Raw genomic sequence first — 112,322 nt, 5'->3', positions numbered from 1 at the left:
ATGGCACGGTCTTTGGCCTGAACGGCCAACGCGGGCCGACCGCGGCCGAGTTGAAGGCCTTGCAGGATGCCTGCGGCGGTGGTGCCAAGCTGATGAAGCATTGCCGCCAGTGCCGCGCCGATGCCGTCGGCCTGCTGGGCGAGGATCGCGGCCAGGAGTTTACCATGGATCTGGTTCCCGAAGAGGTGAGCTACGACCCCTCCAAGCGCGAGGCCTACAAGGAATGGGTCGCCCGCGAACGCGAAGATCGTCGCGCCGCCGCCGCCCGCGCCCTTGCCGAGACGGAAACCGCCGTGGCGCAGGAAGCCGACGCGATGCTGGTCGCCGTGGCCACCAAGGGGGGCGGGCGCATCAACCAGCATTTCGGCCACGCGACCGAGTTCCAGATCTACGAGGTCGACGCGCAGGGCGTGCGTTTTGTCACCCATCGGCGCTGCGACAATTACTGCGTCGGCGGCTATGGCGAAGAGGACAAGCTGGATCTGGTGATCAAGACGCTGGAGGGCATCGACACCATCCTCTGCGCCAAGATCGGCGATTGCCCGCGCGAAGACCTTGCCAAAGCCGGAATCGTGGCCGTGCAGGATCATGCTTACGACTACATCGAAACCGCCGTTTCTGCCGTCTATCGCGACCGGCGCGGGCAGGCGGCCGCCGCCGCTGAAACGGCCTGACAGGCCCCCAGAATAGGACTCCAGACATGGCCCTGACGATCGTTCAAGACAACTGCACCGTCTGCGGGGCCTGCGAGTTCGAATGTCCCAACGCCGCGATCCGCTTCGAAGATGACACCTACATCATCGACGCCGAGATGTGCACCGAGTGCAAGGGCCACTTCGATCTGCCGCAATGCGCCGAGGTCTGCCCGGTCCCCGACACCTGCGTTCCGGCCTGAGCGGATGCCAGAGGGTCCGGCACCGGTGGATTGGCAGGGCGCGCCGCTGGATTGTGTGTCCTGTCGCTTCGCCAGACTGCTGGACGACAGGCAATGCGGCCTTGGCTGGGCCTGCGTCCATGACCGCTATGCCAAGCGGATCGAGCGGTTCTTCGTGCTGAACCCCGATTGCGCCGATGACTGCCTGCGCATGCCTTATTTCGAGACGCGGGTAAACGCCGCCCGCGTAGCCAGCGTGTTCCGTCTGCCGCCGCTGCTGGCGGATGAGGATGCCAGCGTGCGCGCCATGGCGATCCTGCGCCTGCCGCCCAGCCATGCAGAGCGTCTCATGGATGACCCCGACCGGCGCGTGCGCATCGCCGTCGCCCATCGTCTGCCCGCTGACGCCGTGCTGGCCATGGCCGGGGACACAGCCGGGTCTGTGCGTGCCATCGTGGCGCGCCGCGCCGCCCCCGGCCAATTGCCGATGATGATCGCCGATCCCGATCCCGAGACCCGCCGCAGCGTCGCGCGCCGCATCGCGCCCGTCCGGCTGGACGGGTTTCGCGCCGATCCCGACCCGCTTGTGCGCCGCGAGGCCGCGCTGCGCCGTCCGGCGCTGTTCGTGGCCGATGCCGACCTGCGCGTGCGACATGCCGTTGCCGAAACCGGCGATGCCGCGGTGATCCAGCCCCTGCTGCACGACCCGGAACCCATCATCCGCGAGACCGCCGCCGCGCGCCTCGCCCAGATCAAGGAGACAGCCCATGTCGACCGATGACCGCGAGATCGAAGTCTACCGAGAGCCCGCCCATCAGCCCGGCGACAAGGTGATCTCGAAAAAGCACGTCAAGAATGACGGCACCATGCCCGGCAAAGAGATCGGCCAGATCGTCGTGAAGAAAGGCGATGTCGGCTATGTCCGCGATGTCGGCGTCTTCTTGCAGCAATTCTACATCTACGCTGTCGATTTCGTCGGCCGCGACAGCATCGTCGGCATGCGCGAGCATGAATTGCGCGCGACGGAACCCGCCCGCACCCCGGCCGAACAGGCAGCCCCCGCGCTGCAACCCCACATCGTCACACGAAAGGACCCGGTCGCATGAAGGTCATGATCCGCGAAACGCCCAAGGGCTACGAGGCCTATGTCGCCAAGAAGGATCTCGAAGAGATGATCGTCGAGACCGAAAAGCCGGGCCTCTGGGGCGGGTGGGCGAGGCTCTCGAATGGATGGATTTTCGAAATGCCCGCCTTTGACGAGCCGCCAGGCCTGCCGATCACCGTCGAGGCGCGCCGCCTGAGCACGGGGGACGCGTGAATGATGGACGCCTACACCACGCTGGAACAGGCCATGGCCGAGGTCGCCGCCGGCACCCGCATCGCCTATCTCGGCCCCGATGTGTCGGCCCTGTCAGGGGGCACCGCGCCGATGACGCCGCAAGCGCTGTGTGCGCGGATCGAGGCCGAGGTGCGCCCCCCGCGCCGCGCCTCGGGCAACCTGTGGGCGGTCGCGCAATACGTGGAAAGCCGCAAGTTTCGCGCCACGCTCGATGATATCGTGCGCCGCGCTTTTGGCGCCGCGCCAGAGCGGGCGAACCCGGTGCATGACTGGCTGGCCCGCATGCGCCCGCCCATGGTGGTGGACACGTGGTATGACGATGGCCTGTTGCGCGCCTTTGGCGCGGCCGACTGGGGGCTGGTTCAGGGTGTGAACCGCAATGGCGAGCGGATCGACATCTTTACCCGCACTTATGATCGCGCCGGGCAGGAACTGCCCGCCGCCGACCCCGCGTGGCAGACGCTGATCTACAAGCCGCATGGCATGGCGCGAGCGGGCTCGTCCTTTCTGCTGTCTGACAGCGACTATGTCGAGGTGCTGACCGAGATCGACATTCAAACCCCGATCCCGGTCGAGGTGCAGCGCCGCCGCACGGGACGGCCCTTTCTGTTCGCGGGCTGCCGGTTCGATGACCAGATGCTGCGCATCTTCGCGCGCCAGATCGCGAAACGCTCTGGCTCCGGTCATATCGCCGTCATCCCCGGCGCGCTGACGCGGATGGAACAGCGGTTTCTCGACAACAACCACATCCACCGTCTCGACCTGCCGGTCGAGGCGCTCGCCGAAGTCCTGTCGGTCCCCGAGGGGTAGGCCGCCGCCCAGACGATGACAGTTACCGCCGCGGGATGCCCCCATCTCTATAGCCACCGAGGTCTCGCCATGGACTATCAGACAATCGTCGCCCTTGACCGTGCGGTTTCCCTCGGGGAGGCCCGCAAGGGGTTTTGCGGACAGGTGGTGTGCCTTTTGGCGATCGAGGGCGCGTCGCGCCTGCCCGCCGACGAGATGGAGCGCCGGTTGATCGAGATGGGCTTTGTCGAAGGGTCCGAGATCGAGGTGCTGCACGAGGGCCCGTTCGGGCGCGATCCCATCGCGGTGCGTGTGGGCACGGCCACCGTCGCCCTGCGCCGCCGCGACGCGATGGCGATCCTGGCGGAGTAGGGCGGATGCGCGATCTGCCCGCCGCGACTGCGCAAGATGTGACCACCGTCGCGCTGGTCGGCGCGCCCAATTGCGGAAAGACATCGCTGTTCAACGCTTTGACCGGCGGCAATCAACGGGTCGGCAACTATTCCGGCGTGACGGTCGAGCGCAAGATCGGCACCGCCACCACGCCCACCGGCTACAAGCTGTCGGTCATCGACCTGCCCGGCACCCATTCCCTGCGCGCCCGCAGCCCCGACGAGGAAGTCACCCGCGACATCATCCTCGGCACCCGCGCGGGCGAGGTCCAGCCAGACCTGTTGCTGGTCGTGGCCGATGCCACCCACCTGCGCCCCGGCCTGCGGCTCGCGCAGGAACTGAAACGCTGCGGCGTGTCGGTGCTGCTGGTGGTGAACATGATCGACATCGCCCGCGCGCGGGGCATCGAGATCGACACCGACCATCTGTCGCAAGAGCTTGGCGTGCCGGTCGTCGCCTCGACCGCCGTGCGCAAGATCGGGCGCACCGACCTGTGGGAAAAGCTCGACGCGCTGATCGCGGCGGGCCTTGCGCCGCGTGGCCCGGTGCTGTGGTCGGAGCCCGCCGCCGCCGATCTGCGCGCCGCCCTGCGCGAGGCCGACCGCCTCATCGCGCAGGCCGTCCATACTCCGCCGCACCCGCGTAGCTGGACAGCCAGGATCGACGGCGTTGTGCCGCATCCGGTTGCCGGGCCACTGATCCTGCTGGGGGTGTTGCTCGCGATGTTCCAGGCCGTCTTTGCCGGGGCCGCGCCGCTGATGGACCTGATCTCGGGCGGGGTCGCGGCGGTGTCGCGTGGGGTCGAGGCAGCGCTGCCCGAAGGCCTGTTGCGCAGCCTGCTGATCGACGGGGTGATCGCGGGGGTGGGCGGCGTGGTGATCTTCCTGCCGCAGATCGTGAACCTGTTCCTGTTCATCCTCGCGCTGGAGGATCTGGGCTTCATGGCGCGCGCGGCGTTCCTGATGGACCGGCTGATGGGTCACGCGGGCCTGCACGGCAAGGCCTTCATCCCGCTTCTGTCCAGTTTCGCCTGCGCCATTCCGGGCATCATGTCGGCCCGCGTGATCGATGACCGCCGCGATCGGCTGACGACGATCCTGATCGCGCCGCTGATGACCTGCTCGGCGCGGATTCCGGTCTACACGCTGCTGATCGGGGCCTTTATTCCGGCGCGCGCGGTCGGCCCGCTCGGATTGCAGGGGTTGGTCCTGTTCGGACTTTACGCGGCGGGGATCGTCAGCGCGCTGGCCGTGGCGCTTATCGCGCGCCTGACGTTTCGCCGTCACGAGATCGCCGCACCGCTGATACTGGATCTGCCCGATTACAAGCTGCCGCAGGGCCGGGGGATCGTGCTGGGCCTGTGGCAGCGGGCGTGGTCGTTCCTGCGCCGCGCGGGCACGATCATCCTGGCCGCCAGTCTGGTCATCTGGGCCCTGTCCACCTTTCCCCTGCCGCCCGAGGGGGCGAGCGGCCCTGCAATCCAATACAGCTTTGCCGCGTGGATCGGGCAGGTCATCGCGCCGCTCTTCGCGCCCATCGGGTTCACCTGGGAGATCTGCGTCGCCCTGATCCCCGGCCTTGCCGCGCGCGAAGTGGCGGTGGCCGGGCTTGGCACGGTCTATGCCATCTCGGGCGGCGAAGCGGCGCTCGGCTCGGTGTTGGCCGCGCAATGGGGGCTGCCCACGGATCTGTCGCTGCTGGCGTGGGACATCTTTTCTCCGCAATGCTTGTCAACCCTGATCCTCATCCGCCGCGAGGCCGGCGGCGCGAGATGGATGTGGATCGCCATAGCCTGCATGTTCGCCCTGGCCTATGCGGCGTCGTTCGTCACTTACCAATTGACGCGGCTGCTTGGCGCATAGGTCTATGCCGGCGGCGTGATCTGGTTTGTCGCGGCGGTCGTCGGCACAAGCAGAAAGCGGTGTTTCGGGGGACCTTTGAAACCCGGCGACCAGCCGCGCGGAGTGCGGACGTCTCGCAGCATGATTTCGGCGACTGATCTGTGCGGCGCGACGACACTAACCATCACCAGTCGCACAAGAGGCTCGGAGGCCTCATGGCGTGAAAGGGTCGCCAACGATCAGTAGAGGCCAACCCCTTGCCAAATCGAATGAATTACCAAGGACTCTTCGGCGAGCGTGTCAGTCTGAACTACAGTGTTTCGCAGTCTTCTTGGCCGTCGACGGCATTCGATCGCGCACGGCTGAATCTCGGCCTGACCCGGAGTTTCTGATTGTTTTCGCCTCTCGAGGAAATTTGCCTGATGAGACGATGCCATCCTTCCTACGATAACCGTGGCAATCGGTTTCATAACCATTGTCGCGGCGTCTTCCACCGCAGCGCAAGACGGTAGGTTGCAATCCGATCCGGCGGTCGGACGCGTGCTTGGGGCAGGGTCGACTTGCATGGGGGCTCTGATCTCGGAAAGCACTGTGCTGACGGCGGGACATTGTGTGTTCGACGAGCAGCGCGGGGAACCGATGCCGGCCGAGGCGGTACGCTTCAGCTTGCGTCCGCGCGAGGGTGAAGGCACCCGGATCACGCTCCGCGCGGCAAGGGTTCATATCGACGAACGGTACGGCAATGGCCGGGGCGACGATCTGCAGCGATACGAGAATGACATGGCTGTCATCACCCTCGAAGAGCCGGTCGACGGAAGACTTGCGGCATGCCGGGGCGTCTCATTCGTGTTGCCGACCTCCAGAAGCACCCGCTTTCGCATGTCGAAGACCGTTGGTGAGCCGCCCTCGGGCTCGCGCCGCTGATGATGACTGGCGAGTGCAAGATGGTACGCGCGGATCTTCCCGTCCCCGCTTAGGACTTGCGCAATGTCGAAAAACCGGCGCGCGCCCAGCGTCTTCTCGCGGACCACGAGGCCAAGTTGCGTGTCAGGGGAAGCTTCGTCGACGCAATTCTCGCGGCAAGAAGGGGCTCGCCGCTGTCTGCCTTCGTGACCTCGATTGCGGCGACGGATCTGTCCGCCCGTGCGCGCTCCGCCTTGGGACAGAGGGGCTTGGCCTCCTGTTTGAAGCGGTTCTTGCCGTGGGCCTTTTGGGTGGCCGCCGACAGGGTCATCGGTGGTCGCAGGCTCTCGCGGGTCGGTTTGAGGGCGTGATCCACAAGGAGATCTCGTCCGAGTTGCAAGGGATCGTCGAGGGTCTCCGTGACCTTGGCCTCGAGATCGAGCGCCGCTTCCGCGTTGCCAGCACCTGGCGGGCGAGACCGGGATCGCCGAGCGCCGTGTTGTCGAGGCCGAGTGTGCCCGCGACCGCTTCCGCGGCTGACCAATCGCGCGGCTTCAGGGCCGATTTAATGGCGGCCAGCTCGGCGCAGATTGCGGCGAGCCGGTCTTCTTCGTGGTCCGTGGGGGGCGGGGCCTCGAGGTCGGACATCATCTGGGCGATAGCCCCGCGCACCATCTCTTGCAGAAGTGTCCTGGCGCGACCCGGATCGACCGGATCGCGGGCGATAGTGTCCAACACGTGGCTTTCTCCATCCTCCAAGGCGGCGCGCAGCACAAAGGCGCGTTGCGTCGCGATAGGGAGGAGGTCGGTACGAAGCGAGACGGACAGAAATGATGGCGCCCCGATTTTTCTCAAAGACACGGGCAAACGCTGGCGGAAGTGGAAGTTTCCATTTCTGCGGGTGAGGTGAAGGCCCCATTTCCGGCCCGCGGGCGCCCGCTTGCGGGTGCCCGATGTGAAGCAGCGTGTGAAGCAGTGTGATGCACACAAGACGGGTTGGCCGCATGATGAGCAGTTAACCCGTTGGTATCTATGGTCTTTTTGTGCGGCATTGGCTGGGGTGGTAGGATTCGAACCTACGGTACACGGTACCAAAAACCGCTGCCTTACCGCTTGGCTACACCCCAACCGTGCCGCGCTAGCTACTCAATCGCTGCGGCGGGATCAAGACCTGTCGGGCACTTTTTGCTCAGTGCCGCGCCTGCCCCGCTTTATTCCTGCGGCGCCTCGCGGTGCAGCAGGTCATCGTCCGGCAATGCTTCGCGTTCGGCCTCGATAATATCCTGCAATGCTTGGGTTTCGCCCGCACCGACCTGCTGCGCCTCGACGGGTTCGGCGGTGGGGGCCGGGGCCTCGGGTTTGCGCGACGGGTGGTCGGTGATGATGGTCTCGACCGTGCCGGTGCCCGTCAGGCGGTAGGTGGGCTCGGGCAGGGTGATTCCCGCCTCTTCCAGCCGCGCCTTGACCACGCGGATCGCCTCGCCCTTGGCCATCCCGATCGAGGTCTTGTGCTGCATGATCCAGGCGGCGGCGGTGATGTCGATGGTCGAGGCCCCCAGGCCTTCGACCCAGACGCCGGGGGCGGGGTTGTCCAGCGTGAAGGGCAATTCGTTCAGCGCGTCGAGAATGATCGCCTGCGCCTGCGCGATATCGGCATCGGGATGCACCCCCAGCAGGAAGGTGAACCGGCGTTCGTCATTGCGGGTGTAGTTGATGATCTTGGCCTTGAAGACCATCGAGTTCGGCAGGCGGATATGGTTGCCATCGAGGCTGAGCAGGATCGTCGCGCGGCTGGTCAGGCGAATGACATGGCCCATCTCGCCCTCGATCTCGACAAGGTCCTTGGGGCGGAACGGCTGCCGGATCGACAGCATGATGGACGAGATGAAATTCTCGACCGTGTCGCGCACCGCGAAACCGATGGCGAGGCCGACGATCCCCGCCGCGCCAAGGATGGTGCCCAGCAGCGCCGTCAGGTTCAGCAGGTCCAGCGTCAGGACGATACCGCCCATGATGAAGACCAGCCGCACGATCTGGCGGTAGATATCGGCGATGAAGGCATTGGGCGCCATCCGGTCCCACGGCCAGGATCGGCGCGCGAGGAAAAACCCCAGCCAGATCACGAACAGGCCCGCCGTGGCAGCCACGAGGATCAGCGGCAGGTAGGAGATGAACTGCGCGATGCGCCCCTCGATCCGCTCGATTGCGGGGTTGAGGCGCTCGACCACATCGGTGGACTCGGTCACCTGGTTCTCGATGGCGACAACGCCTTCCACCCGCGAGACGAGGCCGTTCAACGCCTCGATCTGCTGCGCGTCGAGGGCTGTGCCGAGCAAGGTGACGATGCCGTCTGCCACCCGGACGCTGACATTTTCATAACCGTCGAGTTGCCCGAGGATATCGCGGATGCGCACGGCGATGGCGGCATCCTGCGCACCGTCCGACTCCACCGCGATGGTGCCGTCGGGCTGGCCACCGTCGCTCTGTGCCGCGGCTGGGACGGGGGCTGCGAGGAACGCCACCACCAACAGCAGGGGCAGAAGAAACCGTTTGACCATGTTCGCCGCCAGGACTTGCTTACGCAGCGCAGGTTAGGCCGGTTTTCGGCCTGCCGGAAGGGCCGCCTGAGTCAAAGGCGGATCGGGTCGGCCTTGGCCAGCCGGTCAAAGGCCATCAGGCCGTCGATCAGCGCACCCATCTGGTCGAGCGGGATCATGTTCGGCCCGTCGGAGGGGGCCGTGTCGGGGGCTTCGTGCGTTTCGATGAAGACCGCCGCGATGCCGAGGCTGACAGCCGCGCGTGCCATCACCGGGGCGAACTCGCGCTGCCCGCCGGATGATCCGCCTTGGCCGCCCGGCTGCTGCACCGAATGGGTGGCGTCCATCACCACCGGATAGCCTGTCTTCATCATCTCGGGCAGGCCGCGCATGTCGGCGACCAGCGTGTTGTAGCCGAAACTGGTGCCGCGCTCGGTCAGCAGGATACGGCTGTTGCCGGTGGACGCGACCTTGTCGGCGACGTTCGCCATGTCCCACGGCGCAAGGAACTGGCCCTTCTTCACGTTGATTGCGGCGCCGGTTTCGCCCGCGGCCAGCAAAAGGTCGGTCTGCCGGCACAGGAAGGCGGGGATTTGCAGGATATCGCAGACCTCGGCCGCTTGGGCGCATTGCTCGGCGGTATGCACGTCCGTCAGCACGGGGCAGCCGATCTCATCCTTCACGGCGGCGAGGATTTTCAGCCCGGCCTCCATGCCGACCCCGCGCTTGCCCGTCAGGCTGGTGCGGTTCGCCTTGTCGTAGCTGGCCTTGAAGACGTAGCCCGCCCCGGCCTTGGCACAGACCCCGGCCATGTGCCGCGCGATCATCAGCGCGTGGTCGAGGCTTTCGAGCTGGCAAGGCCCGGCAATCACGGTGAGCGGGCGGTCATTGCCCACGGTCAGCGGGCCGATATCGAACTCGTGCATGGGGGGCCTTTCGATGCGGGCGGTCGGTGGGTCTGCGCGATCAGGAGGAGACCTGTTCGCGCAGCACCGATACCGTCATCGAGACCATGAGGTAAATGCCCGAGAAGATCAGCAGCGCCAGCAGCGTGTTCTCGAAGGCGCGCGGATAGGCCGGCGCATCCGGCGGGATCGGGTACACCCCCATCGACAGGTAGAGCGACTGGCGGTTCGCCTCGATGCGGGCCGATTCCATGCCCTGCAAGGCCTCGGCCAGCATCATCTGCCGGGTTTCCAGATCGGCCTGTGCAATCAGCAATTCGGACTGGATGCGCGCCAGCGAGGCGCTGCCATCCGCCGTCTCGGTCAGACCTGCGCGAAGCTCCGCGATCAGGGCCTCGAGGCGGGCGATATTGCGCTCGGCTACCTCGACCCGGGTCGGGTTCGGGCGCGCGACCGAGGTCATTTCGTCGAGCCGCAGGCGTTCTTCCTGCAACTGCATCTCGAAGCTCGAAATCTGCTGGAACACGGTTGACACCTCGTTCTCGGTGTTCAGAACGCCGCGGCGTTCCTGCAATTCCAGAACGCGGGCCTGGGCCTCGATCACACGACTCTCGGCATCCTCGTAGCTTTCGCGTGCGCCGGCCATCTGGTCTTCGCGCAGGCGCTGGCTCATGCGGTCGACGCGCTCTTCGGCGTAGCGGATCAGCGCCTCGGAAAAGGATTGGCTGACCTCGGGATCGGCGGCGGCGACCTCCATGCGGATCAGGCCCTCGGTCGGGTCGTAGCCGATCTCCAGATGCCGGCGATAGACGTCGTAGACATCCTCGACCGTCGCGTCGGGGGCGATCCGGGTCAGGGGGTCGATCTCTTCGCTGGAGAAATGTTCGCGGAAGCCGAGTTCCTCGTCCAGCCGCAGCATGGCCTCGCGGCTTTCGAGATAGGCTTGCACCGTGATGCTTTCCTGCACGGTCGCGAAACTGGACCCGCCAAGAAGGCTGCCCAACCCACCAGCCGTGCCGCCGCTTTCGGCCTTCTGGATCACGAACTCGGTGTTGGTGGCGAAAAGCGGGGTCGCCACGCGATAGTAATAATAGCCCACCAGAAGGGTTGGCAGCAGAACGAAAAAGGCGAGGCGGCTGACCAGAAGCAGCAGGCGCTTGCGGCGGCGGCGGGCGATGTCGCGCTGCACGCGCATGATTTCGCGGGCGCGTTCGTCCTGGTCGAGGGGCGACACACGCCCGGGCGTCGCGGGTGGCTGCTGCGTCGCGGGCTGCATCTGCCGGGCGGGGGCGGGCAGGTTGTCCCCACCGCGTGTCGCGGGCATGCCAGCGTGCGGGCCTTGTGCGCCACCGCCGGCCTGCCGGGTCTGGTTTTCGCTTTCATCCACCACCAGTTGCAGCATGTTGGAGCGGGCGAAAGGATCGATGCCCCGGGCGCGCAGCAGGCGCACGGCGTCGAAATCCGAACTGGGCGACAGGCCATGCTTCTGCGCGGTGCGGCGGGCCATGCGCAATTGCCGGCCGGTCAGACCTTCCGCGCGGATCGCGGCCAGTTCCTCCTCGACCGTCGGGACCGGCGCGGGTTGGGCCCGGGCGCTTTCGGCGTTGCGTTGAACAAGGCGATCATGCGCCGCAGAACCCGGAAAAGCGGTCGCGCCGAACCCGTCCTCGACCGGTTCGGGTCGGGACGGTTGTGGCGCGCTGTCGATGACAGCGGTGTCACGCCCGGCGTCCCCGCCCGGGGCGGCGACGTCCAGGTTCGCAGCCCGGCCCGGTCCGGCCTGCGACCCGGCCCCGTCGCTTTGACGGATGCGGAATTTTCTAGCCTTGGGTTTCGTAGTCATAAAGCTGCTTTGCCTCTTCGAGCGTGTCGAATTCCACCAGTTGCCCGTTCGTGAGAACGGCCGCGCGCCGCGCGAATTTTTCAAGTGTCGCTGCCTGGTGGGACACGATGATAACAGTCGAGTTTTTCAAACGATCCGCAAGAATACTGCCAGCCCGGCGGTTGAACTCGGCATCCGTGGATGCAGGCATCCCCTCGTCGATGAGGTATATGTCAAATTCAAGCGCAAGAAGCAGCGAAAAACTGAAGCGGGCCCGCATTCCCGAAGAATAAGTTCCCACGGGCATATCGAAATATTCCTCGATGCCGCAGACCCAGCGGCTGAAGGCTTCGACATAGTCGGGGTCTAGCCCGTAAAGTTGCGCGATGTAGCGCGCGTTCTCGGTGGCGCTGAGGCGGGGCACGATGCCGCCCATGAACCCCAGCGGAAAGGACACGCGGCAATTGCGGTAAATATTGCCTTCGTCAGGTTTCTCGAGGCCCGCCATCATCTTGATCAGGGTCGTCTTGCCGGTGCCGTTGGGCGCCATGATGCCCAGCGAATAGCCGAGGTCGACGCGAAACGACGCCCGATCCAGGATCACCTTGCGGCGCTCTCCGGTCCAGAATGACTTCGAGACATCGACGAATTCGAGCATGTTTGCCCTTCAACTCAAGAAACGACTGCCACGACCCTTGCAGTCTTCGTGCCGCTTGGGTCGGGACAGGGGTAAATCGGCAATTAGGCGGCATCATGTCGAGACCGATACAAAACTGATAGATTTTTAGACTTATTGAGAATCAATCGCCATTCTGCGCCGTGGCCGCCCTGTCACAATGATGCGACAGGGCGGCACATGTTGGGCCAGGGCGTGGGGTGCGTATGGCGTCAGACGTAGGCGCCCCAGGCCAGCCCGGCGAGGATCGCGCCGAAGAAGGCAAAGCCGAGATAGGCGGCGAAGACACGCGGCTTGACCAGCGCCCAGACCGCCACGGCCGCCGGGATGCAGCTGACGCCGCCCGCGATCACGAAGGCCATTGCGGCGCCGGGGCTCATCCCCTGTTCCAGCAACCCCGAGATCAGCGGCACGGCGGCGTACCCGTTGAGGTAAGCGGGCGCTCCCACCAGTGCGGCCAGAACCACCGGCCCGATGCCGTCGCCGCCGATCACGGTCGCGATCAGGTCTGCGGGGACATAGCGGATCAGCAGCGCTTGCAGCAGGTAGGCAAAGAGCAGCCACTTGCCGAGGAAAACAAGGTTGTCCCATGCCGCCGAGCCGAAGATCTGCCGGCGGTCGGCCTCTTGCCAGAAGCGCCAGTTCAGCGTGAGTTTCTTGGCCGAGCAACAGCCGCCGACCGAGGGTTGCGCCTTGAGAGGGTCCGCGAAGAGCGCGGTATTCGCCATCAGCTTCACGGTGAGGCCACCGGTCAGGCCCAGCAGGACGGCGGCAACGGTTTTGCCGATTGCGAATTCCGGGCTGATGCCGCCCGCGGTGATCGCGAACATCGCCGGGTCCATGAGCGGAGACGCCAACCAGAAGGCCATGACCGCCGAGAGCGGCGCGCCCGCCGCCAGAAGCGCAGCGACGAAAGGGATCACCTGGCAGGAACAGAAGGGCGACAGCCCCCCCACCAGCGCGCCCAGGAAGATCATCCGCCCCTCGCGTCCGTGAAAGGCCCCATCGAGCAGGCGTTCGGAGCCGCTGGCCTTCATCACCGCGATTGCGGCGACGGCGAAGAGGATGAAGGGCAGGGTGCCCCAGAAATGGTCGAGCATCTCGACAAGGGTCGCGGGCACCGCCGTGCGGTCGAAGGCGAACTGGATCAGCACGATGGCGATGCCGGTCAGCAGCACCTTGTCGAGTTTGGCCCAGGCCGAGCCGATGGGGCGGAGGGACGCGGAGAGATCAGTCATCGCGGCGTGTCCTGTGCGGAATGCCCGCCCATATCGGCGCAGCATTCGTGGATAAGAAATTCGGAGAGGTCCTGGACCCGGGCATGATCGACGGAACACAGGATGCGGCGCCCCTCCCGTTGCTGGCTGACCAGCCCGGCAGAGACGAGTTGTTTCAGGTGATGCGTCAGGACCGAACCGGTGACGCCCACATCCTCGCCCAACTGCCCGATCGGCAGGCCCGCCGGGCCGGCGCGAACAAGGCGGCGCAGAATGGCAAGGCGCGCCTCGGAGCCGAGTGCGGCGAAGGCCGTCGCGGCGAGGGTGAGGTCTGATAGGGAGAGAGGTTCTTGTTTCATGATTCTATAAATATAGAAACATTGATCTATGTCGAGTCCTTTTCCTTGGGCCGCTGATGGCCTAGCTCCGCCCCATGGACTTCGAGAGATTGCACAGCGACCTGTCGGCCTGCCGGATCTGCGCGGAGCGCTTCGCCGCGACCGCCACGGCGCATCGCCCGAACCCGGTCCTGTGGTTCCAGCCCGGTGCGCGGATCTTGATCGCAAGCCAGGCGCCGGGGATGCGGGTGCACCACGCCAATACGCCGTTCTGGGACCAGTCGGGCAAACGCCTGCGCGACTGGATGGGCGTGGACGAGGCGACGTTCTACGACCGGTCGCGCGTTGCCATCGTGCCCATGGCCTTCTGCTTTCCGGGCTATGACGCGAAGGGCAGCGACCTGCCGCCGCCCAAGGTCTGCGCCGAGACCTGGCGCGCGCGAGCAATGGCGGTGCTGGAGGGGTTCGAGCTGACGCTGCTGATCGGGGGCTATGCGCAAGGCTGGCACATGGGCGGGCGGTTGAGCGTGACCGAGCGGGTCGCGGGCTGGCGCGACCATGCGCCCGCGGTCTTTCCCTTGCCGCACCCGTCCTGGCGCAATACCGCGTGGCTGAAGAAAAACCCCTGGTTCGAGGCCGAGCTTTTGCCGGTCCTGCGCGACCGGGTGCAGGAGGTGTTGAGATGACGACCCCGTTGGACGAGGCGTTCGCCGCGATGCAGGCCACGCCCGAGGACGATACCGCGCGGCTTGGCTATTACGACCGGCTGGCGGCCTCGGAACTGTTCCTGCTGCTGGAGGACGAGGCGCAGGGCAACACGATCCGGCCGCGCATCTTTCCGACGGCGGATGCGCAACTGGTCGTCGCCTTCGATCGCGAGGAACGGCTGTCGGGGTTCGCCGGGGCGGCAGCGCCCTATGCCGCGCTGTCCGGGAGGGTTCTGGCCGGGATGCTGGCGGGGCAGGGTTTGGGCCTGGCCGTCAACCTCGATGCGCCGTCCGAGATGGTGCTGGAGGCCTCGGCCCTGTCGTGGCTGGCCGAGACCCTGGCCAACCGCCCGGAAGAGGTCGAGGAACGCCCGGAAGAGATTTCGGCCCCCGCCGGTTTGCCGGACCGCCTGCTGTCGGCGCTGGACGCCCGGCTGGCATCGGCCGAGGGGTTGGCGCGGATGGCCTACCTGGTCGCCGTGAGCTATGGCGACGGGCGCCGCTCGCACCTGCTGGCCTTCGTCGAGCCGCTGCCGGGGGCGGAGCCGTCGCTGGCCCGCGCGGTGGGCGAGACGCTGACGTTTTCGGGGCTGGAGGCCGGGGTGCTGGACGTGGGATTTTTCCGCCCGTCCGACCCGGTTTGCGCGCGGTTTGCGCGGATGGGCCTGCGCTTCGACCTGCCCGAGGCGCCGAAACCCGAGGTCAATGCGGGCGCGAACCCGGGGATGGATCCCGACAAGCCGCCACGCTTGCGCTGAAGCCCCGAGGGATTGCGCCGTCTTCGACGTCGCCCGGGGAAGCGCGGAAAGGGGTCTTGACCCCCTTCCCGCGCTGTCGCGCTTCGCGCGGGCATATTTGCGGGATAAAGATTTGGATCAGTAGCCGAGATCGCGGTCGACGAGGTGCAGGAAGGGCAGGCCGTCTTCGCCGCGGCGGATATTCTCGACGATGACGCGGGAGGCCGACCCGGGGCGGGTTTCCGACGCGATATGGGGCGTGACGGTGACGCTGGGATGCGCCCAGAAGGGATGCGCGGGCGGCAGCGGTTCGGTTCGGAAAACGTCCAGCGTGGCATGGCCGATCTGCCCGCTGTCGAGCGCGGCGAGGAGGGCGTCGTCGTCGATGAGCGGCCCTCGACCGGGGTTCACGATCATCGCGCCCTTGGGCATCAGCGCCAGCGTCCTGGCATTCAGGATATTCTGCGTGCCCGGGGTGTCGGGGAGGAGCAGGACGAGGATTTCGGACCGCGCGAGGGTGTCGGCCAGCCCGTCTTCGCCATGGGTGGTGGTGGTGCCGTCGATGCTCTTGGGGCTGCGCGACCAGCCGGTGACGTCGAAGTTCAGGCCATGCAGCGCCTTGGCGCAGGCCGAGCCGAGGGCGCCGAGGCCGAGCACCCCGACGCGGCGATCCCGGGCGAGCGGCGGCACGATGCCGGCCCGCCAGACACCGTCCTGCCCGTGAATATGCGCATCCATCCCGAGGTGATGGCGCAGGACATGGCCGGTGACCCATTCGACCATCCCCTCGGTCAGCCCGTCATCGACCATGCGGGCCAGCGGCACGCGCAGGGTTTTGTTGTGGACCACGTCCTCGACCCCTGCCCAGAGGTTCAGCACGGCTTTGAGCCGCGTGTAAGGCGTGAAATCCTGCACGTCGCTGTTCGGGGCATAGACGATGTAATCCACCGTCTCGGGCGCGGCCTCGGTCACCAGGGTAGCGTCGCCGAGGCCCGCATCGGCCAGCGCGGCGCGCAGAGGGGCCTCGTACTGTCCCCAGCGTTGCGGCTTGGCGGCGAAGAGGATGACGGGAAGATTTGTCATGGTGCGGGCGCTCCTTCTGGCAGGTCTTGGCCGAAGGGCTAGCAGCGTGGGGCGGCCGGGTCTAGCGAGGGCGATGCACGTGGGCCGACTGCACAAGGCCGAACGCGGCCATCAGCACCAGCATGGCCGAGCCGCCGTAGCTGACCAGGGGCAGGGGGACGCCTACGACCGGCGCGAGGCCCATGACCATCGCCATGTTGATCGCGAAATAGAGGAAGAAGGCCACCGCGATCCCCATCACCAGAAGCGAGGAAAACCGGTCGCGCGCCGTGATCGCCGTCACGATGCAGAAGGCGAGGATGAGGATGTAGAGCACCAGCAGCGAGGCCGCGCCGACGAAGCCGAATTCCTCGGCCAGCGTGGTGAAGATGAAGTCGGTGTGTTTCTCGGGCAGGAAATTCAGCCGCGACTGGGTGCCCTGCATGAAGCCGCGCCCCGTCCAGCCGCCCGACCCGAGCGCGATCTGGGATTGCGTGATGTGATAGCCCGCGCCGAGCGGGTCCGAGGTGGGATCGAGAAACGTGTCGATGCGGCGATACTGGTAATCCTGCAAGAGTTGCCACGACGTCCCGCGCGAGGCGAAGACCGCGCTGACCGCGCCCACGCCCGCGCCAATCACGGCGGCGAAATAGGCCCAGTGCACGCCCGCGATGAACATCACGGCCCCGCCCCCCATCATCAGCAGGAGCGCGGTGCCGAGGTCGGGCTGGCGCAGGGTCAGATAGGTGGGCACGAGGATCAGCAGCACCGGGAGCGCGACGTAGAGAGGGCGCGAGACCTTGTCGAGATCGAGCCAGTCGTAATAGGCGGCAAGGATCATCACCAGGGTGATCTTGGTCAGCTCGGAGGGTTGCAGGCGCATGAAGCCAAGGTCGATCCAGCGCTGTGCACCCATCCCGACCGAGCCGAAGAACTCCACGTAGAGAAGCAGCAGGATCGACAGCCCGAAGGCCACGCCGGACGTGTTGCGCCAGAACCAGACCGGCACCATGGCGATCACGAACATCGCCACAAGGCCGAGGCCGAAACGCTGCATCTGCGGTTCGGCCCAGGGCGACATGGAGCCGCCGGCGACCGAGTAGAGCATCAGGAAGCCGACGCTGGCCACCGCTGTCAGCAGCAGGACCAGCGCCCAGTTCAGGTGCAGCGCCTTGCGCCACCCTGTCGGGGTCGATTTGACGTTGTATTCGAGAAAACTCATGCGCGGTCCCGCCCGTCACGACCGGGGCGGCGCGCTTCGCGGCCCGAGGGTTGGGGCGGCTCGGGCAGGATCGGCAGGCGCCGGTGCATCTCTTCGATCTCGCGGCGCTGGCCTACGGGGTAAAGCTCGGGCGGGGGCACGTCGCCCACCTGCGCGCGCAGCAGGATGTCGCGTGCGATCGGGGCGGCTACGGAAGACCCGCCGCCGCCATGCTCGACCACGACCGAGACCGCATAGCGCGGCGCCTCGACCGGGGCGTAGCCGACATAGAGGGCGTGGTCGCGCCGTTCCCAGGGCAGGTCCTCGTTGCGGATCACGCCCGCTTCGCGCTCGGCGGCGGTGATGTTGCGCACCTGGCTTGTGCCGGTCTTGCCCGAGACGGCGTAGGCATCGTCCATCACCCGGCTGCGAAAGGCCGTGCCGCGCCTGTCGTTGTTCACGGCCCACATGCCGCGATGGACGACGGCCAGATGCGCCGGGTCGATTCCGAGGTCGGGGGCCGGGGTGGCGGCCTCGGGCAGGCCGTCGATCGAGCGCACGAGGGTCGGGGCGATGGCGCGGCCGGACGCGATGCGTGCGGTCATGACGGCAAGGTGCAGCGGCGACGACAGGACATACCCCTGCCCGATGGAGGCGTTCAGCGTGTCGCCGACCACCCAGTCGGCGCCGCGGTTGACGCGCTTCCATTCCATCGTGGGGGCAAGCCCCTCGGCGATCCCGGAAAGCGGCAGGTCGTGGCGCACCCCGCACCCCAGGCGGACCGCCATGGCCGAGATCGCCTCGATCCCGACGCGCTGGGCAAGCTCGTAGTAATAGACGTCGCAGCTTTGGCCGAGGCTTTGGACCATGTCCATGCGGCCATGCCCGCCCCGGCGCCAGCAGTGGAACCGGCGGTTGCCGACCTCGACGAAGCCGCTGCAGGAGATCGTCTCGTCCGGCGTGATGACCCCGGCCTCAAGCGCGGCCAGCGCGACGATCATCTTGTAGGTGGAGCCGGGTGGGTAGAGGCCCTGCGTCGCCTTGTTGGCCAGCGGGCGATACGGGTCTTCGTTCAGGCCGCGCCACTGGGTGGTCGAGATGCCGCGCACGAAGAGGTTGGGGTCGAAGGTGGGGGCCGAGGCCATGGCGAGCACTTCGCCCGTGTCGCATCCCATCACGACAGCCCCCGCGCTTTCGCCCGTCAGGCGCGCCTCGACGTAATTCTGCAGCCCGGCATCGATGGTCAGTTGAACATCCGATCCCGGTTCGGCGGGGTCCCGGTCAAGCTCTCGCATGACGCGGCCACCGGCATTCACCTCGACCCGGCGGGACCCGGCGCTGCCGCGCAGGGTCTGTTCCATCCGCGCTTCGACATTGTAGCGCCCGACCTGGAAATCGGGGATTTGCAGGACGGGGTCGGTGTCGCCTGTCTGTTCGAGGTAATAGTCGCTGACCGGGCCGACATAGCCCACGACATGGGCGAAATCCGCGCCCATCGGGTAGACGCGGCTCAGGCCCACCTCGGGGTTCACGCCGGGCAGGGCGGGGGCGTTTACCGCGACAGACGACAGCTCTTCCCAGCTCAGGCGGTCAGCCACGGTCACGGGCACGAAGGGTGGGCGGCGGTTGATTTCCTCGCGCGCGCGTTCCAGCGCCACGAGGTCGAGGTTCACGATCCGGCCGAGTTCTGCCAGAACGGCATCCACGTCGCCCGCATCCTCGCGCACCACGGTGATGCGGTAGTTCTGTTCGTTCCCGGCCAAGAGCACGCCAGAGCGGTCGAAGATCAGGCCGCGCGCGGGCGGAAGCAGACGGATGTTGATCCGGTTCTCCTCGGCCAGCAGGCGGAAATCATCGGCGCGTTCGACCTGCAGATACCGCATGCGCGCCGCCAGAACGCCGCCCGTGGCCACGAACAAGCCCCCCAGCACAAGGCTGCGGCGGCCGATTCCACGGCTGCTTTGTTCGATTTCACCTTGGGTGCGCTTCATCGGGCGGGGGCCTTTGCCGGTCAGAGCGGTTCAAGCTCGGCAGGGCCGAGTTTACGCAATCGGAAAAGGTATTTCGAGACGGCGACGACAAGCGGGTAGATCGCGATGGTGACGATTGCGTGAGCCAGCGTCAGGCCGAGCGGCGCGAGATCGACGAACAGGACCCACAGGATCAGGCGTTCGATCAGCACCATGGCAAAGATCGTGCCCCCGATGGCCGACCATTCCACGAGGAATGGAAACTCGGTCATCTGCAGGCGTCGGCGGCGCAGGTATTCCGATCCGATGACCACCATCAGCGTCCACAGGCCGGGTGGGCGTTGCAGCAGGAAATCGGCGATCAGGAAGACGATCAGGATCGACACGATGGGCACGACGGCGGGTTGCCGGATCAGCCATGCGAAGGTCAGCGCGACCAGCAGATCCGGCCCGGGCAGGCCCGCGTCGGCCAGTCCCAGCGGCAACAGCCGCGCGATGATGATTGCACCGCAAAGCGCAATGAAAACAAATCGGTAGGTCCAGATATGGCTGGCCGAGGTGGGCGCGCTCACGGCTCGCCCTCCTCGGGCGCCAGTTCGGCGGCCTCCGCGCCGGGCATACCCGCATCTTCGATGATGGTCTCGTCTTCGGCGGGTTCGCTGCCGGGCAGGGGCCAGGGCGGGCCGATCAGGTCGCCGGGGTCGTCCAGCGCGGTTCCGGGGTGGCTGCGCATCACGCGCAGAAAGCGCAGGCGCGCGAGGTCTGCGGCCAATCGGGCGCGCAATCGCCGATCCGATGTGACGACGACCTGCCCCACCAAAAGGCCCGGTGGAAACAGCCCGCCATCGCCCGAGGTGATGATCCGGTCGCCGGCGCTGATATCTTCGGGCGCCTCCACGAATTCCAGCATCGGCGTTTGCGAATTGTCGCCCATCAGAAGCGCCTGCTGCCCCGAGGGCTGGATGGTGACGGGGATGCGGCTGTTGGAATCGGTCAGCAGAAGGACCCGCGCGGTGCGCTCGCCCACGCCCGAGATTCGCCCGACCACGCCAAGCCCGTCCATCGTGGCCCAGCCATCGAGGATGCCGTCACGCGCGCCCACGTTCAGCAGGACCGAGCGTCGGAACGGGCTGCCGCTGTCGGCCAGCACGATCCCGGTGATGAAGGTCAGTTCCGGGTTCAGTTGCACGCGGTTCAGGTCCAGAAGGCGCGCGTTTTCCTGCTCCAGTTGCAGCGCCGCCTCGCGCCAGGCGCGCATCTGCTGCAACTCGCGCCGCAATTCCTGGTTCTGCTCGAAAAGGCGCGAGTAGCTCTGGAAATCGTCCAGCATCCGGCCGAGGCCGGTCACCGGCCCCATCGCCCATTCCATGTTCGGCACGACCCGGTCGGCGATGGCGGCGCGCATGCGTTCCACGCGCGGGTTGTCGATGCGCCAGACGAGGATCAGGGCGATCAGGAACAGGATCAGCACCGCCAGCACGAGGCGACGGACGGGCCTGCCGTAGCTGTCATACCGTTCGCGTGCCATGGCGCTCCTTCAGACGCACCTTGGGGTGCGGGCCAGGGGCAAGGGGGTCAGCTGTCGTAGTCGATGGCGTGACGCAGGAGTTTTTCATACTCCAGCGCCTTGCCGGTGCCCAGTGCAACGCAGTTCAGGCTTTCGTCGGCGACCGAGATGGCAAGGCCGGTCTGCTCGCGCAGGGCAAGGTCCAACTCGCCCAGGAGCGCGCCGCCGCCCGTCAGCATGACGCCGCGGTCCACGATGTCTGCGGCAAGGTCGGGCGGGGTCGCTTCGAGCGCGCCCATCACCGCCTCGCAGATCTGCTGCACGGGTTCGGCCAGCGCTTCGGCCACCTGGGCCTGGCTGATCTCGGTTTCCTTGGGCACGCCGTTCAGCAGGTCGCGGCCCCGGATGCGCATGGACGCGCCGCGCCCGTCATCGGGCATGCGCGCCGTGCCGATCGAGGTCTTGATGCGTTCGGCCGTCGCCTCGCCGATCAGCAGGTTATGCTGGCGGCGCAGGTAGCTGATGATCGCCTCGTCCATGCGGTCGCCGCCGACGCGGACCGAGCGGGCATAGACGATATCGGCCAGCGACAGCACGGCCACCTCGGTGGTGCCGCCGCCGATATCGACGACCATGGAGCCGGTCGGATCGGTAATCGGCATGCCCGCGCCGATGGCCGCCGCGATGGGTTCGGCGATCAGGCCGGCCTTGCGCGCGCCCGCGCCCAGAACCGACTGGCGGATCGCGCGTTTTTCCACCGGGGTCGCGCCATGGGGGACGCAGACGATGATCTTGGGCTTGGTGAAGGTGGTGCGCTTGTGAACCTTGCGGATGAAGTGCTTGATCATCTCTTCGGCCACGTCGAAGTCGGCGATGACCCCGTCGCGCATCGGGCGGATGGCCTGGATGGATCCGGGCGTGCGGCCCAGCATCAGCTTGGCATCCTCGCCAAAGGCAAGCGCCTTCTTCACGCCGTCCTTGACCTGGTAGGCCACGACCGACGGTTCGTTCAGGATGACGCCGCGCCCCTTGACGTAGACCAGCGTATTCGCCGTCCCGAGGTCGATCGCCATGTCCGACGAAAAGAGATTGCCCAACAAGCCGACCATGAGAATCCTGCCTTACTTCATTCAAAGCGGGCGCCCTGAGTCTGCAGGACGCCCGATAGAGAGTCGCATATAGACGCCGTGCCCCCTGCGCGGCAAGGGGGCGTGGCGCGCGGAATCAGCGCGTTTTCGCCGTTCCCGGCAGAACGGGCGCCGACAGGGAAGCGCAGGAAAACTCGAGTTTTCCTGCCCGAAAAACTCGAGTTTTTCGGCTCCCGGCCTTAGCCGACGTCCTTGTAGGAGACTTCCTTGACGTCCGAGCCCAGCTTTTCGCGCCGCACCTTCAGGCGGTTGAGCGCGTTGACATAAGCCTTGACGCTGGCCACCACCGTGTCCGTGTCGGCGGATTGGCCCGTTGCGATACGGCCGTCCTCTTCCAGCCGGACCGAAACGGTGGCCTGCGCATCGGTGCCTTCGGTCACCGCATGCACCTGGTAGACCTGCAACCGCGCCTCGGTCGGGTAAAGCGCCTTGACCGCGTTGAAGGCGGCGTCCACGGGCCCGTCGCCCGTCGCGGTCACCTGCTTGTCCTCGCTGCCCACGCGCAAGGTCAGGTCGGCCGATTGCGGCGCTTCGGTGCCGCAGATCACGCGCAGGAACTTCAACTCGAGATGATCGGCCTGGTCGGCGGCGGCGGCATCGGTGACCAGCGCGATCAGATCGTCGTCAAAGACCTCTTTCTTGCGGTCGGCCAGCGCCTTGAACCGCACGAACAGGTCGTTGAGTTGATTGTCCACCATGTCGAAGCCAAGGTCCTTCAGCTTCGCGCGCAGCGCGGCGCGGCCCGAATGCTTGCCCAGGGGCAGCGAGGTGCCAGCCAGCCCCACATCCTCGGGGCGCATGATCTCGAACGTGTCGGAGGATTTCAGCATCCCGTCCTGGTGGATGCCGGACTCATGGGCAAAAGCGTTCTTGCCGACGATGGCCTTGTTCGGCTGCACGTTGAAGCCCGACACCGTCGAGACCCGGCGCGAGATATGCATGATCTTGGTGGTGTCGATGCCGGTGGTGAACGGCATAATGTCATTGCGCACGCGCATCGCCATCACGACCTCTTCCAGCGCGGTGTTGCCCGCGCGCTCGCCCAGGCCGTTGATCGTGCACTCGATCTGCCGTGCGCCGCCCTCGACCGCCGCCAGCGCGTTGGCCGTCGCCATGCCCAGGTCGTTATGGCAATGGGTGGCGAACACCACTTCGTCCGCACCGGGCACCTCGGCGATCAGACGCCGGATCAGGTCGGCGCTTTCGCGCGGGGCGGTATAGCCCACCGTGTCGGGGATATTGATCGTGGTGGCCCCTGCCTTGATCGCGATCTCGACCACGCGGCACAGGTAATCCCACTCGGTCCGCGTGGCATCCATCGGCGACCATTGCACGTTGTCGCAGAGGTTGCGGGCATGGGTGACCGTCTCATGGATGCGATCGGCCATCTCGTCCATCGTCAGGTTCGGGATGGCCCGGTGCTGCGGCGATGTGCCGATAAAGGTGTGGATGCGCGGGGACTTGGCGTGTTTCACCGCGTCCCAGCAGCGGTCGATATCCTTGAAATTCGCCCGTGCGAGGCCGCAGATCGTGGCGCTCTTGGCCAGCCCGGCGATCTCGGAGACGGCGGCGAAATCGCCTTCGGAGGCGATGGGAAAGCCGGCTTCGATGATATCGACGCCCATCTCGTCGAGCAGGGCGGCGATCTCCAGCTTCTCGTCATGGCTCATGGTCGCGCCGGGCGATTGTTCGCCGTCGCGCAGGGTGGTGTCGAAGATCAGGACACGGTTCTTGTCGGTCATTTCGGAAATTCCTTAGCTGAGTGCGTTTCTCCGGCGCTGTCCCTCCCCTGAGCGGTCGCGCCGAATGGCACGCTCAGAGGCGGCTAAGGAGAAGCAGGCCAAGCAGGGCAAGCCGCGCGCGGGGGGCGGCGAGGGTCGTGATATGGGCCTGCGTGGTCATGGGGCCGGAGAATACGCATCCCGCCGCCGTTGAAAACCCCAAATGAAGGTCAACGCATTTGACCTGCCGGGCCACTGGACGTGCCCGCCCGCCGCCTTACCTGACCAGCCATGATTGATGCTCTTGTAATAGGTGCCTCGGGCGGGATCGGCCGCGCGATGGTGGATGAAATGCGCGCCCGTGGTGGCAATGTCACAGCGCTGTCGCGCGCCGAGGATGGATTGGACGTGACCGACCCGGCCTCGGTCGAGCGCGTGATGGGCGGGCTGGAGGGGCCGTTCCAGACGGTCTTCGTTTCGGTCGGCATCCTCGCGCCCGAGGGCGCGTTCCCCGAAAAGCAACTTTCGGCCATCGACCCCGCGCAGATGGCCCGCACCTTCGCCGTCAACACCATCGGTGTGGCGCATCTGCTGTCATACCTGCCACGGCTTCTGCCGAACCAGGGCCGCTCGGTCACCGGCGTTCTGACCGCCCGTGTCGGCTCCATCGGCGACAACCGTATCGGCGGCTGGCATTCCTACCGTGCCTCCAAGGCGGCGCTGAACCAGATCGTGCACGGCGCCGCCATCGAGTTGAAACGCACCCACCGCGACGCGATCGTGGCCGCGCTGCACCCCGGCACGGTCGCCACGCCCTTCACCGAAGGCTACGACCCCAAGCACGGCAAGCTCGCCCCCGAGGAGGCCGCGCGCAACCTCTGCGACGTGATGGAGCGGCTGACCGGCGACCAGTCCGGCGGGTTCTACGACTACTCCGGCAAGGAGATCGTCTGGTGAGCGACACACCCCGCCTGATCCTCGTCCTCGGCGATCAACTTTCGCCCGAGTTGTCCGCCCTGGCCGAGGCGGACAAATCCCGCGACGTGGTCGTGATGGCCGAGGTCGCGGACGAAGCCTCTTACGTCCCGCACCACCCCAAGAAGATCGCCTTTCTCTTCGCCGCCATGCGCAAATTCGCGGCGCAACTGCGCGAGGACGGCTGGCAGGTGCGCTACACGCGTCTGGACGACGCCGGCAACACCGGCTCCATCCCCGGCGAGCTTCTCCGCCGTGCCGAAGACACCGGCGCCAAGGAAGTGTTGGCCACGGAACCGGGCGAGTTCCGCCTGATCGCCGCGTTGGAAGAGTGTCCCATCCCCGTCCACCAGTTTCCCGACACGCGCTTCCTCGCCTCCCACACGGAGTTCGAGGAGTGGGCCGAGGGGCGCAAGGACCTGCGGATGGAGTGGTTTTACCGCGAGATGCGGCGCAAGACCGGCCTCCTGATGGACGGCGACAAGCCCGAGGGCGGCAAGTGGAACTACGACCACAACAACCGCAAACCCGCGCCCGACAAGATCACTTTCGGCGGGCCGATGCAGTTCACCCCCGACGACACGGTCGAGGAGGTGCTGGACCTCGTCGAGCGCCGCTTCGACAATAATTTCGGCACCCTCCGTCCCTTCTGGTTCGCCACCGACCGGGGACAGGCGCGGCAGGCGCTCTCGCATTTCATTCGCAACGCGCTGCCCGATTTCGGCGACTACCAGGACGCCATGCTGGTCGAGAACCGGTTCCTCTACCACTCGGTCATCTCGATGTACCTGAACGCGGGCCTGCTGACGTGGCAGGAGATCTGCGAAGCCGCGGAAGACGCCTACAAGAACGGCGACGCACCGCTGAACGCGGTCGAGGGCTTCATCCGCCAGATCATCGGCTGGCGCGAATACATGCGCGGCATCCATTTCCGCGAAGGCCCGGATTACACCCGCAGGAACTGGCTCAACCACCAGCGCAAGCTGCCCGGTTTCTACTGGGATGCGCAAACCGACATGCTCTGCGTCGCCAAGGCGGTCGAACAGACACGGGACGAGGCCTATGCCCACCACATCCAGCGCCTGATGGTGACGGGCAATTTCGCGCTCCTCGCAGGGATCGACCCGCACGAGGTGCATGAATGGTATCTCGCCGTCTATGCCGATGCCTATGAATGGGTCGAGGCCCCGAACGTGATCGGCATGAGCCAGTTCGCCGATGGCGGCATCGTCGGCTCGAAACCTTATGTCTCGGGCGGCAATTACATCAACAAGATGTCGAACTACTGCAAGGGCTGCGCCTATGACGTGGCCACCAAGACGGGCGAAAAGGCCTGCCCTTTCAACTACCTCTTCTGGGCCTTCCTGCATCGCCACCGCGACCGCTTCGGCAAGAACCCCCGCATGGCGCAGATGTATCGCACCTGGTCGCGCATGTCGGACGAAAAGCGTCAGGCCACGCTCGACAGCGCCGAGGCGTTTCTCGACCGCATGTCCAGGGGCGACCGCATCTAGATCGCCGCCTGTCGCACAACGATACCGCTCGCACTGTGCAGTCCGTCACAGGGCATCTGCGCAGGCGTGGAGTTGAGCGTGCCGCGCCGCGGCAACACCTCCTGTCTCACGAAACACACGCGTGACAGGAGGTATCCCATGTCCACACCGAAACTCGCCGTCATCTACTACTCGACCTACGGCACCAACCACCAGATGGCCGAAATCGCCGCCGAGGCCGCGCGCGAGGCCGGGGCCGAGGTGCGCCTGCTGCGCGTCCCCGAAACCGCACCGGCCGAGGTCGTGGCGGGTCAGGATGCCTGGGCGGCGCAGGCCGAGAAAACCGCCGACATCCCCGAGGTCACCCATGCCGACATGGAATGGGCCGACGGCTACCTGTTTTCCGCGCCCACCCGGTATGGCGTCGTGGCCAGCCAGCTGCGCGCCTTCATCGACACGCTTGGGCCCCTCTGGATGGAAGGCAAGCTCGCCAACAAGACGGTCAGCGCCATGACCTCGGCCCAAAACGTGCATGGCGGGCAGGAAACCACCCTGCAATCGCTCTACACCACCGTGATGCACTGGGGCGCGATCCTCACCGTTCCGGGCTATACCGACCCGGTTTTGTTCGAGGCTGGCGGTAACCCCTACGGCGTCTCGACCCAGGCCGGGGACGTGAACGACAAGATCAAGGCTGCCATCCGTCACCAGGCCAAGCGCCAGGTGGAGCTGACCGCGAAACTCGCCTGACAAGGGCGCGGGCGGACAAGGCAAAGCCCCGACCCGCCCCATCTTTATCCCTCAAATATGCATCGCGCGCGATAGCGCGCCAGCGCCGGGCAGGGCTCGATGCCCTGCCCGGCGCTTCCCCGGTCGACGCGCGGCACGCGCTGCGAAACCCCTCTGGCCTATTCCCACCATGGATCGACGCGGGCGATATCCGCGTCGGACCAGCCGAAATGATGCGCCAACTCGTGCACCAGCACATGGCCGACCAGCTCGCCGAGGGTCACGTTCCCCCGATCCGCCCACTCATCCAGGATCGGACGCCGGAACAGCCAGATCGTGTCCGGCCCCATCGGCTGATCCATCACCGATTTTTCCGTGAGCGGGATGCCGTCATAGAGGCCCGTCAACTCGAACGGGCTCTCCATCTCCATCTCGCGCAGCATGTCCTCGGGCGCGAACTCCTCGACCCGCAGCACGACCGCGCGCGCCGCCCCCGCATAGACCTCGGGCAGCGCGTCGATCGTGGCCAGCGCCAGCGCCGCGATCTCGCCCAGCCCGGGCGCCTGCCAATCGGCGATATCCGACCCCTCGCTCATGCCCGACTTATGGACTTTGCCGCGCGCATGTGAAAGAGGACGCAGCGTTCCAACACGAGGCCCCGAGATGACCGTCACCCGCTTTGCGCCATCGCCCACCGGCTACATCCATGTCGGCAACCTGCGCACCGCGCTGTTCAACTTCCTGATCGCGAAAAAGGCGGGCGGGACCTTCATCCTGCGCCTCGACGATACAGACCCGGAACGCTCCAAGCCCGAATATGCCGACGCGATCCAGGAAGACCTCGAATGGCTGGGCCTGACCTGGGACCGGCTGGAACGTCAGTCCGACCGCCTCGACCGCTACGCCGCCGCCGCGGACGAGCTGCGCGAAAAGGGCCGGTTCTACGAGGCGTGGGAGACGCCGACGGAACTGGACCTCAAGCGCAAGAAGCAACTGAACATGGGCCAGCCGCCGGTCTATGACCGCGCCGCCTTGAGGCTCAGCGACGAGGAAAAGGCCAAGCTGCGCGCCGAGCGTGGCGCCGGCGTCTGGCGCTTCAAGCTCGATCACGAGCGGATCGAGTGGGACGACGGCATCCTCGGCCCGCTCTCCATCGACGCGGCCAGCGTGTCGGACCCGGTGCTGATCCGCGCGGATGGTCAGGTGCTTTATACCATCGCCTCGGTCGTCGATGACACCGACATGGGCATCACCCATGTCGTGCGCGGCTCGGACCACGTGACCAACACCGCGACGCAGATCCAGATCATGGCGGCGCTTGGCCATGACGCGCCGAATTTCGCGCATCATTCGCTCCTGACCGGCCCGCAGGGCGAGGCGCTGTCGAAACGCCTCGGCACGCTGTCCCTGCGTGACCTGCGCGCGGCGGGGATGGAGCCCATGGCGCTCTTGTCGCACATGGCGCGCATCGGGTCCTCGCAGCCGGTGGAACTGGCCGGGTCCATCGACGAATTGGCCGAGGGTTTCGACCTTGACCAATTCGGCTCGGCGCCCACCAAGTTCGACGTGGACGATATCTGGCCGCTTTCGGCGCGCTACCTGCATGGGCTGGACTTCGACACGGTGAAGGACGAGATCGCCGCGCTGGGCGTGCCCGCCCCCCTCGCCCCGACCTTCTGGGACGTGGCCCGCGCCAATATCGAGACCCGCGCCGACCTGCCCGGCTGGTGGGCGCTGTTCCGCGACGGGGCGACGCCGCTGGTCGCCGACGAGGACCGCGAGTTCGTGGCCCAGGCCTTCGCCATGCTGCCCGAGCCGCCCTATGACGAGACCACCTGGTCCGCCTGGACCACGGCGGTGAAGGAAGGGACCGGCCGCAAGGGTAAGGGCCTGTTCATGCCGCTGCGCAAGGCGGTGACGGGGTTGGAGCGCGGCCCGGAAATGGCCGACGTGATGCGCCTTCTGCAGAAGAAGCCCAGTCTTTAACGGGAGTCGACGGGCTGCGCGGGGGCGATTTCCGGCTGGACTTTGCCTTTGCGGACCCTCCCGATTTTCGCTGCATCTGCGCCAATGGCCGCTCTAGATGTTGGGCTAGGTCAAAAACGGTCGTTATCGCCGGTGACAGAAACGGTTGGGTTTTGGCAAATCCTGCGGTGCGGAGAAGGCCCGTTGTGAGCCCAACTTGCTCATTCGTCACATTGCAGCGAATGTCTGCAAGTGCCTTCTCAACGGGTTTTGTTGCGCTCATACCATTGCATTTCGGATCAAAGAAGCAACCCGCTCGATATCCGACTGCGAGTTGTAGAAATGAGGCGAAATCCGCATCGCCCCGGCGCGCATGGCGACATGTACCCTCGCTTCGGCCAGACGGGACCTAAGTAGCTCCATTCTCTTCTCATCCTCAGTTGCGAACAAAGCTAAAGAAGAACGTGCGGGTGATGCTTCAACGGGGCTGACGGCCTGCAACCCTGCTCCTTGTACACCATCGAGAGTTGCTTCTATCAGTTCTTGATTGTGTGTCTCGACCCTTTCCAGCCCAATCTCAAGGAGGAGTTCAATGGACTCAGTGAAGGCCGTGAAGTTGAAAAAGTTCGCCGTACCAAAAACGTCGAGGTCTGATGCGCGCTGGATGGGGCCTACATTCAGGTCCCCAAGGTCGCCCGCAAGATCGTCGGCGGTAAGTTCGGAAAGCCAATAGGCTTTCGTCCGTTCAAGCCGATCTCGGAGTGTTTGGGACAACCAGCAAAAACCCGTGCCATAGGGACCGCAGAGCCACTTAAAACCGACTGTCGTAAGCGCGTCTATCGGGTGGTTTGAAACGTTGATTGGTCGGGCACCGATAGCTTGCGAGCCGTTCACAACGAAAATCACTCCGGCACTCCGGCAAGCCTCGCCAAGCGCATCGAGATCAATCCCAAACCCAGAGAACGAGTGAACCCATGTTGTGCAGAACAACTTGGTTCTGGGCGTGATGGCCTCGCGCAGTTCATCCGGCGACAAGACCCTACCTTGCGGCGTCACTTGTCGGACTCGAACGCCGTAACGCTTCTCCAGGTTGAGCCACGGCAGAATGTCAGAGGGGAAATCGGTCTTCATCACCACGATCTCATCGCCTTCGGTCCACGGAAATGCGTTGGCGATCAAGTGGAGACCATAGGACGCGCTATTGGCGAGAACGATCTCTTCCGGCGGTGCATTCAAAAGGCGTGAGATTGCCTGCCGCAACCGGTTCGGCACCCCTGCAAAGCGCTCACTCGTCAGCTTGATCGGGTCCTGCTTCCAAGTGATCGCCTGGCGCGCCGCATCCGCTGACCTGTTCGGAAGTCTGCCCTGATGGGCCGTGTTCAGCCAAACGCCATCGCCTTGCGCAAAGTGTTCGGAATAGACCTGCATCACAAAGTCGCCCCACCTATTGGACAGCCAGATCGCTCGCACCGGTCATGGTCGCAGTCACGACAAAGCCGCCACGCCTGCGGCCTGTCCGTTGCCACGCCTTGCAACATCCGGGCAAGCAGTGCCGCAAGCTCTTGCTGCTCCTCGGCTGTGAGCTTCTCCAACTGACGCTGTATCGCGCCCGTCCGTTGATCCAGAAAGGCGTTCGCGGTCTCTCTGCCAAGCTCAGTGACATGAAGAGATACATTGCGACGATCTGCGCCTTCTCTACGTTCGACAAAGCTGCGTGTTTGGAGTCGGTCCACAGCGCGAACGGCACCAGAGTGCGACAACCCAACAATCTCAGAGATTTGACGGATCGTTGCGCTAGGATGAGCCTTGATAGACAACAACACCCTAGTGTCGGGCGAGGCCAATCCGGCCGCATCCAGCATGCACTCGTCGGCCAGGTTCGCCGCCGCTGAGAGTAGATTAGAAATGATGTATGCTTCTGTCATATGATTGAAGCATACAGTTCTTTTGCGGTCCGGCAAGCCGATAGCCGACATTGAGCAAAGTCGGCTTCGTCCCACACACCGGACACAAACCCCCTGACAGAACCCATGAGCCAAAAACGGTCGTATTAGTCGCTGTTGATGATGTGCTCGTGAGCATTGAAGATTATTGTGCTACAAATCCTTGGCGAAACTCGGTTTGATTTTGGCACGTTTTTGGCTGCAGCCGCGAGGAGCGGACAGTGGTGCAAAACGCAGCCTCGACAACTCGGGTTCACAGCTGACATTTACAGAACGCCTGGATACGTGTGACGAAGTGCTACACACGCAATCCTCAATGCCTTCCACCCACCAAGCGCGCCGCCGTTTTCCTCGAGGAAAACGGCCCGGAAAACTCGAGTTTTCCGCCCGCCTGAAGGCGGGGTAACCGCCGGAAGACGCGTGCGCGCAGAAAGCAGTCGGTGCGCGCAAACGGATCCTTCACCGCGCGACTAGTGCACAACCACGAGCGAAATCGCCCCCACCAGGACAAGGCTGAGCGCCCATACGATGTCCAGGTTGAACCAGCCTTTCGACAGGAAGCGCAAGCCGAGCCAATGGTAAACACCGTATGCGATCGCCCCGCCCGACACCGTCATGGCCAGGGTATGCGACACCGCGACCGCCACGGCGACACGGGCGTTGCCGGTCATGAGTTCGGAGGCCGCCGCGTGCCCCGCATCGGTCTCGATCGTTCGGCAGATGCCGAGGTAGATCGGCACCAGCATCAGCCCCGCGCCATGGGCGATCGCTGCGAGGAAAGACCACAGCGCAAGCCGCGACGGCGGCACCCGGGCGAGGAATCGCGGGTGCCGGCGATTGACCAGAAGGTAGAGGCCAAGCGCGATGACGAGGCAGGCCGCGCCGATCTGGATCTCTCTTTGCCATTCGGCCAGGAACAGAAGGGCCGTGAAGGGAAACAGGATCGCGGCCATCGCAAGGAGGTGCCCCCCCGCCAGCGCCAGAAGCGCCTTGAAGAGGCTCCCCTCCTTGCGATCCATCAACGCGGCGGAAACCGCCAGGGGCCAGCCCATGCCGGGATTGACCCCGTGATAGATGCCTGAGGCGACAACGGCCCACCACAGGGCCGTTGCCGTATCGACGCCCTCCACGCGTCAAACGGAGGGGTAACAGAAGCTGTCGGTCGAACAGTCACCCCCCTCTAGGCGGATCTGGTGGCTGCGGTAGCCTTTCGGGAACTCGATGTAGAAATCGGTGTCGAGCTCCAGCCCTCCGCCCTCGCCGACATTGGCCATCACCATCTGGCCGCCCTCGTCCCCCGGATAGAACTGGTCATCCCATGTCGAATAGAGCGAGTTGGTCCAGTAGACGCGTTTGCCGTCGCGGCTGATCTCGACCATCTGCGGCCCGTAGGCAAAGTCCTTGCCGTTGGGGTGTTTCGTCCCGCGCGCGATCCCGCCGATCTCGACCTTGCCGGCGAGCTTGGGGTTCATCGGGTCCGAGACATCGTATTGGTGCATTTCGCCCAGGCCCCAGCAGGCGACGTAAAGGTACTTGTCGTCGAGGCTGAGGTCGATGTCGGTCACCAGCGGCGGCACCGCCTCGAACCCCTGCAAAAGCGGCGGAAGGTTCTCGGCCTTCTCGGGGCGCGGGTCGATAGTGATCGTTTTCTTCGCCTCGAAGCTGCCGTCGTCCTTTTGCCACCACGTGAAGATCGCGCCTTGCAGGTTGGTGGTGTCGACGACGACGCCGCAGAACCCGTAATCCTTGGCCGGGTCGTGTGCGGGCCGGATTTCCAGCGCCATCTGGTGGTTGGCCCCGAGGTCGATGGTCTGCACGTTGCGGCGTTCACGCAGGTTCCAGAAATGGATCTTGTGGCCGTATTTGTTCGACAGCAGGTCTTCGGCGACGATGCCGTTCTCGAATTGCGGCGGCAGGCCCCATTCGGAACTCACCATGTAATCGCGCGGCAGGTTCCACCAGAAATCGTAATGCTTGTCCTGCTCGCCCCGGTCCATCTCGTAGCGGCCGAGGATCTCGAAGGTCTCGCAATCCATGATGAAGATACCGGGCGGTCCATCGGTGCCGTCCGCGCCGCCACCGCCGAGCGTGGACACGTAGATGCCCTCTGGCCCGCAATGGATGGTGTGCGGGCGGGAATAGCCGGTCTTGGCGAAGACCTCTTCGGGTTCGATGATCTTATGGATCTTTGCCTTCAGCGGTTCCTTCACGTCGATGACGTAAATCCGCGAGGAACGGATGCCGGGGATGATGAGATAGCGCCGTTCGAGAAACGCGTGACCTGTCAGTGGTGAGAGCGCCGAGGAACAGGCGTTCCAGCCGAAGTGGTGAAACTCGTCGCCCTTGTTGGGCATGATGAGCTGGTGGACGATCTGCCCGTAGGTCTTGGACGACGGGTCGACATCCACGACGGCCAGGCCATCGGGCTGCGAGCCGTCGGGACTGAGCATCAGCGTGAAGGCGAGCGTTTCCGGCGGCGCCTCCATGGCAAGCTTCGGGGTCGCGTGGAACGTGGGGTCGGGTCTCAGGTTCATGGTCGGCTCCTCCCAGGCCAGTGTTTTCATGCACTGCTCGGGGTGCTCTGCGACACCTTGAGGCAGAGCGTGGCACGAATCTGCGGGCCCGGTAAACGTTTCGATGCGGGGGGGTGGCCCGAGCCACAGGTCGTCTCGTGGCCGCCTTGGGGGCATGGCGGGCATTTGGCCAGGCCTTTGCGGCGCCACCACGGAACCGGAGGCGTCACCCGTGAAATCCGGCGTGCCCGCCGGGCGTCGCGCCGTTTTCCTCGAGGAAAACGGCCCGGAAAACGCCCGTTTTCCGCCCGCCTAGAGGCGGGTCAGCCGCCGTACGCCGAGGGTCCGCAGGGCGTCGTCCACGAAGAGGGTCTCGTCGGTCGAAAGCGCTTGGTGGCGGGGATAGATCGGCTCTCCCCGGTCGTCGAAGACGGGGGCCTCCCAGCCATGCGTCGTCTCGAAAAACCGCCGCGCGCCCGCTTCCCCGAACTCGCGCAGGTAGCCCTGCACCACCGTGTCGAGATAGCTGAGAAGGATCGGGTGTTCCGCGGACCCGTCGGTATGATGCTCGGGCTTGGTGGCGTAGATCTGCACCGAAACCGGGGCGGGGTGATCATGGTCGATGCGCTCGACCGCGTGGCGGTCATAGGCGTATTCGCGGGCATCCAGCGCCGCCCAGTCCGCGCTGGGGACGGCGGCGATCAACCCTTCGATCTCGGCCCCGTCCTTGCGCATGGCGGTCAGAAACGCCACCTGGCGCAGCCGCGTGCGTTTCCACGTCCGCGCCCATCCCGTCACGCGCGCCTTCGCGGCGTTGGGGAAATCGTGGGTCGCGCGGTTCACGAGGCTGCCATAGCCGAAGAAGAACGGGTCAGGGGTGCTGTCGGACATGGTCGTATCTGTGGCCCAATGCGTCGAGTCTGTGCAAGGCCCCTTGCGAGGCCGCGCATTCCCGCTATTGTGCCCCGCATCCGCGAGAGGGAGACGCTGGCGCCGCAGAACACCGGGGCCAGGGCCGAAGGAGCAACCGCCCCGGTAAACTCTCAGGCAAAGGGACCTGTTGCGGACCAAGACTCTGGAGAGAGGCGCGCATTGCCGCGTCCGCCGAAGGGATAACGATCTCAGGCGAAGGGACAGAGGGGGCATCGGGCGGGCGCAACGGCGCCTTGGGAAACGATGCCGGGTGCGTCCCGGGGAGATTGGGGGCGACATGGCCGATACGGGGACCGCGACCGGGGCCGATCTGACGGAATTGCCGCTCAAGGCGCTCCATGCCGAGCAGGGGGCGAAATTCGTGCCCTTCGCCGGGTGGGAGATGCCGGTGCAATTCGCCGCCGGGGTCATGGCCGAGCACCTTTGGTGCCGCGAGAAAGCCGGGCTGTTCGACGTCAGCCATATGGGGCAGCTGCGCCTGCCCTTGTCCGCCGATGCCGCGCTGGAAACCCTTGTGCCGGTGGATGTGCTGGGCCTTGCGCAAGGCCGCCAGCGCTACGCGTTCTTCACCAACGAGGCGGGCGGCGTTCTGGATGACCTGATGATCGCGCGCCGCGCCGACGACCTGTTCCTTGTCGTCAACGCGGCCTGCCGTGACGCTGATATCGCCCATCTGCGCGCCCATATCGATGGGGTCGAGGAGATCACCGACCGCGCGCTTCTGGCGCTGCAAGGGCCGCTGGCCGAGGCCGCCCTGGCCGAGCTGCTGCCGGGTGTCACGGGTATGCGCTTCATGGACGTGGCCGTGATCGAATGGCAGGGCGCGGCGCTGTGGCTCTCGCGCTCCGGCTACACGGGCGAAGACGGGTTCGAAATCTCCGTGCCCGCCGACATGGCCGAGGCTTTCGCCCGCGCGCTTCTGTCCGATGACGGGGTGGCGCCTATCGGGCTTGGCGCGCGCGATTCGCTGCGGCTCGAGGCGGGCCTGCCGCTTTACGGGCAGGAGATGACACCAGAAATTTCGCCGGTCGAGGCCGGGCAGGGCTGGGCGATCCAGAAGGTCCGCCGCGCGGGCGGCGACCGCGCCGGGGGCTTCCCCGGGGCCGAGGTGATCCTCGACCAGCTTGCCAATGGCGCCCCGCGCCGCCGCACGGGTCTTTTGCCAGAGGGGCGTGCGCCGATGCGGGCCGGCACCCCCGTTTTCGACAGCGCCCATGGCGGCGCGCAGGTGGGCATCGTCACCTCGGGCGGGTTCGGCCCTTCGCTGGGCCAGCCTGTTGCGCTGGCCCTGATCGACGCGGCCGTGCCCGCTGACGCGCCCCTCTGGGGCGAGGTGCGGGGCAAGCGCCTGCCGGCCGCGCAGGCCGGGCTGCCCTTCGTGACAGCCGGCTACAAACGCTGACAGATCCTTTTTGCCTCAACCCCCAAGCCAGACGAGGGACAGATGAAATTTACCGAAGATCATGAATGGCTCCGCCCCGATGGTGACGTGATCGTCGTCGGCATCACCGAACATGCCGCGACCCAGCTGGGCGACGTGGTGTTCGTCGAACTGCCCGAGGTCGAGACGCAGGTCGCCAAGGGCGACGAGATCGTGGTGATCGAAAGCGTCAAGGCCGCCTCCGACATCGTGGCCCCGCTGGATGGCGAAATCGTCGAGGTGAACGAGACGCTGGCCGACAACCCCGGCCTCGTGAACGAGGACCCGACCGGCGAGGCGTGGTTCTTCAAGATCAAGATCGACGACATGGCCGCGTTGGACGATTTCATGACCGAGGACGAGTACAAGGATCACATCGGCGAGTGATCCGCAGCCGTCGGGCCACCGGGGGCCAGCCCCCGGACCCCCGGCATATTTAAAGGATAAAGATGGGGGCGTGCGCGCCCGCATCGTCACCGCACCCCCGCCAGACCCGAGGATGACAGGCCCATGCCCTGGACGATTTCAGACTACGCCCCGACCGATTTCGCCAACCGCCGCCATATCGGCCCCTCGCCGCAGGAGATGGCCGAGATGCTGGAGGTCGTGGGCGCCGACAGCCTCGATACGCTGATCGACCAGACCCTGCCGGGCTCGATCCGGCAGAAGACCCCGCTCGACTGGGATCCGATGTCGGAGGCCGAGTTGCTGGAGCACATGCGCGGCATCGCGGCGCTGAACAAGCCGATGGTTTCGATGATCGGGCAGGGCTATTACGGCACGCACACGCCGCCCGCGATCCAGCGCAACATCCTGGAAAATCCGGCCTGGTACACCGCCTACACGCCCTACCAGCCCGAGATCGCGCAGGGCCGGTTGGAGGCGCTGCTGAACTTCCAGACCATGGTGGCCGATCTGACCGGGCTCGAGATCGCCAATGCCTCGCTGCTCGACGAGGCGACGGCCTGCGCCGAGGCGATGGTCATGGCCGAGCGCGTGGCGAAATCCAAGGCGCGCGGCTTTTTCATCGACGAGAATTGCCACCCGCAGAACATCGCCGTGATGCAGACCCGCGCCGCGCCCCTGGGCATCGAGGTGATCGTGGGCGACCCCGCCGATCTGGACGCCTCGGCGGTCTTTGGCGCGATCTTCCAGTATCCGGGCACCTACGGGCACCTGACCGATCCGACGGCCCAGATCGCGGCGCTGCACGAGGCCAAGGCCATCGCCATCATGGCGACCGATCTGCTGGCGCTGACGCTGTTGAAGGAGCCGGGCGCGATGGGCGCCGATATCGCCGTGGGCAGTGCGCAGCGCTTCGGCGTGCCGATGGGCTATGGCGGGCCGCACGCGGCCTTCATCGCCTGCCATGACAAGATCAAGCGCGCGCTGCCGGGCCGCATCATCGGCGTCTCGGTGGACAGCAACGGCAACCGCGCCTACCGCCTGTCGCTGCAAACCCGCGAGCAGCATATCCGCCGCGAGAAGGCCACTTCGAACGTCTGCACGGCGCAGGCGCTTCTGGCCGTGATGGCCGGGTTCTTCGCGGTGTTTCACGGGGCAAAGGGGCTTCACGCCATCGCGCAGCGCGTGCACCTGAAGGCCGCGCGGCTGGCCGCCAGCCTGCGGGCCGGGGGCTACGCGCCCGAGAACAAGACCTTTTTCGACACGATCACCGTGCCGGTGGGCGGCATGCAGCACCGCATCATGGCGGCAGCCGTGGCGCGCGGTGTGAACCTGCGCGACGTGGGCGCGGACAAGATCGGCATCTCGGTGGACGAAACCACGACCGAGGATCAGCTCGAAGCCGTCTGCCGCGCCTTCGGCGTGCTCTTTGCCGGGCCGCAGACGCTGCCGGCGATCCCCGACGCGCTCCTGCGCGAGAGCGACTACCTGACCCACCCGGTCTTTCACATGAACCGCTCCGAGGCCGAGATGACGCGCTACATGCGCCGCCTCGCCGACCGTGACCTGGCGCTGGACCGGGCGATGATCCCGCTGGGGTCCTGCACGATGAAGCTGAACGCCGCGGTCGAGATGATGCCGATCACCTGGCCCGAGTTCGCCTCGCTGCATCCGTTCTGCCCGGCCGACCAGGCCGAGGGCTATGCCGAGATGCTGGAGGACCTGTCCTCGAAGCTGTGCGAGATCACCGGCTACGACGCCATGTCGATGCAGCCCAATTCGGGCGCGCAGGGCGAATATGCCGGGCTGCTGACCATCTCGGCCTATCACCGGGCGCGGGGCGACATGGATCGCACCGTTTGCCTGATCCCGGTCTCGGCGCATGGCACCAACCCGGCCTCGGCCCATATGGCGGGAATGGAGGTGGTTGTCGTGAAGGCCGCGCCCAATGGCGATATCGACGTGGACGATTTCCGCGCCAAGGCCGAAGCCGCGGGCGACCGGCTGGCCGCCTGCATGATCACCTATCCCTCGACCCATGGTGTCTTTGAAAAGACCGTGCGCGAGGTCTGCGAGATCACGCATGCCCATGGCGGGCAGGTCTATCTCGACGGGGCGAACCTCAACGCGATGGTGGGCCTGTCGAAACCCGGCGAGATCGGGGCCGATGTCAGCCACCTGAACCTGCACAAGACCTTTTGCATCCCGCATGGCGGGGGCGGCCCCGGCATGGGGCCGATCGGGGTAAAGGCGCACCTGGCGCCCTTCCTGCCCGGCCACCCCGAAACCGGCGGAACCGAAGGGCCGGTCTCGGGCGCGCCCTTTGGTTCTGCCTCGATCCTGCCGATCTCCTACGCTTATATCCGGCTAATGGGGGGCGAGGGGATCACGCAGGCCACCAAGGTTGCGATCCTGAATGCCAACTACCTCGCCGCGCGTCTGCGCGATGCCTACCCGGTGCTCTATACCGGCAAATCGGACCACGTGGCGCATGAGCTGATCCTCGACACCCGCCCGATGGCCGAGTGCGGCGTCACCGTGGACGATATCGCCAAGCGGCTGATGGATTACGGCTTCCACGCGCCGACGATGAGCTGGCCGGTCGCGGGCACGCTGATGATCGAACCGACCGAGTCCGAGCCCAAGGCCGAACTGGATCGCTTCATCACCGCGATGCTGTCGATCCGCGAAGAGGCCCGCGCCATTTCCGAGGGCAAGATCGCCATCGAGCACAGCCCCCTGCGCCACGCGCCGCACACGATGGACGACCTGGTGCACGAATGGGACCGCGCCTATTCCCGGGAAGAGGCCTGTTTCCCGCCGGGCGCCTTCCGCGTCGACAAGTACTGGCCGCCGGTCAACCGCGTCGACAACGCCTATGGCGACCGGCACCTGGTCTGCACCTGCCCACCGGTGGAAAGCTACCAGGAAGCCGCCGAGTGAACTGCGGGGCCGCCCCGAGCAACCGGGGCGGCCCCGCCCGCCCTCAAGGGCGCCATTTCCCGCGTTCGCGCTGCATCCGCTTCACGCCGCGCACCATCTTGCCTAAGGCCTTGTCATCGGCGCGCCGCTCGGCCAGCGAGGCCGAGTTGAAGCGGTCTTCGGCGGCCAGTTTGCGCCAGCGCTCAAGACGCGGGGGCGCGATCTCGCCCGCCTCGACCGCCGCCAGAACGGCGCATCCCGGTTCGGTCTCGTGCTGGCAATCGTTGAACCTGCATCCCACCGCCAACGCGGTGATGTCGGCGAAAACGTCCTCGATCCCGCGTTCGGCATCGGCCAGTTGCAGCTCGCGCATGCCGGGGGTGTCCAGCACCGCGCAGCCCTCGGGCGTGATGTGCAATTCGCGCCGCGTGGTGGTGTGCCGCCCCTTGCTGTCATCCTCGCGGATGGCCTGGGTGGCCGCCCGGTCGGCATGGAACAGCGCGTTCACCAGCGTCGACTTCCCCACCCCGGAGGAACCGAGGAAGGCCACCGTCTGCCCCGGTTTGCACCAATCCGACAGGGCCGCGACGGGCTGCTCGCTCAGCGCGTTGACGGCCACGACCGCCACCCGGTCCGAGATCGCCCGCGCCGCGTCGAGATAGGGGGATACGTCCTCGCAAAGGTCGATCTTGGTCAGCACGATCACCGGCGTCACCTCGGCCTCGAAGGCCAGAGCGATGAACCGTTCCAGCCGCGCCACGTTGAAATCAAGGTTGCACGAGGTCACGACAAAGGCCGTATCGACATTGGCCGCGATCAGTTGAAGCTTGCGCTCCTTGCCGGGGGCGCGGCGGGAAAACAGGCTTTTGCGATGCAGGACCCGGCTCTGGCGCGGGGCGTCGGCCTCGAACAGAAGCCAGTCGCCCACCGTGGCCTCGGGCCCCGGCGGGATCAGCGTGTCGATGCTGTCGCCGATGACATGCAGGCCGTTGCGATGCACTTCGACGACGCGCACGGGCGGCGTCCGCGCCATGTCATCGACGGTGGTTTGCTGCGCGAAGAACGCCTGCCAGCCCAGCCGGGTAAGCGCCGTCTGCGCCTTGGGGGTGCCGGGGTTTGCCTTGGCGGATGTGGGAAGGAATTGGGAATAATCCCGAACCATTGTCTCGGTCTTTCATGATCTGGCCCGGAGAGCCGGGCGTTTTGGTCAAGTGGGGAACAGATGCAAAACGACCAGCCGCACGCAGAAGGCGCGCGTCGCTCAAAGCCTGTTTTGCGATGGGAGGCACCTTTGCCTCCCCACTTCACCGGGACATGAAAGCTCCATGGTTGTGGTGTCAGGGATAGGCCGCGGCGCCGGGCCTGTCAATTTTCGCATCCCATGACCGGGCCTGCGCCCTCAGCGCGACCGTCCGAACCGGCCATACAGCCCGTCCAGCGAGTAGGCCTGCGCGGGGGCCGCGTGCACCTCGTTCACCGAGCCCGGATCGGTCGGCAGGCAGTCGGGGCCGCAGATCTGGCGGATATCGCCCGTCTGGCCGTCGACATACCACAGCCGCCCGCCCGGCGTGCCGACCCAGCCGTTCACGCCCATGCGCATGTCGCCCTCCACATCCTGGATCGACGGCACCTCGTTGTCATAGGGCCGCGCCCAGGCGGCGTGGGTATGCCAGGACGAGATCGCGCGCACGCCGTCTTCCAGCGGCAGCGACGCGCAAGAGGCATGCCCCCCCCAACTGACCTTGGTCGAACTGAAATTGCCGTCGCGATCCACCAGCAGGAAGCCGCAGACCTCGCGGTTGAACCGGATTGAGAGTTGGTTCATCGCCCGCATCAAGCCCATCATGTATTCCGTTTCCTCGGCGCTTTGCGCGGTGGCGGTCGCGGGGGCGCTCAGGGCAAGACCAGCGGCAAGGGCGAGGGTGGCAAATCGGCGCATGACGGGGCTCCTTTCCAACTCTGCAAGGGGAATGATACGCAAGAATTGGCTCGGCACCAGCAAAAGGCGCGTTGTCTTGACATAGATCACTGGACCTTGCGTCACGGCACGCTAGCCTCCGCTTCACCAAAGAACTCAGGAGGCTCTGACGTCATGACCCGAACGGAAATGTTCGACAAGGCCGCCCCCGTCGAAGACGAGGACGACACCGAACTGCTCAAGATCTTTAACACCTGGGGGCGGAGGGCAATGTTCTTCTGCATCTGGACGGCGATGGCCATTCCGGTCCTTCTCGTCATCTACGCCCGGCTGTCCGGCTAAGGCGTCTCAACACCTTTCCAAACATCATTGATCACCAATGCCCCGGACGTGCCCCTGGCGCGACGGGCATTGGTGCTTTTTCTGTCCGGTCTCCATGGGCGCCGGGCGCGGTCAGATCGCGGCCCAATCCGTGAACCGGAACGGCTTGGGGGCCGGGCGACCGGGCAGGGGGGCTGCGGGATTGGTCGGGCGGGGCGTGCGGGTCTTTGCGGGCATCGGTCATCTCCTTCGATCTATGGCTTGGCGCCGATATGCGGCGGGCAATGATCGAAGGGTGCGGCTGGCCCCGCGCGACAGGCAATATCGCGGTCCGGTTATCCGATAGCGAGGCGCAAGGCCCGGTAGGGTGGCGGGTTTACTCGGGTGCGGGCGGGGGGCCGAAGCTCCTCGTTTCCACGGTCAGGACGCCGCCCGCACCGGCCTCGATGATCGCCAACTGGCCATAGGTTACGGGCGTGGCTTCGCCGTCCAACCCAAACGTGTCCCAAAGCCGCCCGAGATTGCCGGTATTGCCGACCCAGATCACCGAGCGCCCCGCCGCAAGGCCGGGCAAGGTGTCGGGCACAGTGTCAGGGTCGATCAGCGTCATCTCGATGCCCCGCGCCTCGGCCAACGGGCGGGCGCTGTCCATGTTACGCGGCAGCTCATGGGTAAAGATCGCGTCCAACGGCACGTCGGCGATGGCCTCGACCAGTTGCTCGGCCCGGCGAATGCCCATCAGGTTGAGATTGCCGTCATCGCGGTCCATGTGCCGCACCAGCACGATGCGCGTGCCTTCGGGCAGAGTGCTGGCGGTGCCGGCATCGCCGCCGCCCCCCAGCCCGAACGGCATGCAGGCGGTCAGCCCCGCCACAAGCCCAAGCGCCAGGGCGGCGCGTCGTGTGAACCCTGTCATGATGTCAGCCCCCAAATAGCGGGCCGCCCATCACGACCCGCCGTCAGGCTAGCATCCCGATCCGTTTTGGCAAAAGCCCCGCCGAGTCAGGCCGTCTGCGCGGCGGCATGTCCCTGAACGAAGGCCACGATATCGCGCGTGGCGCGCGCGCCCGCGATGCGCCCGCGCTCCTGTCCGTTCTGGAACAGGATCAGCGAGGGGATCCCGCGGATGCCATAGCGCTGCGTGGCGTCGGCATGGACCTGCGTGTTCACCTTGGCCAGCCGCGCGCTCGGCACCAGCTCTTTCGCGGCGGCCTCGAACTGGGGCGCCATCATCCGGCAGGGCCCGCACCAGGGTGCCCAGAAATCCACCAGCAGGGGCAGGGTGTCCGTCCGCTCGGCCTTACGCAGGGTTGCGGTGTCGATGTCGCGCACGCGCGGCTCCATCAGCTTGGCGCCGCAGGTGCCGCATTTCGGATGCGCCGAGAGCTTGTCGGCCGGCACGCGGTTCACGCTGGCGCAGGACAGGCAGGTAAGCTTGTGATCGGCCATGGCGGGCCTCCTGTAATTGACTTGGTCAATATATCGGACGTCTTGCGCAGCCATGCAAGGGGCCCGGTGACCTGCCATGAAAAAGGGGCGCTGCCCGAGCCGGGCGCGCCCCTTTCGAATTCGTCGCGACTGCGGGCCTTACTGGGCCTGCAGGTTCACCGCGCTTTCGCGGCCGTCACGGCCGGCTTCCAGGTCGTAGCTGACCTTCTGGTTATCGGCGAGGCCGGTCAGGCCAGAGCGCTCGACAGCCGAGATGTGGACGAAAACGTCCTTGCCGCCCGAGTCGGGCGCGATGAAGCCGTAGCCCTTGGTGGTGTTGAACCATTTCACGGTGCCAGTGGCCATATCCGTGGTCTCCTAGTCTTTTGTTCTCCGCCCGCGAGATTGCGGCGGCGTGGCGTCAGTCGGTAGCAGGGTCGAGACTGAAGCCTTGTGTAGAGGAGACAGTTGGTCGAGTGCGGTAACGATCGCACCGCACATATGAGCGGAGTCGCTTGCGAAATCAAGGAAAAGCTACGCGCCAGTAGCCCGTCGGCGCCGTTTGGCCGATAAAAAAGGGCAGCCGCAGCCGCCCTTTCCAAATGTCGCTCGGCGGCGCGGTGCACCGCCGGGTCAGCCTCAGACCAGCGCCAGGTTGACGGCGCTTTCGCGGCCGTCACGGCCGGCTTCGAGGTCGAAGGTGACCTTTTGCCCGTCCGACAGGCCGGTCAGGCCCGAGCGTTCCACGCCCGAGATATGGACGAACACGTCCTTGCGGCCGTTCTCGGGCTCGATGAAGCCGAAGCCTTTGGTGGCGTTGAACCATTTCACGGTGCCATTGGCCATCGTGAGATCTCCTCAATGAATGCCGCCCGCGGAATGCGGCGGCCCGGCTCAGTCAGTGCAAGATCGAAAGACTGTGGCCGGTGAGGGAGAACAGCAGGTCGAAAGAGAATAACAGTGCACCCGCCTCATGCACCCTGCGCGCCCGGAACACAAGCGATAGTTGTAGAAACTTGGAGGAAAACGACTTTCGGCAGCCTTGTGCGCCGTTAAAAGTTGACATAGGTAATTAAAAGATGCATCTTTCCGCGTCCCCGGGCCTTGCCCGACCACCAGACAGGAGATCGACCGACCATGAGCCTCGACCGTGCCGTTCTCGCCTTTGCCGGCGTGATGATCCTTCTCAGCGTGGCCCTGACCGTCTGGGTCAGCCCGCTCTTCATGTGGTTCACCGTCTTCATCGGGCTGAACATGCTGCAATCGGCCTTCACCGGCTGGTGCCCGGCGGCCATCCTGTTCAAGAAGCTCGGCGTGAAAGAGGGCTGCGCGTTCAACTGAGGCGTTCACCGCGTGTTAACCGGCATGGGGCATCCTGTGCCCATGCCGAATTACCGCCGCCCCAGCCCGTCCCCCGTGCCCGTGTTCTTCACGGTCTGCCTTGCGCAGCAGGGATCGACGGCGCTTATCGACCATCTCGATATCTTGCGAGAGGCCGTGCGCCTGACCCTCAGGGACCGCCCCTTCGATATCCTCGCCTGGGTCGTCCTGCCCGATCACATGCACGCGGTCTGGCGCTTGCCGGAAAGCGATCCGAATTATTCCCAGCGTTGGGGACGGATCAAATCGCGGTTCACCAGGGATTTGCGCGTGCGATTGCGTAGACCGGGCCTTGGCCCGGAGTCGTTTCCAGCCGAGTTTCCGGAAATTGCAAAGGGCAGGTTTGCCGGGCTGAAGCCCGGTCTACGGACGGACAAGCGCGAGCAGGCGGTTTGGCAACGCCGGTTCTGGGAACACCATTGCCGCGACGACCGCGACCTTGAGGCGCATATCCGCTATTGCTGGGGCAACCCGGTCAAGCACGGGTTTGTCACGCGTCCTGCGGACTGGGTTGCATCCTCGATCCACCGCGATATCCGCTTGGGCCCGGTGGAGCCGGAATGGAGCGGCTCCGTCCCCGACGGAGACTTCGGAGAGGCCGCGTAAGGCGGGACGTGTCCCGCCGCCAACGGCCAGACGCACAACCGGCTGGAAAATCCCGCCGGACGCCGCCACCGGCGCAGGCGGGATCAATCCCGCCCTACCGCACGAACTTCTTGTACTTCACCCGCTTGGGCTCCAGCGCATCCGGCCCCAACCGACGCTTCTTGTCTTCCTCGTAATCCTCGAAATTGCCCTCGAACCACTCCACATGCGCCTCGCCTTCGAAGGCGAGGATATGCGTGCACAGACGGTCGAGGAAGAAGCGGTCGTGCGAGATGATCACGGCGCAGCCCGCGAAATCCTCCAGCGCGTCTTCCAGCGCGCGCAGGGTCTCCACGTCCAGGTCATTGGTCGGCTCGTCGAGCAGCAGCACGTTGCCGCCCGATTTCAGCAGCTTGGCCATGTGCACCCGGTTACGTTCCCCGCCCGAAAGCAGGCCGACCTTCTTCTGCTGATCGCCGCCCTTGAAGTTGAAGGCCGAGCAATAGGCGCGGGAATTCATCGTCGCGTCGCCCAGTTCGATCACCTCGGCCCCGCCCGAGATCTCTTCCCAGACCGTCTTGTCGGCATCCAGTGCATCGCGCGACTGGTCCACGTAGGACAGTTTCACCGTGTCGCCGTATTCCAGCGTGCCATCGTCGGGCTGTTCCTGCCCGGTCAGCATGCGAAACAGCGTGGATTTGCCCGCGCCGTTCGGGCCGATCACGCCGACGATCCCCCCCGGCGGCAGCGAGAAGCTCAGGTTCTCGATCAACAGCTTGTCGCCGTAGCCCTTCTTCAGGTTCTCGACCTCGATCACCTTGGACCCGAGGCGCGGGCCGTTGGGAATGACGATCTGCGCGCGGCTGACCTTTTCGCGTTCGGACTGGCTGGCCAGTTCCTCGTAGGCGTTGATCCGGGCCTTCTGCTTGGCCTGCCGCGCCTTGGCGCCGGCGCGGATCCATTCCAACTCGCGCTCCAGCGTCTTCTGCTTGGACTTGTCCTCGCGCGCTTCCTGCTCCAGCCGCTTGGCCTTTTGCTCCAGCCAGCTGGAATAGTTGCCCTCGTAGGGGATGCCGCGGCCGCGGTCCAACTCCAGGATCCAGCCGGTGATGTCATCCAGGAAATAGCGGTCGTGGGTGACGATCAGGCAGGTGCCCTTGTAGTCGATCAGGTGCTGTTGCAGCCAGGCGATGGTTTCCGCGTCCAGGTGGTTGGTCGGTTCGTCCAGAAGCAGCATGTCCGGCGCTTCCAGCAGCAGCTTGCACAGCGCGACGCGGCGGCGTTCGCCGCCCGACAGGTGCTCGGGCATCGCGTCGTCGGGCGGGCAGCGCAGGGCCTCCATCGCGACGTCGATCTGGCTGTCGAGGTCCCACAGGTTCTCGCTGTCGATCTGGTCCTGCAGCGACGCCATCTCCTCGGCGGTCTCGTCGCTGTAGTTCATCGCCAGTTCGTTGAACCGGTCCAGCTTGGCCTTCTTCTCGGCCACGCCCAGCATGACGTTCTCGCGCACGGTCAGGCTTTCGTCGAGCTGCGGCTCCTGCGGGAGGTAGCCCACATGCGCGCCCTCGGCGGCCCAGGCCTCGCCGGTGAAATCCTTGTCCCAGCCCGCCATGATGCGCAGCAGCGTGGATTTACCCGCGCCGTTCACGCCCACGACGCCGATCTTCACGCCGGGAAGGAAGCTGAGGCGGATGTTCTCGAAGCATTTCTTGCCACCGGGATAGGTCTTGGAGACGCCATCCATGTGATAGACATATTGATAGCTGGCCATGGAATCCTCTTGCAGGTTTGGGCGGAGTGATAGCGGGCGCGCGGGGCAGGGGCAATCGCCCGGAACCGATCACGGCACGGTGCGTTGAGCGTGATCGAAAGGAACCCTGGCTTGGCCGATGACAGCACCCTCCCTCTCGCCCGGCGTGGCGAGGACCCGCCCGCCCTGCCAATGGATGCGCAGGGGCGGGATCTGCACCATATCCGCGTGGTGCTGACCTTCATCGCCATCCTTGCGGCCGGGGCGGCGACCTATTTCGCCCGCACGCTGCTTTTGCCCATCGTTCTGGCCGTGCTCATCACCTTGACGCTGCGCCCCGCCGCGCGCGCGGCCATGCGCCTCGGCATCCCGTCCACGCTGGCCGGTCCGGCGCTGATCCTTGCGCTCGGCTCCGGGGTCGGCGTGGCGATCTACGCGGCCTCCGGCCCGCTTGGCCAACTGGTCGAGGAAGCCCCCCGCATCGGGCAGGAACTGCGCTGGAAGCTGCGCGAACTGACCGCCTCGGTGGCGCAGATGCAGGAAATGGCGCAGGACGTGCAGGACATGGCGCAGGGCGACCAGGGCGGCCCGAGCCAGCCGCAAGAGGTCGTGGTCGAAGGCCCGGGTTTCCTCGGCACGATGGTGTCCAGCCTTGCGGGGGCGGGCACCTCGCTGGCGCTGGCCTTCGTGCTGGCGATCTTCATGCTGGGCGCGGGCGACACGCTCGAGGCGCGCATCGCCGCCGCGCTGCCCTCGCGGTCCGACAAGATGCGCGCGCGCCGCATCATCTCGGACGTGGAGCACAAGGTCTCGCGCTACCTTGCCGCGATCACGGTGATCAACGCGGGGCTTGGCGCATCGGTCGGCCTGTCGCTCTGGGCGCTGGGCATGCCCTATCCGCTGGTCTGGGGCATCGCGGCCTTCCTGCTCAATTTCCTGCCCTATCTCGGCGCGATCCTCGGCATCGCCGCCGTGGCCGCCGTGGCGCTCGTCACCTTCGACACGGCGGGGCAGGCGCTGCTCTGCCCGCTGGCCTATTTCGTCCTGACCTCGATCGAGGGGCAGTTCGTCACCCCGATGGCGCTGGGGCGACAACTGGCGCTGAACACGCTCGTCGTGCTGCTGACGGTGACGATCTGGGTCTGGCTCTGGGGCGTGGCGGGCGCGTTTCTGGCCGTGCCGATCCTCGTCTTTCTCAAGGTCATCACCGACCACGTGCCCAGCATGAACCGCCTCGGGCTCCTGCTCGAGTCCCGCGGTGCGGAGCAGCACGGGGCCGCCTGACGCCCACGGCGCCGTTGCCGAATTGCTGCGGTTTTCCGCCCGTCCCGTCGCCTTGCAGAATAGCGCTTGGTCGTTTCGCCATCGTCGGGCTATAAATCTCCCACTCAGACCCAAGGAGTGTCCCATGGACCGGATTTACGCCATTCGAAAGAGCTTCGAGCTCTCGACCCCGTAACCGCGGCGCGCGTATTCCTGTCCGAATCCGAAGGCCGCCACATGACGCGGCCTTTTTTCATTTCCGGATGCCTCCTCACGTGGCGGCTTTCTTCACCAGAGGAAAGCCAGACATGCACAGCAATTCACTCATCCTTCGCCTGTCCGCCTTGCGGACGTGGTTCGCACGGCCCTTCACGGTCGCCCAACGTTCGGCGCGGGTCCGTCGACCGCAAACCGGAGGACCGCGAGGCACCGTCGACATGCCGGATGCGCTCAGGCGCGATGTCGGCCTGCCGCCGCGCGATCATTGCCGGCCCGAACCGCAGGCGCCCCCAGTTCCATTCGATCCCTTCCGGTTCTTCTGACCCGAGGGGCTGAGATTTGACGGGCCACCCCCGCCCCCCGGCGTGCTGCGCGACCGGGCCGACGGGGGTGTGCCCGATCCGATGAAAGGAGGCCAAGCCATGGCTTTCGATCCCGGCCGCCGCTTGGTGATTATCGGCGGCGCCATCTTCGTGCCGCGCGTGATGCGCGGTGTCGCGACCCATCTCTTCGACGTGCACCGGCTCGCCACCGCCTCAGCCGATGACGTCGCCCTGCGCGGCGCGCGGGAGGTGGATTACGGCAGGCTCCTTGACGTGCCTGTCGGCGATACCGTGCAACTCGTGATGGATGTGACGGGCGCGGACACCCCGCCTGACCGGGCTGGCCCGGGCGACAAGCGCGCCCGTCCCGGCCCGTAAGGCACATCCGTTCAGAAAAGGCCCGGGGCCGCGCCACGCGTGGCCCCGGCGCCGCCCCTCAGCGCAAAGCGTCGATCAGGCGCTGGTTCATCGCCGGGTCGGTCGTCAACTGGATGCCCTCGGCCTCCAGCCGGGCCGCCATGCGCGGGCCCAGCATCGGGCCCAGTTCCATCCCCACCCGGCTGCCGATATTTGCCCCCTGCTGGGTCAGCATCGGGGTCTGAGCCAGCAGCGCCTGTCCCGGTGCCGACCGGTAAAAGGCGAGGATCCCCGCCAGTTCCTCGGCCGTGAAGGCGTTCAGGTAGACCGGCACGGTCTCTTCCTGCATGCGTCGGGTGAACTCCGACAGCATCACCTCGGTCAGGATCGCGGTGAAGCGCTGCGGATCGGCCAGGTTGATTCCCTGCGCCCGCAGATCGTTCTGAATGGCCGAGGCGATGATCGGGCCTTGCGCCGTCATCACCGCGCCGAACAGGTCTTCGGTCATGGTCAGGCCAACGATGGCCTCGGCATCGGCGCGCGGGTCGGCCTGCACCGGAAGGGCAAGGCACAGCGACAGGGCAAGGGCGGAAAGGGAACGGCGGATCATGGAAATCTCCAAGGAAAAGACCGGAAAGATACGCGGATCATGACGGCCCGCCCGGGCAAGTCAACGTGTGCATAACCTTCCCCAAGCCGAGCAAACCCAGTAAGGGGCGGGCGATGTTGCGACATGTCATGCCATATGCCGCGCCCGGCCAGGTGATCGGGTTGTTCGGGGGGTCGTTCGATCCGCCCCACGCGGGCCATGCCCATGTCAGCCGCGAGGCGCTCAAGCGTTTCGGCCTCGACCGCGTCTGGTGGCTGGTCAGCCCCGGCAACCCGCTGAAAGTCTCCGGCCCCGCGCCGCTGGATCGTCGCCTTGCCGCCGCGCGCGCGCTCGTGCGGCACCCGCGCATCGAGGTGACGGGGATCGAGGCGCATCTGGGCACCCGCTACACCGCCGAGACGCTGGAACGCCTCGGCGCGCTTTATCCCGGCGTGCGCTTCGTCTGGCTGATGGGGGCCGACAACCTTGCGCAGTTCGACCGCTGGCAACACTGGCGCTGGATCATGGAGACCACGCCCGTGGGCGTCCTCGCCCGCCCTGGTCAGCGCATCTCGGCGCGCACCGCCAAGGCCGCGCAGGTCTACGATTGGGCACGCCTGCCCGCCAGCGCGGCGCCTCTTCTGGGCCGGGCAAAGACTCCAGCCTGGTGTTTCCTGAACCTGCCGATGGTCGATATCTCTTCGACCGAGATCCGCGCGCGCGGCGACTGGTAGGCCCTCAGTCCGCGCGCTCGCGCAATCCCAGCGAGGCCAGCCCCGAGACCAGCAGGATCACCAACCCGGCAAAGGCCAGCGCGTCGGGCCAGACCCCGAAGACCAGCCACCCCAGCGAGGTTGCGGCGATCAACTGCGTGTAGACGAAGGGCGCAAGCCGCGAGGCCGGCGCCATGCGCAACGCAAGGATCAGGCACAGGTTGCCCAGCATCGACCCCAGCGCCGAGGCCAGCGTCAGCCAGCCCACCCGCGCCGTGATCTCAGGCGTTTGCGGCAGGCCAAGCGGCGCCAGCACCAGCGCCCCGATCACCAGCTGGCTCATCAGCAGCGCGCGGGGCCGCGCCACCCCCGCCAGCCAACGCGAGGCGGTCAGGAACGCGCCATAGAAAATTCCCGCCAGCACCGCAAAACCCAGCCCCGGCGTCATGCCGAAGCCCGGTTTCACCACCAGGATGACCCCGAGGAACCCCAGGCAGACCAGCCCCAGCCGCGGCCAGGAAAAGCCTTCGCGCAGGAGCCACACGGACAGGAGCCATGACAGGATGGGCCCGACGAAGAACGCGCCGAAGACATTGGCGATCGGCTCGGTCTTCAGCGCCGTCAGGATCGACACGATGCCGCCCGCGATGAACAGCGCGCGCAGCCAGATGCGCCAGTCGAGGAAGATGCGCGGCGGCGTGATGTGCAGCACGAAGGGCGCCAGGATCACCGCACCCAGCGCGAATCGACTGAACGCCACCCAAAGCGGCGCCACGCCCTCGCCCCCGGTCAAAAGCTTGCCCGCCGTGTCCCCTGCCGGGATCAGCGCCATGGCCAATAGCATCAGGGGCAGCGCGCGCAGCGTGTCGGACCTCATGGCGCTTGCCTCTATCCTGTTGACGCGGCGTCGGAAACCCGCCTTTCTGCCGGCGATCACCTTTGCGTGGGGTCGCATCCCGGTCTCCGGGCAGGGGCTTGAGACGACCGCGCCGCTCTGGTTAACCTTTCGCGACATTACGGATTTTTTGACCAAATGGTTTCGAGACGCGCGTTTTTAAGCGGAGCAGCAGCCTCCGTCGGCGGAAGCCTTGCCGGCCCCGCATGGGCCAGCGCACCCGAGCGGTCGCTGCGACCGCTGGTCCGGCCCGATGGTTTCCTTGCGCGCACCATCCCCGATGCCGCCGACATCATCGCCCGCGCCGACCTGGGCGGGCGCGTCGGCTTTGCCGTGGCCGACGCGACGACCGGCGAGATGCTCGAGGTCGGCCACCCGCTCTACGGTCTTCCGCCCGCCTCCGTTGCCAAGGCCGTGACGACGGCCTACGCGCTCGACCGGCTCGGCCCCGGCTACCGGTTCCGCACGCGGCTGGTCTCGGACGGGGTGCTGGCCGATGGCCGCCTCGATGGCGACCTGTGGTTGATCGGCTCGGGCGATCCGCTCTTCGACACCGACGCGCTGGCGGGCATGGCGCGGTCGCTGGCCGATTTCGGCGTGCGCGAGGTGACGGGCCAGTTGCGCCTTGCCACCGATGCGCTGCCCACGATCTACCAGATCGACCCGGGCCAGCTTCCCCATGCGGGCTACAACCCGTCGATCTCGTCGATGAACCTCAATTTCAACCGCGTGCATTTCGAATGGACGCGCGAGAACGGCGATTACACCGTCACCATGCAGGCCCGTTCGGCCAGCTATTCCCCCGGCGTGCAGACCTCGCGCATGGTGATCGAGGATCGCGATTATCCCGTCTACACCTACGAGGATACCGAAGCCCGCGATGAATGGACCGTGGCGCGCGGCGCGCTTGGCAATGGCGGCGCGCGCTGGCTGCCCACCCGCCGTCCCGCCGCCTACATGGCCGAGGTGTTCCAGACCATCGCGCGCAGCTACGGCATCGTGCTCGACGGGCCGGCCTTTTCCGAAGGCGCGCCCACGGATGCCGCCGTGCTGGTCGAACATGTCTCCGAGCCGCTGGAGGATATCCTGCGTGGCATGATGCTGTGGTCCACCAACCTCACCGCCGAGGTCGTGGGCCTCCTGGCGACGCAGGCGGGCGGGGTGCGCCCCGCCACGCTGGCCGAAAGCGGGGCCGAGATGGCCGCCTGGATGGAAGAGCGTCTTGGCGCCCGCACCCCGCATTTCGTCGATCACTCGGGCCTTGGCGTTGACAGCCGCATCCGCCCGCAGGACATGACCCGCGCCTTGGTCAGCGCCGGGCCGAACGGGCTTCTGCGCAACCTGATGAAGGACATCCCGATGCGGGATGCCTCGGGCAACCCCGTGGCCGATCACCCGCTTTCGGTGGTCGCCAAGACCGGTACGCTCAACTTCGTCTCGACGCTGGCGGGCTATGTCCGCCTGCCCACGGGGCGCGACCTCGCCTTTGCGATCTTCTGCGCCGATCTCGACCGGCGCGCGGCCCTGACCGAGGCGCAGATGGAACGCCCGCCCGGCGGGCGCAGCTACAATGGCCGCGCCAAACGCCTGCAACAGGCCCTGATCGAGCGCTGGGGCGTGATCCACGCCTGAGCCATCGGGCCTTCAGGCGATCGACCGCGCCTCGACCAGGGCGAGGGGGCGTGCAGGCAGGCTTGCCGTGCTCAGGCCCACGCCGTCATCGCCATTGCCGAAAATCGCATCCGCCATCGCGTCGAGGGGCGCGAGTTCGGTGTCCATCTCGACGCCGCAGAACAGGCGCACGCGCCGGTGGTTCGCGACGAACTGCGCGCCGCAGGATTGCGGGCAACCATCCAGACGGCTGAACCCGGCCACTTCGAAATCCGGCTTGGTGAAGGGGCGGACCGTGGCCAGGCTCTGCGCCAGCCTCTTGACGAGGCAGGCCGCCTCGGGGCAGGGGCCGCCGATGCGCGGGCACATGGTCGCCTGGTAGGAATGGGTCTCGTCGGACCAGATCATCGCAAAACTCCTTCTCCGGGGCACCCCGCCCGGGCCTTGGGTGAATCGACGATGGCAGGTCTCCTGACTCGCGGATCATGGCTTGCCCGACCTTCCCGGGCCGTTTGGCCCAGTGGCATATTCGGGGTCGCATTCCGCCTACAGTTGCGGGGGCAGTCGCGGATTTGGGGCTTTGCCCGCACCGCGTTCCCTTTTCACCCCGTGCGGTGCACGGGGAACCATCGCCTCAATCGGTAGGCCCCCCGGCACCTGCCGGTCAAGCGCGGAATGGCGTCAGGTCTCGAACACGTAGTCGCCCGGCGCGTCGGCCAGCGGCGCGTAGCCCTCGGCGCCCAAGGCGGGCGGCGGACCCTCTCCGCCGGAGTGCTCGGCCAGCCACGCGGCCCAGGCGATCCACCAGCTTCCGGGGGTTGGCTCGTGTTGCTCCAGCCAGGTGTCGGGGTCCATGTAAAGCGCGCCGGGTTCGCGATGGCCCAGCCGGTAATGCTTGCGCGGGTGGCCCGGTTCGCTGACGATCCCGCCATTATGCCCGCCCTTCACAAGGCAGAAGCGGAAATCGCCATCGGTGAAAAGCTTGGCCTTGTAGACGGACCGCCACGGCGCGATGTGGTCGGTCTCGGTGCCGACGACGAACATCGGCGCCTTGATGTCCTTCAGCGCGATCACCCGCCCCTCGACGGCATAGCGCCCCGCCGTCAGCCGGTTTTCCAGGAACAGGCCGCGCAGGTATTCCGAATGCATCCGCGACGGCATCCGCGTGGTGTCGTTGTTCCACACGCCCAGATCCGACGGCATGTCGGGCCGCCCGAGGAAATAGCGCGCCACCGCGCGGGAATAGATCAGGTCCTCGGCCCGCATCGTGGCGAAGGTGCGCGTCATCTGCGGCCGGTCGAGATAGCCCTGGTCCCACATCAGGTCTTCGATAAAGGCCACCTGCGACTCGTCGGTGAAAAGCAGCAACTCGCCTGCTTCCGCGAAATCCGTCTGCGCCGCCATCAGCGTGATCGAGGCCAGCCGGTCGTCGCCATCCCGCGCCATGGTCGCCGCCGCGATCGCCAACAGCGTGCCGCCAAGGCAATAGCCATTGGCATGGACCTTGGTGTCGGGAACGATCGCGCTGACCGCGTCCAGTGCCGCCATCACGCCCATCCGCCGGTAGTCGTCGAGGGAAAGCTCCGCCATATCGGCCGTCGGGTTGCGCCACGAGATCATGAAGACGGTAAAGCCCTGCTCGACGAGGTAGCGCACCATCGAGTTATGGGCCGACAGGTCGAGGATGTAGTATTTCATGATCCACGCGGGCACGATCAGCACCGGCTCGGATTTCACCGTCTCGGTCTCGGGCGCGTACTGGATCAGTTCGCAGATCTCGTTGCGCATCACCACCTTGCCCGGCGTCGCGGCCAGGTCCTCGCCCACGCGGTAGCCCTCGGGCTGGTCGGGATGTTCCTGCGTCAGCGTGTGCATCAGGTCCTCGAAGTAATGCTCGGACCCTTCGACGATGTTGCGCCCGTTCTGTTTCAGCGTCTCTTCCATGATCTGCGGGTTCAGCCACGGGAAATTCGAGGGCGCGAACAGGTCCAGCGTCTGGCGCGCGATGAATTGCGCGCGGTCGGCATTGTCGGGGCGCAGGCCGCGGATATGGCCCGTCGCCATGTCCCACCAATCCTGCGTGGCGAGAAAACTTTGCTGCCACAGCGCGTAGGGCAGTTTCTCCCACGAGGGATGCATGAAGCGGTGGTCATAGGCCTTGGGCTTGAACGGGGCGGGCGGATGCCCGTCCTCGGTCAGGGTGCGCAGGGCATAGGCGCCCAGCTTGACCGCATTGTCGCGGGCGTGTTCGGCCAGCGCCAGTTGCCGCCCCGGCGCGCGGCTCAGGTGCACCGCCCAGTCGGTCCAGCTTTCCAAGAGCGCATAGGGCGACACGCCCCCGGTCATCCGCGCCAGGGCCGCGCGGGTGGCGCGATCCAGCGCTTCGTAGCTTTGCGGCGCGTCGGGTTTGGCGCGCTTGGGCTTTGCGGGAATGACGGCGGGCAGGTCCGCGGATTTCGGCGGCACCTTCACCGCGTTTGGCTTGGTCGTCTGGGGCATGGCGGCGATCCGGGGCAGGGGCGGGACACTCTCAGGTTGTACCGCCACTCTCGGTCACGCCTTGATGCACGTCAATCGCCGCGGCGCAGCATCTTGCACAGGCCAAGGCGCAGGCGTAGGTTCGCCCTGACCAGCGGACACCGGCCATGACGCCCAAGATCCTCACGACCCTCAAAAGCTACGACCGCCCGACCTTCCTGGCCGATCTCGGCGCAGGGGTGACCGTCGCCATGGTCGCCCTGCCGCTCAGCATGGCCATCGCCATCGCTTCGGGCGCGGGGCCCGCGCAGGGGCTGGTCACCGCCATCGTCGCGGGCTTCCTGATCTCGCTTCTGGGCGGCAGCCGGGTGCAGATCGGCGGTCCGACCGGGGCTTTCATCGTCGTCGTGGCCGATGTCATCGCCGAGCACGGCTATGACGGGCTGGTGCTGGCGACCTTCATGGCCGGGGCGATCCTGCTTCTGGCCGGGGCGCTTCGCGCCGGGCGGCTGATCCGGCTGGTGCCCGAGGCGGTGATCAACGGCTTCACCATCGGCATCGCCGTCATCATCGCCTCCAGCCAGATCAAGGACCTGTTCGGCCTGTCGCTGGCCGAGGTGCCCGCCGCCTTTCTCGAAAAACTGCCCGCGCTCTGGGCCGTGCGCGATACGCTCAGCCCCGCCACGCTCGCCATCGGGCTGGTCACCATGGCCGCCATCGTGATCCTGCGCCGGGCCTTTCCGCGCTTTCCGGGCCTGATCCTCGCCGTTGGTGCGACCTCGGCCATCGTGGCGCTGGCGGGCCTCCCGGTCGAGACCATCGCCGCGCGCTTCGGCGATCTGCCGCGCAGCCTGCCGATGCCGGGCCTGCCCGATCTGTCGCCCGCGCGGTTGGCCGAGCTTCTGCCCTCGGCGGTGATCATCGCCTTCCTCGCGGGGATCGAGTCGCTGCTCTCCGCCATGGTGGCCGACCGGATGATCGGCGGACAGCACCGCCCCAATGCCGAGCTTCTGGCCCAGGGCGCGGCCAATCTCGGCTCGGCGCTGTTCGGCGGCCTGCCCGCCACCGGCGCCATCGCCCGCACCGCCACCAACGTGCGCGCGGGCGGCAAGACGCCCGTCGCCGGGCTGGTCCATGCGCTGACGATCCTGCTGGTGATGCTGCTCGCCGCGCCCCTTGCCGGCTACCTCGCCATGCCCGCGCTGGCGGCGCTTCTGCTGCTGACCGCGTGGAACATGAGCGAACCGCATCGCTGGCGCGGATACCTCAAGGATCGGCGCTCGGATCAGATCCTGCTGGCGATGACCTTCCTTCTGACCGTGCTCGCCGATCTGACCGTCGCCATCGGCGTCGGCGTCGCCGTGGGCCTTGCCCTGCGCCTTGCCCGCCGCGACGTGCCCGAGGCCGAGTGGACCCCGCCCAAGCACTAGCGTCCGGGCGTTCCGCCCGCGCCGCTTACAGGGTCGTGTGACGTGCCCGCGATCCGCGCTCGATGGCGGCGGCGGCCAGCCGGTCGATATTCATCGCGTGGCGCATCTCTTCGAGGAAGCGCAGCTCGATCTGGTCCAGCCTCCCGTCGGCGGCGGCGACGTCACAGGCCAGCGCATAGGCCGTCTCGTGCAGCTTGTCGGGCAGCACGTCCGACACCATCCCGAACAGCGCGTCCAGCCCGTCCTCCTCTTCGAACAGTTCGAAGACGAAACTCGCCATTTCGCGCATCCGGTCGAGGTCGTATTGCCCGAACACCGGCAGGTTGTTCACGATGCCCTGGATCTTGACCAGTTCCGAGGTCTGGATCGCCTCGTCGGAAACCGAGACGGCCACCATGATCGCGACCAGCGCGTCCTCGGGCGACAGGGGGGTGCGGTCGGTCATCGGTCTCTCCTTGAATTCGGCTTTCGCGGTATTTATTGACGCTGCCTTGACCTCGCAATAGGTGCGGGGCCGCAGGGGCATGGACGCCCCCGACCTGATCATTGGGATGAAAGACGATGACCGATCTGCGTGACGCCGCGATGACCTCCAAGGCCTGGCCCTTCGAAGAGGCGCGCGCAGTGCTGAAACGCTATGAAAAACAGCCGCCTGAAAAGGGCTACGTGCTGTTCGAGACCGGTTATGGCCCCTCGGGTCTGCCGCATATCGGCACTTTCGGCGAGGTTCTGCGCACCACGATGATCCGCCGCGCCTTCGAGGTGATCTCGGACATTCCGACGCGGCTGATCTGTTTCTCGGACGACCTCGACGGGATGCGCAAGGTGCCCGGCAACGTCCCCAACCAGGACATGCTGCGCGAACACCTGCAAAAGCCGCTGACCAGCGTGCCCGACCCGTTTGGCGAGTTCGACAGTTTCGGCGATCACAACAACGCCATGCTGCGCCGCTTCCTCGATACCTTTGGCTTCGAGTACGAGTTCTATTCCGCGACCGAGTTCTACCGCACCGGCCAGTTCGACGAGGTGCTGAAACGCGCCGCCGAACGCTATGACGACATCATGAAGGTGATGCTGAAATCGCTGCGCGAGGAACGCCGCCAGACCTACTCGATCTTCCTGCCGATCCACCCCGAAACGGGCCGTGTCCTCTACGTCCCGATGAAAGAGGTGAACGCGACCGACCACACCATCACCTTCGATGACGAGGACGGGCGCGAATGGACCCTGCCGGTCACCGGCGGCAACGTGAAACTCCAGTGGAAGCCCGATTTCGGCGCCCGCTGGGCCGCGCTCGGCGTCGATTTCGAGATGTATGGCAAGGACCATTCCACCAACACGCCGATCTACGACTCGATCTGCGAAATCCTCGGCCATCCCGCGCCCGAGCATTTCACCTACGAACTGTTCCTCGACGAGACCGGGCAGAAGATCTCCAAATCCTCCGGCAACGGCATCTCCATCGATGAATGGCTGACCTACGCTTCGACCGAGAGCCTGAGTTATTTCATGTTCCTCAAGCCGAAAACGGCCAAGCGGCTCTATTTCGACGTGATCCCCAAGGCGGTGGACGAATACCATCAGCAGCTGCGCGCCTATGCCAAGCAGGACACCGCGCAGCGTCTGGCCAACCCCGTCTACCATATCCACGGTCACAACGTGCCCGAGTCGACGATGGTCGTGCCCTTCGCGATGCTTCTGAACCTCGTCTCCGTCTCCGGGGCCGAGGAAAAGGACAAGCTCTGGGGCTTCATCCGCCGCTACGCGCCCGATGCCTCGCCCGAGCATAACCCCGACCTCGACCAGGCCGCGGGCTTTGCCATTCGCTACTACAACGATTTCGTCAAACCGACGCGCTCCTTCCGCCTGCCCACCGAGCAGGAACGGGCCGCGATGGAGGAGCTTTCGGCCTGCCTCGGCGATGCGGACAAGGCGCTGGACGTCATCGCCCGCAAGAACGCGCAGGAAGGCAAGGACGTGGAACTTCCGGCCGTCGATTGGCATGACGACGAGTTCCTGCAATCCATCGTCTTCGCCATCGGCAAGACCCACGGCTTCGACCCGCTGCGCAGCTGGTTCTCGGCGCTTTACGAGGTGCTTCTGGGCGCGTCGCAGGGGCCGCGCTTCGGCGGTTTCATCGCGCTTTACGGCATCGACGAGACCAAGGCGCTGATCGCCGACGGTCTGGCGGGCAAACTGGCCGCCTGAGCCATGGCGGCGGAGGGCACATATCCGCCGCTCTTCACGCTCAAGCCCGTCGACGCGGAGATCTGGATCGTCGACGGCCCCGAGATCGACTTCTACCGGATGGACTTCCCCACGCGGATGACCGTTGTGCGGCTGTCCTCCGGCGATCTCTGGCTGCATTCGCCCATCGCCTTCAACGGTGACCTTCTGGCAGAGCTTCAGGCGCTCGGTCCCATCCGCCACCTGATCGCACCCAACTGGATTCACTACGCCCATTTCCAGGATTGGGCCGATGCGCTGCCCGCCGCCGAAACCTGGGTCGCCCCCGGCGTGCGCGAGCGTGCCAGGGATCGCAACGTCCGCCTGCGCGCCGATCACCTGCTGAGCAATGACGCCCCGCCCGCATGGTCCGGCGATCTTGACCAGATGATCGTCCCCGGCTCGCATATCCATCGCGAGGCGGTGTTCTTTCACAAGAATTCCCGGAGCCTGATCCTTACCGACCTGATCGAGAATTTCGAACCGTCTAAACTGCCCTGGCACATGCGCCTCTTCACCAAGGTTGCGGGCAACCAGGACCCCGACGGCGCCATGCCGCGCGACATGCGCATGGTCTTCGACAAGCCCAAGCTGCGCAGCGCCATCCGTCGCATGATCGCGTGGGCGCCACAGCGCATCCTGCTGGCCCATGGCCGCTGGTATCGCGAAAACGCCGTGGCCGAGTTGAAACGCGCCTTCCGCTTCCTCGATCCCTGATCGCGTGAAACCTTTCGCCGGCGCGCTACGTCTCTCCTGACAGGACAACCGACAGGAGACCTCGACATGCTGCGTGCCATCCTTGCCGCCCTTGCCCTCAGCCTCGCCGCGCTCACCGCGCAGGCGCAACAGGTGCTCGACCCCAACCCCGAGATCGAAGGCGTGATCGGCGGCCAGTTCGACGCCTTCCGCGCCGAGGATGTCGCCACCGCGTGGGACTTCGCCAGCCCCACGATCCAGCGCCTGTTCGGCACGCCCGAGAATTTCGCCCGGATGGTCGAACAGGGCTACCCGATGGTCTGGACCCCCGGCGAGGTGCGCTTCATCGACCTGCAATCGCTGGGCAGCATCCTCGTCCAGCGGGTCGAGGTGATCGACCAGTCGGGCCGCGCCCATTACCTCGGCTACCAGATGATCCAGACCGAGGAGGGCTGGCGCATCAACGGCGTCCAGATCCTCGAAGCCCCCAGCGTCGCCGCCTGAGCGGGCCGGAAAACTCGAGTTTTCCGACCCGTTTTCCTGCAGGAAAACGTCAAAAAAACCCGGGTTTTTCTGTCCCCCGGTCGCCGCGCGGCCGGCCAATTGCCCCGCACCGGTCAAACAGGCCCAAGCACCCGTCCACGCCCCGCCGCTGGCGATCCGGCATCCATCGCGGTAGCATCCGGCCATGCGAAGGTTCCGACATGCCCGCCCCGCCGACGCCGATCGGTGCTTCGAGATCGAATCGACCGCCTATGACGGCGACGCGGCGGCCAGCCATGAGAGGATTTCCAAACGCATCCGGGACTACCCCGAGGGCTTCCTGATCCTCGAGATCGACGGGCAGATCGCCGGGTTCATCAACAGCGGATGCGCGCATCGGGTCGAGATGGCCGACGACGCCTTCAAGGAGCTTGTGGGCCACGACTCCGACGCCCCGAATGTCGTCATCATGTCCGTCGTCCTTGATCCCGCCGAACAGGGCAAGGGCCTGTCGCGCGCCTTGATGGCAGAGTTCGTCGCCCGGATGCGGCAGAGGGGCAAGGCCACCATTCACCTCATATGCCGAGACCATCACGTTCCGCTCTACGAGAGGTTCGGCTACCGCTACGACAGACCGTCAGCCTCCGAACACGGCGGCATGGCTTGGCATGAAATGTCGATGACCCTGTGACCGGTGACCGGTGAGCGGGGTCGCCCCGGGCACGATTTGACTCACATCGCAGGGGACTTGCGCCTCACTGGCGTCGAGATCCGCGACGCCCATAGCATCGCCACCTCACGCCACCGGAAAACTCGAGTTTTCCGGGCCGTTTTCCTGCAGGAAAACGGAGCACGCCCGTGTTGCGCGCAGGGAATGCGGTGGGATGTGTCCCTGCGATTGCCCGGGCCATGTGAGTTTCCGTGCAAATCGACGACAGCGGGCGTTTTCGTCCCGGATCAGCATGATGCGCCTTGCCGATGCAGGTCTTGGCCGACCCACTGCGTCGCTCCGCGTCCTCCGCTTGCACTGCGCCGAAAAAATCTTCCCGCCCTTAACCCAATCTTAACCTCTTCGCCTTAGAACCGTTTCCAGCCCGGCGAAAACCGGCGTTTCTTCAGACATCGCTCAACAATCGAGGTGGCCAGTTTCGGGGCGCCTCGGTTCCCCTTTTGGCCCGATCCAAACGGCGCGCTTGTGGTCCTGTCCGGCCCTCGCGCGGGAAAAGGGGACTGACATGAATCAGGTAATCACCGACGGTCTGGTGCTGATGCCGCCCGCCTTCTCGGAGGGGCTGGGGGTCTGGTCGCGGGGCGACGGCACGCCCGGCTCCGACACATGGGCCACCGCGCCCAACGCGGCGCTGGTGCCCGCCGATCCCGATTTCGGCGATTGCCTCGAAATCCTGAAAACCGACAGCGTCACGCAGCTGCGCTACATGGGCCAGACGCCGATCCTGCCCGGCACCTACCTGCGCATCACCGCGCGGGTGAAGGTGCTGTCGGGCAACCTGCCCACGATGCGCGTGGCCGCCTGGGCCGGAGATGCCGCCGAGGCTGCCGTCACGGGTATCCCGCTGACCGGGTCCGAGCAGACCTTCACCGCCTATGGCGAGATCCTGACCGCCTCGGCCATCGTCGGCTCGGGCACGCGGGGCGGGGTGGACATGCCCTGGGGCGACGCGCCCGATTACGGGCATTTCGGCCTCGATTTCACCGGGCCGAACTCGGGCCAGATCCGTATCGAAAGCCTCAAGGTCGAGGACGTGACCTCGGTCTTCCATCGCAAGATGATGGACTGGGTCGATGTGCGCGATTTCGGCGCGCTGGGCGATGGCGTCACCGATGACCGCGCCGCGTTCTTCGCCGCCGATGCCGCCGCCGCCGGGCGCGAGGTCCTGGTGCCCGCGGGCGCGTTCCTGATCTCCGGCAACCTGACCATGCGCAACCCCGTGCGGTTCGAAGGCAAGCTGGTCATGCCCGATGGCGCACGGCTGGCGCTGAACCAGAATTTCGACCTCAACGGCTATGCCGAAGCTTTCGGCGACGACGTTCTGGGCCTGAAGAAAGGCTTGCAACAACTCTTCAACCAGTCCGATTTCGAAGCGTTCGACCTGTGCGGCCGCAGGGTTCTGCTCGACGCGCCGATCGACGTGCAGGGCGTGGTGGGCAACAAGAACACCTATGCCAACCGCCGCGTGATCCGGAACGGGCAGCTTTCGGCCGAGGATTCCAGCGCGTGGAATGACGAGGTGCATAGCCGCAGCGCCAACTGGGTGAATACCGACGCCACCACCCTGACGGGCGTGGCGAATGCCGGCGACATCCCGGTGGGCGCGCTGGTGCAGGGCCCGCAGGGCGTGGGCCGCGAAGTCTACGTGACGGGCGTGAACGCGGCGCAGGAAAAGGTCTATCTCTCCAGCCCGCTCTGGGGCGCGCCGGCGCAGCAGAGCTACACCTTCACCCGCTTCAAGTACCTGCTCGATTTCTCGGGGTTCCTGAACCTGCAACGCTTCGTCGTGTCGGATATCGAGTTCCTCTGCGCCGGGCGCTGTTCGGCCCTGATGCTGCCGCGTGATGGGCTTGTGTTCCAGGTGCAGGATTGCTTCTTCACCGGTCCCAAGGATCGCGGCATCACCTCCTGCGACGAGGGCTGCCAGGGCATGCAGATCGACCGCTGCCAGTTCCTGTCGAACGAGCAGACCGCCCGCGTGCAGGATCGCGTCTCGATCGCGTTCAACACCAACTCCTCGGACGTGAAGATCCGCGACAACCGCGCGGTCAAGTTCCTGCATTTCGCCGTGATGGGCGGGACGGGCAACATCGTCACCGGCAACCACTTCTTCCAGGGCGACAACGAGACGGATGGCGTGCGCTCTCCGGGCATCGTGATCACGGGCACGAACAGCAAGATGACGTTCACCGGCAATTACGTGGACAATTGCTATATCGAGTGGGGCAACGAGCATGACCCGAACCCCGACATGGTGGGCGAGTATTCCTTCCACGGGCTGACGGTGAACTCGAACATCTTCTTCGCCACCGGGGCTGCGCCCTGGATGAAATTCATCGTGATCAAGCCCTATGGCGCGGACCATTACATCAACGGGCTGTCGGTCTGCGACAACCTCTTCAAGAAGACCGGCGGCGCGGCGCTGGAGGCGGTCGAGGGGGTGGATGACAGCATCGCGCCGCTCGATACCGGCCGGGCCACGGACCTGCTGTTCACCGGCAACACGTTCCACGGCATCGTCAAGCGCACGGAAAACCCGGTGATCCGCCGCCATACCGAGGCCGCGCCGGCCTCTGTCTGGGAGATCGACCTGTCCGACGTGCTGCCCTTCGGGATGCAGGCCATGTCGGCGCTGTCGGTGCTGCCCGAGGGCGCGGTGCGCTCGGTCGCGAACGTGGCGATCTACACGATGCCCTACGCCACCACGCGCCACGGGGTCGGGCGGCAGACGATCCGCCTGAACTGGTCGCAGGATCTGAAAGGCACCGTCAACCTGACCGCCCGCTGCGACAGCTGAGGTCGCCCGCCCCGCTCCGGCGGGGGACCGGGCGCGCGCGAGGGGTGATCGCGGCCCGTGCCAAGGCCTGCCGATCCCCCTCGTGCCACCCCCATGCGCCAAGCCCGCGCATGGGGGTTTTCCTTTGCCCGCCCGCGGGCTAGCTGAGGCGCGTCGCCAAATGTCGGAGCCCGCCCCATGACCGCCTTGCCCGTCGAATGCGTGCAGGATTACCCCCGCCCCCCGGCGCTGGAGTCGGTGGCCGAACGCTTGCGCGTGATCGTGGGTGGCATTCCCATTGCAGATACCGAGGCCGGGTTCCGCGTCCTGGAAACGCATCACGCGCCGACCTACTACATTCCGCCCTCCGATTGTCTGATGTCCGCGCTGGTTCCGACCTCGCGCGAGACCTGTTGCGAGTGGAAGGGCCGGGCGGCCTATTTCGACATCGTCGTGAACGGCCGCCGGTTGCGCAATGCCGCGTGGTGTTATCCCGCGCCCACGGCGCGGTTCGCGGCGATCCGCGATTACCTGAGTTTCTACGCCGGGTCGGTGGACGAGGCCTGGGTCGGTGCGATGCGCGTCCGCCCGCAGCCGGGCGATTTCTACGGCGGATGGGTCACGCCCAACCTGACGGGGCAGATCAAGGGCGCGCCGGGCACGCGGCATTGGTAAGGCTTCAGGCCTGGCCGGCCAGTTCCATCAGTTTCGCCGCGCTGACATAGCGGGCCAGTTCGTCCCAATTGGCCGGGTCGAGCAGCCGCCACACCCCGTTCGACACGGTGTAGCCGTAGCGCGAGGTCGTGCCGTAGACGGTCAGGAATTCCAGATGGGCACCATCGCTGGTGATCTTAGCGCGTTTCTCGCGGGTCCAGAGGCTCGCGCCATTGTCGCGCAGGTCCCAGATGCCGGTGTCGCTAAGGCCGCCGGCGCTGACGGTATAGGTGCCGTCTTGGGCGAAGGCCCACTGATCGCCCGAGGCGTCCTCGGTCCAGCCGCCGACCGGGGTTTCGCCCGTGCCCGCCGTGCGCGTGAAGGTCAGGCTGCCCCATGTCATCACGGCACCGCCATTGGAAAAGGAAAGCGGTTCTTCGGGGTCGGCCACGTGATAGCCGCCATCCGGCGTGACCTCGTAGGTCTGGGGTTGCCCTTGGACAATCCAGATGCCGATCAGATCGGGGTCGATGGCCTGCGTCATGCAGTGATCATGGCACGGGTGCGCCCGTTTGCCCACGATCCTTTATCCTCTACGGCACAATGTCTGTCGGCGTCAGGACGTAGGCCTTGCCGAACCCGCCGTTCAGCAGCGCCTTGCGCGGCGCGAAGCGCACGAGGTGGAAATCCCCGAAATCGTAGTAGAGCGTCGCCTTGGGGTAGAGCGACAGGTAGTGGTCGCGATGGGCGGTTTTGTCGGCATCCTCGGCCCTGGCCTGAAGGGTCAGGCGCGGGTGGGTGAGCGGATCGCCCTTTGCGCCCGGTTCCCCGATCAGAAGCGAGCAGGCCGGGTTGGCCTTCAGCGCGCCGGAATGGCTGGACAGCGTCGAGATCAGCGTCATCGGCACGCCGTCCGGTCCGGGCACCAGCGCCACGCGCGTGACCGACGGGGCGCCCGTCTCGGGGTCGATCACGCCAAGCGCGGCAAAGCGGACCTGCGCGATCAGGGTGCGGGCGATGCCGCGGGCCTCGTCATCGGTGGGGCGGACGGGGTCGATCTTTTTCTCCGGCATGGCGAGAGGCTAGCAACGGGGTGCGGCGGCCGAAAGGCGAAACCGCCCAAGCGTCAGAATTGCTGCCAGAGCGACAGCGACAGGCCGACGGCCTCGGACCCTTCCAGCCCCGCGACCGCGCCCAGTTGCACCGCCGTCCGGTCCGAGAAGGAATAGATCACTGAAGGGCGCGCGGTGACGGTCAACTCGGCATCCGGCCACTCCTCGGCCTTCAGGGCGAAGGCGACGCGGACCCGCGCGCCCATGTGCAGGCCGAGCGTGCCCTCGGTCTGCCAGATGACATCGCCTGTTTCGGGATCGGTCAGCGTTACCGCCTCAAGCGTCATCCAGCCGCCGTCATGGCCGAGCGGCAACCAGTCGACCCCCGCCGACCATTCCCCGAAGCCATAGCCGACCGAAGCCCCCAGCCGCGCCAGCCCGATCGTGTCGGCCCCGTCCTGCCAGCGCCCGCCAAGCCCCGCATCCACGGCGAGTTGCAGGCGGGCGTCGGGCGCGGTGAAGGTGTAGCGCAGGTAGCCCACGGCCATCTGGCTGACCTCGCCATAGCCGATGTCGAGCCCCGCGGTCAGGCCATGCCCCAACCCGTATTCGGCGTAGAGCGAGGCGAAGCGATCCGGCTCGACCTGCCCCAGCATGAGGTTCGTCTGCGTCTCTTCGCCCGAAAGCGAGAAGGACAGGAAGACCGTGCCGTCTTCGCGCGACCAGGGCCCCGCCGCGAGGGGCAGGGGGCTGGCCAGGGCGAGGCATGTGGCCCCGGCAATCGTGGCGGCGCGGCAACGCATGGGGATAGAATGGCGCGCTCAACGTTAACAAAGCCCTAACGGCGTTGCGCTTCTGTTCTCCTGGCGGCACGGTGTTGCGGTGCCTAGTCCGGCATGGGGGAAATGCGCGCGCCCGCTGAACGCGACATTAGTGACCGTTACGCGGGCCGAGTGAACAGTCGATGACAGAACTTGTGGGACAGGTGCGCGCCGCGCTGGCGGCGCGAAAGGCGGAACCGGCCAGCCGGCTGGGCTATTTCTGCGCGCCGTTCCGACCGGCCGAGGGGCCGCTGACGGACAAGGTCATCAAGGCCTATCGCGGCGGGCGTGACCCGGAACTGCTGGAACTGCTGGCGCGGCGGCACGAGGCCTATCTCGACTGCCTGACCCTTGCCGGGGTCCGTGTCCCCGAGACGCGGTTCCTGTTGCTTGACGAACATGGGTTCCTGCGTCCGGTCATCGTGCAGGACGCGGTGGACACCGCCTCGGGGGGCGCGCTGCTGAGTGACGTTCTGCCCCGCGTCGATGCGGCGACCGCGCGGATGGCCTTGGACGAGGTGAGCGCGATGGTGGCGGGCTTCTGGCGCAAGGTCGCGCAGCGCCCCGAGCGGATCGGGCTGCATGCCCCGGTGCGGGATTTCGCGCTGGACGATGACGGGCCGCTGTTTCTCGGTACTTTTCCGCCGCTCATCAGCTACAGCCGCGAGGATATGGGGCGCTTGCTGTTGCGCTTTTCGGAATCGGGCCTGATCCGGGGGATCGGGGCGATCCTGCCGGGCCGCGTGCGCGAGATCCAGGATGCGTGGTATACGCCCTCGGGCAGCCTGCAGACCCTGATCGAGGGGGCGATCCGCCTCCGCCCCGCCGAAGAGGCGCAAGGCCTGCGGGAGTGGGGCGCCGCGGTTGCAGCCGCCCGCCTGCCCGACGCCGAGCGCGACCGGTTGGTCGCGGCCCTGCTGCGGACAAGGCCCGCGATCCGCCCGTCCCGGCGTGGCCTGAAGCTGGGGTCGAACCCGCGCCCCAATGCCTGACCCCGATGCGCGCGCGCCCCGCGCCGAGATGAAGATCGTCCTCGTCACGCCCGAGATCCCCGGCAATACCGGCACGATCGGGCGCACCTGCGTGGCGCTGGACCTCGAACTGATCCTGATCCGGCCCTATGGCTTCGACCTCACCGAGAAATCCGTGCGCCGCGCCGGGCTCGACTACTGGAAACATGTGCGGCTGACCGAGTACGACGATTGGGGCGCGTTCGTGCAGGATCGCGCGCCGCGCCGCGACCAGATCTTCCTGTTCGAGGATGATGGCGCGGCGGGCACGGTCTATGACCCGGTCTATCCGCCCGATGCCTACCTCGTTTTCGGGCGCGAGACGAAGGGCCTGCAACCCGAGATCGTCGGGGCCTACCCCGACCGGATCTTTCGCCTGCCGATGCGCTCGCCGCATATCCGGTCGCTGAACCTCGCCAATGCGGCGACGGCTGTGGCCTACCAGGCGATGCGCGCCTATTTGGCATGAATTCAACGATAATTGGCCCGATTGCTGCGCGGCGCCTGCCTTCTTTTGGACATTTCCGTTGCGTCAACTTGATGCAGGAATTCTCTGCGAGAACAGGATTATGGACATGGACTTCAAAACCTTCGTGGCGTCGGAGAATGGCGCTGTCACCGTTGACTGGGTCGTGCTGACGGCCGCGATCGTTGGCCTCGGACTGGCCACCATGGCCGTCGTCTCGGGCGGCGTCGAAGACCTTTCGGGAGATATCGACACCCAACTGGTCAGTATGGATATCGGCTCGATGTATGACTGGACGGACGGTGGCGTGTTCGGCCTTCTGCATTTCGACACGGAGCAGGAGGCGGCGGACCATGTCGAGGATGTCCTTGCCAATCTCTACGGCGGAAACCATCAGGACTATTACGAGGCAGCGTATCATTTCGCGACACTCGAAGGGAACGGCAACGCGCAATATGAAACCGACGTTCTGGCTGCCGTCATGGCGCAGGCCGAGGCCGATGGCGTGACCCTCGATACCGAGGGCGACATGACGTTCGAAGAAATCTACGCCATGAACGCCGAGAGCTGATCCCACCCTGGACACAGGACCCGATGGCCCCCCTTGGCGGGGCCATCATGCTGTCTGTACCGATAGGCCGGTAGCGCAGGGCATAGGCCCGCACAAAATCGACGCGCGGCCTGCCAATTACCACAAACAAAGCCACAACCGGACGCCGAGTTGCCATTTTCGGGCGTCAATCAGATTGCGTCCGCATCTGCGAGTCGCGCGGGCATGACGTTGCTTTGAAAGGATAGTCGCATTGAACCAGTTCAACACCTTTATCACCGATGACACGGGCGCCGTGACCGTCGAATGGGTCGTCGTGACCGCCGCGGTGGTCGGGCTTGCTCTTGCAACGATGGCGGTGGTTTCGGGCGGGGTCGAGGATCTCAGCCAGGACACCAGCGGCGCGATGTCTGACTATGAAATCGACGCCGATTTCGACGGGGCCGGTGAGGCGAACGCGGAAGACGAGGCCGACGAGCCGACGGATGCTGTAAACGCCCAATTCTGATCCCACGGCCGGTGCGTTCGCCCGGCCCCTCTGCTCTTGCAGGGGCCAGCCCGGCGACTGATTTTGCGCAAGCCGCTAGGCGCAGGCGCACGGGCTTGCTAGGCTTGGTGCATCAGGAGGATGTGCCATTGCCTAACATCAAGAAAGGGGCCGAGCTTCAGACCGTCATCACGACGTTCGAGACCTCGCCCGGGTCCTGCACCGACCTCGTCGAGGATCTGCAGGCCGCCTATGATCAGTTCATTTCGCAGCAACCGGGCTTCATCGCCGCAGCCCTGCATGTCAACGACGCGCAGACGCGGGTGGTGAACTACTCGCAATGGGCCCGGCGCGAGGATTTCCAGGCCATGCTGCGCAGCGACGAGATGCGGGCGCGCAACCGCCGCATCAACGAGCTGTGCCGCAGTTTCGAGCCGGTGATGATCGAGGTGGTCGATACCTTTGACGCGGGGTGACGGGGTTTCATGACGGATGATACAGCCGCGCCTGCGCGGAACGGCGAGCGACGTGATGACGAGCCCGGCGACCTGGCGGGCGAGGTGCGGGCCCTGCGCGAGGAAATGACGCTGCTGCGGGAACACCAGATGTTCCGCATCTACCAGTCGGTGCCCAAGGTGCTCTTCTTCCGCTTCGCCATCGGCATGGCGGCGGGTCTTGGCACGGTGATCGGCGCATCGGTTTTGCTGTCCGCAATCATCTGGGCGCTCAGCCAGATCGAGTTTGTCCCCATCGTCGGAGATTGGGCGGTGCAGATCGCCGACGAGATCGAGGGCCTTACCGAAGGCATGTCGGAGGATCAGGAATGAAATGTCCGGTGGATGGAACGCCCATGCTCATGTCCGAGCGGCAGGGGGTCGAGATCGACTATTGCCCGCATTGCCGCGGCGTCTGGCTGGATCGGGGCGAGTTGGACAAGATCATCGAGCGCTCCGCTCCCGGTCCGGCAGAAGCCCGGCACGCGACCGAGGCGCCGAGAGACAAGCCGCGCGACCAGGATCGGCCCTGGTCCTTCCTCGACGATATTTTCGATTTCTGAGCCGCGTCGATCCTGCGCATCAGGAATTCCCGATTTTTTTGATCGGGCATTGAAAATTCCGAGTTAATCAGTCAGAAATTGGAGCTGAAGGTCGCGTTCGGCGCCCTTCACCCGATTCTTGTGCCGGTCGTGCAATGCCGGCGCTCCCACTGCGCCAGCCAGCCCGGCCCGGGCCCGCCAAGCGATTGACTGAATGACGGAACCCGAAGGATCACGCGCAATGACCCGAGCCTTTACCCTGACCACCGCCCTTGCCGGCACGCTTGCCCTGACGCTGCCCTTGCAGGCGCAGACTGCCGCCGAGGTGCTGGACACCTATGCCGATATCGCCGCGGCGAACTATGCCGACAGTCTTGCGACGGCACAGGTGCTGGATGCCGCCATCGAGGCGCTGATCGCCGATCCGTCCGAGACGACGCTGGCCGCGGCGCGTTCGGCATGGCTGGCCGCCCGCGTGCCCTACCAGCAGACCGAGGTTTTTCGCTTCGGCAACGCAATCGTCGATGACTGGGAAGGCCGCGTGAATGCATGGCCGCTGGACGAGGGCCTGATCGACTATACCGAGGCCTATGCCGGCCCGAGCGACGAGAACCAGCTGGCCGCCCTGAACGTCGTGGCCAACCCGACCTTCACCCTGTCGGGGCAAGAGATCGACGCGACCGAGATCACGCCCGCCCTGCTGCAAGAGACGCTGCACGAGGCCGATGGCGTCGAGGCCAATGTCGCGACCGGGTACCACGCGATCGAGTTCCTGCTTTGGGGATCGGACCTGAACGGCACCGAGCCGGGCGCAGGCAGCCGCCCCTGGACCGATTACGCCCAGGGCGAGGATTGCACCAACGGCAACTGTGACCGTCGGGCGGATTACCTTGCCGCCGCGAGCGATCTGCTGGTCGCGGACCTTGAATATATGGCCGCGCAATGGGCCGAAGGGGGCGAGGCGCGTGCGGCCCTGATGGCGGATGAGAGTGCGGGCCTTGTCGCGATGCTGACCGGGATGGGGAGCCTGTCCTACGGCGAGACAGCCGGTGAGCGGATGCGCCTCGGCCTGATGCTGAACGACCCCGAGGAGGAGCATTCCTGCTTCGCCGACAACACCCATAACGACCACTACTACAACGGCGTCGGCATCCAGAACGTCTATCTCGGCCAGTATGTCGGCGTGGATGGCACGGTCGTCAGCGGCCCGTCGCTGGCCGACCTGGTGGCTGCCGAGGATGAAACCCTCGACGCAGAGATGCGCCTGCGCCTTGCCGAGGCCGTGCGCGCCCTTGGTGCGATCAAGACGGCGGCCGAAGCGGGCTTTGCCTATGACCAGATGCTGGCCCGCGGCAGCGAGGGCGGCGAGGCGCTGATCATGGGCGGGGTCAACGGCCTGATCGCCCAGACCCAGACCATCGAACGCGTCGTGACCGCGCTTGGCCTGGATGGCATCGATGTCGAAGGCTCCGACAGCCTCGATAACCCGAACGCCGTTTTCCAGTAACGGCAAGCGGGGCGCGCCGGTGGACGGCGCGTCCAATCCACACACCTGCTTGGAGCACCGGCCATGATCGTTTGCCACTGCACCAACATCACCGACCACGAGATCCATGCTGCCATCGACTGGATGCGCGCCTCTGACCCGGCGACAATCATCACGCCGGGGAAGGTGTATCACGCGCTTGGCAAGTCGCCGGATTGCGGGGGGTGCATGTCCCTCTTCCTCGACACGATGCGCAAAAACGATAACCTGAGCGTCCCGGCCGAACTACGCGGTTTGCGCCGTTCTAATGCCGGATCGAACCAACCCACCGCTACAAAGGAAGAGATCCCATGCAAGGCGACAGCAAGGTCATCGACTATCTGAACCGCGCCCTCCGCAGCGAGCTGACGGCGATCAGCCAGTACTGGCTGCACTACAAGCTGCAGGAGGATTGGGGCCTCGGCCACATGGCGAAGAAAAGCCGCGAAGAGTCGATCGAAGAGATGAACCACGCCGACAAGATCATGGAGCGGATAATCTTCCTTGAAGGCCACCCGAACCTGCAAAAGCTCGACGCCCTGCGCATCGGGCAGACGCCGAAGGAAACGCTGGAATGCGACCTTGCCGCCGAACACGAGGCCCGCGCGCTCTACAAGGAAGCCCGCGAATATTGCGCCTCGGTGGGCGACTGGGTCTCCAAGCAACTGTTCGAGGAATTGCTGGCCGATGAAGAGGGCCATATCGACTTCCTCGAAACGCAGATCGACCTGCATGACAAGATCGGTGCCGAGAATTATGCCCATCTCAACGCGTGGCGCATGGACGAAGCCGAGTAACGCCTTGCTGCTGGCCGTGCTGGGCGCGGCCGGCCTTTTCCCGACAAACCTGCCCGCAGATCAGGGGGGCGCCCGCGACGGGGCGGCGCCATGGTTGGCACTGGGCGATCCGCATCTCGACGTGATCCCACGGACCGACGCCGAGGCCGCGCGCATTGCCGCCGTCACCGCATGGCCCGAGGATTTCAGCGCCGCGTGGCCCTTCGAGGCGAATGCAGGCGGGGCAGGGACGGTCGCCGCGCGCGGCGGACCGGACGATTTCTCACAACCGGCGGCGAACCTGACGGAAGGGCAGGGGCTGGATTTCCACTCGGGCGATGCGCTGTTCGGGCGGCTTTGGGTCTCGCCTCCGGCCTCGACCATCGCGTCGGACGGGTTGGGACCGCTATATAACGCCCGGTCGTGCCAGCGCTGCCACCCGAATGACGGGCGCGGGCACCCGCCCGAGGGGGCGGGTGACAGCGCCGTGTCGATGGTGCTGGAGGTGGCCGTTCCGACCGGCGCAGCGGCGCTTGCCGAGTTGGACCGCTATATCGCGGGCACGCATCCGACCGCGCCGGACCCGACCTATGGCCGCCAGTTGCAGGAGTTCAGCCTTGTCGGGCACCCGGCGGAATACCGGCTGGAGGTCAGCTACGAAGAGATCGAGCTGCCCCTGTCGGGCGGGGAGAGCGCCACGCTGCGCCGCCCGACCTACAGCGCCGCCGACCTTGGCTATGGCCCGCTGCATCCTGACGCGGTGCTCAGCCCGCGCATCGCGCCGCAGATGATCGGCCTTGGCCTGTTGGAGGCAATCCCCGCGCAGGACATCCTGGCCTGGGCCGACCCCGAGGACGGTGACGGCGACGGCATCTCGGGCCGCGCGCAGGTCGTCTGGTCGGCGGAATTCGACCAGCCGATGCTGGGCCGCTTTGGCCACAAGGCCGGGATCGCGACGATCCGTGAACAGGTCTCGGACGCCTTCGCCCATGATATCGGGATTTCCAGCCCGCTGTTCCCGGCGGGTTACGGCGATTGCACCGCGCGTCAGGACAGCTGCATCGGCGCGGTTCATGGCGGCGATGCCGCGCAATCGGGCTTCGAGATCGACGCGGTGGGGATCGACCTCGTGACCTTCTATTCCCGGTCCCTGGCCGTGCCGTCCCGGCGCGACGTGGATGACCCCGGGGTGCTGCGCGGGCGCGAAATCTTCTATCAGATTGGCTGCGCCTCTTGCCATCGGCCCTCTTACGTCACGCACCGGCTGGCGGGCCAGAACCCGGCCAGTTTCCAACTGATCTGGCCCTATTCCGACCTGTTGCTGCATGACATGGGCGAGGGGCTGGCCGATAACCGCCCCGAGGGCCGCGCAAACGGCCGGGAATGGCGCACCGCGCCGCTTTGGGGAATTGGCCTGACGGAAACGGTCTCGGGCCACACGAATTTTTTGCATGACGGGCGGGCGCGGTCCCTGCTCGAGGCGGTGCTCTGGCATGGCGGAGAGGCCGAGGCCGCCCGCGACGCCGTCATCGACATGCCGCCCCAAGACCGCGCCGCCCTGATCGAGTTTCTGGAGAGCCTGTGAATGCGACAGCTTCTTTTCGCCCTTGCCCTGATCCTGCCCCTGCCCCTGCCACTGTCGGCGCAGACCGCGCCCGAACTGGTCGAGGACGTGCTGAGCCAGCACGTCCTGCCGGGCTATGCCGCATTGGTCGAAGAGACGGGCGAGCTTGCCACGGTGGCCGAGGCCCATTGCGCGCCGGGTGACGCGGCCTTGCGCACGGCCTATGGCGAGGCCTTCGACGCCTGGATACGCGTCAGCCACCTGACCTTCGGTCCCGCCGAGGAAGAGAACCGCCTGTTCGCACTGGCCTTCTGGCCCGATAGCCGGGGCGTGACGCCGCGCAGCCTGTCCGCCCTGATCGAGGACGCCGACCCGGTGATCGAAACGGCGGACGGCTTCGCCACCGTCTCGATCGCCGCGCGCGGGTTCTTCGCGTTGGAGTTCCTGCTGTATGACGAGGCGATCTCGACCATGGGTGACGACGCCTATCGTTGCGCGCTGGTGCAGGCGATCACGCACGATATCGCGGCGACCGCCGGGGCGATCCGCGACGATTGGGAGACGCGCTTTGCCGGGCTGATGCGCGAGGCGGGCGCAAATGACCGCTTCCAAAGCCCGGAAGAGGCGCTGCGCCTGTTCTTTTCCTCGCTGAACCAAGGGTTGGATTTCACCGCCGATCTGCGTCTTGGCCGCCCCTTGGGCAGCTACGACACCCCGCGTCCGGAACGGGCCGAGGCGCGCCGCTCGGGCCGGTCGCTGCGCCATGTCGCGCTGTCGGTCGAAAGCCTTGGGCAGTTGGCGCATCTGTTGGCGCAGCGCGACAGCGGGTTGCAAGCCGATCTGGCCCAAGCGGTCGAGATCGCGCTGGAGCGGGCGGCGCGGATGGATGACCCGGTCTTTGCCGGGGTGGGTGAGCCGCAAGGGCGTATCCGGGTCGAGGCCTTGCAACAGCGCGTGCGCGAGTTCCGTGATCTTGTGCAAGAGCGACTTGGGCCGGAGCTTGGCGTGGCGGCCGGGTTCAACTCGCTGGACGGGGATTGAGACCATGACGACACGACGCGGATTCCTTGCAAGCCTTGCGGCCATCGCCGCCTGCCCGCGCCCCGGCTGGGCCGACGCAGGCAGCCCCGATTTCCTGAGCGCGGCACGCGCCCCCGATGGCAGCTATCGCCTCTGCGGTCTGACCGGGGCGGGCGAGGTCCTGTTCGACCTGCCGATGCCCGACCGGGGCCATGCCGCCGCCGCCCATCCCGAACGGCCCGAGGCGGTGGCCTTTGCCCGCCGTCCGGGCAATTTCGCGCTGGTGATCGATTGCCGCGAAGGGGCGGTGATCGCCCGGCTTGAAACGCCGGAAAATCGCCATTTCTACGGGCACGGCGCGTTTTCCATGGGCGGCGACCTGCTGTTCACGCCGGAAAACGACCTCGACACGCTGGACGGGGTGATCGGGGTCTGGGACGTGGCCGCGGGGTATCGGCGCGTGGGCGCGTTCCCCTCGGGCGGGGTCGGGCCCCATGACGTGATGCGCCTGCCCGGCTCCGAGCGGCTGGTCATCGCCAATGGCGGTATCGCCACGCATCCCGACACGGGGCGTGTGCAGCTGAACGCACCGACCATGCGCGCGAACCTCGCCTATGCCGATCCCGAAAGCGGCCCGGTCGAGGTGGTGGAACTGGACGTCGCGCTGCGCCAGAACTCCATCCGGCATCTCGCGATGACGCCGTCAGGGATGGTGGCCGCCGCGATGCAATGGCAAGGCAGCGAGGGGGAGCACCCGCCGCTTCTCTTCACCCACGAGCAGGGGCAGGCCCCGCGCCTGTTGTCCGCGCCCGAGGATGCCCACCGCCAGATGCGACACTACGCGGGCAGCGTCTCGGTCTCGGGGGACGGGCGGGACCTGGCCATCACCTCGCCGCGCGGCGGGCTTTTGCAACGCTTCGACCGCGACAGCGGCGCATACCTCGGCGCGGTCGCGTTGGAGGATGTCTGCGGCGTCGGTCCCGACCCGGCGGGGGGCTTCTTCGCCTCGACCGGCACCGGGGTCCTGACGCGCCTGTCGAACGATCGGCCCTTGGCCGAGGCGCATACCCGGTGGGCCTGGGACAACCACCTCGTCGCGGTGTAACCGCGCGGTGTGGACCCGTTTTTCTTGTGGGATGGTGGAGCCGAGGGGAATCGAACCCCTGACCTCGTCATTGCGAACGACGCGCTCTCCCAACTGAGCTACGGCCCCGATGCGCAGGGTTTTGATCCGATTTTTCGCCAGTCGCAATGCGCATTTGCGCCGCAGGTCCCCGTCGGCAGGTCACTTGGAGTCCGGCGCGAGAATGCCTAGGGTGTTCGTGGGAGAGAGCGACACTTGAAGGGAGGATCCCCGATATGCGTAAGGCATTGATGACCCTGTGCGCGCTGGCCTTTGCCGCGCCCGCGCTGGCACAGGACGAGGTCGGCATCACGCCGGACATGATGAGCGTCACGGTCGAGACGGCCAATGGCCCGGTCGAGATCATGCGCAACCAGGACACCTCGGCCACGGTTGGCGCGTTCTGGCAGCAGACCTCGCGCCCCTGTCCGAATTTCTGCATCCAGCCGATGGTGCCCGCGCCGGGCGTGACACCGGTGGGCGAGCTTGAGGTGCTGGAGTTCCTGCAATCGGGCGACGCGATCCTCGTCGACGGGCGCATTCGCCCGCAATACGAGGAGGGCACGATCCCCGGGGCGATCTCGGTTCCCTATACCGAGGCCGCGGACCGGCTGGGCGACCTCGGCTGCGAGGTCGATTTCGACGGCTGGATCTGCGAGGGCGACTTGCCCAACGTCGTGCTGTTCTGCAACGGCCCGTGGTGCGGGCAGTCGCCCACGGCCGCGCGCCGGATGATCGAGGCGGGCTTCCCGGCGGAGAACCTCTACTACTATCGCGGCGGCATGCAGAACTGGAACATGCTGGGTCTGACCGTCATGCCCGGCGGCGCGTCCTGAGCCAGCCGGCCAGCCACACGAAAGGCGACGCGCCCGTCCGGCATGGGCGCGTCGAAGCTCACCCGCCAGGTCTTGGCGGGGATCGCGGTGCCCTTGCCCGTGCGATGCGGGGCCACCGAAAGCCGCGTGCCGCTGAGGTTCGCCGCGGCGCGGGTGCCGTCCGCAAAGACCACCGTCACCGGCCCGTCCTAGGGCGAGTTCCGCGCGCGCCGGGGTAGAGGTGGGAATGGGTGGTCTCGAAATCCTGCATCGACGGCCATGTCAGTTCGACGGCGGCAGGGGCAGATCGAGGCCGGGGGCGGGAGAGATCTCGTACTCGGCGTGCATCTCCATCCCGTTCAGCGTGTAGTCATAGGTCAGCTGCGTGACCTGTCCGGTCGTCGCATCGACGCGGTAGGAGACGGCGAGGCTTGGCCCGAATGTCGGGGTTTCGCCGAGCAGGCCGGTGATGCGCTCCATCGCGCGGCCGTCGAGGGTTTCCGTGGCGCAAGTGGCGCTTTCGACGGCGCCAGCCATCGCCTCGCGCTGCGCGACCATGCCGGCGGCGGCGTCCTCGGGCGGCATCTGCCAGGCGAGCGTCCAGCCGCCCGCGCCGTCCGAGGTCCAGGCCCCGCCGTTGTAATGCAGCGTGTCGGGCATGCCCGCGGGCTCCAGTTGTTGCACGAGGAAATGCGTGTCCGAGACGAAATGCTGGCGATAGACCTGCCGCATCCCCGCGACCATGTTCACGTTCTCGGCGATATAGGGGCCGTCGGCGGTGAGGCTGGTGGCCAGCAGGTCAGACAGCCGCGCGGCGCAGTCATCGGCAAGGGCCGGGGCGGGCAGGGTCATCAGGAGGGCGAGAAGGGGGCGCATGGGCAAAAGCTCTGGTCAGTGAAAAAAGACTGCGCGCAGGATAGCACGAGTTGCAGGGTGTTGCGGGAGTGGGGAAATTCCGAATTTAGATCAGGGAGTTGGCAGGATTTCCCGAGGGGTGCGTACGGTGGATGGTGTTCCGCCGTTTTTCGGTGATCGTAGGGCGGGATTGATCCCGCCATCCGGGGGGCGGCGGGACAAGTCCCGCCCTACAGCGTGAAGAGGCGCAAGCCGCGCGAGGGACGACGCGCGCGGAGGCGCTGCGACGGGTGGTCCGGGGCGGTTTATGGTTGCCAAGTCATTGCAACGTTGGAGCGGCGCGCTTGTGGCAGCCAAAGCGCCGCCGCGTGGTGGGGTGAAGGCTGGTCCGCGCAGCGGCAAACGCTCCGGTGGAGCGTTTGAGGTCTGAACGGGCGAAGCCCCGGCAAGGCGCGATCCAGTGCAACGCGTGGTCAGTGCACAAGCCGCGCGAGCGACGACGCGCGCGGGGGCGCTGCGACGGGTGGTCTGGAGCGGTTTATGGTTGCCAAGTCATTGCTACGTTTGAGCGGGGTGCCTGTGGCTGGCCAAAGCGCCGCCGCGTGGGGGCGCGTCGGCGCTCGCGCGGCGCCTTCGGCGCTGATCGCGCCCCTAATCGTTGAGAGGAAACAGCCAAAAGGACAACATAGAGAGCACTGCTTCGGATAAAATTCTGAGAGAATATTCCGGCATCTTATGCTTGAATATTGGGTAGAGTCCTCCACTCATCGGCACCTTTCTGGTGTAGAATTCCCTCAAACGAATGAAGTGAATTTTCGGCCCATTTTATTCTAATCCTAAGGGGCATTTTTGGCGTTATGCTGCCGCCAATTGAGGCAATAAATATACCATTGTACGTCATGCCGTCGTTAAGTTTTATATCTTTATTAAATCCCTGCCGCGCCATTCCCAAGTCTGGAAGAGAGGCGCTAATTTCCTGTTCGGTATCCTTTGTTAGAATTACAAAGTGGGGGTGTGGTTCAAGGTAATGAGATGCTCTTACGAAGATATCCGTCTCGTTAGATGATATCTTAATGATCTCATAAGAAATATTTGAAAAACCAAGGTGTTGAGGTGTGAAGCTCGAGTTTCCTTGTGCTACATTAACGATTTGCAAAATTGCCGCTTCGAGACCATTGGAGAAAAGGTCAATATAGAGATTTTGAGTTAAAACTGCCGGCATACTGGAGTCATCTATACGAACGGGAATAACCTTACATTTTCCTTGACTGGCCTTGAATAGAGCATTTTGCCATTCCAACTCAACCATTTTGCTCTTAAGGCTATGCTCAGAGACAAAGTAGAAGACTAGATCAGGCGCGCTTAGGCCTTTATTCATCGCATCTATGATGCCGTCACCTGGCTGAATGGACCAAGAATCATAGAAGACGTTTCGTTGTCCAAATATCTCCGCCAGTCGTAACGCAATCGGTTCAACGATCGGTTTGTCGTTATGGTTGTGGCTGAGAAAAATAGAGCTCATAAAAATAACCTTTCTTTCCGTAGTTTACCGCTTCCGCCTCTTCACACCACCCCGTTGCCCCGGCCGTCCGGCCGTGCTCCGCCCCTTCATCTTCTGTGCCTCTTCCACCGCGGCCTCGACCGCCGATTGACGCGCCAGAGGGTCGTCCGACACGGCGAGGTCCACCGCTTCCAGCCGCTTGACCTCGTCCCTCAACCGCGCGGCCTCTTCGAATTCCAGGTTCTCGGCGGCCTTGCGCATCTGTTCGCGCAGGCCGTTCAGGTGCGCTTCCAAATTCGCGCCATGCAGCGGCTTGTCGACCTTGGCGGTGACGCGGTTCATGTCCACGTCGCCCTGGTAGAGGCCGGCGAGCACATCCTCGACGTTCTTCTTCACCGTCGCGGGCGTGATGCCGTGCTCCTCGTTATAGGCCATCTGCTTGGCGCGGCGGCGGTCGGTTTCGCGCATGGCGCGCTCCATGCTGCCGGTGATCTTGTCGGCATACATGATGACGCGGCCCTCGGCGTTGCGCGCGGCGCGGCCGATGGTCTGGATCAGCGAGGTTTCCGAGCGCAGGAAGCCCTCCTTGTCCGCGTCGAGGATCGCGACCAGCCCGCATTCGGGGATATCCAGCCCCTCGCGCAGCAGGTTGATGCCGACCAGCACGTCGAAGGCCCCCAGCCGCAGGTCGCGCAGGATCTCGATCCGTTCGATCGTGTCGATGTCGGAATGCATGTAGCGGACGCGGATGCCCTGTTCGTGCAGGTACTCGGTCAGGTCCTCGGCCATGCGCTTGGTCAGCACGGTGCAGAGCGTGCGGAACCCGTCGGCGGCGACCTTGCGGATCTCGTCCAGCAGGTCGTCGACCTGCATCTCGACCGGGCGGATTTCGACCTTGGGGTCGAGCAGGCCGGTGGGGCGGATCACCTGTTCGGTGAAGACGCCGCCGGATTGCTCAAGCTCCCAGTTGGCGGGGGTGGCCGAGACGAAGACAGATTGCGGGCGCATGGCGTCCCATTCCTCGAACTTGAGGGGGCGGTTGTCCATGCAGGAGGGCAGGCGGAACCCGTGTTCGGCCAGCGTGAACTTGCGCCGGTAGTCGCCGCGATACATGCCGCCGATCTGCGGCACCGAGACGTGGCTCTCGTCGGCGAAGACGATGGCGTTGTCGGGGATGTATTCGAAGAGGGTGGGGGGCGGCTCGCCGGGGGCGCGGCCGGTGAGGTAGCGGGAATAGTTCTCGATCCCGTTGCAGACGCCGGTGGCCTCCAGCATCTCGAGGTCGAAATTCGTGCGCTGTTCGAGGCGCTGCGCCTCGAGCAGTTTGCCCTCGCCCACCAGCTGGTCGAGGCGTTGCTGAAGCTCGGCCTTGATGCCTTTCATCGCCTGCTGCATCGTCGGGCGCGGCGTGACGTAGTGGCTGTTCGCATAGACGCGGATCTTTTCGAAATTGTCGGTTTTCTGGCCGGTGAGCGGGTCGAACTCGGTGATGCTCTCCAGTTCCTCCCCGAAAAACGAAAGTTTCCACGCCCGGTTTTCGAGGTGCGCGGGCCAGATTTCCAGGCTGTCGCCCCGCACGCGGAAGGACCCTCGCTGGAAGGCGGCGTCGTTGCGGCGGTATTGCTGGGCGACGAGATCGGCCATGACCTTGCGCTGGTCATACTCCTGCCCGGCGAACAGGTCCTGCGTCATCGCCCCGTAGGTCTCGACCGAGCCGATACCATAGATGCAGGAGACGGAGGCCACGATGATGACATCGTCGCGTTCCAGAAGCGCCCGCGTGGCCGAGTGGCGCATGCGGTCGATCTGTTCGTTGATCTGCGATTCCTTCTCGATATAGGTGTCGGATCGCGGCACGTAGGCCTCGGGCTGGTAGTAGTCGTAGTAACTGACGAAATACTCGACCGCGTTGTCGGGGAAGAAGCCCTTGAACTCGCCGTAAAGTTGCGCCGCCAGCGTCTTGTTCGGGGCAAGGATGATGGCGGGGCGCTGGGTTTCCTCGATCACTTTGGCCATGGTGAAGGTCTTGCCGGTGCCGGTGGCCCCCAAAAGCACCTGGTTCTGATCGCCCGAGAGAATCCCCGCGCTCAACTCCGCGATGGCCGTCGGCTGGTCGCCTGCCGGTTTGAATTCCGACTGCATGACGAAGCGTTTGCCGCCTTCCAGCTTGGGGCGGGCGCGCACCGCGTCGATCGACAGGCCGGTCTCTGGCATCTGTTCGGGGGAATTGTTGTGCATCGATCCTCTCCGCTGACCCCACAGAAATTGATCGCTTTTTGTTCTTCTTCAAGGGGTGTGCTTTGGGGCCGCGTTGCGACGGGTCCGGCCCGGCGCGCAATCGTTAACGGAAGCTTTCGAAAACCCGGACAATTTGCACAACTTTAAGGAGAATTTCCTGTTGTCGAGAATCAGGCTTGTCAGGTATTTTGATCTGGCAAGCAGCAGAAGCGGTTGCCGGTGTGGGCCGACCACCCACCCACCCCTCGCTCCCTCGGCCCGTGCCGGCAACCCTCTGCCGCTGCCCCTGTCCCGCCGAGTGTCAAAAGACCGAACGACCCAAACGCGCGACAGGTTAGCGTGTTGCCAAGAGGCCGGGTTTTTCGGATAAGCAGGGGCCAGACCAATCAGTGAGGTTGCCCATGCGTGCGCGCATCTACCAGCCGGCGAAATCCGCGATGTCCTCGGGCACGGCCAAGACCCATCATTGGGTCCTGGAGTTCACGCCCCAAAGCCCGCGCCAGATCGATCCCCTCATGGGCTGGACCAGTTCCTCGGACATGGACAGCCAGGTGCGCCTGCGCTTCGACTCGCTTGAGGCGGCCAAGGACTATGCCGAAGAGCATGAGATCGACGCGGTCGTAGTCCAGCCGAAGAAGCGCAAGCCGAACATCCGGCCGCGCGGTTACGGCGAGAATTTCGCGACCGATCGCCGAGGCGCCTGGACGCATTGATGCTGTAAATCGGGGCAAAGTTCTCGCGGACGCAGGCCCCTTTCCATGTCTTGCGTGAAAAATGACCTCGGTGCCTGTACGTCGCCCTGGCGAGCCTCTTGTGGTCGGACCGTGTAGCTGTGGTCTAAGCGCTGTTCGTTACCACTCACACGGATCCTGTGCAGGCTCAAAAAGCCCTCAACGGCCTCATGCCATACGAGTACATCTGCAAAATCCGGCCTTGAAAGCCGGATCGTTTCATCCTCGATCCGATCCAACAGGTGCCGGGACGGAACACCTGGCGGAGACTGGTTCGCCCCAGCCGTCCATCCCCAGCCTTGTGCCCGCTTCGACGCAGTGGGCGAGGCTCAGGCGACGTTCAGACCCTCGTTCGACAGACCGTCGAGCCGCGGCATCAGCGACAACAGGTGCTGCGTGTAGGGATGTTGCGGGGCGCTGAACAGCGTTTCGGTTTCGGCCACCTCGACCAGTTGACCGTCCTTCATGACGCCGACCCGGTCGCACATCTGGCGCACCACGGGCAGGTCATGGCTGATGAACAGCATGGTCAGGTTGAGATGCTCTTGCAGGTCCTTGAGGATGTTGAGGATCTGCGCCTGGATCGACACGTCCAGCGCGCTGGTCGGTTCGTCGCAGATCAGGAACTTGGGCTGCGTCGCAAGGGCCCGCGCGATCGAGATGCGCTGCCGCTGCCCGCCCGAGAACTCGTGCGGGTATTTCAGCCCTGCCTCGGCGCCCAGGCCGACGCGGTCCAGCAATTCGTCCACGCGTGCCTTCAGGGCAGGCCCCGACAGGATGCCGTGATGCCGGGCCGGTTCGGCGACGATCGAGTCCACCCGCATGCGCGGGTTGAGCGAGGAATAGGGATCCTGGAAGATCATCTGGATCTCGCGGCGATACCAGTCGGGCACCCCCGATTTGCCAGCGGTCACGTCCTGTCCGCGGTAGCGCACCGCGCCGCCATCCACCGGGTACAGCCCCGCGATCATCCGCGCGATGGTGGATTTACCCGAGCCGCTTTCGCCGACAAGGCCGAACACCTCGCCCTGCCGGATCTCGAACCGGGCCTGATCGACGGCGGTGAAATATTGCCGGCGCGAGGGCAGGATCGCCCCCTTCGAAAGGAACGTCTTGGTGATGCCATCGGCTTCGATCAGGGGCTTGCCACGTTCCGAGGCGTCGGTGGGCCAGCTGCGCGCAAGGTCCTCGATATGGAACTCGGTCACGCGCCCGCCGTAGGAGATCAGCGGAAAGCGCGCCAGCTTGATCGTGGGGCGCGGGACGGCGGCGATCAGCGACTTGGTATAGGGATGCTGGGGGCGGCCGAGCACGTCCGCCGTGGCGCCGCTTTCGACGACCTCGCCCTGGTACATCACCGTGACCTTGTCGGTGGTGTCGGCAATCACCCCCATGTCATGGGTGATCAGGATCACGCCCACTTGCCGTTCGCGCGCCAGTTCCTTGATCAGGTCGAGGATCTGCGCCTGGATCGACACGTCCAGCGCGGTGGTCGGCTCGTCCGCGATGATCACATCGGGTTCCGAGCACAGCGCCAGCGCGATCACCACGCGCTGCCGCATCCCGCCCGAGAACTGGTGCGGATACTGGTTGACCCTTTCCTGCGGGTTGGGGATGCCGACGCGCTCGATCAGTTCGACCGCGCGGGTCTCGGCCGCGTCCTCGGACAGGTCGAGATGCGCGCGAATGGTCTCGACCAGTTGCTGCTTGACCGTGAAAAGCGGGTTCAGCGAGGTCAGCGGATCCTGGAAGATCATCGAGATCTTCTTGCCCCGCAGCGCCTGCATCGCCTCGGCATCGAGGCCCGAGATCTCTTCGCCCCGGAACCGGATCAGGCCGCCGGCAATGCGGCCGGGGCGTTCCAGCAGGCCCATGACCGCCGCGCCGATGGTGGATTTGCCCGCGCCGCTTTCGCCGACAAGGCCGTGGATCTGGCCGGGCTCGACTGTCAGATGGGCATCCTTGACCGCGACAAAGGTCTTGCGGCGGGTCGGAAACTCGACGGTCAGGTTCTCGATTTCCAGCAGGGACATCAGCGCAACCTCGGGTTCAGGGCGTCGCGAAGCCAGTCGCCCAACAGGTTCACGGACAGGGCAAGGGCCAGCAGCGTCAGGGCCGGGAAGAACAGGATCCACCACTCGCCCGAGAACAGGAAGCCCTGACCGATGCGGATCAGCGTGCCGAGCGAGGGCTCGGTCGGGGGCGCGCCCACGCCGAGGAAGGACAGCGTCGCCTCGGCGATGATGGCCAGCGCCAGCGAAATGGTGGCGATCACCAGAACCGGCGACAGGACATTGGGCAGGATGTGGCGCAGCATGATCGCAAAGGACGAGCGCCCGATCAGCCGCGCGGCCTGCACATATTCCTTGGAGCGTTCGACCAGCGTCGCGCCGCGCACGACGCGGGCGAACTGTACCCAGTCCGACAGGCCGATGGCCAGGATCAGCACCCAGATCGCCATCTGGTCGCGGTATTCGGGCGGGGTGATCCCCTTGGCGATGCCGAAGATCAGCATGGCAACCAGGATCGCGGGAAAGGTCAGTTGCACATCCGCGACGCGCATGATGATCGTTTCGGTCAAACCGCCGACATAGCCGGCGATCAGGCCAAGCGTGACGCCGATCACGAGCGCAAGCGCCACGGCGGCAAAGCCGACGAACAAGGAGATACGCAGCCCGTAAAGGATGGTGGAAAACACGTCGCGCCCCTGGTCGTCCGTACCCAGCAGAAAGCTGTCGCCGGTGAACATGTTGGCCTCGCCCGGCGGGGTGAAGCCGTTCATCAGGTTCAGCGTGGCCGGGTTGAACGGGTCATGCGGCGCGATCAGCGGTGCAAAGACCGCCGACAGAACCAGCAGCAGCACCACGGTCGATGAAAGCAGGGCGACCGGCGAGCGGCGGAAGGAATGGGCCACGTCGCTGTCCCACGCCATCGCAATGCGGGAACGCGCGCGTTCGGCCTGAACGGTGTTCGAGTTGTCTGTCATGTGACGTCCCTCACGTTCTCAGCCGCGGGTCGATCGCGACGTAAAGCAGATCCACGATCAGGTTGATGCCGACGAACATCACCGAGATCAGCATCAGGTAGGCGGCCATCACCGGGATATCGACGAACTGGATCGCGTTGATGAAGAGCAAGCCGACACCCGGCCATTGGAACACGGTCTCGGTGATGATGGCGAAGGCGATGATCGAGCCAAGCTGGAGGCCTGTGACGGTGATCACGGGCACCAGCGTGTTCTTCAGCGCGTGGCGGAAGTGGATCGAGCGGTTCTTGAGGCCGCGGGCGCGGGCGAAGCGGATATAATCGGCGCGCATGACCTCCAGCATCTCGGAGCGCACCAGCCGCATGATCAGCGTCATCTGGTAGAGCCCGAGGGTGATCGACGGCAGAATCAGTGCGACCAGCCCCGATTGCGTCAGAAAGCCGGTGGACCAGCCGCCCACCTGCACCACGTCGCCGCGCCCGAAACTGGGCAGCCATGACAGTTCCACCGCGAACACGTAGATCAGCAGCACGCCGATCAGGAAGGTCGGCAGCGACACGCCGATCAGCGACAGGGTCATGATCGCATTGGCGGCGAAGCCGTCGCGCCGGATCGCTGTGAAGATGCCGAAAACGATGCCGAAGACCATCGCGAACAGGCCCGACACGGCGGCCAGTTCCAGCGTCGCGGGCAACCGTTCGGCGATGATTTCGGCCACGGGTCGCCCCTGCCGGTACGAGATGCCCAGATCGCCCTGCACCGCGCGGACCAGGAAATCCCAATATTGCACGAAGAAGGGTTTGTTCAGCCCGAGGCTTTCGCGGAGTCGCTCGATGTCCTGCATCGTGCGTTCCTGCCCCAGCATCGTGTCGATCGGGTCGCCGACGAAGCGGAACATCGCGAAGGCCACAAGCCCGACGATTAGAAGAACGAGCACCGACTGAAGGATACGTTTGAGGATGTAGCTGACCATCTGCCTGCCGTTTCCGTTGCGGATCGCGCTGTGCTGCACTCTTAAGCAGAAAGGGTCAAGTCGTTACACGGTCACCCGACGCAGCGTTCGCGCGATCTCGGTGAACGACGCATGGTGCCTGTCGAGCAGCACACAGAGCATAGCGTTATGGAGGAGCCGGCGGCGATCTCCATCGCGGCCTGTGGCGCCTCGGGGGCGATCCCGGATTGTGTGACGGGCAGCAACGGGGGCGGAACGCGCAAGCATCACAGCAGCCGTGCGCGCCAGCGGGCACTGGGTTATTTCGGAAACCCTATCGCCAGCTTCGGGTCAGACGAGTCCCGCCCGCGACAAAAGGTTCGCGCATGCGCTGGGGCGTGGCCAGCGTCGCCGTCTCACCCGCGCGTGATCGGCGCTGACGAAATGGCGCGGTCAACACTATGCCCGCGCCAGATGTCGGGGCGGCGACCGGAAACCGCCGCCCCCGTTTGGTCGTGCTTACTCGGCTTCGAAATACTTGAATTTCACCGAGTCGTCGGCATCCACGAGCGTCTCCCAGCCGTCGGCGATGCCCCAGTTCAGGATCTGGTTGTGGATCGGGATGTAGATCATCTCTTCCTCGGCCATTTCCCAAAGCTGGGCGATGGTCTCGTTGCGCACGTCGAGATCGACCTCGGAGGCGAGCGAGACGATCATCTCGTCCATCTCGGCATCCGAGAAGTTGGTGCCATTCCAGCTGCCGCGACCCTCGCCACGGGTGTGGTAAAGGAAGTTGAAGATATATTCCGAGTCGTAGGTCGGAACGCCCCAGCCCAGCATGTAGAAGTCGGTTTCGCCATTGGCGATCAGCGGGAAGTGCTGGGCGCGCGGTAGGGCCGACAGGTTCACCTCGATGCCGATCTGCGCCAGCATGCCGACAGTGGCCTGGCAGATCGCCTCGTCGTTGATATAGCGATCATTCGGGCAGTCCAGTTGCACCGAGAAGCCGTCGCCATATCCGGCTTCTTCCATCAGGGCGTTCGCGGCCTCGATGTCATAGGCGGGGTAGGCATCAAGCGCTTCGGTCCAGCCATTGACCGGGGGCGGCATGATCACGCCGGCCGGGGCCGACTGTCCGCGCATCACGACCTGCTGGATGGCCTCGCGGTTGATCGCGATGTCGATGGCCTGGCGCACGCGGACATCCGACAGCGGGTTGGCCCCCTCGACATTGTCCAGTTCCAGGTCGTCGGCACCCACATTCAGGCCGAAGAAGATCACGCGGTTCTGCGGTGCGGTGATGACTTCCATGCCTTCGGCGTCATTGACGCGCTGCAAATCCTGCACCGGCACGTCCTGGATGAAATCCACCTCGCCGGTCAGCAGGGCGGCAACCCGCGTGGCCGGGTTCTGGATCGGGGTGAAGATGATCTCGCTGACGGCCAGCGGGAACTCACCGATGCCCCAGTAGTCGGGGTTGGCGCTCAGCACCGTGCGCACGTCGGCCTCGCGGCTTTCCAGCATGTAGGGACCGGTGCCGTTGGTGTTGCGCGCGGCATAGGTGTCTTCGCCGGCGGCATAGTCCTGCACCGCCTCGGCACCGTTCGCCTCGGCCCAGCCCTGGTCCATCATCATGATGTTGGTCAGGTTGTTGGGCAGCAGCGGGTTCGGGCCGTCGGTGACGATTTCCAGCGTGTAGGGGCCGGTGGCGCGCACCTCGGAGACCGAGCTGAGCAGTTCCTTGAAGTTCGAGGTTTCCGACATGGCGCGCTCGATCGAGAACACCGCATCGGCGCTGTCGAACTCTTCGCCGCCGTGGAAGGTCACGCCTTCGCGCAGCGTGAAGACCCAGACATTGGGATCGTCTTCGGACGGCTCCCAGCTGGTGGCAAGGCCGGCTTCCATTTCGCCGGCGTGGTTGCGCACGATCAACGGCTCGTAGATCTGGTGCATCAGCGTGGTCGTCGGGCCCTCGTTCTGCGAATGCGGGTCAAGGGTCAGTGCCTCGGCCGCGCGCGCCCAACGCAGGGTTTCGGCCGAAACATCGGCGGCGGTCAGCGCCGTGGTTGCCAGCAGCGCCGCACCGAAGGCGGCTACACGAATGGTCATGGGTATCTCCCTGAGGTTTTGACTGGGCCGGAGTATGGAGAGGATTCCGTGCTTGTCCAGACATGCGCGAAGCGGTTTTCGTTCCGTCATGCGGGGCCGGAATCCGACCTCGCGGCAAAGCGGAATTTGCCGGCCGAACGGTGCTGGCCAGCGGCGTCTTCGTTCGGATCAGGTACGAGGCGGGAGACACCGTCGCGCTCAGGGATGCGGAGTGGCGGTGCCTCGTCCTTAAGACTGCGTTGCCCGACATAGCCTGCGAAATCGAAACCGATCCGGTCGCAGCCTCCACTCCCGCCATGAACCGAAACCGAAACTGGACCACTTCATCGGGGGCGGTCACGGCACCGGCGGAATAGTCCTGTCCCCCCGCCAAAGGCCGAATGCCGCAGCCGCGCGGTCGTTGGCAACGTACGCGTTGCAGGATAGGCAAAACCGGTGACGGAACTCCGCCCCACGTCCGTGTAACATACGTCGCAGGTCGCCGCAGGGACCGCCCATCACCACAACCGCCCTTCCGCAAAAGGACCGCCCCCATGAACCTCAGGCCGCTGCTTGTCATCCCGCCCATCGTTCTTGGGGTGGTCGGGTTCCTCTGGATGACAGGAGGGGAAACACCGCCAGTGGTCACGCGCCCCGAGGCGACGCTGGCGGTGCGCGTGACCGAGGTCACGCCGCAGGCCGTTTCAGCAACCGCGACGGGGTTTGGACGGGTGCAGGCGGTGCGCGAATGGGCCGCCGTCTCCGAGGTCGAGGGGCGCATCGTTTCGCTGGCCGAAGGCCTGGCCGAAGGGACAATCCTGGACGCGGGCCAGGTCATCGCCGAGGTCGACCAGACCGATTACGAGCTTGCCGCGCAACGCGCGCGCGCCAATGTCGCCGCCGCCGAAGCTGCCCTGGCCGAGCTTGACCAGCAACGCGCGAACACCGAGCGCAGCATAGAGATCGAGACGCGTATCCTCGCCGTCGCCCAGAGCGAGGTCGACCGCGCCACCCGCCTGCTGGAGTCCGGCACCGGAACACAGGCCACGCTGGATACGGCCCAGACGGGCCTGCTGGCGCAGGAGACGGCGCTTGCAAGCTTGCAGAACACGCTGGCGCTGTTCGACGCGCAGCGCGCCTCGGCCGAGGCGACGCTGGCCGTGCGGCAGGCCGAACTGGCCGAGGCCGAACGCGATCTGGAGAAGACGACGATCCGGGCACCGTTCCGTGGGCGCGTCGCCTCGGTCGGGGTCGAGGTCGATCAGTTCATCCGCACCGGCGACCAGTTGATCACCCTGCAAGGCACCGAGGCCGTCGAAATCGTGGCCGAGATTCAGCCCAATGCCTTCGGGCCGCTGATTCAGACCGCCCTTGGCGGCGTGTTCGATCCGGGCACCGATGTCGATGCAAGCCGGGTGATCGAGTTCCTGAACGCCGCCGGCGTGACCGCCACCGTGCGCATGGACGTGGCCGTGTTCGAGGCCAGCTACCCGGCCGAGATCGTCCGGTTTCGCGGCACGATCGACGACCAGACAGGCGCCATCGGCCTGGTCGTGCGGGTCGCCGACCCGCTGATGGCCAACCGCGAACGCAATGCCCCGCCGCTGAACGTCGGCGCCTTCGTCTCGGTCGAGTTCGAGGCCGCGGCGGTCGAGGGCGTGATCGCCATTCCCCGCGCGGCGGTGCGCCAGGATGATGATGGCGCGGCCTTTGTCTACATCGCCGATGCCGAGGACCGGCTGGCCCTGCGCCCGATCGCAACCGGCCCGATCCTCGACGATCGCGTCATCGTGACCGAGGGGCTGGCCGATGGCGACCGCCTCGTGCTCAGCGATCCGCAACCGCCCGTGCCCGGCATGGCGCTGACCCCGGTGACCGTCACCGCCGACGGGGGGCGTTGAGATGGTCGGCTATTTCGTCCGCCACCCGGTCGCCGCCAACCTGATGATGGTGCTGATCTGCATCCTCGGCATCTCGGTCCTGTCGAATATCGAGCGCGAGACCTTCCCGGCCTTCACCGCCGACAGCGTCAGCGTCAGCGTGACCTACCCCGGCGCCTCGGCGCGCGACGTCGATGAAGAGATCTGCACCCCGCTGGAAGACGCGCTGACCGGCCTGACCGGCCTGTCGGACCTGGAATGCCTGTCGATGGATGGCCGCGCGCAGGCGGTGGCCGAACTGGAAGACGGTGGCGAGCTGATCCAGTTTTTCAACGATGTCTTCTCGGCGGTGTCGGGCGTGTCGGACTTTCCCGATGACGCGCAAACCCCCTCGGTCGAGATCAACGCCCGCACCGACCTGGTGGCGCTGGTCGCCGTTTCGGGCATCGCGGGCCGGCAGGGCCTGATCGAGTATTCCGAGGAACTGGCCGATACCCTTCTGGCGCTGCCCGGCGTGTCGGAAACCAGCGTGACGGGGATCACCGACCGTGTGTTGCAGATTAGTTTCGACCAGCGCGCGCTGCGGCAATTCTCGATCTCCAGCCGGGACGTGGTGGATGCACTCGAAGCGCGCAGCCTGCGCCAGCCGCTGGGTGACGTCGAATTGGACGGCGGCAGCCTGGTGTTGCGCTATTCCGGGGCGAGCCGCACCGTGTCCGAACTGGAAGACCTGATCGTGCTGGAAAACGCGACCGGCGGTCTGGTGCGCCTGCGCGACATCGCGCGCGTGCAACTGGTCGACAGCGACGAGAACATGCAATCTTTCATCGACGGGGATCAGGCGGCGATCATTTCGATCTCGAAATCCAGCGATCAGGACAGCATCCGCGTCTTCGAAGAGGTCGACGCCGTCCTGCAGGCCGAACGCGCCCTCTATCCCGCGCCGTTCCGCCTGACCGTGATCAACAACATGACCGACATCGTGCAGGAACGCCTGACGCTGATCGCGGGCAACATCGCCATCGGCCTTGTTCTGGTCTTCGGCACGATGTGGCTGTTCTTTTCGATCCGCGAGGCGCTGTGGATTTCGGCGGCGCTGCCCGTGTCGTTCCTTGGCGGGCTGTTCCTGATGAGCGTCTTCGGGATCACCATCAACATGATCACGCTGGTGGCCCTGCTGATGGCCGTGGGGCTGATCATGGATGACAGCATCGTCATCGCCGAGAATATCGACAAGTGGCGCCGCAAGGCCGGCCCGCTCGAGGCCGCGACGCGCGGCACGATGGAGGTGATGCCGGGCGTCCTGTCGTCCTTTCTGACGACGGCCTGCGTGTTCGGGCCGCTGATGTTCCTGTCGGGCGACATGGGGCAGGTCTTGCGCTTCATTCCCATGGTGCTGCTGCTGACGCTGGCCCTGTCGCTGGTCGAGGGGTTCCTGATCCTGCCCAACCACCTGAGCCATTCGGGCAAGATCACGGCGGGCGATCACGAACGCCGCCCGGCGGCGCGCGCGCTGGAATGGGTCAAGGAACGCATCGTGCTGCCCGTCGCGGCGCGGCTCGTCGCGCTGCGCTACCTGACCTTCGGGGCGGTTGTGGGGGTCCTGATCCTGTCGGTGGGGCTGATCGCCTCGGGGCAGATCAAGGTGATCGGCTTTCCCACCGTCGAGGGCGACACCGTAGTGGCGCGGGTCGCGCTGACTTCGGGCATCCCGCGCGAGCGCACGGTGCAGACGGTCGAGCAGTTGCTTGCCGGCCTCGATGCGGTCGATGCCCAGTACACGCCGGGCACCGAGGGCGGAGCGCCGCTGATCGAACGGGTGCTGATCCAGTATGGCGTGAACGCCGATGTGGATGACAACGGGTCCAACACCGCGACCGTGACCGTCGATCTGCTGGAAAGCTCGCGCCGCAACGTCACGGCAGACGAGGTCCTGGTCGCCTGGCGCGCGGCGGCCGGGCCCTTGCCCGATCTTGTGCAAAGCAGTTTCGCCCAGACCGAGGTCGGGCCGGGCGGCCATGATATCGATATCGAGATCATGGGTCGCGACCTCGACGCCGTGGGCGCGGCGGCCAGCGACCTGGTCAGCGCGCTTCTGGCCCGCGAGGACGTGACCGAGGCGTTCCAGGATTTCTACGGCGGCCGGCAGGAAGTGCAGCTGCAACTGAACGAATACGGCTATTCCATCGGCCTGACCCCGCAATCGCTGGCCTCGCAACTGCGCAACGCCTTCGAAGGGGCCGAGACCGACAGTTTCCGCACCGGGCTGAGCAACATGGCGGTTCGGGTGCAACTGGAAGACAGCATGTCCAGCCTGACCGAGCTGGAGCTGTTCCCCGTGGTCCTGAGCGATGGCGCGCAAACCAGCCTGTCGCGGGTGGCCGACCTGACGCTGACAGCCAGCTATCCGACGATCACGCGCAAGAACGGCATGGTCGTGGCCGGCATCCAGGGCAGCATCGACCGTGCCGTCACCACCTCGACCGCGCTTTCCGCCGTGGTCACGGAGGAATTGGCGCCGCAGATCGCCGCCGACCATCCCGGCGTGACGATCCAGATCGGCGGGGCAACACAGGACCAGCAGGAATCGCAGGCCTCGATGATGTCGGCGCTGCTGCTGGGGCTGGTAGGGGTCTACATGGTGCTGGCGTTCCAGTTCCGATCCTACACGCTGCCGGTGGTGGTGATGATCTCGATCCCCTTCGCGCTGATCGGCACGATCCTCGGGCATTGGGCGCTGGGGCTGGACATGTCGATGCCCAGCTTCATCGGCTTCGCCTCGCTGGCCGGGATCGTGGTGAACAATGCGATCCTGTTCCTGACGTTCTTCCAGTCGCACCTGGAGGGCGACGACTACGTGGCCGCCGCGCTCAACGCGGTGCGCGACCGGTTCCGGCCGATCCTGCTGTCCAGCTCGACCACCATCGTGGGCCTGATCCCGATCATCTCGGACGGCAGCCCGCAGGTGCAGACGCTGGTGCCGCTGGTGGTGTCGGTGGCCTTTGGCCTGCTGGCCTCGATGATCCTGGTCGTGCTGGTCTTCCCGTCCGTCCTGTCGATCTATTTCGACATGTTCAGCCTGCGAAAATGGATCGACAGGTTCCGGTCCGACACCGAAGGGGCGATCTGACCAGCGCGCCGCGCTGTCGAAGTCGGTGGCACGGCGCGCTGCCAGCGCTGCGCACGCCCCCCGGTTGGTCCGTTCCGGTTGCCGGGACTTACCCGCCTGCCGCTCTTGCGGGACATCAATGCCTTTTGCCATGGTGTCCCCCTTTCCGATGATGGAGCGTGGCGGGCAAGATCGCCCCGCACCACTCCATCGAGAGCAAGCATAGCACCAATCGCTTCGTACCGGCATTCGCAGCGCCGTGGGGAGCGCGCCCCGCGCACGCCGTGACAGTTGATCTGCGTGCCGCCGTTACGTGGCCTTGCAGGCCATTCCAAACGGATGGTGGGATGCCAACAGACACATGTCGAGCGGTTGAGGACCAGAACCTCGGTCAGAATAGACTGCATCAACTCTGCTGCGTGCTGATGTCGAGCGATCCTGAGATCGAAATAGGCTACCATCTCGTACCAGGCCAATGCCTCCTCGATGTCGTCCGCGACATCGAGACGGTTTTCCAGATCGCCGGTCGTTTCCGCCATGCCCATGACGTCTGAGAGCGCAGAGATGACATTGGCGAACCTGACGCTTTCAGACACGACAATGCGGGAGACCCCATCGACGGGCAGAATTCGCTTGGCTGCGTCGGCCGCCAGACCCGACCGAAGAGGTGTTGGAGGCTTGCGTCGATCCCCGTGACGTTCTGCCGAGGATCTTCAGGCCCGATCATGGAAAGGCGGACGGCGACACGCGATGCCCAATTCGTGTATCCCGCTCTGACGGGTTTGGTATTGTGCTATCGTCTGCTTCGCGGGATCGTGGATTGTTTCCTGCAGCGTCTTTGAGCCGATTTCGGAATGGAAAGTAAGCTGGCGATCTACAATTGTGCTCTAGGTGGGACGGCGCGATTTTGCCCCGTGCTCAGATGCCCCTGACGTTTCGCGAGGTTCTGGGGGCGGACCCGGCCGCTGACGGCTTGCTGGCCGCCCATTTCGATCTCATGCGCGCGCAGTCCCCCGCTGAGAGTTGCCATGTGATGACCGCCGATGAATTGCGCGGCGCCGATGCCCGCGTCTTCGTCGGGATGGAGTCCGAGGGGCGGGCCGTCGCGGTCGGAGCCCTGAAGCCGTTCGGAGAGGGCGAGGCCGAGCTGAAGGCGATGCATTGTCTACAGGCGCGGCGCGGGCAGGGATATGGCCGGGCGCTTCTGTCCCACCTTGTCTGCGTGGCGCAGGACGCGGGTGTCCGAACGCTTTGGCTGGAAACCGGCTCAAGCGCGGAGTTCGCGGCGGCCCGCGCGCTTTACGCTTCTGCGGGGTTCGAGCCCTGCGCCCCTTTCGGAACCTACCGGCCCGACCCGCTCAGCGTGTTCATGACCCGATCGCTGTAACCGCGGCGCGGGGCTGCCCGCACTCAACCGGGCTTCTTTGCAACGAAACAGGCCCAGGTGATGTGGCCACCTTCCAAGGCGCGTTGCCAGCGTTCGATACTTGCGGCGATGCCATCGGCGGCCTCGGGCGACACCCCCGGCAGCGGGTCTTCGAGCCGCTCGGCCAATTTGTCGTAATGGGTGCGAATATCGTCTTGCCGTTCCCCGGATTGGACGATGTCGAACCCGGCCTCGCGCGCCATCCGTTCGTAGTCGCCCCGCGTGGCGCCGCCCGTGACCCCAAGGCGGGCAAACGCGGCATTCACGAGGTCGAGGTTGGCGCCCTCGGTCGTCAGAATGTCAGAGAAGGCGAAGACACCGCGTGACCGCAGGACGCGGAACACTTCGGCGAAGACCCGGGGACGGTCGGTGGAATGAATGATCGATTCCTGGCAGATGCAGGCCGAGAGCGTGGCCGGCTCAAACGGGAGGTCGTGGAAATCTCCGATCTGGACCGAGATCCGGTCGGCCAGCCCCGCAGCAGCATTGGCGCGCCGCGCTTCCTCCACGCAGACGCGGGATATGTCGATCCCGTGCACCACGCAGCCCGACCGCGCGAGTTCGCGCAGCGTGCCGCCGTAGCCGCAGGCGATGTCCAGCACGGTGTCCCCGGGCCGCAGGCGGGCAAGGGACAGGAGGTGCCGGGTCATCGCCCGAGACGCGTCGCGCACGGTCTCTGCGCCCGTGTCATAACGCCCGATATGAATGTCTTCTCCACCCCAGGCGCTTCGGTAGAAGGCCGCGACGGTATCCTCGTTGTAATAGGCCGCCGCTGCCTTGGCATTCGTACCGGATCGGGTCACTTGGGCACTCCGTCAGGGGTGGGCCGTCAGGCGGCGAACAGGCCTTTTCCCTTGGCCGGGCGGCTGCGACCTCGCGCGTTTCACGGGACAGGGTAGCACAAGCGATGCCGGATGTTTCGTCGCGGACCGCATGCCGAGCGCGCGAATTGCGCGAGCGTCAAACGCATGGTCTGGACCGTATTCCCGGGCTCGCGTATCACACCGGTCAGCGGCCCCTTAGCTCAACTGGATAGAGCAGCTGACTTCTAAGCCGGAGGTCCGGGGCCAGAAGAAGATGAAAATACAGACGGTTAGGAAAACGTCACCGGCTTGCGAACCGTTTTCCGAACCGTTATCGCAGAGCCACGGTCCCGTAGCTCAACTGGATAGAGCACCTGACTTCTAATCAGGATGTTGGGGGTTCGAGTCCTCCCGGGATCGCCATTATTTATTTATCTTTCAAATACTTAGGCCGTTTTTGGTAGAGTGGCCCATCAAGTTTTGGCACATTGAGTCCAATTGCCAGGCGGGGAGGATTCGCTATCGACGCTAAAGTCAAGATAGTTTACACTTTCTCTTGATTTGTTCTCTATACGTTCCAATATGAAAGGCGTGAAGCTCCCGATGCGTGATGAACTGGTTGTTTGATGGGTAAGCTGAGCGCCGCAATTTTAGGGTCAATCATTGGCGCGTTCGTCGCCGTTGCAGCCATCGTGTTTTGGTTCGGATGGGGGCTCCCGGCGCAGGGCCAAGTTGCCCACATCGACCCGACGAGGGCAGACTACGTTGACCTGCTGCTGACCGTGGCGACGATCTTCCTTGGAGCTGTTGGCCTTGCAGTGACGGTTGGCGCACTCGTAATTGGTCTGGTCGCCCTCAAGACCCTGCGTGAGATCAAGGACGAGGCGGCGAGCGAGGCAAAAACTGCGGCAGCTACCAAGATTACCGAGACCATGGAGGCCGACCTTGATCCGAAAGTTGATAAAAAGGTCCGTGAAATTTTGCCGTTGGGTTTGCAAGTGGTCCTCGCTGATGACGAGCATAGAGACGAGATTCTTAAAGCGCTCGTAAGAACGGGGGCTTTGGACGCCGCAGTTGGGAGAGTCATTGAGCGAATTAACGCTGGGGGACCAGTTATGGACCCCCAGGACGTGGTCGAAGGCGGTGACCAAGACTGACGCAAACAAACAGGAGGGAGAAAGAAGATGGATGGAAGTATGCAGAATTTAGCGGTGGCAAATGACTGGGAGGTCAAGTCGCCTTCGCCGGAATACACGAACTTGGCCCCCGACGTGCGGGCTGAGATTGACGAATATCTGTCTGAGCATCCGGTCAAGCTGGGGGCGATTGCGAAGCGTCTGGGCGTAAAGGTCCTGTTGTCCACGCTGCCGCGAGGCACATCCGGCCAAATCGGGCAGGAGAACGGAGACTTTGTTATCCGCATCAACAGGCACGAGGCGAAGCACCGCCAGCGCTTCACACTTGCCCATGAGCTTGCGCATTTCCTGTTGCATCGCGACCGAATTGTTGCCGAGGGTGGCTGGTCAGAGAATGTCCTGCTGCGTTCCGGTCAACCGGCCAACATCGAATACGAGGCCAACCGGCTCGCATCTGACCTTGTGATCCCGTCCGCCCAGTTGGCTGAGGCAACGGCGGAGTATTCCGGCCCCATGACCAGTGAAGTAATTGAGGACCTTGCCCGCCGCTTTGGAGTGTCCACGGCGGCGATGGAAATTAAGTTGCAGATGACCTGAGGGGGCGGCGCGGGCGATGGATGTTCAAGAGTATCTAGTGACGTTGGGCATCCGACCCGCTGAACTGAGCGGTTTGAAGGAACTGCCGGGAACCACGAAAGACCGGCTGACACCTCTCGTTTTGCTGGCCCCGTGGCTTGCTACTTCGCCTCTGTCCCGTGCGCTGGACAAGTTTGAAGAGTCCTATCCGTCCCGTCCATACTTCATTGATGTGGACACCTACTACCGCATGAACGACAAGCCCAATGAGGCAAAGGAGCTTTGGGCGCGGTTGGCTGCCAAGCCAGCAGACCTTGACGCATGGTGGGGGCTCCTGTCGGAGTATCCAAATGCCAATCCCTGCCTCCTAATGGCGGAGCGCAGCATAGAAAGCGCGCGGGAGCAGATCGCATGGGCGCGGGAGCACAACCGGGCTTTCTGCCTGCGAATGAACCTTGCCGAGGGGATAGGGTCCGGCATCCCACAATGGATGCCTGCGCTTGTAGCCGAATTGGCGGCAGAGGGAGCGAACGACTATGCCGTGGTGTTTGAGTTTGGTTGGGTGCCGGACCCACTCCTAGTGGCTGCCCTAGCCAGCGGATACACCAACAGCTTCTTCGGAACGATTCCGCCGGAGGTTCCAATTGCCATCTCCTGCACTTCGTTTCCGAAAGACTTCACTCCCTTTGATGGAACCGATGTTTGCGGTTTTACCAACCGTGATCTCCTTGCCCAAGTGCAACAGGCGACAAACCACCCGAGGATAATCTACGGCGACTGGGGCACCACTAAACCCCGAAGCTATGGCCATGCGAGCCAGCCTAAGAACCGTATCGACTATCCCGCAGATACCTCATGGATCATCGCCCGGGATAAGACCGATGAGGTTTCATTCCAAGTTGCCGCGCAGAGGGTATTGGACAGCGGCTACTGGACAGGGAATCTTGGAGTTTGGGGAGAGCAGCTTATCGAAGGGACCGCCGCCGGGCAGGCCTTTGCAATTGACACGATGCCCAAGATGTATTCCGCGCGGATCAACATCCACCTGCACCGTCAGGCTTTCTACGGTCATCTCCCACCGCCAGAAGCGCTGGATGAGGAATGGAGCGATGACGATCTCTAGGCTCTAAAACCTAGATAAATTTCAGCACTCCGTCGCAAGAAGTGCATTGGTGAAGAATTAAACGCCGAGCGGAAGCTCGGCTTTTTCTTTTTATTACAGTCACTTATTATTTTCCTACCACTTAATCCTTGACGAATAACCTACCACTTCCCATATTGGGAGCGCGGCAATGTCGCCGCGACCAAAGAAAGGATGCTGAGTGACTTACAAAAGCAATGTCATTGCTCAGCGTCCCTTCGTTCAAGCAACTCAACCAAGGAGTCTTCCATGTTTTACTATGAATCGTTTCTCACCACTTCACCCGCTCGCGCCGCATGTCGAACAGGGGAGGTTCCGAAGTGAGATGTCAAAAAAATTGTTTGGCCTCGGTAGGCCGAGCAAGACATCTCCTCACCGTGTTGGTCCTGTTCAAGCGGAAATCCTTCGGGTCATCCGCGACAAACCGGATTTGGCACATGGTGTCGGGATTGCTGGCTATCTCCGCCGTCAAGGCAATGAAGATGTCAGCGATGCTCAGACCTACATCGCACTCCGGCGGCTCGACGCTCGCGGCTTGATCGCAGAGCGCCAGTCCGAACCGGACCCAAGAAACACGCCCTCCGACAGCCGGAGAGGGCGGCCCCACAAACTCTATTCACTGACCGCGTCAGGGAAGAGGGCGTTGGAAGAAGGTGGGGGCGCTACCAACTCAAAAGCTGGCACCGACGCGCAAAGAGAAGGAAACTTCCAAAATGGCGCGCAAACGAAAGGCCTCACCCCCGTGGTGGGTTAAGACGCCACTTTATGTGGCAACATGGCCCTCACGGGATTGTTCAGAGTGGCGTGTTTCGCTACACCGGCAATACCTCAAGGCCCAAAAACAAGGCGGTCGCAAAGCAGCGACGCGGCTGGCTCGACGCGAAGCGTGGGGCTACACAAAAGCCGCGACAATGCGGGTTGGCTGGTGGTTGGTGAAAGCCATCCGCATTTTCGGGGTTGCGAATTAACAGAACGGCGCGCGCAAAGAAGTTTCTAAAGGTCGGCCCGTCACGTGTTCATCCCCCTGCACTAATACATGGAGCCTACGGGCTCCATTTTCTTTTGTGCATTCAACGGTCACCCCGAAAACGCCTCGCCGGATGGTCCCGGCGGAGCCCACCCCGTAAGGCCTCTGGACAGCTCGCGATGCTAACCCCGAAAGCTGCCGGTTGCGGGGTCAGTGGAGGTGTCGCGCCCGCTCCACCTTCGCGGCGGTGGCGACAAAGCATCCATAGGCCCGCAGGACGCGCCGGGTGAGCCTGTTCGGCGGGGTGCGCACGACAATCTCGGGGTTCCGCTGGCTGTCTGCCCACACCACCTTGCCGCGCGGGGTCAGGCGGAAGGAGATGATGCCCACCAATGCGCCCAGCTCCTGCGCGTCCACGCCATAGGCGCGGGCGAAGCGGATCACACTCGGCACGTCCGGCCATGCGCCCGGGACGCACTGTTCTGCGAAGCGCAGCAGCGCCTCCTGCGCCAGCCGCAGCTCAGGCGGGAACACGGCGGCCATGCCCTCTACAATCCGCCGGTCGCGGGCCTCACGGGGCGTCATGCCCCGCGCCCCGGGCCGGTGTAGGATGTGCCCAAGGCATCGCCCTGGAACACGCAGGGGGCGAAGCCGCCCGCCGCCGAACCTGCGACCTGCGTGGTGTCGAAGCCGTTGAACGGGGTGTTCAGGCGCGGCGCAAGCGCGTTGGCCGCGAGGATCGCAGTCGGACCATCCGCCGCATCCACGAGGGCGGCGTGGATGCCCGAGGGGTTCTTGAGGTGGTCAGCGCCACGGGGGCGGGTCACGAGGAACAGGGCCATGTCAGGCCTCCTTCTTGTTGAGTGCGAGCTTGATCCGGTCCAGAGGCCGGACCTTCCCGGCGGTGAACTCGCGGTTGAGGTTGATGGCGGACTGCGCTGCCAGCTTGATCTTTGTGATTGCGTCCTGCACCTGCCGCGTCTCCTCACCCACGAGGCGTTCGGCCAGCTCAGCCGTAGACAGGGGGCGCTCGCGCCGAGGCATCCGGTCCACCGCCGCCATGATGGCAGCCCCGAGGACCTTGTTGTTGGTCGCCACGGCCAGCGCGGCCATGTTCTTGATCTCCACAATGCCCGAGCCGTCAAGCTGGGTCTGGAAGTGGGTGCGCTCGGGGGTCCCCAGACCTGCCCGGGCGAGCACGGCCTGCGGCGATGCGAACAGGGCGGCGGTCAGCGCCACCGACTCAGCGGCGGCGTTCACCTCGCGGATGTAGCCCCAGCGGGCGTCCTCGCTGTTCGTGACCACCTCGGCACGCGCCTTGGCCGTGAGCTTGGTGGCTGCTGCCCACTGGTCCTCGGGCGGGAAGCCAGCGGCAGCGGCGGAGGCGGCTGCCTCCTCGCCACGCCGGGCGATGCCAGCCTCAAGGCCTGCGATCACGGTGCCGAGCTTCTCAGCCCGCTTGGCGGCATGGTCGGCAAGGGAGATGACCTCAGCCGTGGCAATCAGCTTGCCGGGCGGCGGGAGGGGGGAATGGTTGTCGGGGGCGGGTTGGTTCACTTGGCAAGGCTCCTGTGCTCGGGGCCGCCAGTGTGCTTGCGCCCTCCGCTGGGCGGCCAATCCTGCAGGCGAGAATACCGCGCCTTGGGTGGGTCAAGCGACTGTAAAGACTTGTTGTGAATACCGAATTTGCCGATATCGACGAGGCTTTCATTCGGGGTTAAACCTCGTCTCAAATCCTTGCAAGTGACGCGTCGTCTAGCACCGTGTTTAACATGTTGACCGCGCTTTCCCTTTGTCGTTCGAGCCGGTCTCGAAGTGTGAGGTCGGCGATGTTTAGAAAACCGTTTTGTTGCTGGATGGAGCCTGTCTTAAGCCCTTCTTGTAGAGCTGCGCGAAGCGCTCTCAGGCATCTGTCGACATCTCTCAGACTTTCTCGCCACCTCTCGTTGTCTATCCCCCGCCAACCGCTCACAGCTTTCCGAATAATATGACGGCTTTGCCGGTCCACGAGTTCGCCGGTTCGGAGCGCCATCTGGGTGTCTTTGAGCGCCTGAATAAATTCGTCAGAGTGTTCGCAATTTATCGGGACTTCAAAAGCAGGCCGGTGGAACGCCATGCTGATCGTCTCCAATATCATAATGTCCAAATCACGAGCACTATGAACCTGAATGACATCCCGGTAATACCAACGTTGAAGGTCCGGAAACGCATTCAGATATGATACACAGTCATCCCACGCCCAAATGATAGCCTGCCGGTCACGTCCTTCTCCCTCCCAGCGCTCGTTTAGGTCGCGGACCAGCCCTTGGATCTTGGCATCGCGTTTCGCTGTCGTAGCCAGTATCCAAATTTTTAGATCAGGTTTGAATACTAGAGCTTCGTGGGCAGCCTTCTCCAAGAATGCTTTGTCGATTGGCCCTCCGGGAAGAGGATTATTGAACTCGTCTAGATCGGATAATCGTTTGCACTGAATACCTATTTGACCATGCCGGGATGATTTTCCGAATACATCAACCCCGTCTTGGGCTTGACCTGGCCGCCCTATTTGTTGGGCGTTAGGTATCGAATAGACCTCAGTCAGTAGACCTTGCGCGAGTTCTTCAAATTGTTGCCAATACAATGGAGGTTGAAAGAATTGCGCTAAAGTTCCCATTGTTCGCCTCGGTAGTTGCCCATTCAGAGAAAAGACGTATCAGATGTGGCCGGTCCCGTAACAATAAAGTCCGGTCGTCCTATACAAATCTCACTCACTGCGGCGCGTCTCCGGGTCAAGGACGCCCTCAATGGTGTCCGGGTCGCACTGCCCGGGGATGCGCTCCACCGTGTCCGGGCGCGGCCCCATCGGCAGCTCGCCCGCCCGGCGGCGCTCCTCAAGGAACTCCTCCATGCTCATCTTGTTCGGCACCACGAGGACGCCCCCGGTGTCTAGGCTCACGTTGAGGTTTGCCTCAAGCGCCTCGCCCTCGCGGTATTGGTGGCGGGCCTTCAACAAGAAGATGTTGGCGACGATGTTGCCCTCATCAGCGGCGGTGCGCAGGTTGCCCACGAGGGCGTCATGCTCTCGGGCGAGTCCGGCGTGGTAGGCGTCATCAACCTCGGGCTGGCGGTCCCGGCAGGAGCGGAAGGCGTCCTTGCTCATGCCCAAGGCGCGGGCAATCGTAGCGACATGGACGCCGCGCCCGGCCAGCTCCTCCACGAGGGCGAGGCCCAAAGGGGTCACGCGCCAGTGCGAGCGGCCCCCGGCCCCGGGCTCGGGCGGGACCAGCCGCGCGGGCAGGTTGTCGTCTTTGCGTTCTGTCATGGCTCTGCGGCCTCCTTGTCAAACTCGGTGCATACCTTCTGGCTCAGGCCCTTGCCGCAGCGCAGCTCCCGGGCGATGCGGTCCATGCCCATCCCCTGGCTGCGCAGGTTGCGGATGGCGGCCACGAGGGCGTCGGACGCGGGGGGCCTGCCCAGCCGCTTGCCCTGCGAGCGGGCGCGGGCGAGGCCCGCCTTGGTGCGTTCCACGATGATTGAGCGCTCAAGCTCGGCCACCATCCCCCGGACCTGAAACAGCAGCCGTCCCGAGGGCGTCGTGGTGTCGATGGCCTCTTGGTGCAGGTGCAGGCCGATGCCCAAGGACTCAAGCTCATGGGCGAGGTTCAGCAGCAGGCGCAGGGACCGGGCGAGGCGCGAGGCGTCCCACACCACCAGCACGTCATAGCGGCGGCGGGTCGCGTCCTTCCGCGCCCTTGCCAGCTCGGGCCGCGCCTCGTTGGCACCGGATGCCGTCTCCACATACTCCTGCACTACGGTCCAGCCCGCACGCTCCGCCACCTCCCTGAGGCAGAGGATCTGGTTTTCGCAGGTTTGGTCCCCGGTGCTCACGCGGGCGTAGATCGCGGCGCGGCGGGTCACTGGCCCGCCTCCGCCTTCGGCTTGGCGCTCTGCGTGTGCGGCAAGGGCGCGTCCATGCCTACGGGCAACACGAGGTGGTAGACCGCGATGCGCTCAGACTGGTCGTATCCGTGCTCATGGGCGAGGGCCAAGAGGGCGTCGTGGTCGCTGTGGTCGTCCGGGTGCTGCGACGTGACGCCCGCCCGGTCCAGTGCCGTGCCGAACGTGCCGCAGTCGTCAAGGTGGCACTCCACGAATGCCTCAAAGCCAGTCAGGTGCTCGGTGCGGATGCCGTAGCCCTTCACCGCGTTCATGTCCCACGTCAGGCCAGACTTGACCGTGATCGGCTTCCAGTTGCCCAGGGCGTCGATCAGCTCATTCATGGTCGCGCCGGTTGGCCGGGACAGGAGGTCCACAAGGACGGCCTGCTTGGTCCCGACGCGGCAGGGCTTGGCCTCCGCCTTGGGTGCGAGATTGATGCCCCGGGATTTGCGCGGGGCCTTCGCCTTCGCGGCGGGCTTGGCTTTGGGTGTGGCGGCCTCGGGCGCGGTCGCGGACAGGGCCGCGAGGTTCTGCCAGATGCGGCGGGCGGCGGTGGCGCGGTCAGGGAAGCGCTTCACGGGCGCGATGCCCAAGGGGGCGGCGGTCGCGGCGAACAGGGCCGCGCCTTGCTTGATGGTCAGGCCCTCAAGGTCCTCTGCGATCAGGACAAAGAGGGCGTCCTGCGCATCGGCGGCGGCGGTGGCGTCCGCCTCGGTGGCGTGCAGGGCGTAGGTTGCGGCGGCGGGGTCGATGGTGGCGAAGGTGGTCATTGTCGTGCTCCATTTCTCGGGTTGGCGAACACACGCATAGGTTGCATCCAGTGTCGAAACGTATCGTGAGCATTAACACCCCGTAAAGGGAAATCTCTGGGGTAATAGTGGGTTGGAGCCCGAGGCCCAGCGGGGGTGGGCTCCGGGGCTGGCGTGCGGGGATACGTTTTCGGGGTGCGGCGGCGGACAGTGGTGCCGGAGGTGGCCGGGCGGGGATAACTCGGGCGGCGGGGCTGGCCCGGCCCCGGGCACCAACCTTTTACGTCTCCGCACAAGACGTGTTGCGGTGGTTTCCCACACCCTGCCCAGACAGGCGGAGCCCGGGGAGATGTTCGGGAGATGTTCGGAGATGTTTCAGGGGCCAAACATCTCCCACTTTAACCCAGTTATTTCAGAGGCTTAACCCCCTTCGGAGATGCTAGAGATGTTTTCCGTAAGTCTTAAGGGGGAAACGAACAGGGAAGCGGCAGGGAAGCGGCGGCGGGGAGCCCCCCCTTCCTGGGCCCCTAAAGGAGACGTGGACTGAAACATCCCGAACATCTCCCGGCCCACTAAGCCCTTGCTGCGATGAAAGAAAACCGGGAGATGTTCAAGCCGGGAACATCTCCCGATCATCTCCTAGACATCTCCGGCGGCTTCTACCCTGAACAGGTTGCCCCGGAGCTTGTCGTGCCCGTCAAGGACGATGGCGCGCCCGCCGATGATCCGGCCACGCATCCGCTTGAGCGTGTGGCCGACCTTCAGGGCGCTCGGCGCGCCCCGCGCGTCCATGACGGACGGCAGCCGCTCAGCCAGCGCGGCGGCGAGGGCCGTCTGCGCGTCGATGGCGTTGTCCGCCCAGCTGACCCCGCCCTCCCGGCACACGTCGCGGGCAGAGAAGGTTTCGCGCCCGAAGTTGGCCTCTAGGGCGTCCACGAGGCGCACGGCCTCGTCACGCGCTGAGTCACCCCCGCGCACTGCATGGCGGGTATCCCATGGGTCGGGCTCTCCCAGCCAGATCAGCGCCCCCCGCACGAGGCGCGACCAGCCGGGGAAGCGGGTGTCGCGCCTCGCCCCCGGGAAGCCAGCCACGGCGTGTGCGCGCAGGACCGTCAGCGCGGCGCTCACCAGCTCGCCCCGCCGCTTGGGCACGTCCTCGCGCAGGTCCACGTCGAAGGTTCGCGCGGCGGGCTCCTCCACCCCGGCGTCAATCGTCGCCATGACGGCTCGAGTCGCCATGTCCCCCCGGAACTCGATGTTGTTGCCGTTGAAGATGAACAGGACGTTGGTCAGCACCCTATACTGGTCGTTGGCGCCCAGCCCCCTTGCCTCCCACTCGGGCGAGGTCAGGATTGCGCACCACACCGCGCCCTCAATGGGTCGGTCCACGTTGTCTACCACCAGCACCGGGTCGCCCTGTAGCAGGACGCCCAGCAGCGTTTTCTTGTCCTCCTCCGGGTTCCTGTCCTGCACGTGCTTTGCGGCAGGCTGCCCGGTGGTCATCATCGACGGTATGTCGCTCAACAGGCTCTTGCCCGTCTCAGGCGAGGGTGCGTTGAACGCATGGACGGGGGCGAAGTCTAGGGACCGGCGGCACACCGCCGTCAGCATCGCGGACAGGGCCACTGAGCGCGATGCCTCATCCGTGTAGGGGAAGTCCTTGATGACCTGCTTGAGCTTCGCCAGCGCTGCCAGCGCCTCCTGCTGCGTCGGGTTGTCCGGCACGGGGGGGAACTCCACGCCACCGTGGTCCAAGATCAGGCCGGTGTCAGCGTCGAAGCCCTCCGCCCAGATGAGCGAGCCGTCAGCGCGGATCGTCGGGTGCCCGACCAGGCCGTGACAGACGGGCAGTCGACAAGTGCCTACGTCAGCCCGGGCGACGTATGACCCCGTGAAACCGTCTGGCGGTGAGGCGGGCTTTTTGAACTCGTTGCCTTCCTTGTCTCGGCTTGGAGAGTAGAAGTTGGCCGCACGGGTCATGTATTCGCGCATCGCCGTTGCGGTGACGCAGCGAAGGCGGAGCGCTCTGCCGTGGCGGCGAACGGGAGTGACCACCACGCCAGCGCTCTGGTAGAGGGGGAGCGCCGAAGCCAGCAGTGCGTCCTCCGCCCGGTCAAGCATCAGGTGCAGCCGGTTGTTGTCCACCATGACCTCGGGGCGCGTGTCCGCGTTTCCGCCGCCTTCCCCGTCACCGCCAGCGGCTACATCGTCATGAGCCCGCTGGATCTGCCTCTGGGCATAGTTGCGGGGCCGGTCCTGTTCTAGGACGTGCGCGCTGATGCCCAGCTCGGGGTCCAGAAGCATCCCCGCCAGCACATCGTCGGGGACGCCTGCGCGGATGCGGGCGCACAGGACATGGAACATCGCCTCTGACCGGGACGGGAAGCGCCCGGGCTCGTCAGGCGGCAGCCCGTGCATGATGATCGTCCGCTCAAGGTCGCTCGGGTCCAGCAGCCGCTCATCGTCTGCGCCCATCAGGTCGGGCAGGTCCTTCGACAGGCTGACCCGGGGCGAGGCCCGGCCCCCCTTCGCCGCCAGCCGCTTGGCCGCGCCGCCTGCTGCCTTGGGCGCAGGCGGGAAGTCCTCAAGCCGGTGGCGGCGCGTCCAGTCCGCCGCGACGACACTCGCCACCCGCGCCGTCCGGCCCTTCTTGCGCTTCTTCTCCCCGGGGACGTTCACGGTCCCGGGCAGGCGCATGATGCGGTCGGCATTGTGGCAACTGTCACCCTGTAGCGCGACCTCAACCGTGAGGTTGCGCCCCTCCACCGCATCCCAGAGCCGGGCGTGGTGGGCATCGACCTCCGCCCGCTCGGCATCGGTGCGCTCCTTGTTGCCCACCAGTTGCGCCAGCTCGGCAGAGCCGCCAACGGTCCGCTCCTCGTCCAGCAGCCAGAAGCCTTGGAAGCCGCCGCCGCTGTCCACGATCACCGTGGGCTTGGGGTCGTAGGCCCGCAGGACGCGCTCCGCCCGCACCCGCTCGGTGTCGAAGTCCTCGCCCGGCCTCGGGTCCACGTCCACATGCAGCGCCCGGATCGCGGACACCGCGCCCTTGTTGGGCTTGCTCGTCACCGGCCCATAGACCGCGTTGACGGTGAAGTAGATGTTCTGGACGCCCTGCCGCTCGTCAATCCATGCGGCCATCTTGTCGTCCTCACTCGCGGCGAAGGTCGCAGTAGTGGTGCGGCCCCCGTCCGGGACGATGGAGGTCAGGACGCGCGGCCCATCCCCGCAGAAGTTGCGCATGAACGCGACCGATGCGCCGGTGTCCGGCAACAAGTCTTTCTGGTCGGCTCCGGTGGGCGCGTCCGCTATACTCTCGGGGATGATGTTTGGGTTGTGATCTTCATGCTCCCCCTTGCCCCCGGTGCCAGTCCCAGCGCCGGGGGCCTTCTTCTCCGCCCCGCTCATTCGCCTGCCTCCATCCACACGCGCACGTCATCGGCGCGGTAGCGGACGCTGTGCCCAACCTTCAGGAAGGGCGGACCCTGTCGCTTGGCACGGTATGCCTCCAGCGACTTGGTGGAGAAGCCGGTCATCTGGGCCACCTGTTCGGCAGTCAGGTATTCCGGCGTCATGGGGAGCCGCCCACGCGGCAATTCACGCAGGAGCCGCTCTGCGACGGCCTCTGCAACGGCATCAATGGTCTGTTGGTCCATGTTGTGTCACCAATCCAGACCGCCCTGCTGTGACAGGCGGTCGGTCAGGTGACAGGGCCAAACTCCGGGTTGCCCCGCGCCCCCCGCATGGGGCGCTCCCCGCATGTGGCACGTCCCGGTGGGCCAACGCGGTTTCCTAGTCTCGTGGTCCCTAACTTACCCGCTCGGACACCCCTTGGGAAACCCTAGTTTTCCCTTTCCAGCCCTCAATCCTTTGTTGTGTCGGGCTCAAGCAGGGCGAGGATCTCAGCCGTCATGCGCTCCTGCTCCGCAAGCAGCGTGTCGAACAGCGCCCGCTCGTGGATGTAGACGCCATCTATCCCCGGCACGGTGTGGTCCAGCAGGAGCCGGGCGTTCACCCGGTCGATGCCTGTGCGCTGGGCAACGGTGCGGTAGGTGTGCCGGAGGATGTGGCCTGTCTCGCTGGGCAGGGCCTTCTCTTTCCAGACCTGCGTTGCGATCACCTCGCCCGTCTTGCTGGACCGGGACGGAAACAGCCACGGCGCACCGGGGAACAGCACGTCACCCGCCGCCATTGCGTGGCCCACCACCTCCACCATGTGCCCAGACAGGGGCAGGTCGAAGGAGCGGCCCGACTTCATCCGGGGGATGGAGATTGCCGCATCGCCCAGGCGCACCCACTCGCGGCGGATGCTCACGAGGGTCCCGGGGCGGAGGCCCGACAGCAGCCCGAGCAAATGCATTTCGCGCCGCAGCGGGTTGGGCAGCGCCTGCACACGCGCCCACCAGTCCGCGAGGTCCTCGGGCATTATCACCCGGTTGCTGGCCCGCTCCTTGTTGAACGTGACCGCCGCCACCGGGTTGCCCGGGAGGGCGTCCGGGTCGTCAACCACCTTGAGGGCGAAGTTGTATGCGGCGCGGAAGTCGCGCATGGCCTTGTTCGCGGTCGTGGCCCCGTGCTTGTCGGTGATCCGGCGGTGCTCCTCGCGGGCGGCGCTGCGCTTCACCTCTGTTATGGGGAGCGCCGCCCACTTGGGCAGGTAGCGGTCCAGCCGCTCCATCATGTCGGTCACAGACCGCTCGACACAGCCCCGGGCCAGCATGTCCGCGCCATACTCTTCAAACATCTGCCGCACCGTCCATGCGCCCGCGTCCTCGGAGGCGTCCGGCGGCGGTGCGTTGGGGTCGATGCCACGCTTGATCTGGTCCAGCACCGCGAGCGCACGGCTGCGGGCGTCGTCCAGCGTCATCTCCTCGGTGCCCCCGAGGGTGTGGCGGACGGTCTTGACCAGCACCCGCCGCCCGCGTGGGCCCTGCCAGAGGTCGCGCTGCACCTTGTAGGATTTGCTGGTCTTGTTCACCGCAACGAGGAGCCCAGTCACCTTCGCGTCCCGCACCACGGCGGGCTTTCCCTCAAAAGCCAGCGCCCTGATTCGCGCCTCTGTAAGCCTCTCTGGCATCCCATGCTCCTTCCGAACCGTATGACGACTCGCCTGCGAACCGTAAGCGAACCGGGTGAGGATCGGGCGGGAGCGGGCAGCCTAGGGGAAGGTACCTCCAAATGCCTGATAACGCTAGTGTTTAGGGTGGACGTGCGGGTTGGAAAAGGTTACAGTCCACCGACTTCTAATCAGCAGGTTCCGGGTTCGAGTCCTGGAGGGGTCGCCAGAATTATAAGCTGTAGATGTAGATGGGGCATATGTATGCACAAAACGGCTGTTTTTGATGCACACCCTGTCAAGGATTTTTCGCCCTTCCCGGCCAGAAGTCAACTAAGGCTTTGCTAAGACAGGGAAAATAGTAGGCGGCCAGAGGAATCCCCACTGTCCTAGGTTTTCCCGCCATGCGAAATCACCAATTGAGGGGCATGAGCTGCCCGCCTGCCGCTCCGGCAAGGCAGAGCGAAGTTCTCCCAGCGTGACGCGTATGGTGGTTGGCCGAGTGTGCTTTCGGGGGGCCGGAAACGCGTGTAGCCGAGCCGGAGACACCGCCGAATTGATAAATCCACGATTCTAAAAGAGCGTCTAGGAACCAACTTTGCCGCCTTATCGAAGGCTTTGACTGAGCAGCCTGAGAACGACGATGAAGGTGTCCACAAGCGTCTTGCGGGGCCGTCGTTCTGCTTCATAACGCGAGCACGCGTCGATCAACCTCTCGACTTGACCCCAGCGCATCGCCTCGTCATCTTGCGACCCATGTTCAGGATGTCCGCCCACTTCATACGCAGCTGACCCGGCCTTTCGCCGGGATCGGCCTTTGCGTGCGTTCCTGATCTTTCCCCACATCGCGGCCGATCCCTGTCTCCCTCCATCCGTGGAGTCAGCGCATGTCGACCAAAGACCTCTATCCCTTCCTGCTCGCCGAGCAGGCCACCAAGCCGAAATACGATGAGAAAGAGCTCATCGCGCGGTTCACCCGCCACCTTCAGAAGCTTTGCTTTACGCCGCCGAGCCAGGAGGATCTCCAGAAGGTTCTCGATGCCAGAACGGCTCTCAAGGAAACGCGTGGCGCATCGGACGAGCAAGCCGCTTTCAGCCATCCTTTCCCCCCGCTTCATGCCAGCGAGATCTTGCCACGGATGCGCGATGAGGAGCGGATCGCGCGCCGCGCGAAACGCCTCGCCCATGGCAAGACCGTCCCGCTCGACCCCTTCGCAGATCTGCGCAAGGAAGAGGCGGAAAAGCTCAAACCCATCCAGGACGGGCTGCCGGCCGTTATGCCCGAAGATGAACACTGGGCCGACGAGATCGCCGCCGCGCTTCACGATGAGATGCCTTGGATGGGTCCCGCCACCGAACATGCCTGGCATGCACTGCGCCGGGCTGCGCGCCTTGGCGAGCCGATCGTCTTGCGGCCCGTCATCCTGAACGGCCCGTGGGGCATCGGCAAATCCGCCTGGGCCCGCCGCCTGGCCAAGCGGCTGTCCATGCCCTCTATCGAGATCGACGCCTCGAAGAGCGCCGCAGGCTTCGCGTTGACCGGCCTCGAGAGGGGCTGGGGGAGCGCACAGGCTGGGCGGCCGCTCGAGGTCATCCTGCAACGCCGGCTGATCAACCCACTCTGTGTCGTGGACGAGCTGTGCAAGGCTGGGTCAGCGACATCGGGCAAGGGCACCCGCTTCTCGTTCTCCGATGCGCTGCTGTCCCTGCTTGAGCCGGCCACGGCGAAACATTGGGAATGCCCGATGTATCGGCTGCCCTTCGACATGTCGCGGATCTCGTGGGTGCTGACGTCGAACCAGACCGCGACGATCGAACCAGCTGTTCTGAACCGCTGCCAGGTGATCGACTTGCCCGACGTGACGGCGGACGACCTTGTTCGTTTTGCGCGACGGCAGGGCGTGGTGATGGGCTTGGACCAAGCTGCAATCGACGCCGTAGCCGAGGCCGTTCTCCGCGGTCCCGCGATGGCCCGCCGACGCTTCAGCCTACGCGATGTCATTCGGCTGCTCGAGCGCGCCGAGACGCTTCAACACAAGCCGGTGCTGCACTGACGGCAGACCACGGAACCTGCGGATTCAGTGCTCCGTCTATAGCGTCATCGGGCCGACCAATATGGCGAAAAGACCATAAAACGGCCCGGCCAAGGGGGCACTCCTCGCGCATATGGCGAAATCACCATACCCAACCTTGGAAAGAACGAACGAATGATCAGAACCTATGACGGCATCCTCGCAAAGCACCCCGCGCTCCTTGGATCGGAGCCGACGGACCTGAAGGCCTTCGGTGTTTGCTGTGGCCCCGGATGGTTGCCCATTCTCAAGAGCCTTTTCGATGACTTCGAGAAAATCCGGCAAGAAGACGGCCTGACCATCACCGTGTTCCAGGTGAAGGAAAAATTCGGCGAGTTGCGGGTCTATGTCAGGGGCGGCAACGACCGTGTGCAGCATCGTCTTCGCGACGCCGAATGGGACGCCATGTTTACGTGCGAAGACTGCGGCGGGCGAAGCCCAGGTGTCCAATCCCTTGGCGGCGGCCTGAACAACCTCTGCGGCGCATGCCGCAAGAAGTTGAGGCAGTCGTGGAAGGGCAGGTAGCGGATCAGATCTTGAGGTCGTCCTCGGTTATGCCTTTCCGGAGCGCTGGAGGTGCGCTTCCAGTTCCTTGGCGACGGCCTGAAAAAGTGCAGCATGCGTTGGCCAAACACTCAGGGCGGATGCTGTTGAAAAAGTCCGCCCAAGAACGCGTTTTTGGCTGCCCTCAGGCTCGGGTGTCGCCGTTAGGTTCGGGCAATCGCCCGTCGCGCCGCCTTGAGGCGTTTATCTGGTCGCTCAGCTCATGCCGTAGCCTCCGGTTTGGCGCACTGAGGCCGCAACTTCGCGAGTTTTCGGAGATTCTGGGCGATGGCGGCGAGGAGGAATTCGTCTTTCGCACCATTGAGGCCGCGCAGGCGTAGCCGGTTCAGGCCGAGGATGCGCTTGAGGTGGGCGAAGAGCATCTCCACCTTCTTCCGCTTGTCTCGGGATACCTTGTAGGCCTTTGTCTTGCGGCATGCGCGGGCGAACTCGCGTGCTTCCTCGTGGGGTTCACGGGTGACGTATCGGGCCTCCGCTTTCGGGCAGCAGATGTCCTTGGATGGACAGGCCTGACATGTCGCCTTCAAGGCACGATATTTCTTCCGCCCGCCGGTGTCCTGCCCCCGGTTCGGATCGGAGTAGTTCCGGCGATATTGCTTGAGGGCGTGTACTTCGGGGCAGATGTATTGATCATTCGCCTCGTCCCATTCGAAGTCGGATCTGGACCAGGTGCCATCGGTCCGCTCCGACTTGTCGATCACCGGAAAGAAGGGGACGATGCTGCGCTGCTCAACCAGCCATCCAAGGTTCTCGGCGTTGCCATATGCCGTGTCGGCCGCCAGCCATTCCGGTCGAATGCCGAACCGCTTCTCCGTCCTGTCTAGCATGGTCCGCGAGGCTCCGACCTCCGCCTGACGGATCGCTCTCGTGGCTTCGACATCCATGATCACCGAGCTTTTCGTGTCGATCAGGTAGTTGGTGGCATAGGCAAAATAGGGGCGGCTCTCCTCGGCGCGGGTCCATTGCGCCGCTGGGTCGGACTTGGCCACGAACTTCGGCTGGACCGGAGATGCGGCTCCGAAGGCGGCATCGTTGAGTGTCTCCAGGTATTCCCGCGCCGTGCGGTTGCCAGCCTCGCGCGCGACCTCAGGGCTCCAGTCCTCGGCTGCGATTGATCGGGCCTTGTTGGCGTCAGCGGCGATCAGGCTGGCGTCCACGGCAAAACCCTCGCCGGATACCAAATCCTCCCTCAGGCACCGCTCGACCGTGGCCTCGAAGACCTGTCGCAGCAGATTGCTGTCGCGCAACTTGCCATGGCGATAGCGCGAGAAGGTCGAGTGATCCGGGACCTTCCCCTCCAGGCCCAGCCGACAGAACCAGCGATAGGCGAGGTTCAGATGGATCTCGTCGCAGAGGCGACGTTCCGACCGGATACCCGCCTGGCTTGTGCGGCTGCTTGTCTCCAACTCTCAAAGGGTTGGAGACAAGCATTCATTCACCGGGAGAAAACCGCGCACTCAGAACTCTAGCGCGAGGCCCACTTCCGCGCCGTAGGTCGTGAAGTCATTCGAGCCAAGGCCGTCGACGAACAGATCGCCTC

The 112,322-nt window shown here is 65.3% G+C and carries 110 protein-coding genes, 3 tRNA genes, 2 pseudogenes and 2 riboswitches (1 of these 117 running past the window's edge); of the genes and pseudogenes, 57 read left to right on the top strand and 58 right to left on the bottom strand.

Annotated features, from left to right (window positions below; genetic code table 11):
* The 9 genes from nifB to ABD923_RS13630 all read left to right on the top strand — a co-directional run.
* Positions 1–674, top strand: partial view of a nitrogenase cofactor biosynthesis protein NifB gene (nifB, locus tag ABD923_RS13670; protein WP_259549728.1) — the end only. The gene continues 814 nt to the left of window position 1, outside the view; 674 of the gene's 1,488 nt are visible here — the last part of the coding sequence; the start codon falls outside the window, past its left edge; it ends in the stop codon at positions 672–674.
* 26 nt (positions 675–700) lie between these two features.
* Positions 701–895: a 4Fe-4S binding protein gene (locus ABD923_RS13665; protein ID WP_259549729.1), complete on the top strand. Its 195-nt coding sequence runs from the start codon at positions 701–703 to the stop codon at positions 893–895.
* A 4-nt stretch (positions 896–899) separates the two neighbouring features.
* The gene (locus ABD923_RS13660) at positions 900–1,655 is read left to right on the top strand and encodes a 4Fe4S-binding leucine-rich repeat protein (RefSeq protein ID WP_259549730.1); all 756 of its coding nucleotides are present in this window, start codon (positions 900–902) and stop codon (positions 1,653–1,655) included.
* The gene (locus tag ABD923_RS13655; RefSeq protein WP_259549731.1) at positions 1,642–1,980 is read left to right on the top strand and encodes a nitrogen fixation protein NifZ; all 339 of its coding nucleotides are present in this window, start codon (positions 1,642–1,644) and stop codon (positions 1,978–1,980) included. The genes ABD923_RS13660 and ABD923_RS13655 overlap by 14 nt, the downstream gene beginning before the upstream one ends.
* Positions 1,977–2,192 carry a putative nitrogen fixation protein NifT gene (gene nifT, locus ABD923_RS13650; protein WP_259549732.1) on the top strand — a complete coding sequence of 72 codons (216 nt, stop codon included), beginning with the start codon at positions 1,977–1,979 and terminating at the stop codon, positions 2,190–2,192. The genes ABD923_RS13655 and nifT overlap by 4 nt, the downstream gene beginning before the upstream one ends.
* A 3-nt stretch (positions 2,193–2,195) precedes the next feature.
* Positions 2,196–3,023 (top strand): SIR2 family NAD-dependent protein deacylase, encoded by an 828-nt coding sequence (locus tag ABD923_RS13645; RefSeq protein ID WP_405048307.1) that lies wholly within the window; start codon positions 2,196–2,198, stop codon positions 3,021–3,023.
* A 69-nt stretch (positions 3,024–3,092) separates the two neighbouring features.
* The gene (locus ABD923_RS13640) at positions 3,093–3,374 is read left to right on the top strand and encodes a FeoA family protein (RefSeq protein WP_259549734.1); all 282 of its coding nucleotides are present in this window, start codon (positions 3,093–3,095) and stop codon (positions 3,372–3,374) included.
* A 5-nt stretch (positions 3,375–3,379) separates the two neighbouring features.
* Positions 3,380–5,257, top strand: a complete 1,878-nt coding sequence (gene feoB / locus ABD923_RS13635) for a ferrous iron transporter B (RefSeq protein WP_259549735.1) — start codon at positions 3,380–3,382, stop codon at positions 5,255–5,257.
* Between the two features lie 432 nt (positions 5,258–5,689).
* A complete protein-coding gene (locus tag ABD923_RS13630; RefSeq protein ID WP_345229510.1) occupies positions 5,690–6,160 on the top strand; it encodes a trypsin-like serine peptidase in 471 nt (156 codons plus the stop codon).
* Between the two features lie 306 nt (positions 6,161–6,466).
* Here the strand turns inward: ABD923_RS13630 and ABD923_RS13625 are convergent, their stop codons facing one another.
* The 9 genes and pseudogenes from ABD923_RS13625 to ABD923_RS13590 all read right to left on the bottom strand — a co-directional run bounded on the left by ABD923_RS13625 (position 6,467) and on the right by ABD923_RS13590 (position 13,655).
* A complete protein-coding gene (locus ABD923_RS13625) occupies positions 6,467–6,877 on the bottom strand; it encodes a hypothetical protein (protein WP_259549736.1) in 411 nt (136 codons plus the stop codon).
* 24 nt (positions 6,878–6,901) lie between these two features.
* Positions 6,902–7,129, bottom strand: a pseudogene (locus ABD923_RS19160) (DUF6538 domain-containing protein); the annotation flags it as partial.
* A gap of 62 nt (positions 7,130–7,191) precedes the next feature.
* Positions 7,192–7,266 (bottom strand) — tRNA-Gln (locus tag ABD923_RS13620).
* 84 nt (positions 7,267–7,350) lie between these two features.
* Positions 7,351–8,697: a mechanosensitive ion channel family protein gene (locus ABD923_RS13615; RefSeq protein WP_259549737.1), complete on the bottom strand. Its 1,347-nt coding sequence runs from the start codon at positions 8,695–8,697 to the stop codon at positions 7,351–7,353.
* Between the two features lie 71 nt (positions 8,698–8,768).
* A complete protein-coding gene (gene kdsA, locus ABD923_RS13610) occupies positions 8,769–9,602 on the bottom strand; it encodes a 3-deoxy-8-phosphooctulonate synthase (RefSeq protein ID WP_259549739.1) in 834 nt (277 codons plus the stop codon).
* A gap of 40 nt (positions 9,603–9,642) precedes the next feature.
* On the bottom strand, positions 9,643–11,424 hold the full coding sequence (locus ABD923_RS13605; protein ID WP_259549740.1) for a KpsE/RkpR family capsule polysaccharide export protein: 1,782 nt from the start codon (positions 11,422–11,424) through the stop codon (positions 9,643–9,645).
* Positions 11,402–12,061 carry an ABC transporter ATP-binding protein gene (locus ABD923_RS13600; RefSeq protein ID WP_222191595.1) on the bottom strand — a complete coding sequence of 220 codons (660 nt, stop codon included), beginning with the start codon at positions 12,059–12,061 and terminating at the stop codon, positions 11,402–11,404. Before ABD923_RS13600 ends, ABD923_RS13605 begins: the two co-directional genes overlap by 23 nt.
* A gap of 230 nt (positions 12,062–12,291) precedes the next feature.
* The gene (locus ABD923_RS13595) at positions 12,292–13,317 is read right to left on the bottom strand and encodes a permease (protein ID WP_259549741.1); all 1,026 of its coding nucleotides are present in this window, start codon (positions 13,315–13,317) and stop codon (positions 12,292–12,294) included.
* Positions 13,314–13,655 (bottom strand): ArsR/SmtB family transcription factor, encoded by a 342-nt coding sequence (locus ABD923_RS13590; protein WP_259549742.1) that lies wholly within the window; start codon positions 13,653–13,655, stop codon positions 13,314–13,316. Before ABD923_RS13590 ends, ABD923_RS13595 begins: the two co-directional genes overlap by 4 nt.
* A 74-nt stretch (positions 13,656–13,729) precedes the next feature.
* Here ABD923_RS13590 and ABD923_RS13585 point away from each other — a divergent pair, with 74 nt between their 5' ends.
* Both ABD923_RS13585 and ABD923_RS13580 read left to right on the top strand, forming a co-directional pair.
* The gene (locus tag ABD923_RS13585) at positions 13,730–14,320 is read left to right on the top strand and encodes a uracil-DNA glycosylase family protein (RefSeq protein ID WP_259549743.1); all 591 of its coding nucleotides are present in this window, start codon (positions 13,730–13,732) and stop codon (positions 14,318–14,320) included.
* Positions 14,317–15,099: an SseB family protein gene (locus tag ABD923_RS13580; RefSeq protein WP_259549744.1), complete on the top strand. Its 783-nt coding sequence runs from the start codon at positions 14,317–14,319 to the stop codon at positions 15,097–15,099. Before ABD923_RS13585 ends, ABD923_RS13580 begins: the two co-directional genes overlap by 4 nt.
* A gap of 117 nt (positions 15,100–15,216) precedes the next feature.
* Here ABD923_RS13580 and ABD923_RS13575 read toward each other — a convergent pair whose 3' ends face one another.
* The 7 genes from ABD923_RS13575 to ABD923_RS13545 all read right to left on the bottom strand — a co-directional run bounded on the left by ABD923_RS13575 (position 15,217) and on the right by ABD923_RS13545 (position 23,708).
* Entirely contained in the window at positions 15,217–16,161 is a 945-nt protein-coding gene (locus ABD923_RS13575) for a 2-hydroxyacid dehydrogenase (RefSeq protein WP_259549745.1), read from the bottom strand.
* Between the two features lie 61 nt (positions 16,162–16,222).
* Positions 16,223–17,362 carry a rod shape-determining protein RodA gene (gene rodA, locus ABD923_RS13570; RefSeq protein ID WP_259549746.1) on the bottom strand — a complete coding sequence of 380 codons (1,140 nt, stop codon included), beginning with the start codon at positions 17,360–17,362 and terminating at the stop codon, positions 16,223–16,225.
* Positions 17,359–19,332: a penicillin-binding protein 2 gene (gene mrdA, locus ABD923_RS13565; protein WP_259549747.1), complete on the bottom strand. Its 1,974-nt coding sequence runs from the start codon at positions 19,330–19,332 to the stop codon at positions 17,359–17,361. The genes rodA and mrdA overlap by 4 nt, the downstream gene beginning before the upstream one ends.
* A 20-nt stretch (positions 19,333–19,352) precedes the next feature.
* Positions 19,353–19,883, bottom strand: coding sequence for a rod shape-determining protein MreD (locus ABD923_RS13560; RefSeq protein ID WP_259549748.1), 531 nt, complete (start codon positions 19,881–19,883; stop codon positions 19,353–19,355).
* Positions 19,880–20,839, bottom strand: coding sequence for a rod shape-determining protein MreC (gene mreC, locus ABD923_RS13555; RefSeq protein WP_259549749.1), 960 nt, complete (start codon positions 20,837–20,839; stop codon positions 19,880–19,882). The genes ABD923_RS13560 and mreC overlap by 4 nt, the downstream gene beginning before the upstream one ends.
* A 47-nt stretch (positions 20,840–20,886) precedes the next feature.
* On the bottom strand, positions 20,887–21,927 hold the full coding sequence (locus ABD923_RS13550) for a rod shape-determining protein (RefSeq protein ID WP_222191605.1): 1,041 nt from the start codon (positions 21,925–21,927) through the stop codon (positions 20,887–20,889).
* Positions 21,928–22,145: 218 nt separating this feature from the next.
* On the bottom strand, positions 22,146–23,708 hold the full coding sequence (locus tag ABD923_RS13545) for a 2-isopropylmalate synthase (protein WP_259549751.1): 1,563 nt from the start codon (positions 23,706–23,708) through the stop codon (positions 22,146–22,148).
* A gap of 270 nt (positions 23,709–23,978) precedes the next feature.
* Here ABD923_RS13545 and ABD923_RS13540 point away from each other — a divergent pair, with 270 nt between their 5' ends.
* The 3 genes from ABD923_RS13540 to wrbA all read left to right on the top strand — a co-directional run bounded on the left by ABD923_RS13540 (position 23,979) and on the right by wrbA (position 26,905).
* Positions 23,979–24,644 carry an SDR family NAD(P)-dependent oxidoreductase gene (locus ABD923_RS13540; RefSeq protein WP_259549752.1) on the top strand — a complete coding sequence of 222 codons (666 nt, stop codon included), beginning with the start codon at positions 23,979–23,981 and terminating at the stop codon, positions 24,642–24,644.
* Complete coding sequence (locus tag ABD923_RS13535) at positions 24,641–26,176, top strand: cryptochrome/photolyase family protein (RefSeq protein ID WP_259549753.1); 1,536 nt, start codon at positions 24,641–24,643, stop codon at positions 26,174–26,176. Before ABD923_RS13540 ends, ABD923_RS13535 begins: the two co-directional genes overlap by 4 nt.
* A gap of 138 nt (positions 26,177–26,314) precedes the next feature.
* A complete protein-coding gene (wrbA, locus tag ABD923_RS13530) occupies positions 26,315–26,905 on the top strand; it encodes an NAD(P)H:quinone oxidoreductase (RefSeq protein WP_259549754.1) in 591 nt (196 codons plus the stop codon).
* 158 nt (positions 26,906–27,063) lie between these two features.
* Here wrbA and ABD923_RS13525 read toward each other — a convergent pair whose 3' ends face one another.
* Positions 27,064–27,480: a metallopeptidase family protein gene (locus tag ABD923_RS13525; RefSeq protein ID WP_259549755.1), complete on the bottom strand. Its 417-nt coding sequence runs from the start codon at positions 27,478–27,480 to the stop codon at positions 27,064–27,066.
* A 67-nt stretch (positions 27,481–27,547) separates the two neighbouring features.
* Here ABD923_RS13525 and gltX point away from each other — a divergent pair, with 67 nt between their 5' ends.
* Positions 27,548–28,870, top strand: coding sequence for a glutamate--tRNA ligase (gene gltX, locus ABD923_RS13520; RefSeq protein WP_259549757.1), 1,323 nt, complete (start codon positions 27,548–27,550; stop codon positions 28,868–28,870).
* Between the two features lie 258 nt (positions 28,871–29,128).
* On the opposite strand, the gene ABD923_RS13515 is transcribed toward gltX, so the two are convergent.
* The 5 genes from ABD923_RS13515 to ABD923_RS13495 form a co-directional block, all read right to left on the bottom strand.
* Complete coding sequence (locus ABD923_RS13515) at positions 29,129–30,277, bottom strand: aminotransferase class V-fold PLP-dependent enzyme (RefSeq protein WP_259549758.1); 1,149 nt, start codon at positions 30,275–30,277, stop codon at positions 29,129–29,131.
* The gene (locus ABD923_RS13510; RefSeq protein WP_345229509.1) at positions 30,277–30,774 is read right to left on the bottom strand and encodes a MarR family winged helix-turn-helix transcriptional regulator; all 498 of its coding nucleotides are present in this window, start codon (positions 30,772–30,774) and stop codon (positions 30,277–30,279) included. The genes ABD923_RS13515 and ABD923_RS13510 overlap by 1 nt, the downstream gene beginning before the upstream one ends.
* A 488-nt stretch (positions 30,775–31,262) precedes the next feature.
* Entirely contained in the window at positions 31,263–31,922 is a 660-nt protein-coding gene (locus ABD923_RS13505; protein ID WP_259549759.1) for a hypothetical protein, read from the bottom strand.
* Positions 31,923–31,925: 3 nt separating this feature from the next.
* On the bottom strand, positions 31,926–33,326 hold the full coding sequence (locus ABD923_RS13500; RefSeq protein WP_259549760.1) for a selenium-binding family protein: 1,401 nt from the start codon (positions 33,324–33,326) through the stop codon (positions 31,926–31,928).
* A 291-nt stretch (positions 33,327–33,617) separates the two neighbouring features.
* On the bottom strand, positions 33,618–34,196 hold the full coding sequence (locus tag ABD923_RS13495) for a gamma-glutamylcyclotransferase family protein (RefSeq protein WP_259549761.1): 579 nt from the start codon (positions 34,194–34,196) through the stop codon (positions 33,618–33,620).
* A 77-nt stretch (positions 34,197–34,273) separates the two neighbouring features.
* A riboswitch (glycine riboswitch) is annotated at positions 34,274–34,374 on the top strand.
* Positions 34,375–34,515: 141 nt separating this feature from the next.
* On the opposite strand from ABD923_RS13495, the gene gcvT reads away from it, so the two are divergent.
* From gcvT to gcvP, 3 genes are all read left to right on the top strand, one after another.
* Positions 34,516–35,640: a glycine cleavage system aminomethyltransferase GcvT gene (gene gcvT / locus ABD923_RS13490; RefSeq protein ID WP_259549762.1), complete on the top strand. Its 1,125-nt coding sequence runs from the start codon at positions 34,516–34,518 to the stop codon at positions 35,638–35,640.
* A 42-nt stretch (positions 35,641–35,682) separates the two neighbouring features.
* Entirely contained in the window at positions 35,683–36,045 is a 363-nt protein-coding gene (gene gcvH / locus ABD923_RS13485; protein WP_222191616.1) for a glycine cleavage system protein GcvH, read from the top strand.
* 123 nt (positions 36,046–36,168) lie between these two features.
* Entirely contained in the window at positions 36,169–39,006 is a 2,838-nt protein-coding gene (gene gcvP, locus ABD923_RS13480; RefSeq protein WP_259549763.1) for an aminomethyl-transferring glycine dehydrogenase, read from the top strand.
* Between the two features lie 43 nt (positions 39,007–39,049).
* Here gcvP and rsgA read toward each other — a convergent pair whose 3' ends face one another.
* Complete coding sequence (gene rsgA / locus ABD923_RS13475; protein WP_259549764.1) at positions 39,050–40,147, bottom strand: ribosome small subunit-dependent GTPase A; 1,098 nt, start codon at positions 40,145–40,147, stop codon at positions 39,050–39,052.
* A gap of 237 nt (positions 40,148–40,384) precedes the next feature.
* Positions 40,385–40,924, bottom strand: coding sequence for a DUF4329 domain-containing protein (locus ABD923_RS13470; protein ID WP_259549766.1), 540 nt, complete (start codon positions 40,922–40,924; stop codon positions 40,385–40,387).
* 153 nt (positions 40,925–41,077) lie between these two features.
* Between ABD923_RS13470 and ABD923_RS13465 the strand changes: the two genes are divergently transcribed.
* On the top strand, positions 41,078–41,245 hold the full coding sequence (locus tag ABD923_RS13465) for a hypothetical protein (protein ID WP_259549767.1): 168 nt from the start codon (positions 41,078–41,080) through the stop codon (positions 41,243–41,245).
* Between the two features lie 355 nt (positions 41,246–41,600).
* Here ABD923_RS13465 and ABD923_RS13460 read toward each other — a convergent pair whose 3' ends face one another.
* The 4 genes from ABD923_RS13460 to ABD923_RS13445 form a co-directional block, all read right to left on the bottom strand.
* Positions 41,601–42,140 (bottom strand): histidine phosphatase family protein, encoded by a 540-nt coding sequence (locus tag ABD923_RS13460; protein ID WP_259549768.1) that lies wholly within the window; start codon positions 42,138–42,140, stop codon positions 41,601–41,603.
* Between the two features lie 86 nt (positions 42,141–42,226).
* Positions 42,227–42,673 carry a thioredoxin family protein gene (locus ABD923_RS13455; protein WP_259549769.1) on the bottom strand — a complete coding sequence of 149 codons (447 nt, stop codon included), beginning with the start codon at positions 42,671–42,673 and terminating at the stop codon, positions 42,227–42,229.
* A gap of 138 nt (positions 42,674–42,811) precedes the next feature.
* On the bottom strand, positions 42,812–43,018 hold the full coding sequence (locus tag ABD923_RS13450; protein WP_222191623.1) for a cold-shock protein: 207 nt from the start codon (positions 43,016–43,018) through the stop codon (positions 42,812–42,814).
* 273 nt (positions 43,019–43,291) lie between these two features.
* Entirely contained in the window at positions 43,292–43,498 is a 207-nt protein-coding gene (locus ABD923_RS13445; RefSeq protein ID WP_259549770.1) for a cold-shock protein, read from the bottom strand.
* Between the two features lie 291 nt (positions 43,499–43,789).
* Here ABD923_RS13445 and ABD923_RS13440 point away from each other — a divergent pair, with 291 nt between their 5' ends.
* Together ABD923_RS13440 and ABD923_RS13435 are read left to right on the top strand one after the other, a co-directional pair.
* Positions 43,790–43,993, top strand: coding sequence for a YgaP family membrane protein (locus ABD923_RS13440; RefSeq protein WP_259549771.1), 204 nt, complete (start codon positions 43,790–43,792; stop codon positions 43,991–43,993).
* Between the two features lie 24 nt (positions 43,994–44,017).
* On the top strand, positions 44,018–44,638 hold the full coding sequence (locus ABD923_RS13435) for an REP-associated tyrosine transposase (RefSeq protein ID WP_345229508.1): 621 nt from the start codon (positions 44,018–44,020) through the stop codon (positions 44,636–44,638).
* A 94-nt stretch (positions 44,639–44,732) separates the two neighbouring features.
* Here ABD923_RS13435 and ettA read toward each other — a convergent pair whose 3' ends face one another.
* Positions 44,733–46,388, bottom strand: a complete 1,656-nt coding sequence (gene ettA / locus ABD923_RS13430; RefSeq protein ID WP_222191626.1) for an energy-dependent translational throttle protein EttA — start codon at positions 46,386–46,388, stop codon at positions 44,733–44,735.
* 111 nt (positions 46,389–46,499) lie between these two features.
* Between ettA and ABD923_RS13425 the strand changes: the two genes are divergently transcribed.
* Both ABD923_RS13425 and ABD923_RS13420 read left to right on the top strand, forming a co-directional pair.
* Positions 46,500–47,651 (top strand): AI-2E family transporter, encoded by a 1,152-nt coding sequence (locus ABD923_RS13425; RefSeq protein ID WP_259549773.1) that lies wholly within the window; start codon positions 46,500–46,502, stop codon positions 47,649–47,651.
* 620 nt (positions 47,652–48,271) lie between these two features.
* Complete coding sequence (locus ABD923_RS13420; protein WP_259549774.1) at positions 48,272–48,550, top strand: hypothetical protein; 279 nt, start codon at positions 48,272–48,274, stop codon at positions 48,548–48,550.
* Between the two features lie 58 nt (positions 48,551–48,608).
* On the opposite strand, the gene ABD923_RS13415 is transcribed toward ABD923_RS13420, so the two are convergent.
* On the bottom strand, positions 48,609–49,139 hold the full coding sequence (locus tag ABD923_RS13415) for a DUF2059 domain-containing protein (protein ID WP_259549775.1): 531 nt from the start codon (positions 49,137–49,139) through the stop codon (positions 48,609–48,611).
* 113 nt (positions 49,140–49,252) lie between these two features.
* Between ABD923_RS13415 and ABD923_RS13410 the strand changes: the two genes are divergently transcribed.
* Entirely contained in the window at positions 49,253–49,852 is a 600-nt protein-coding gene (locus ABD923_RS13410) for a nicotinate-nucleotide adenylyltransferase (protein ID WP_405048303.1), read from the top strand.
* Positions 49,853–49,856: 4 nt separating this feature from the next.
* Here ABD923_RS13410 and ABD923_RS13405 read toward each other — a convergent pair whose 3' ends face one another.
* Positions 49,857–50,708 (bottom strand): DMT family transporter, encoded by an 852-nt coding sequence (locus ABD923_RS13405; protein WP_259549776.1) that lies wholly within the window; start codon positions 50,706–50,708, stop codon positions 49,857–49,859.
* A 156-nt stretch (positions 50,709–50,864) separates the two neighbouring features.
* On the opposite strand from ABD923_RS13405, the gene dacB reads away from it, so the two are divergent.
* Positions 50,865–52,358: a D-alanyl-D-alanine carboxypeptidase/D-alanyl-D-alanine endopeptidase gene (gene dacB / locus ABD923_RS13400; RefSeq protein WP_259549777.1), complete on the top strand. Its 1,494-nt coding sequence runs from the start codon at positions 50,865–50,867 to the stop codon at positions 52,356–52,358.
* Positions 52,359–52,370: 12 nt separating this feature from the next.
* Here the strand turns inward: dacB and ABD923_RS13395 are convergent, their stop codons facing one another.
* A complete protein-coding gene (locus tag ABD923_RS13395) occupies positions 52,371–52,745 on the bottom strand; it encodes a hypothetical protein (RefSeq protein ID WP_259549778.1) in 375 nt (124 codons plus the stop codon).
* Positions 52,746–52,781: 36 nt separating this feature from the next.
* Positions 52,782–52,983, bottom strand: a riboswitch (cobalamin riboswitch).
* 35 nt (positions 52,984–53,018) lie between these two features.
* Complete coding sequence (locus ABD923_RS13390; RefSeq protein WP_259549779.1) at positions 53,019–54,836, bottom strand: PHA/PHB synthase family protein; 1,818 nt, start codon at positions 54,834–54,836, stop codon at positions 53,019–53,021.
* A 146-nt stretch (positions 54,837–54,982) separates the two neighbouring features.
* On the opposite strand from ABD923_RS13390, the gene ABD923_RS13385 reads away from it, so the two are divergent.
* The gene (locus tag ABD923_RS13385) at positions 54,983–56,245 is read left to right on the top strand and encodes a SulP family inorganic anion transporter (protein WP_259549781.1); all 1,263 of its coding nucleotides are present in this window, start codon (positions 54,983–54,985) and stop codon (positions 56,243–56,245) included.
* Between the two features lie 25 nt (positions 56,246–56,270).
* Here the strand turns inward: ABD923_RS13385 and ABD923_RS13380 are convergent, their stop codons facing one another.
* Positions 56,271–56,690, bottom strand: a complete 420-nt coding sequence (locus ABD923_RS13380) for a tellurite resistance TerB family protein (protein WP_222191636.1) — start codon at positions 56,688–56,690, stop codon at positions 56,271–56,273.
* A 116-nt stretch (positions 56,691–56,806) separates the two neighbouring features.
* On the opposite strand from ABD923_RS13380, the gene ABD923_RS13375 reads away from it, so the two are divergent.
* From ABD923_RS13375 to ABD923_RS13350, 6 genes are all read left to right on the top strand, one after another.
* Entirely contained in the window at positions 56,807–58,453 is a 1,647-nt protein-coding gene (locus ABD923_RS13375) for a lysine--tRNA ligase (RefSeq protein WP_259549782.1), read from the top strand.
* A 3-nt stretch (positions 58,454–58,456) separates the two neighbouring features.
* On the top strand, positions 58,457–59,188 hold the full coding sequence (locus ABD923_RS13370) for a DUF4336 domain-containing protein (RefSeq protein ID WP_259549783.1): 732 nt from the start codon (positions 58,457–58,459) through the stop codon (positions 59,186–59,188).
* A gap of 66 nt (positions 59,189–59,254) precedes the next feature.
* On the top strand, positions 59,255–59,671 hold the full coding sequence (locus ABD923_RS13365; RefSeq protein WP_259549784.1) for a DUF4864 domain-containing protein: 417 nt from the start codon (positions 59,255–59,257) through the stop codon (positions 59,669–59,671).
* A 184-nt stretch (positions 59,672–59,855) separates the two neighbouring features.
* The gene (locus ABD923_RS13360) at positions 59,856–60,341 is read left to right on the top strand and encodes a GNAT family N-acetyltransferase (RefSeq protein ID WP_259549785.1); all 486 of its coding nucleotides are present in this window, start codon (positions 59,856–59,858) and stop codon (positions 60,339–60,341) included.
* 544 nt (positions 60,342–60,885) lie between these two features.
* Positions 60,886–63,177: a right-handed parallel beta-helix repeat-containing protein gene (locus ABD923_RS13355; protein ID WP_259549786.1), complete on the top strand. Its 2,292-nt coding sequence runs from the start codon at positions 60,886–60,888 to the stop codon at positions 63,175–63,177.
* 177 nt (positions 63,178–63,354) lie between these two features.
* Positions 63,355–63,831: a DUF427 domain-containing protein gene (locus ABD923_RS13350; protein WP_259549787.1), complete on the top strand. Its 477-nt coding sequence runs from the start codon at positions 63,355–63,357 to the stop codon at positions 63,829–63,831.
* A gap of 4 nt (positions 63,832–63,835) precedes the next feature.
* Here the strand turns inward: ABD923_RS13350 and ABD923_RS13345 are convergent, their stop codons facing one another.
* The 3 genes from ABD923_RS13345 to ABD923_RS13335 are packed head-to-tail and all read right to left on the bottom strand — an operon-like array spanning position 63,836 to position 65,665.
* Positions 63,836–64,354, bottom strand: a complete 519-nt coding sequence (locus ABD923_RS13345; protein ID WP_259549788.1) for a hypothetical protein — start codon at positions 64,352–64,354, stop codon at positions 63,836–63,838.
* Between the two features lie 49 nt (positions 64,355–64,403).
* Positions 64,404–64,883, bottom strand: a complete 480-nt coding sequence (locus ABD923_RS13340; RefSeq protein WP_259549790.1) for a HugZ family pyridoxamine 5'-phosphate oxidase — start codon at positions 64,881–64,883, stop codon at positions 64,404–64,406.
* Positions 64,884–64,936: 53 nt separating this feature from the next.
* Positions 64,937–65,665: a hypothetical protein gene (locus ABD923_RS13335; RefSeq protein ID WP_259549791.1), complete on the bottom strand. Its 729-nt coding sequence runs from the start codon at positions 65,663–65,665 to the stop codon at positions 64,937–64,939.
* A 161-nt stretch (positions 65,666–65,826) separates the two neighbouring features.
* Between ABD923_RS13335 and ABD923_RS13330 the strand changes: the two genes are divergently transcribed.
* From ABD923_RS13330 to ABD923_RS13270, 13 genes are all read left to right on the top strand, one after another.
* Complete coding sequence (locus tag ABD923_RS13330; RefSeq protein WP_259549792.1) at positions 65,827–66,675, top strand: DUF6206 family protein; 849 nt, start codon at positions 65,827–65,829, stop codon at positions 66,673–66,675.
* Positions 66,668–67,162, top strand: a complete 495-nt coding sequence (locus tag ABD923_RS13325; protein WP_259549793.1) for a tRNA (cytidine(34)-2'-O)-methyltransferase — start codon at positions 66,668–66,670, stop codon at positions 67,160–67,162. Before ABD923_RS13330 ends, ABD923_RS13325 begins: the two co-directional genes overlap by 8 nt.
* 106 nt (positions 67,163–67,268) lie before the next feature.
* Positions 67,269–67,730, top strand: coding sequence for a hypothetical protein (locus ABD923_RS19155; protein WP_405048304.1), 462 nt, complete (start codon positions 67,269–67,271; stop codon positions 67,728–67,730).
* A gap of 232 nt (positions 67,731–67,962) precedes the next feature.
* Positions 67,963–68,217: a pilus assembly protein gene (locus ABD923_RS13315; protein WP_259549794.1), complete on the top strand. Its 255-nt coding sequence runs from the start codon at positions 67,963–67,965 to the stop codon at positions 68,215–68,217.
* Between the two features lie 128 nt (positions 68,218–68,345).
* Complete coding sequence (locus tag ABD923_RS13310; protein ID WP_259549795.1) at positions 68,346–68,672, top strand: antibiotic biosynthesis monooxygenase family protein; 327 nt, start codon at positions 68,346–68,348, stop codon at positions 68,670–68,672.
* 9 nt (positions 68,673–68,681) lie between these two features.
* On the top strand, positions 68,682–69,023 hold the full coding sequence (locus tag ABD923_RS13305) for a DUF5665 domain-containing protein (RefSeq protein WP_222191651.1): 342 nt from the start codon (positions 68,682–68,684) through the stop codon (positions 69,021–69,023).
* Entirely contained in the window at positions 69,020–69,253 is a 234-nt protein-coding gene (locus ABD923_RS13300) for a TFIIB-type zinc ribbon-containing protein (RefSeq protein ID WP_259549796.1), read from the top strand. The genes ABD923_RS13305 and ABD923_RS13300 overlap by 4 nt, the downstream gene beginning before the upstream one ends.
* A 220-nt stretch (positions 69,254–69,473) precedes the next feature.
* Positions 69,474–70,739, top strand: coding sequence for an imelysin family protein (locus tag ABD923_RS13295; protein ID WP_259549797.1), 1,266 nt, complete (start codon positions 69,474–69,476; stop codon positions 70,737–70,739).
* Between the two features lie 63 nt (positions 70,740–70,802).
* Positions 70,803–71,102: a (2Fe-2S)-binding protein gene (locus ABD923_RS13290; protein WP_222191654.1), complete on the top strand. Its 300-nt coding sequence runs from the start codon at positions 70,803–70,805 to the stop codon at positions 71,100–71,102.
* Positions 71,069–71,554 (top strand): bacterioferritin, encoded by a 486-nt coding sequence (gene bfr / locus ABD923_RS13285; protein WP_259549800.1) that lies wholly within the window; start codon positions 71,069–71,071, stop codon positions 71,552–71,554. Before ABD923_RS13290 ends, bfr begins: the two co-directional genes overlap by 34 nt.
* Complete coding sequence (locus ABD923_RS13280; protein ID WP_259549801.1) at positions 71,514–73,118, top strand: di-heme oxidoreductase family protein; 1,605 nt, start codon at positions 71,514–71,516, stop codon at positions 73,116–73,118. Before bfr ends, ABD923_RS13280 begins: the two co-directional genes overlap by 41 nt.
* On the top strand, positions 73,119–74,138 hold the full coding sequence (locus tag ABD923_RS13275) for an imelysin family protein (RefSeq protein WP_259549803.1): 1,020 nt from the start codon (positions 73,119–73,121) through the stop codon (positions 74,136–74,138).
* A 4-nt stretch (positions 74,139–74,142) separates the two neighbouring features.
* The gene (locus ABD923_RS13270; RefSeq protein ID WP_259549804.1) at positions 74,143–75,222 is read left to right on the top strand and encodes a DUF1513 domain-containing protein; all 1,080 of its coding nucleotides are present in this window, start codon (positions 74,143–74,145) and stop codon (positions 75,220–75,222) included.
* Positions 75,223–75,254: 32 nt separating this feature from the next.
* On the opposite strand, the gene ABD923_RS13265 is transcribed toward ABD923_RS13270, so the two are convergent.
* Positions 75,255–75,330, bottom strand: a tRNA-Ala gene (locus tag ABD923_RS13265).
* Positions 75,331–75,476: 146 nt separating this feature from the next.
* On the opposite strand from ABD923_RS13265, the gene ABD923_RS13260 reads away from it, so the two are divergent.
* Entirely contained in the window at positions 75,477–76,076 is a 600-nt protein-coding gene (locus ABD923_RS13260) for a rhodanese-like domain-containing protein (RefSeq protein ID WP_259549805.1), read from the top strand.
* Between the two features lie 261 nt (positions 76,077–76,337).
* Here ABD923_RS13260 and ABD923_RS13255 read toward each other — a convergent pair whose 3' ends face one another.
* The 3 genes from ABD923_RS13255 to uvrB form a co-directional block, all read right to left on the bottom strand.
* Positions 76,338–76,907, bottom strand: a complete 570-nt coding sequence (locus ABD923_RS13255; protein ID WP_345229506.1) for a hypothetical protein — start codon at positions 76,905–76,907, stop codon at positions 76,338–76,340.
* Positions 76,908–77,643: 736 nt separating this feature from the next.
* Positions 77,644–78,432, bottom strand: a complete 789-nt coding sequence (locus ABD923_RS13250; RefSeq protein ID WP_259549808.1) for a toll/interleukin-1 receptor domain-containing protein — start codon at positions 78,430–78,432, stop codon at positions 77,644–77,646.
* A gap of 24 nt (positions 78,433–78,456) precedes the next feature.
* On the bottom strand, positions 78,457–80,649 hold the full coding sequence (gene uvrB / locus ABD923_RS13245; protein WP_310796404.1) for an excinuclease ABC subunit UvrB: 2,193 nt from the start codon (positions 80,647–80,649) through the stop codon (positions 78,457–78,459).
* 401 nt (positions 80,650–81,050) lie between these two features.
* Between uvrB and ABD923_RS13240 the strand changes: the two genes are divergently transcribed.
* A complete protein-coding gene (locus ABD923_RS13240; RefSeq protein ID WP_259549809.1) occupies positions 81,051–81,362 on the top strand; it encodes an ETC complex I subunit in 312 nt (103 codons plus the stop codon).
* Between the two features lie 347 nt (positions 81,363–81,709).
* On the opposite strand, the gene ABD923_RS13235 is transcribed toward ABD923_RS13240, so the two are convergent.
* The 4 genes from ABD923_RS13235 to ABD923_RS13220 form a co-directional block, all read right to left on the bottom strand.
* Positions 81,710–83,413, bottom strand: a complete 1,704-nt coding sequence (locus ABD923_RS13235) for an ABC transporter ATP-binding protein (RefSeq protein ID WP_222189484.1) — start codon at positions 83,411–83,413, stop codon at positions 81,710–81,712.
* Positions 83,413–84,366 (bottom strand): ABC transporter permease, encoded by a 954-nt coding sequence (locus tag ABD923_RS13230; RefSeq protein ID WP_259549810.1) that lies wholly within the window; start codon positions 84,364–84,366, stop codon positions 83,413–83,415. The genes ABD923_RS13235 and ABD923_RS13230 overlap by 1 nt, the downstream gene beginning before the upstream one ends.
* A 10-nt stretch (positions 84,367–84,376) precedes the next feature.
* Positions 84,377–85,339, bottom strand: coding sequence for an ABC transporter permease (locus tag ABD923_RS13225; protein WP_259549811.1), 963 nt, complete (start codon positions 85,337–85,339; stop codon positions 84,377–84,379).
* Positions 85,340–85,816: 477 nt separating this feature from the next.
* Positions 85,817–87,406, bottom strand: coding sequence for an ABC transporter substrate-binding protein (locus ABD923_RS13220; protein ID WP_259549812.1), 1,590 nt, complete (start codon positions 87,404–87,406; stop codon positions 85,817–85,819).
* Between the two features lie 533 nt (positions 87,407–87,939).
* Here ABD923_RS13220 and ABD923_RS13215 point away from each other — a divergent pair.
* Both ABD923_RS13215 and ABD923_RS13210 read left to right on the top strand, forming a co-directional pair.
* Positions 87,940–89,286 (top strand): efflux RND transporter periplasmic adaptor subunit, encoded by a 1,347-nt coding sequence (locus ABD923_RS13215; RefSeq protein WP_259549813.1) that lies wholly within the window; start codon positions 87,940–87,942, stop codon positions 89,284–89,286.
* 1 nt (position 89,287) lies between these two features.
* Entirely contained in the window at positions 89,288–92,395 is a 3,108-nt protein-coding gene (locus tag ABD923_RS13210) for an efflux RND transporter permease subunit (RefSeq protein ID WP_259549814.1), read from the top strand.
* Here ABD923_RS13210 and ABD923_RS13205 read toward each other — a convergent pair.
* On the bottom strand, positions 92,326–92,970 hold the full coding sequence (locus ABD923_RS13205) for a hypothetical protein (protein ID WP_259549815.1): 645 nt from the start codon (positions 92,968–92,970) through the stop codon (positions 92,326–92,328). The genes ABD923_RS13210 and ABD923_RS13205 overlap by 70 nt on opposite strands.
* Positions 92,971–93,296: 326 nt before the next feature.
* Between ABD923_RS13205 and ABD923_RS13200 the strand changes: the two genes are divergently transcribed.
* The gene (locus ABD923_RS13200; protein ID WP_259549816.1) at positions 93,297–93,761 is read left to right on the top strand and encodes a GNAT family N-acetyltransferase; all 465 of its coding nucleotides are present in this window, start codon (positions 93,297–93,299) and stop codon (positions 93,759–93,761) included.
* Between the two features lie 23 nt (positions 93,762–93,784).
* Here ABD923_RS13200 and ABD923_RS13195 read toward each other — a convergent pair whose 3' ends face one another.
* Positions 93,785–94,603, bottom strand: coding sequence for a class I SAM-dependent methyltransferase (locus tag ABD923_RS13195; RefSeq protein ID WP_259549817.1), 819 nt, complete (start codon positions 94,601–94,603; stop codon positions 93,785–93,787).
* 346 nt (positions 94,604–94,949) lie between these two features.
* On the opposite strand from ABD923_RS13195, the gene ABD923_RS13190 reads away from it, so the two are divergent.
* From ABD923_RS13190 to ABD923_RS13170, 5 genes are all read left to right on the top strand, one after another.
* Positions 94,950–95,026 (top strand) — tRNA-Arg (locus ABD923_RS13190).
* Positions 95,027–95,229: 203 nt separating this feature from the next.
* The gene (locus ABD923_RS13185) at positions 95,230–95,760 is read left to right on the top strand and encodes a hypothetical protein (RefSeq protein WP_259549818.1); all 531 of its coding nucleotides are present in this window, start codon (positions 95,230–95,232) and stop codon (positions 95,758–95,760) included.
* A 27-nt stretch (positions 95,761–95,787) separates the two neighbouring features.
* Positions 95,788–96,336: an ImmA/IrrE family metallo-endopeptidase gene (locus tag ABD923_RS13180; RefSeq protein WP_259549819.1), complete on the top strand. Its 549-nt coding sequence runs from the start codon at positions 95,788–95,790 to the stop codon at positions 96,334–96,336.
* 16 nt (positions 96,337–96,352) lie between these two features.
* The gene (locus tag ABD923_RS13175) at positions 96,353–97,438 is read left to right on the top strand and encodes a beta family protein (protein WP_259549820.1); all 1,086 of its coding nucleotides are present in this window, start codon (positions 96,353–96,355) and stop codon (positions 97,436–97,438) included.
* 199 nt (positions 97,439–97,637) lie between these two features.
* Complete coding sequence (locus tag ABD923_RS13170) at positions 97,638–98,210, top strand: PadR family transcriptional regulator (RefSeq protein ID WP_259549821.1); 573 nt, start codon at positions 97,638–97,640, stop codon at positions 98,208–98,210.
* Positions 98,211–98,633: 423 nt separating this feature from the next.
* Here the strand turns inward: ABD923_RS13170 and ABD923_RS13165 are convergent, their stop codons facing one another.
* From ABD923_RS13165 to ABD923_RS13120, 10 genes are all read right to left on the bottom strand, one after another.
* Positions 98,634–99,008, bottom strand: a complete 375-nt coding sequence (locus tag ABD923_RS13165; protein ID WP_259549822.1) for a hypothetical protein — start codon at positions 99,006–99,008, stop codon at positions 98,634–98,636.
* Positions 99,005–99,265: a hypothetical protein gene (locus ABD923_RS13160; protein ID WP_259549823.1), complete on the bottom strand. Its 261-nt coding sequence runs from the start codon at positions 99,263–99,265 to the stop codon at positions 99,005–99,007. Before ABD923_RS13160 ends, ABD923_RS13165 begins: the two co-directional genes overlap by 4 nt.
* Before the next feature lies 1 nt (position 99,266).
* Entirely contained in the window at positions 99,267–99,980 is a 714-nt protein-coding gene (locus tag ABD923_RS13155) for a hypothetical protein (protein ID WP_259549824.1), read from the bottom strand.
* A gap of 172 nt (positions 99,981–100,152) precedes the next feature.
* Positions 100,153–101,043 carry a hypothetical protein gene (locus ABD923_RS13150; protein ID WP_259549825.1) on the bottom strand — a complete coding sequence of 297 codons (891 nt, stop codon included), beginning with the start codon at positions 101,041–101,043 and terminating at the stop codon, positions 100,153–100,155.
* A gap of 123 nt (positions 101,044–101,166) precedes the next feature.
* Entirely contained in the window at positions 101,167–101,724 is a 558-nt protein-coding gene (locus ABD923_RS13145) for a hypothetical protein (protein WP_259549826.1), read from the bottom strand.
* On the bottom strand, positions 101,721–102,320 hold the full coding sequence (locus tag ABD923_RS13140; protein WP_259549828.1) for a recombinase family protein: 600 nt from the start codon (positions 102,318–102,320) through the stop codon (positions 101,721–101,723). Before ABD923_RS13140 ends, ABD923_RS13145 begins: the two co-directional genes overlap by 4 nt.
* Positions 102,317–103,111, bottom strand: coding sequence for a DUF3489 domain-containing protein (locus tag ABD923_RS13135; RefSeq protein ID WP_259549829.1), 795 nt, complete (start codon positions 103,109–103,111; stop codon positions 102,317–102,319). Before ABD923_RS13135 ends, ABD923_RS13140 begins: the two co-directional genes overlap by 4 nt.
* A 618-nt stretch (positions 103,112–103,729) precedes the next feature.
* Positions 103,730–106,498 carry a hypothetical protein gene (locus ABD923_RS13130; protein ID WP_259549830.1) on the bottom strand — a complete coding sequence of 923 codons (2,769 nt, stop codon included), beginning with the start codon at positions 106,496–106,498 and terminating at the stop codon, positions 103,730–103,732.
* The gene (locus ABD923_RS13125) at positions 106,495–106,746 is read right to left on the bottom strand and encodes a helix-turn-helix transcriptional regulator (RefSeq protein WP_259549831.1); all 252 of its coding nucleotides are present in this window, start codon (positions 106,744–106,746) and stop codon (positions 106,495–106,497) included. The genes ABD923_RS13130 and ABD923_RS13125 overlap by 4 nt, the downstream gene beginning before the upstream one ends.
* Before the next feature lie 206 nt (positions 106,747–106,952).
* Positions 106,953–108,167, bottom strand: coding sequence for a tyrosine-type recombinase/integrase (locus ABD923_RS13120; RefSeq protein WP_259549833.1), 1,215 nt, complete (start codon positions 108,165–108,167; stop codon positions 106,953–106,955).
* A gap of 866 nt (positions 108,168–109,033) precedes the next feature.
* Between ABD923_RS13120 and ABD923_RS13115 the strand changes: the two genes are divergently transcribed.
* Both ABD923_RS13115 and ABD923_RS13110 read left to right on the top strand, forming a co-directional pair.
* Complete coding sequence (locus tag ABD923_RS13115; protein WP_259549834.1) at positions 109,034–110,200, top strand: AAA family ATPase; 1,167 nt, start codon at positions 109,034–109,036, stop codon at positions 110,198–110,200.
* Positions 110,201–110,353: 153 nt separating this feature from the next.
* Positions 110,354–110,743 (top strand): hypothetical protein, encoded by a 390-nt coding sequence (locus ABD923_RS13110; protein ID WP_259549835.1) that lies wholly within the window; start codon positions 110,354–110,356, stop codon positions 110,741–110,743.
* 239 nt (positions 110,744–110,982) lie between these two features.
* Here ABD923_RS13110 and ABD923_RS13105 read toward each other — a convergent pair.
* A pseudogene (locus ABD923_RS13105) lies at positions 110,983–112,158 on the bottom strand (IS1182 family transposase); the annotation flags it as partial.
* Positions 112,159–112,322: the final 164 nt, after the last annotated feature.

The organism is [Roseibacterium] beibuensis (genome assembly GCF_039542305.1).
Lineage (GTDB): Bacteria > Pseudomonadota > Alphaproteobacteria > Rhodobacterales > Rhodobacteraceae > Roseibacterium > Roseibacterium beibuensis.
The sequence above is the reverse complement of the archived record's forward strand: the minus strand, read 5'-3'. Positions and strand labels throughout refer to the sequence as shown.

Coding starts and splice junctions, on each gene's coding strand:
- kdsA (WP_259549739.1), bottom strand. CDS start 9,602: ATGCACGAGTTCGATATCGGCCCGCTGACCGTGGGCAATGACCGCCCG.
- ABD923_RS13220 (WP_259549812.1), bottom strand. CDS start 87,406: ATGACCATTCGTGTAGCCGCCTTCGGTGCGGCGCTGCTGGCAACCACG.
- ABD923_RS13110 (WP_259549835.1), top strand. CDS start 110,354: ATGATCAGAACCTATGACGGCATCCTCGCAAAGCACCCCGCGCTCCTT.
- gcvH (WP_222191616.1), top strand. CDS start 35,683: ATGAAATTTACCGAAGATCATGAATGGCTCCGCCCCGATGGTGACGTG.
- gltX (WP_259549757.1), top strand. CDS start 27,548: ATGACCGTCACCCGCTTTGCGCCATCGCCCACCGGCTACATCCATGTC.
- ABD923_RS13290 (WP_222191654.1), top strand. CDS start 70,803: ATGATCGTTTGCCACTGCACCAACATCACCGACCACGAGATCCATGCT.
- ABD923_RS13580 (WP_259549744.1), top strand. CDS start 14,317: ATGACGACCCCGTTGGACGAGGCGTTCGCCGCGATGCAGGCCACGCCC.
- ABD923_RS13325 (WP_259549793.1), top strand. CDS start 66,668: ATGCCTGACCCCGATGCGCGCGCGCCCCGCGCCGAGATGAAGATCGTC.
- ABD923_RS13645 (WP_405048307.1), top strand. CDS start 2,196: ATGGACGCCTACACCACGCTGGAACAGGCCATGGCCGAGGTCGCCGCC.
- ABD923_RS13545 (WP_259549751.1), bottom strand. CDS start 23,708: ATGACCGACAAGAACCGTGTCCTGATCTTCGACACCACCCTGCGCGAC.
- ABD923_RS13390 (WP_259549779.1), bottom strand. CDS start 54,836: ATGCCCCAGACGACCAAGCCAAACGCGGTGAAGGTGCCGCCGAAATCC.
- ABD923_RS13340 (WP_259549790.1), bottom strand. CDS start 64,883: ATGCCGGAGAAAAAGATCGACCCCGTCCGCCCCACCGATGACGAGGCC.
- ABD923_RS13120 (WP_259549833.1), bottom strand. CDS start 108,167: ATGCCAGAGAGGCTTACAGAGGCGCGAATCAGGGCGCTGGCTTTTGAG.
- ABD923_RS13550 (WP_222191605.1), bottom strand. CDS start 21,927: ATGGTCGGCTTGTTGGGCAATCTCTTTTCGTCGGACATGGCGATCGAC.
- ABD923_RS13200 (WP_259549816.1), top strand. CDS start 93,297: ATGCCCCTGACGTTTCGCGAGGTTCTGGGGGCGGACCCGGCCGCTGAC.
- ABD923_RS13345 (WP_259549788.1), bottom strand. CDS start 64,354: ATGACGCAGGCCATCGACCCCGATCTGATCGGCATCTGGATTGTCCAA.
- ABD923_RS13405 (WP_259549776.1), bottom strand. CDS start 50,708: ATGAGGTCCGACACGCTGCGCGCGCTGCCCCTGATGCTATTGGCCATG.
- ABD923_RS13440 (WP_259549771.1), top strand. CDS start 43,790: ATGAGCCTCGACCGTGCCGTTCTCGCCTTTGCCGGCGTGATGATCCTT.
- ABD923_RS13395 (WP_259549778.1), bottom strand. CDS start 52,745: ATGATCTGGTCCGACGAGACCCATTCCTACCAGGCGACCATGTGCCCG.
- ABD923_RS13515 (WP_259549758.1), bottom strand. CDS start 30,277: ATGCAGGTCTATTCCGAACACTTTGCGCAAGGCGATGGCGTTTGGCTG.
- ABD923_RS13665 (WP_259549729.1), top strand. CDS start 701: ATGGCCCTGACGATCGTTCAAGACAACTGCACCGTCTGCGGGGCCTGC.
- ABD923_RS13450 (WP_222191623.1), bottom strand. CDS start 43,018: ATGGCCACTGGCACCGTGAAATGGTTCAACACCACCAAGGGCTACGGC.
- ABD923_RS13125 (WP_259549831.1), bottom strand. CDS start 106,746: ATGGACCAACAGACCATTGATGCCGTTGCAGAGGCCGTCGCAGAGCGG.
- ABD923_RS13605 (WP_259549740.1), bottom strand. CDS start 11,424: ATGACTACGAAACCCAAGGCTAGAAAATTCCGCATCCGTCAAAGCGAC.
- ettA (WP_222191626.1), bottom strand. CDS start 46,388: ATGGCCAGCTATCAATATGTCTATCACATGGATGGCGTCTCCAAGACC.
- ABD923_RS13270 (WP_259549804.1), top strand. CDS start 74,143: ATGACGACACGACGCGGATTCCTTGCAAGCCTTGCGGCCATCGCCGCC.
- ABD923_RS13175 (WP_259549820.1), top strand. CDS start 96,353: ATGGATGTTCAAGAGTATCTAGTGACGTTGGGCATCCGACCCGCTGAA.
- ABD923_RS13595 (WP_259549741.1), bottom strand. CDS start 13,317: ATGACTGATCTCTCCGCGTCCCTCCGCCCCATCGGCTCGGCCTGGGCC.
- ABD923_RS13255 (WP_345229506.1), bottom strand. CDS start 76,907: ATGACCCTGCCCGCCCCGGCCCTTGCCGATGACTGCGCCGCGCGGCTG.
- ABD923_RS13135 (WP_259549829.1), bottom strand. CDS start 103,111: ATGACCACCTTCGCCACCATCGACCCCGCCGCCGCAACCTACGCCCTG.
- ABD923_RS13640 (WP_259549734.1), top strand. CDS start 3,093: ATGGACTATCAGACAATCGTCGCCCTTGACCGTGCGGTTTCCCTCGGG.
- ABD923_RS13295 (WP_259549797.1), top strand. CDS start 69,474: ATGACCCGAGCCTTTACCCTGACCACCGCCCTTGCCGGCACGCTTGCC.
- bfr (WP_259549800.1), top strand. CDS start 71,069: ATGCAAGGCGACAGCAAGGTCATCGACTATCTGAACCGCGCCCTCCGC.
- ABD923_RS13210 (WP_259549814.1), top strand. CDS start 89,288: ATGGTCGGCTATTTCGTCCGCCACCCGGTCGCCGCCAACCTGATGATG.
- ABD923_RS13465 (WP_259549767.1), top strand. CDS start 41,078: ATGACCCGAACGGAAATGTTCGACAAGGCCGCCCCCGTCGAAGACGAG.
- ABD923_RS13655 (WP_259549731.1), top strand. CDS start 1,642: ATGTCGACCGATGACCGCGAGATCGAAGTCTACCGAGAGCCCGCCCAT.
- ABD923_RS13115 (WP_259549834.1), top strand. CDS start 109,034: ATGTCGACCAAAGACCTCTATCCCTTCCTGCTCGCCGAGCAGGCCACC.
- ABD923_RS13350 (WP_259549787.1), top strand. CDS start 63,355: ATGACCGCCTTGCCCGTCGAATGCGTGCAGGATTACCCCCGCCCCCCG.
- ABD923_RS13355 (WP_259549786.1), top strand. CDS start 60,886: ATGAATCAGGTAATCACCGACGGTCTGGTGCTGATGCCGCCCGCCTTC.
- ABD923_RS13470 (WP_259549766.1), bottom strand. CDS start 40,924: ATGCGCCGATTTGCCACCCTCGCCCTTGCCGCTGGTCTTGCCCTGAGC.
- ABD923_RS13615 (WP_259549737.1), bottom strand. CDS start 8,697: ATGGTCAAACGGTTTCTTCTGCCCCTGCTGTTGGTGGTGGCGTTCCTC.
- ABD923_RS13165 (WP_259549822.1), bottom strand. CDS start 99,008: ATGACGCCCCGTGAGGCCCGCGACCGGCGGATTGTAGAGGGCATGGCC.
- ABD923_RS13215 (WP_259549813.1), top strand. CDS start 87,940: ATGAACCTCAGGCCGCTGCTTGTCATCCCGCCCATCGTTCTTGGGGTG.
- ABD923_RS13230 (WP_259549810.1), bottom strand. CDS start 84,366: ATGACAGACAACTCGAACACCGTTCAGGCCGAACGCGCGCGTTCCCGC.
- ABD923_RS13445 (WP_259549770.1), bottom strand. CDS start 43,498: ATGGCCAATGGCACCGTGAAATGGTTCAACGCCACCAAAGGCTTCGGC.
- ABD923_RS13235 (WP_222189484.1), bottom strand. CDS start 83,413: ATGTCCCTGCTGGAAATCGAGAACCTGACCGTCGAGTTTCCGACCCGC.
- ABD923_RS13225 (WP_259549811.1), bottom strand. CDS start 85,339: ATGGTCAGCTACATCCTCAAACGTATCCTTCAGTCGGTGCTCGTTCTT.
- ABD923_RS13660 (WP_259549730.1), top strand. CDS start 900: ATGCCAGAGGGTCCGGCACCGGTGGATTGGCAGGGCGCGCCGCTGGAT.
- ABD923_RS13385 (WP_259549781.1), top strand. CDS start 54,983: ATGACGCCCAAGATCCTCACGACCCTCAAAAGCTACGACCGCCCGACC.
- mreC (WP_259549749.1), bottom strand. CDS start 20,839: ATGGCACGCGAACGGTATGACAGCTACGGCAGGCCCGTCCGTCGCCTC.
- ABD923_RS13590 (WP_259549742.1), bottom strand. CDS start 13,655: ATGAAACAAGAACCTCTCTCCCTATCAGACCTCACCCTCGCCGCGACG.
- ABD923_RS13185 (WP_259549818.1), top strand. CDS start 95,230: ATGGGTAAGCTGAGCGCCGCAATTTTAGGGTCAATCATTGGCGCGTTC.
- ABD923_RS13420 (WP_259549774.1), top strand. CDS start 48,272: ATGGCTTTCGATCCCGGCCGCCGCTTGGTGATTATCGGCGGCGCCATC.
- ABD923_RS13160 (WP_259549823.1), bottom strand. CDS start 99,265: ATGGCCCTGTTCCTCGTGACCCGCCCCCGTGGCGCTGACCACCTCAAG.
- ABD923_RS13540 (WP_259549752.1), top strand. CDS start 23,979: ATGATTGATGCTCTTGTAATAGGTGCCTCGGGCGGGATCGGCCGCGCG.
- ABD923_RS19155 (WP_405048304.1), top strand. CDS start 67,269: ATGGACTTCAAAACCTTCGTGGCGTCGGAGAATGGCGCTGTCACCGTT.
- dacB (WP_259549777.1), top strand. CDS start 50,865: ATGGTTTCGAGACGCGCGTTTTTAAGCGGAGCAGCAGCCTCCGTCGGC.
- ABD923_RS13240 (WP_259549809.1), top strand. CDS start 81,051: ATGCGTGCGCGCATCTACCAGCCGGCGAAATCCGCGATGTCCTCGGGC.
- ABD923_RS13585 (WP_259549743.1), top strand. CDS start 13,730: ATGGACTTCGAGAGATTGCACAGCGACCTGTCGGCCTGCCGGATCTGC.
- feoB (WP_259549735.1), top strand. CDS start 3,380: ATGCGCGATCTGCCCGCCGCGACTGCGCAAGATGTGACCACCGTCGCG.
- ABD923_RS13280 (WP_259549801.1), top strand. CDS start 71,514: ATGCCCATCTCAACGCGTGGCGCATGGACGAAGCCGAGTAACGCCTTG.
- ABD923_RS13455 (WP_259549769.1), bottom strand. CDS start 42,673: ATGGCCGATCACAAGCTTACCTGCCTGTCCTGCGCCAGCGTGAACCGC.
- ABD923_RS13145 (WP_259549826.1), bottom strand. CDS start 101,724: ATGACAGAACGCAAAGACGACAACCTGCCCGCGCGGCTGGTCCCGCCC.
- ABD923_RS13435 (WP_345229508.1), top strand. CDS start 44,018: ATGGGGCATCCTGTGCCCATGCCGAATTACCGCCGCCCCAGCCCGTCC.
- ABD923_RS13250 (WP_259549808.1), bottom strand. CDS start 78,432: ATGAGCTCTATTTTTCTCAGCCACAACCATAACGACAAACCGATCGTT.
- ABD923_RS13330 (WP_259549792.1), top strand. CDS start 65,827: ATGACAGAACTTGTGGGACAGGTGCGCGCCGCGCTGGCGGCGCGAAAG.
- gcvP (WP_259549763.1), top strand. CDS start 36,169: ATGCCCTGGACGATTTCAGACTACGCCCCGACCGATTTCGCCAACCGC.
- ABD923_RS13180 (WP_259549819.1), top strand. CDS start 95,788: ATGGATGGAAGTATGCAGAATTTAGCGGTGGCAAATGACTGGGAGGTC.
- ABD923_RS13305 (WP_222191651.1), top strand. CDS start 68,682: ATGACGGATGATACAGCCGCGCCTGCGCGGAACGGCGAGCGACGTGAT.
- ABD923_RS13130 (WP_259549830.1), bottom strand. CDS start 106,498: ATGAGCGGGGCGGAGAAGAAGGCCCCCGGCGCTGGGACTGGCACCGGG.
- mrdA (WP_259549747.1), bottom strand. CDS start 19,332: ATGAAGCGCACCCAAGGTGAAATCGAACAAAGCAGCCGTGGAATCGGC.
- ABD923_RS13375 (WP_259549782.1), top strand. CDS start 56,807: ATGACCGATCTGCGTGACGCCGCGATGACCTCCAAGGCCTGGCCCTTC.
- ABD923_RS13335 (WP_259549791.1), bottom strand. CDS start 65,665: ATGCGTTGCCGCGCCGCCACGATTGCCGGGGCCACATGCCTCGCCCTG.
- ABD923_RS13460 (WP_259549768.1), bottom strand. CDS start 42,140: ATGACAGGGTTCACACGACGCGCCGCCCTGGCGCTTGGGCTTGTGGCG.
- wrbA (WP_259549754.1), top strand. CDS start 26,315: ATGTCCACACCGAAACTCGCCGTCATCTACTACTCGACCTACGGCACC.
- rodA (WP_259549746.1), bottom strand. CDS start 17,362: ATGAGTTTTCTCGAATACAACGTCAAATCGACCCCGACAGGGTGGCGC.
- ABD923_RS13525 (WP_259549755.1), bottom strand. CDS start 27,480: ATGAGCGAGGGGTCGGATATCGCCGATTGGCAGGCGCCCGGGCTGGGC.
- ABD923_RS13370 (WP_259549783.1), top strand. CDS start 58,457: ATGGCGGCGGAGGGCACATATCCGCCGCTCTTCACGCTCAAGCCCGTC.
- ABD923_RS13300 (WP_259549796.1), top strand. CDS start 69,020: ATGAAATGTCCGGTGGATGGAACGCCCATGCTCATGTCCGAGCGGCAG.
- ABD923_RS13415 (WP_259549775.1), bottom strand. CDS start 49,139: ATGATCCGCCGTTCCCTTTCCGCCCTTGCCCTGTCGCTGTGCCTTGCC.
- rsgA (WP_259549764.1), bottom strand. CDS start 40,147: ATGGTTCGGGATTATTCCCAATTCCTTCCCACATCCGCCAAGGCAAAC.
- ABD923_RS13275 (WP_259549803.1), top strand. CDS start 73,119: ATGCGACAGCTTCTTTTCGCCCTTGCCCTGATCCTGCCCCTGCCCCTG.
- ABD923_RS13600 (WP_222191595.1), bottom strand. CDS start 12,061: ATGCTCGAATTCGTCGATGTCTCGAAGTCATTCTGGACCGGAGAGCGC.
- ABD923_RS13365 (WP_259549784.1), top strand. CDS start 59,255: ATGCTGCGTGCCATCCTTGCCGCCCTTGCCCTCAGCCTCGCCGCGCTC.
- ABD923_RS13380 (WP_222191636.1), bottom strand. CDS start 56,690: ATGACCGACCGCACCCCCCTGTCGCCCGAGGACGCGCTGGTCGCGATC.
- ABD923_RS13260 (WP_259549805.1), top strand. CDS start 75,477: ATGCGTAAGGCATTGATGACCCTGTGCGCGCTGGCCTTTGCCGCGCCC.
- ABD923_RS13360 (WP_259549785.1), top strand. CDS start 59,856: ATGCGAAGGTTCCGACATGCCCGCCCCGCCGACGCCGATCGGTGCTTC.
- nifT (WP_259549732.1), top strand. CDS start 1,977: ATGAAGGTCATGATCCGCGAAACGCCCAAGGGCTACGAGGCCTATGTC.
- gcvT (WP_259549762.1), top strand. CDS start 34,516: ATGGCCGATACGGGGACCGCGACCGGGGCCGATCTGACGGAATTGCCG.
- ABD923_RS13410 (WP_405048303.1), top strand. CDS start 49,253: ATGTTGCGACATGTCATGCCATATGCCGCGCCCGGCCAGGTGATCGGG.
- ABD923_RS13500 (WP_259549760.1), bottom strand. CDS start 33,326: ATGAACCTGAGACCCGACCCCACGTTCCACGCGACCCCGAAGCTTGCC.
- ABD923_RS13495 (WP_259549761.1), bottom strand. CDS start 34,196: ATGTCCGACAGCACCCCTGACCCGTTCTTCTTCGGCTATGGCAGCCTC.
- ABD923_RS13510 (WP_345229509.1), bottom strand. CDS start 30,774: ATGACAGAAGCATACATCATTTCTAATCTACTCTCAGCGGCGGCGAAC.
- ABD923_RS13575 (WP_259549745.1), bottom strand. CDS start 16,161: ATGACAAATCTTCCCGTCATCCTCTTCGCCGCCAAGCCGCAACGCTGG.
- uvrB (WP_310796404.1), bottom strand. CDS start 80,649: ATGCACAACAATTCCCCCGAACAGATGCCAGAGACCGGCCTGTCGATC.